Origin of the sequence: Pseudomonas sp. YNh (genome assembly GCF_037993085.1) — a bacterium.
In the GTDB taxonomy this organism is placed as follows: domain Bacteria; phylum Pseudomonadota; class Gammaproteobacteria; order Pseudomonadales; family Pseudomonadaceae; genus Aquipseudomonas; species Aquipseudomonas putida.
Genome location: NZ_JBBMRJ010000014.1, coordinates 57,672 through 157,446, shown reverse-complemented (window position 1 = coordinate 157,446; position 99,775 = coordinate 57,672). Strand labels below are relative to the sequence as shown.

88 protein-coding genes and 2 pseudogenes (1 of these 90 running past the window's edge) are annotated in these 99,775 nt (G+C 61.2%); 44 read left to right on the top strand and 46 right to left on the bottom strand.

Features of this window, described 5'->3' with window-relative positions:
• Positions 1 to 64 precede the first annotated feature (64 nt).
• Positions 65 to 805: pseudogene (locus tag WF331_RS16430) on the top strand (T6SS effector BTH_I2691 family protein); the annotation flags it as partial.
• A 2-nt stretch (positions 806 to 807) separates the two neighbouring features.
• Positions 808 to 1,686 (top strand): DUF6708 domain-containing protein, encoded by an 879-nt coding sequence (locus WF331_RS16425; RefSeq protein ID WP_340623107.1) that lies wholly within the window; start codon positions 808 to 810, stop codon positions 1,684 to 1,686.
• Here WF331_RS16425 and WF331_RS16420 read toward each other — a convergent pair.
• Both WF331_RS16420 and WF331_RS16415 read right to left on the bottom strand, forming a co-directional pair.
• Positions 1,673 to 2,485 carry a class I SAM-dependent methyltransferase gene (locus tag WF331_RS16420; RefSeq protein ID WP_156858978.1) on the bottom strand — a complete coding sequence of 271 codons (813 nt, stop codon included), beginning with the start codon at positions 2,483 to 2,485 and terminating at the stop codon, positions 1,673 to 1,675. The two genes, WF331_RS16425 and WF331_RS16420, sit on opposite strands and share 14 nt — an antisense overlap.
• Before the next feature lie 261 nt (positions 2,486 to 2,746).
• Positions 2,747 to 4,933, bottom strand: coding sequence for an OsmC domain/YcaO domain-containing protein (locus tag WF331_RS16415; RefSeq protein ID WP_016499291.1), 2,187 nt, complete (start codon positions 4,931 to 4,933; stop codon positions 2,747 to 2,749).
• 315 nt (positions 4,934 to 5,248) lie between these two features.
• Here WF331_RS16415 and WF331_RS16410 point away from each other — a divergent pair, with 315 nt between their 5' ends.
• The 4 genes from WF331_RS16410 (at position 5,249) to WF331_RS16395 (ending at position 10,453) form a co-directional block, all read left to right on the top strand.
• The gene (locus WF331_RS16410) at positions 5,249 to 5,704 is read left to right on the top strand and encodes a (2Fe-2S)-binding protein (RefSeq protein WP_016487486.1); all 456 of its coding nucleotides are present in this window, start codon (positions 5,249 to 5,251) and stop codon (positions 5,702 to 5,704) included.
• The gene (locus WF331_RS16405) at positions 5,704 to 7,947 is read left to right on the top strand and encodes a xanthine dehydrogenase family protein molybdopterin-binding subunit (RefSeq protein ID WP_340623106.1); all 2,244 of its coding nucleotides are present in this window, start codon (positions 5,704 to 5,706) and stop codon (positions 7,945 to 7,947) included. Before WF331_RS16410 ends, WF331_RS16405 begins: the two co-directional genes overlap by 1 nt.
• Positions 7,948 to 7,965: 18 nt before the next feature.
• Complete coding sequence (locus tag WF331_RS16400) at positions 7,966 to 9,309, top strand: c-type cytochrome (protein WP_340623105.1); 1,344 nt, start codon at positions 7,966 to 7,968, stop codon at positions 9,307 to 9,309.
• A gap of 136 nt (positions 9,310 to 9,445) precedes the next feature.
• Positions 9,446 to 10,453: an XdhC family protein gene (locus WF331_RS16395; protein ID WP_049278237.1), complete on the top strand. Its 1,008-nt coding sequence runs from the start codon at positions 9,446 to 9,448 to the stop codon at positions 10,451 to 10,453.
• A gap of 17 nt (positions 10,454 to 10,470) precedes the next feature.
• Here the strand turns inward: WF331_RS16395 and WF331_RS16390 are convergent, their stop codons facing one another.
• The 4 genes from WF331_RS16390 to WF331_RS16375 all read right to left on the bottom strand — a co-directional run bounded on the left by WF331_RS16390 (position 10,471) and on the right by WF331_RS16375 (position 12,704).
• On the bottom strand, positions 10,471 to 11,259 hold the full coding sequence (locus tag WF331_RS16390) for a substrate-binding periplasmic protein (RefSeq protein ID WP_340623104.1): 789 nt from the start codon (positions 11,257 to 11,259) through the stop codon (positions 10,471 to 10,473).
• Between the two features lie 226 nt (positions 11,260 to 11,485).
• Entirely contained in the window at positions 11,486 to 12,127 is a 642-nt protein-coding gene (locus tag WF331_RS16385; protein WP_016499286.1) for a LysE family translocator, read from the bottom strand.
• Between the two features lie 50 nt (positions 12,128 to 12,177).
• Positions 12,178 to 12,378 carry a DUF1289 domain-containing protein gene (locus WF331_RS16380; protein ID WP_010954468.1) on the bottom strand — a complete coding sequence of 67 codons (201 nt, stop codon included), beginning with the start codon at positions 12,376 to 12,378 and terminating at the stop codon, positions 12,178 to 12,180.
• A gap of 8 nt (positions 12,379 to 12,386) precedes the next feature.
• Positions 12,387 to 12,704: a hypothetical protein gene (locus tag WF331_RS16375; RefSeq protein ID WP_016499285.1), complete on the bottom strand. Its 318-nt coding sequence runs from the start codon at positions 12,702 to 12,704 to the stop codon at positions 12,387 to 12,389.
• Between the two features lie 311 nt (positions 12,705 to 13,015).
• Here WF331_RS16375 and WF331_RS16370 point away from each other — a divergent pair, with 311 nt between their 5' ends.
• On the top strand, positions 13,016 to 14,764 hold the full coding sequence (locus tag WF331_RS16370) for a BCCT family transporter (protein WP_016499284.1): 1,749 nt from the start codon (positions 13,016 to 13,018) through the stop codon (positions 14,762 to 14,764).
• 145 nt (positions 14,765 to 14,909) lie between these two features.
• Here WF331_RS16370 and WF331_RS16365 read toward each other — a convergent pair whose 3' ends face one another.
• Together WF331_RS16365 and WF331_RS16360 are read right to left on the bottom strand one after the other, a co-directional pair.
• Complete coding sequence (locus tag WF331_RS16365) at positions 14,910 to 15,389, bottom strand: VOC family protein (protein ID WP_016499283.1); 480 nt, start codon at positions 15,387 to 15,389, stop codon at positions 14,910 to 14,912.
• A gap of 128 nt (positions 15,390 to 15,517) precedes the next feature.
• On the bottom strand, positions 15,518 to 16,825 hold the full coding sequence (locus WF331_RS16360; protein WP_420793228.1) for an OprD family porin: 1,308 nt from the start codon (positions 16,823 to 16,825) through the stop codon (positions 15,518 to 15,520).
• A 307-nt stretch (positions 16,826 to 17,132) separates the two neighbouring features.
• Here WF331_RS16360 and WF331_RS16355 point away from each other — a divergent pair, with 307 nt between their 5' ends.
• The gene (locus WF331_RS16355) at positions 17,133 to 17,783 is read left to right on the top strand and encodes a TIGR04211 family SH3 domain-containing protein (protein WP_016499281.1); all 651 of its coding nucleotides are present in this window, start codon (positions 17,133 to 17,135) and stop codon (positions 17,781 to 17,783) included.
• Positions 17,784 to 17,843: 60 nt separating this feature from the next.
• Here WF331_RS16355 and WF331_RS16350 read toward each other — a convergent pair whose 3' ends face one another.
• Both WF331_RS16350 and WF331_RS16345 read right to left on the bottom strand, forming a co-directional pair.
• Positions 17,844 to 18,116 carry a hypothetical protein gene (locus WF331_RS16350; protein ID WP_340623103.1) on the bottom strand — a complete coding sequence of 91 codons (273 nt, stop codon included), beginning with the start codon at positions 18,114 to 18,116 and terminating at the stop codon, positions 17,844 to 17,846.
• Positions 18,117 to 18,292: 176 nt separating this feature from the next.
• Complete coding sequence (locus tag WF331_RS16345) at positions 18,293 to 19,174, bottom strand: LysR family transcriptional regulator (protein ID WP_016499279.1); 882 nt, start codon at positions 19,172 to 19,174, stop codon at positions 18,293 to 18,295.
• A gap of 114 nt (positions 19,175 to 19,288) precedes the next feature.
• On the opposite strand from WF331_RS16345, the gene argC reads away from it, so the two are divergent.
• Positions 19,289 to 20,230, top strand: coding sequence for an N-acetyl-gamma-glutamyl-phosphate reductase (argC, locus tag WF331_RS16340; protein WP_059396138.1), 942 nt, complete (start codon positions 19,289 to 19,291; stop codon positions 20,228 to 20,230).
• Between the two features lie 80 nt (positions 20,231 to 20,310).
• Positions 20,311 to 20,997, top strand: coding sequence for a GNAT family N-acetyltransferase (locus WF331_RS16335; protein ID WP_016499277.1), 687 nt, complete (start codon positions 20,311 to 20,313; stop codon positions 20,995 to 20,997).
• Positions 20,998 to 21,108: 111 nt separating this feature from the next.
• On the opposite strand, the gene WF331_RS16330 is transcribed toward WF331_RS16335, so the two are convergent.
• The 5 genes from WF331_RS16330 to WF331_RS16310 form a co-directional block, all read right to left on the bottom strand.
• Positions 21,109 to 21,864, bottom strand: coding sequence for an ABC transporter permease (locus WF331_RS16330; protein ID WP_138737040.1), 756 nt, complete (start codon positions 21,862 to 21,864; stop codon positions 21,109 to 21,111).
• Positions 21,864 to 23,069, bottom strand: coding sequence for an ABC transporter substrate-binding protein (locus tag WF331_RS16325; protein ID WP_016499275.1), 1,206 nt, complete (start codon positions 23,067 to 23,069; stop codon positions 21,864 to 21,866). Before WF331_RS16325 ends, WF331_RS16330 begins: the two co-directional genes overlap by 1 nt.
• Positions 23,056 to 23,877 carry an ABC transporter ATP-binding protein gene (locus tag WF331_RS16320; protein WP_016499274.1) on the bottom strand — a complete coding sequence of 274 codons (822 nt, stop codon included), beginning with the start codon at positions 23,875 to 23,877 and terminating at the stop codon, positions 23,056 to 23,058. Before WF331_RS16320 ends, WF331_RS16325 begins: the two co-directional genes overlap by 14 nt.
• Entirely contained in the window at positions 23,874 to 24,938 is a 1,065-nt protein-coding gene (locus tag WF331_RS16315; RefSeq protein ID WP_049275837.1) for an acyl-CoA dehydrogenase family protein, read from the bottom strand. The genes WF331_RS16320 and WF331_RS16315 overlap by 4 nt, the downstream gene beginning before the upstream one ends.
• Positions 24,939 to 25,037: 99 nt before the next feature.
• The gene (locus WF331_RS16310) at positions 25,038 to 25,598 is read right to left on the bottom strand and encodes a carboxymuconolactone decarboxylase family protein (RefSeq protein WP_061204072.1); all 561 of its coding nucleotides are present in this window, start codon (positions 25,596 to 25,598) and stop codon (positions 25,038 to 25,040) included.
• Between the two features lie 102 nt (positions 25,599 to 25,700).
• Here WF331_RS16310 and WF331_RS16305 point away from each other — a divergent pair, with 102 nt between their 5' ends.
• Entirely contained in the window at positions 25,701 to 26,612 is a 912-nt protein-coding gene (locus WF331_RS16305; RefSeq protein ID WP_241800712.1) for an AraC family transcriptional regulator, read from the top strand.
• Between the two features lie 128 nt (positions 26,613 to 26,740).
• Here the strand turns inward: WF331_RS16305 and WF331_RS16300 are convergent, their stop codons facing one another.
• Together WF331_RS16300 and WF331_RS16295 are read right to left on the bottom strand one after the other, a co-directional pair.
• On the bottom strand, positions 26,741 to 27,280 hold the full coding sequence (locus WF331_RS16300; protein WP_084967251.1) for an RrF2 family transcriptional regulator: 540 nt from the start codon (positions 27,278 to 27,280) through the stop codon (positions 26,741 to 26,743).
• 106 nt (positions 27,281 to 27,386) lie between these two features.
• On the bottom strand, positions 27,387 to 28,766 hold the full coding sequence (locus tag WF331_RS16295; RefSeq protein WP_284360741.1) for an NAD(P)-binding domain-containing protein: 1,380 nt from the start codon (positions 28,764 to 28,766) through the stop codon (positions 27,387 to 27,389).
• 547 nt (positions 28,767 to 29,313) lie between these two features.
• Between WF331_RS16295 and WF331_RS16290 the strand changes: the two genes are divergently transcribed.
• Together WF331_RS16290 and WF331_RS16285 are read left to right on the top strand one after the other, a co-directional pair.
• Positions 29,314 to 30,513: an NAD(P)/FAD-dependent oxidoreductase gene (locus WF331_RS16290; RefSeq protein WP_340623102.1), complete on the top strand. Its 1,200-nt coding sequence runs from the start codon at positions 29,314 to 29,316 to the stop codon at positions 30,511 to 30,513.
• A 228-nt stretch (positions 30,514 to 30,741) separates the two neighbouring features.
• Positions 30,742 to 32,367, top strand: coding sequence for a methyl-accepting chemotaxis protein (locus WF331_RS16285; RefSeq protein ID WP_340623101.1), 1,626 nt, complete (start codon positions 30,742 to 30,744; stop codon positions 32,365 to 32,367).
• Positions 32,368 to 32,518: 151 nt separating this feature from the next.
• Here WF331_RS16285 and WF331_RS16280 read toward each other — a convergent pair whose 3' ends face one another.
• On the bottom strand, positions 32,519 to 33,925 hold the full coding sequence (locus tag WF331_RS16280) for a purine-cytosine permease family protein (RefSeq protein WP_016499265.1): 1,407 nt from the start codon (positions 33,923 to 33,925) through the stop codon (positions 32,519 to 32,521).
• Positions 33,926 to 34,242: 317 nt separating this feature from the next.
• Here WF331_RS16280 and WF331_RS16275 point away from each other — a divergent pair, with 317 nt between their 5' ends.
• The 10 genes from WF331_RS16275 to WF331_RS16230 all read left to right on the top strand — a co-directional run bounded on the left by WF331_RS16275 (position 34,243) and on the right by WF331_RS16230 (position 43,368).
• Positions 34,243 to 34,728 (top strand): flavin reductase family protein, encoded by a 486-nt coding sequence (locus tag WF331_RS16275; protein WP_016499264.1) that lies wholly within the window; start codon positions 34,243 to 34,245, stop codon positions 34,726 to 34,728.
• A 75-nt stretch (positions 34,729 to 34,803) separates the two neighbouring features.
• Entirely contained in the window at positions 34,804 to 35,844 is a 1,041-nt protein-coding gene (locus WF331_RS16270) for an LLM class flavin-dependent oxidoreductase (RefSeq protein WP_340623100.1), read from the top strand.
• Between the two features lie 264 nt (positions 35,845 to 36,108).
• Positions 36,109 to 36,705, top strand: a complete 597-nt coding sequence (locus tag WF331_RS16265; protein ID WP_003256068.1) for an amino acid synthesis family protein — start codon at positions 36,109 to 36,111, stop codon at positions 36,703 to 36,705.
• Positions 36,706 to 36,773: 68 nt separating this feature from the next.
• Positions 36,774 to 37,607: an alpha/beta fold hydrolase gene (locus WF331_RS16260; protein WP_016499262.1), complete on the top strand. Its 834-nt coding sequence runs from the start codon at positions 36,774 to 36,776 to the stop codon at positions 37,605 to 37,607.
• Entirely contained in the window at positions 37,604 to 39,085 is a 1,482-nt protein-coding gene (locus WF331_RS16255; protein WP_340623099.1) for an aldehyde dehydrogenase, read from the top strand. The genes WF331_RS16260 and WF331_RS16255 overlap by 4 nt, the downstream gene beginning before the upstream one ends.
• Positions 39,086 to 39,097: 12 nt before the next feature.
• Positions 39,098 to 39,583 (top strand): flavin reductase family protein, encoded by a 486-nt coding sequence (locus WF331_RS16250; RefSeq protein ID WP_016487520.1) that lies wholly within the window; start codon positions 39,098 to 39,100, stop codon positions 39,581 to 39,583.
• Between the two features lie 96 nt (positions 39,584 to 39,679).
• Positions 39,680 to 40,069: a carboxymuconolactone decarboxylase family protein gene (locus WF331_RS16245; RefSeq protein ID WP_016499260.1), complete on the top strand. Its 390-nt coding sequence runs from the start codon at positions 39,680 to 39,682 to the stop codon at positions 40,067 to 40,069.
• Between the two features lie 88 nt (positions 40,070 to 40,157).
• A complete protein-coding gene (locus tag WF331_RS16240; RefSeq protein ID WP_016499259.1) occupies positions 40,158 to 40,910 on the top strand; it encodes a GntR family transcriptional regulator in 753 nt (250 codons plus the stop codon).
• Between the two features lie 2 nt (positions 40,911 to 40,912).
• Positions 40,913 to 41,476 carry an NUDIX hydrolase gene (locus WF331_RS16235; RefSeq protein WP_016499258.1) on the top strand — a complete coding sequence of 188 codons (564 nt, stop codon included), beginning with the start codon at positions 40,913 to 40,915 and terminating at the stop codon, positions 41,474 to 41,476.
• Positions 41,477 to 41,556: 80 nt separating this feature from the next.
• Positions 41,557 to 43,368, top strand: a complete 1,812-nt coding sequence (locus WF331_RS16230) for an ATP-binding protein (protein ID WP_016499257.1) — start codon at positions 41,557 to 41,559, stop codon at positions 43,366 to 43,368.
• Positions 43,369 to 43,388: 20 nt separating this feature from the next.
• Here WF331_RS16230 and WF331_RS16225 read toward each other — a convergent pair.
• Positions 43,389 to 43,514 (bottom strand): annotated as a pseudogene (locus WF331_RS16225) (LysE family translocator); the annotation flags it as partial.
• Between the two features lie 66 nt (positions 43,515 to 43,580).
• Positions 43,581 to 44,195, bottom strand: a complete 615-nt coding sequence (locus WF331_RS16220) for a LysE family translocator (protein ID WP_016499255.1) — start codon at positions 44,193 to 44,195, stop codon at positions 43,581 to 43,583.
• Between the two features lie 111 nt (positions 44,196 to 44,306).
• Here WF331_RS16220 and WF331_RS16215 point away from each other — a divergent pair, with 111 nt between their 5' ends.
• Positions 44,307 to 44,759 carry an Lrp/AsnC family transcriptional regulator gene (locus WF331_RS16215; RefSeq protein ID WP_016499254.1) on the top strand — a complete coding sequence of 151 codons (453 nt, stop codon included), beginning with the start codon at positions 44,307 to 44,309 and terminating at the stop codon, positions 44,757 to 44,759.
• A gap of 412 nt (positions 44,760 to 45,171) precedes the next feature.
• Complete coding sequence (locus tag WF331_RS16210; protein WP_016499253.1) at positions 45,172 to 46,584, top strand: purine-cytosine permease family protein; 1,413 nt, start codon at positions 45,172 to 45,174, stop codon at positions 46,582 to 46,584.
• A 124-nt stretch (positions 46,585 to 46,708) separates the two neighbouring features.
• Here the strand turns inward: WF331_RS16210 and WF331_RS16205 are convergent, their stop codons facing one another.
• The 5 genes from WF331_RS16205 to glnT all read right to left on the bottom strand — a co-directional run bounded on the left by WF331_RS16205 (position 46,709) and on the right by glnT (position 52,529).
• Positions 46,709 to 48,013 (bottom strand): ammonium transporter, encoded by a 1,305-nt coding sequence (locus WF331_RS16205; protein WP_016499252.1) that lies wholly within the window; start codon positions 48,011 to 48,013, stop codon positions 46,709 to 46,711.
• Positions 48,014 to 48,179: 166 nt separating this feature from the next.
• Positions 48,180 to 49,505 carry an FMN-binding glutamate synthase family protein gene (locus WF331_RS16200; RefSeq protein WP_284397888.1) on the bottom strand — a complete coding sequence of 442 codons (1,326 nt, stop codon included), beginning with the start codon at positions 49,503 to 49,505 and terminating at the stop codon, positions 48,180 to 48,182.
• Between the two features lie 15 nt (positions 49,506 to 49,520).
• On the bottom strand, positions 49,521 to 50,195 hold the full coding sequence (locus tag WF331_RS16195; RefSeq protein WP_016499250.1) for a GltB/FmdC/FwdC-like GXGXG domain-containing protein: 675 nt from the start codon (positions 50,193 to 50,195) through the stop codon (positions 49,521 to 49,523).
• A 27-nt stretch (positions 50,196 to 50,222) separates the two neighbouring features.
• Positions 50,223 to 51,128, bottom strand: coding sequence for a class II glutamine amidotransferase (locus WF331_RS16190; RefSeq protein ID WP_284360718.1), 906 nt, complete (start codon positions 51,126 to 51,128; stop codon positions 50,223 to 50,225).
• Positions 51,129 to 51,194: 66 nt separating this feature from the next.
• A complete protein-coding gene (gene glnT / locus WF331_RS16185; RefSeq protein ID WP_016499248.1) occupies positions 51,195 to 52,529 on the bottom strand; it encodes a type III glutamate--ammonia ligase in 1,335 nt (444 codons plus the stop codon).
• Between the two features lie 344 nt (positions 52,530 to 52,873).
• On the opposite strand from glnT, the gene WF331_RS16180 reads away from it, so the two are divergent.
• The 5 genes from WF331_RS16180 to WF331_RS16160 all read left to right on the top strand — a co-directional run bounded on the left by WF331_RS16180 (position 52,874) and on the right by WF331_RS16160 (position 57,879).
• Complete coding sequence (locus tag WF331_RS16180; RefSeq protein ID WP_016499247.1) at positions 52,874 to 53,467, top strand: helix-turn-helix domain-containing protein; 594 nt, start codon at positions 52,874 to 52,876, stop codon at positions 53,465 to 53,467.
• Positions 53,468 to 53,763: 296 nt separating this feature from the next.
• Positions 53,764 to 54,693, top strand: coding sequence for a DMT family transporter (locus WF331_RS16175; RefSeq protein WP_041167690.1), 930 nt, complete (start codon positions 53,764 to 53,766; stop codon positions 54,691 to 54,693).
• 113 nt (positions 54,694 to 54,806) lie between these two features.
• Entirely contained in the window at positions 54,807 to 55,628 is an 822-nt protein-coding gene (locus WF331_RS16170; protein WP_016499245.1) for an ABC transporter substrate-binding protein, read from the top strand.
• Positions 55,625 to 56,470, top strand: a complete 846-nt coding sequence (locus tag WF331_RS16165; RefSeq protein ID WP_340623098.1) for an amino acid ABC transporter permease — start codon at positions 55,625 to 55,627, stop codon at positions 56,468 to 56,470. Before WF331_RS16170 ends, WF331_RS16165 begins: the two co-directional genes overlap by 4 nt.
• A gap of 35 nt (positions 56,471 to 56,505) precedes the next feature.
• Positions 56,506 to 57,879 carry an LLM class flavin-dependent oxidoreductase gene (locus WF331_RS16160; protein WP_284397887.1) on the top strand — a complete coding sequence of 458 codons (1,374 nt, stop codon included), beginning with the start codon at positions 56,506 to 56,508 and terminating at the stop codon, positions 57,877 to 57,879.
• Positions 57,880 to 57,939: 60 nt separating this feature from the next.
• On the opposite strand, the gene WF331_RS29330 is transcribed toward WF331_RS16160, so the two are convergent.
• The 3 genes from WF331_RS29330 to WF331_RS16150 all read right to left on the bottom strand — a co-directional run bounded on the left by WF331_RS29330 (position 57,940) and on the right by WF331_RS16150 (position 62,073).
• On the bottom strand, positions 57,940 to 58,266 hold the full coding sequence (locus WF331_RS29330; RefSeq protein WP_431357569.1) for a winged helix-turn-helix domain-containing protein: 327 nt from the start codon (positions 58,264 to 58,266) through the stop codon (positions 57,940 to 57,942).
• 55 nt (positions 58,267 to 58,321) lie between these two features.
• Positions 58,322 to 60,730, bottom strand: coding sequence for a membrane-bound PQQ-dependent dehydrogenase, glucose/quinate/shikimate family (locus tag WF331_RS16155; RefSeq protein WP_284360710.1), 2,409 nt, complete (start codon positions 60,728 to 60,730; stop codon positions 58,322 to 58,324).
• A gap of 338 nt (positions 60,731 to 61,068) precedes the next feature.
• Positions 61,069 to 62,073 carry a LacI family DNA-binding transcriptional regulator gene (locus WF331_RS16150; protein ID WP_041167688.1) on the bottom strand — a complete coding sequence of 335 codons (1,005 nt, stop codon included), beginning with the start codon at positions 62,071 to 62,073 and terminating at the stop codon, positions 61,069 to 61,071.
• Between the two features lie 234 nt (positions 62,074 to 62,307).
• Between WF331_RS16150 and WF331_RS16145 the strand changes: the two genes are divergently transcribed.
• Positions 62,308 to 63,180 carry a sugar phosphate isomerase/epimerase family protein gene (locus WF331_RS16145; RefSeq protein WP_016499240.1) on the top strand — a complete coding sequence of 291 codons (873 nt, stop codon included), beginning with the start codon at positions 62,308 to 62,310 and terminating at the stop codon, positions 63,178 to 63,180.
• 84 nt (positions 63,181 to 63,264) lie between these two features.
• Here the strand turns inward: WF331_RS16145 and mmsB are convergent, their stop codons facing one another.
• The 6 genes from mmsB to WF331_RS16115 all read right to left on the bottom strand — a co-directional run bounded on the left by mmsB (position 63,265) and on the right by WF331_RS16115 (position 70,250).
• Positions 63,265 to 64,455: a multiple monosaccharide ABC transporter permease gene (gene mmsB, locus WF331_RS16140; RefSeq protein ID WP_340623097.1), complete on the bottom strand. Its 1,191-nt coding sequence runs from the start codon at positions 64,453 to 64,455 to the stop codon at positions 63,265 to 63,267.
• A complete protein-coding gene (mmsA, locus tag WF331_RS16135) occupies positions 64,452 to 65,987 on the bottom strand; it encodes a multiple monosaccharide ABC transporter ATP-binding protein (protein WP_284360707.1) in 1,536 nt (511 codons plus the stop codon). The genes mmsB and mmsA overlap by 4 nt, the downstream gene beginning before the upstream one ends.
• Before the next feature lie 59 nt (positions 65,988 to 66,046).
• Positions 66,047 to 67,114, bottom strand: coding sequence for a multiple monosaccharide ABC transporter substrate-binding protein (gene chvE / locus WF331_RS16130; RefSeq protein WP_340623096.1), 1,068 nt, complete (start codon positions 67,112 to 67,114; stop codon positions 66,047 to 66,049).
• A gap of 93 nt (positions 67,115 to 67,207) precedes the next feature.
• Complete coding sequence (locus WF331_RS16125) at positions 67,208 to 68,293, bottom strand: Gfo/Idh/MocA family protein (protein WP_340623095.1); 1,086 nt, start codon at positions 68,291 to 68,293, stop codon at positions 67,208 to 67,210.
• Between the two features lie 51 nt (positions 68,294 to 68,344).
• Entirely contained in the window at positions 68,345 to 69,340 is a 996-nt protein-coding gene (iolG, locus tag WF331_RS16120) for an inositol 2-dehydrogenase (protein ID WP_284361134.1), read from the bottom strand.
• A 43-nt stretch (positions 69,341 to 69,383) separates the two neighbouring features.
• Positions 69,384 to 70,250, bottom strand: coding sequence for a sugar phosphate isomerase/epimerase family protein (locus WF331_RS16115; protein WP_016499234.1), 867 nt, complete (start codon positions 70,248 to 70,250; stop codon positions 69,384 to 69,386).
• Positions 70,251 to 70,568: 318 nt separating this feature from the next.
• Here WF331_RS16115 and WF331_RS16110 point away from each other — a divergent pair, with 318 nt between their 5' ends.
• From WF331_RS16110 to WF331_RS16100, 3 genes are all read left to right on the top strand, one after another.
• The gene (locus tag WF331_RS16110; protein WP_340623094.1) at positions 70,569 to 71,483 is read left to right on the top strand and encodes a LysR family transcriptional regulator; all 915 of its coding nucleotides are present in this window, start codon (positions 70,569 to 70,571) and stop codon (positions 71,481 to 71,483) included.
• Between the two features lie 105 nt (positions 71,484 to 71,588).
• Positions 71,589 to 71,972: a nuclear transport factor 2 family protein gene (locus tag WF331_RS16105; protein WP_016499233.1), complete on the top strand. Its 384-nt coding sequence runs from the start codon at positions 71,589 to 71,591 to the stop codon at positions 71,970 to 71,972.
• A 69-nt stretch (positions 71,973 to 72,041) separates the two neighbouring features.
• Entirely contained in the window at positions 72,042 to 73,112 is a 1,071-nt protein-coding gene (locus WF331_RS16100) for a maleylacetate reductase (protein WP_016499232.1), read from the top strand.
• A gap of 58 nt (positions 73,113 to 73,170) precedes the next feature.
• Here the strand turns inward: WF331_RS16100 and WF331_RS16095 are convergent, their stop codons facing one another.
• Positions 73,171 to 74,085 (bottom strand): LysR family transcriptional regulator, encoded by a 915-nt coding sequence (locus WF331_RS16095; RefSeq protein ID WP_016499231.1) that lies wholly within the window; start codon positions 74,083 to 74,085, stop codon positions 73,171 to 73,173.
• A gap of 157 nt (positions 74,086 to 74,242) precedes the next feature.
• On the opposite strand from WF331_RS16095, the gene WF331_RS16090 reads away from it, so the two are divergent.
• Both WF331_RS16090 and WF331_RS16085 read left to right on the top strand, forming a co-directional pair.
• On the top strand, positions 74,243 to 75,115 hold the full coding sequence (locus WF331_RS16090) for an intradiol ring-cleavage dioxygenase (protein WP_016499230.1): 873 nt from the start codon (positions 74,243 to 74,245) through the stop codon (positions 75,113 to 75,115).
• 61 nt (positions 75,116 to 75,176) lie between these two features.
• Complete coding sequence (locus WF331_RS16085; protein WP_016499229.1) at positions 75,177 to 75,482, top strand: Dabb family protein; 306 nt, start codon at positions 75,177 to 75,179, stop codon at positions 75,480 to 75,482.
• 144 nt (positions 75,483 to 75,626) lie between these two features.
• On the opposite strand, the gene WF331_RS16080 is transcribed toward WF331_RS16085, so the two are convergent.
• The 3 genes from WF331_RS16080 to WF331_RS16070 form a co-directional block, all read right to left on the bottom strand.
• Complete coding sequence (locus WF331_RS16080; RefSeq protein ID WP_340623108.1) at positions 75,627 to 76,910, bottom strand: carbohydrate porin; 1,284 nt, start codon at positions 76,908 to 76,910, stop codon at positions 75,627 to 75,629.
• Positions 76,911 to 77,209: 299 nt separating this feature from the next.
• Positions 77,210 to 78,673 (bottom strand): sugar porter family MFS transporter, encoded by a 1,464-nt coding sequence (locus WF331_RS16075; RefSeq protein ID WP_340623093.1) that lies wholly within the window; start codon positions 78,671 to 78,673, stop codon positions 77,210 to 77,212.
• Between the two features lie 407 nt (positions 78,674 to 79,080).
• A complete protein-coding gene (locus WF331_RS16070; protein WP_340623092.1) occupies positions 79,081 to 80,631 on the bottom strand; it encodes a PAS domain-containing protein in 1,551 nt (516 codons plus the stop codon).
• A 278-nt stretch (positions 80,632 to 80,909) separates the two neighbouring features.
• Here WF331_RS16070 and WF331_RS16065 point away from each other — a divergent pair, with 278 nt between their 5' ends.
• Positions 80,910 to 81,281 (top strand): response regulator, encoded by a 372-nt coding sequence (locus tag WF331_RS16065; protein WP_284360697.1) that lies wholly within the window; start codon positions 80,910 to 80,912, stop codon positions 81,279 to 81,281.
• A 36-nt stretch (positions 81,282 to 81,317) separates the two neighbouring features.
• On the opposite strand, the gene WF331_RS16060 is transcribed toward WF331_RS16065, so the two are convergent.
• Positions 81,318 to 82,022 carry an NUDIX domain-containing protein gene (locus WF331_RS16060; protein ID WP_284360695.1) on the bottom strand — a complete coding sequence of 235 codons (705 nt, stop codon included), beginning with the start codon at positions 82,020 to 82,022 and terminating at the stop codon, positions 81,318 to 81,320.
• A gap of 138 nt (positions 82,023 to 82,160) precedes the next feature.
• Here WF331_RS16060 and WF331_RS16055 point away from each other — a divergent pair, with 138 nt between their 5' ends.
• Both WF331_RS16055 and pncB read left to right on the top strand, forming a co-directional pair.
• Positions 82,161 to 82,811, top strand: coding sequence for an isochorismatase family protein (locus tag WF331_RS16055; RefSeq protein ID WP_063423641.1), 651 nt, complete (start codon positions 82,161 to 82,163; stop codon positions 82,809 to 82,811).
• On the top strand, positions 82,808 to 84,007 hold the full coding sequence (gene pncB / locus WF331_RS16050) for a nicotinate phosphoribosyltransferase (RefSeq protein WP_284360690.1): 1,200 nt from the start codon (positions 82,808 to 82,810) through the stop codon (positions 84,005 to 84,007). Before WF331_RS16055 ends, pncB begins: the two co-directional genes overlap by 4 nt.
• A gap of 42 nt (positions 84,008 to 84,049) precedes the next feature.
• Here the strand turns inward: pncB and WF331_RS16045 are convergent, their stop codons facing one another.
• Entirely contained in the window at positions 84,050 to 84,937 is an 888-nt protein-coding gene (locus WF331_RS16045) for a LysR family transcriptional regulator (protein WP_284360688.1), read from the bottom strand.
• A 111-nt stretch (positions 84,938 to 85,048) separates the two neighbouring features.
• Between WF331_RS16045 and WF331_RS16040 the strand changes: the two genes are divergently transcribed.
• Together WF331_RS16040 and ppnN are read left to right on the top strand one after the other, a co-directional pair.
• On the top strand, positions 85,049 to 86,110 hold the full coding sequence (locus WF331_RS16040; RefSeq protein ID WP_016499220.1) for a YeiH family protein: 1,062 nt from the start codon (positions 85,049 to 85,051) through the stop codon (positions 86,108 to 86,110).
• A 193-nt stretch (positions 86,111 to 86,303) separates the two neighbouring features.
• A complete protein-coding gene (ppnN, locus tag WF331_RS16035; RefSeq protein WP_284360685.1) occupies positions 86,304 to 87,677 on the top strand; it encodes a nucleotide 5'-monophosphate nucleosidase PpnN in 1,374 nt (457 codons plus the stop codon).
• Between the two features lie 58 nt (positions 87,678 to 87,735).
• On the opposite strand, the gene WF331_RS16030 is transcribed toward ppnN, so the two are convergent.
• On the bottom strand, positions 87,736 to 88,881 hold the full coding sequence (locus WF331_RS16030) for a GGDEF domain-containing protein (protein WP_016499218.1): 1,146 nt from the start codon (positions 88,879 to 88,881) through the stop codon (positions 87,736 to 87,738).
• A gap of 165 nt (positions 88,882 to 89,046) precedes the next feature.
• Positions 89,047 to 89,976 carry a LysR substrate-binding domain-containing protein gene (locus WF331_RS16025; protein WP_340623091.1) on the bottom strand — a complete coding sequence of 310 codons (930 nt, stop codon included), beginning with the start codon at positions 89,974 to 89,976 and terminating at the stop codon, positions 89,047 to 89,049.
• Between the two features lie 101 nt (positions 89,977 to 90,077).
• Here WF331_RS16025 and WF331_RS16020 point away from each other — a divergent pair, with 101 nt between their 5' ends.
• Positions 90,078 to 91,040, top strand: coding sequence for a DMT family transporter (locus tag WF331_RS16020; protein WP_340623090.1), 963 nt, complete (start codon positions 90,078 to 90,080; stop codon positions 91,038 to 91,040).
• 48 nt (positions 91,041 to 91,088) lie between these two features.
• Here the strand turns inward: WF331_RS16020 and pssA are convergent, their stop codons facing one another.
• Positions 91,089 to 92,417 (bottom strand): CDP-diacylglycerol--serine O-phosphatidyltransferase, encoded by a 1,329-nt coding sequence (gene pssA, locus WF331_RS16015; protein ID WP_016499215.1) that lies wholly within the window; start codon positions 92,415 to 92,417, stop codon positions 91,089 to 91,091.
• 180 nt (positions 92,418 to 92,597) lie between these two features.
• On the opposite strand from pssA, the gene WF331_RS16010 reads away from it, so the two are divergent.
• On the top strand, positions 92,598 to 93,605 hold the full coding sequence (locus WF331_RS16010) for a GlxA family transcriptional regulator (RefSeq protein ID WP_016499214.1): 1,008 nt from the start codon (positions 92,598 to 92,600) through the stop codon (positions 93,603 to 93,605).
• Between the two features lie 128 nt (positions 93,606 to 93,733).
• Here the strand turns inward: WF331_RS16010 and WF331_RS16005 are convergent, their stop codons facing one another.
• The 3 genes from WF331_RS16005 to katG form a co-directional block, all read right to left on the bottom strand.
• Complete coding sequence (locus tag WF331_RS16005) at positions 93,734 to 95,068, bottom strand: MFS transporter (protein WP_340623089.1); 1,335 nt, start codon at positions 95,066 to 95,068, stop codon at positions 93,734 to 93,736.
• Positions 95,069 to 95,250: 182 nt separating this feature from the next.
• Positions 95,251 to 96,462, bottom strand: coding sequence for a M24 family metallopeptidase (locus WF331_RS16000; protein WP_284360679.1), 1,212 nt, complete (start codon positions 96,460 to 96,462; stop codon positions 95,251 to 95,253).
• 255 nt (positions 96,463 to 96,717) lie between these two features.
• A complete protein-coding gene (gene katG, locus WF331_RS15995; RefSeq protein WP_340623088.1) occupies positions 96,718 to 98,973 on the bottom strand; it encodes a catalase/peroxidase HPI in 2,256 nt (751 codons plus the stop codon).
• 305 nt (positions 98,974 to 99,278) lie between these two features.
• Between katG and WF331_RS15990 the strand changes: the two genes are divergently transcribed.
• A protein-coding gene (locus tag WF331_RS15990; RefSeq protein ID WP_028613150.1) for a LysR family transcriptional regulator crosses the window boundary here: on the top strand, positions 99,279 to 99,775 show its 5' portion. Its footprint extends 406 nt past the window's final position; only the first 497 of its 903 coding nucleotides appear in the window; its start codon is at positions 99,279 to 99,281; its stop codon lies beyond the right edge, outside the window.

The following is a 99,775-nucleotide window of genomic DNA, read 5'->3' as shown; positions in this document are numbered from 1 at the left end:
CGGACAATATCGATAGAACTGACCACCACTGCGCGAGTGAAGCCCAACTTTCTCGGGTTGCTCCACCTTGGCCGGAGGGGTAACTATGGCCATCGGCTCTGCTGTCGCCCTTGAAGCAGGTCTTGCCGTTGCGGGCGCTACAACGTTAGTACCCTTTGCCGGATGGGCCGCAGCCGCCCTTGTCCTCGTAGGCGTAGCCATCATTGCAGGGGGCCTCTATCTACACGCAAAGGCACACGAGCACCTTCATAGCCCAATTGAGCTGTGGGCAGCACGCAGCGTCTTCGGTAATCGAATCAATGATGGAGAGGTGCACCCTGACATCACCTTGAACTATGAGCAGAAACTTCCTGCTTTCGCGTCGCTACAAGCTGAAATCAAAGCTTGGCACAACGAGCATTACGGACCAAAACTACTATCGGCCGAACAGGCCCTGTCACTCGGCCTACCTAAAGTTGACACTAAATGGCATCGGAATGATCACTGGTCTCTGCCCAACTGGACTGCTATTACACATAACGAAGCCGCCACACCTCAACCAACTGTTGAGTTCACAGTGCTACTGCCTGGCTTCAGGCTAGGCGTGAGTGAATGGTCAGGGAGCTTGAGCGCACTCCGTGACGACCAAGGGATGGACGTTTTCCCAATCGTCTCAACCGGTCACATCGTAGGCGCTGGCTTGGTTCTGCATTTCGAGAACACGCTAGCCAACCAAAATCATGTCTCACTGCATCTCGCTTACAGCGCCAATCAAGGGTTGGACGAAGACAATGAGAGCCTCGCAACTTTTCGTCTGGAACGCTGACCATGGCAACCATCTGGATGTTCAATTCAAAGACAGGTTCAGGACACAAGCCCGCTATCACCGGGCAGCTATTGAGCTTATCCGACAATTTTTTATGTTTGAGAAACCCATGGGTAACAGACTCGGTATTCATGGGGAAACTGTACTGCGCAATAATAACTATCTCAATGATCGGCTTCTACCCTTATCTATTTGACGGGGAGTTCATGAAGTACTTTGAATCCAACCCACTTTTAATGACCAGCTTCGCACTCACGCCCTTCACATTCCTCCCATTCCTAATTTACCGAATATACTTCATAAAGCGCTTATCGGGCATATGTTTCAACCGATCAACTCAGAAGATTTACTATCAACGCTTGAGCAAGATATTCGTCTTTGAGTGGAGTAACACTGGCGGAGGCGTTTTCAAACGCACCGAGTTTGGCGGCTCATCCTTCAGCACCAGCTACGCCCTCGCCTTCGCCCCTCGCCGAGCGGATGGCAGCCTCCACCAAGAAGACTGCCTCTGGGTCGACAGCAACGAACCCACCGAGCCCGGGGTCAGACACGTCGCCGAAGTGTGGGAGTACCTTCGCCATTTCATGAACCACGGTCCAGACAAGCTTCCGCCCCCCGGCGAGCCCAATTGGTGGCACAAGCCGCTGCACGCCATCTGCCTGACCCCGGCTGAAGCCTGGCGCCACTATGCCCCCTGGCGTACCGGCGAGCCCGGTGAAATGCAGGGCAAGAAAAACTGGCAACTGCCGTTCTGGGCCGTGTTGTTCCCCTACAACCTAACGGTCGCGATCGCTTGGTACTTCGTCTGCAAGCTTTTCAATGTCCGTGCAGCCCCCCCACCCGCGGAGGCATTGGAAGAAGCGCCTGCTAGCCCCGAATGACCACCACCTCAATGTATTCACTCGGCACCACCAACGATGAAGGCCCCGCGACGTTGTTCTCCTCCAGCAATTGGGTCAGATCCCGCTCCAGCGCACTGGCCGCCTCTGGCCCCAATGAAGCAAACGCCTTGTGTACCGGCCCATACCAGGTGCGGAACACCTCGATGAAATGCGCCGCCGAGCGATAGCGGAAGTTGAACTGCTGACGACTGACTTTCAGTTCGCCAAGCGCCCCTTCGAACATTACCCGCAACTGCTCCTCATCGCCCCAGCGCGAAGGCGGCAAGGCACCGGGGGGTGGAGGCACATGCCGGCCTAGAATTTTGAACATCTGCCCGACAAAGCCTTGCGGGGTCCAGTTGGCCAGGCCGATGCGACCACCGGGCCGGCACACCCGGGCCAGCTCGCGTGCGGCCTGCGCCTGATCAGGGGCGAACATCACGCCGAAGGTGGAAAGCACGGCATCGAAGGTTCCGTCGGCAAACGGCAACGCTTCGGCATCGGCCGCCTGGAACAACACATTCAAGTGCTCGGCCCGCGCGCGCTCTTCGCCGCGCTTGAGCAATTCGGGCACATAGTCGGTGGAGGTGACGCGACAGCCGCGCCGGGCAGCGGCCAAGGTGGCGTTGCCGTTGCCGGCAGCAACGTCCAGCACCTGCTCGTCCCAGCGCAAGTCGCAGGCCTCGGCCAGGCGTTCGCCAACCAGTTGCAGGGTGGTGCCGATTACCGCGTAGTCACCGCTGGCCCACGCGGCCTGCTGGCGGGCTTTAAGGGCACTGGTGTCCAAAGGGGTGCTCATCGTCTGCGCCTTCTTGTCGTGCGCGGCCGAGGTCCTTCTGGCGGTTAACGCGCCATATATTGGGGGGGATTAATTTACTCGCCTGTCAGGCGAAGCGGAAAGACGCTTTGGGGATAGCGCCAGGATCAAAGTGCTATATGAGCGCTGCTGGCCCAATCGCCGGCAAGCCAGCTCCCACAAGGGTGCAGTACCTGTGGGAGCTGGCTTGCCGGCGATGAGGGCGGTACAGCCAGCAGAAAGTAACGAGTGGGACAGCAGCTATCAGGCGAATTTGGCCCGGGCTGCGTGCAGCTTCTTGTAGCTCTCGATCAGGCGCAGATGGCGATCAAGGCCTTCGAGCTTCATGCTGGTCGGGGTCAGGCCATGGAAACGCACGCTGCCGTCCAGCGAACCCAATACTGCGTCCATGCGCGCATTGCCGAACATGCGGCGGAAGTTGGCTTCGTAATCATCCATCTCCAGCTCGTCATCCAGCTGAACTTCCAGCACCACGTTCAGCGCCTGGTAGAACAGGCCACGCTCGACGGTGTTGTCGTTGAACTGCAGGAATGCCTCGACCAGCTCCTTGGCCTCCTCAAAACGCTGCACCGCCAGGCAAATCAGCAGTTTCAGCTCGAGAATGGTCAGCTGGCCCCACACGGTGTTCTCGTCGAACTCCACACCAATCAGCGTGGTGATGGTGGTGTAGTCATCCACATCGCAGTTGTCCAGGCGCTTGAGCAGCAACTTGAGGGGGCGGCTTTCGAGGCTGTGCAGGTTGAGGATGTCGGCGCGGAACGACAGGGCGCGGTTGGTGTTGTCCCAGATCAGGTCCTCGACCGGGTAGATTTCCGAGTAGCCCGGCACCAGGATGCGGCAGGCAGTGGCGCCAAGGTTGTCGTACACCGCCATGTACACTTCCTTGCCCAGGTCTTCGAGAATGCCGAACAGGGTTGCGGCCTCCTGAACATTGGAGTCCTCGCCATGGCCGGAGAAGTCCCACTCGACGAACTCGAAGTCGGCCTTGGCGCCGAAGAAGCGCCACGACACCACGCCGCTGGAGTCGATGAAGTGCTCGACGAAGTTGTTCGGCTCGGTCAGCGCATGGCTCTCGAAGGTCGGCTGCGGCAGATCGTTCAGGCCTTCGAAGCTGCGGCCCTGCAGCAACTCGGTGAGGCTGCGCTCCAGCGCCACTTCAAGGCTCGGGTGGGCACCGAACGAGGCGAAGACGCCACCGGTGCGCGGGTTCATCAAAGTCACGCACATGACCGGGAACTCGCCACCCAGCGAGGCATCCTTGACCAGCACCGGGAAGCCCTGCTCTTCCAGGCCCTGAATACCGGCGACAATGGCCGGGTACTTGGCCAACACTTCCTGCGGCACGTCCGGCAGGCACAGCTCGCCTTCGAGGATTTCGCGCTTCACGGCGCGCTCGAAGATTTCCGACAGGCATTGGACCTGCGCCTCGGCCAGGGTATTGCCGGCGCTCATGCCGTTGCTCAGGAACAGGTTTTCGATCAGGTTGGACGGGAAGTACACCACCTGCTGGTCGGACTGGCGGACGAACGGCAGCGAGCAGATGCCGCGCGCAGTATTGCCCGAGTTGGTGTCGTACAGGTGCGAACCGCGCAGCTCACCGTCCGGGTTGTAGATTTCCAGGCAATGCTCGTCGAGGATCTCGGCCGGCAGCGCGTCGCGCGGGCCAGGCTTGAACCACTGCTCGTTCGGGTAGTGCACGAACGGCGCGTTGGCCAGCTCCTCGCCCCAGAACTGGTCGTTGTAGAAGAAGTTGCAGTTCAGGCGCTCGATGAATTCGCCCAGCGCCGAGGCCAGCGCCGCTTCCTTGGTCGCGCCCTTGCCGTTGGTGAAGCACATTGGCGACTGCGCGTCGCGCACGTGCAGCGACCACACATTGGGCACGATATTGCGCCACGAAGCGATCTCGATCTTCATCCCCAGCCCGGCGAGGATGCCCGACATGTTGGCGATGGTCTGCTCCAGCGGCAGGTCTTTGCCTGGGATGTAGGTGCTGCTGTCCGCCACCGGCATCAACAGGCCCTGGGCGTCGGCATCGAGGTTTTCGACCACTTCGATCACGAATTCAGGGCCGGTCTGCACAACCTTCTTGACCGTGCAGCGGTCGATTGAGCGCAGGATGCCCTGGCGGTCCTTGTCTGAAATGTCCTCGGGCAGCTCGACCTGGATCTTGAAGATCTGGTTGTAGCGGTTTTCCGGGTCGACAATGTTGTTCTGCGACAGGCGGATGTTCTCGGTGGGGATGTCGCGGGCCTGGCAGTACAGCTTGACGAAGTAAGCCGCGCACAAGGCCGAAGACGCCAGGAAATAGTCGAACGGGCCTGGGGCCGAACCATCGCCTTTGTAGCGGATCGGTTGGTCGGCGATCACCGTGAAGTCGTCGAACTTGGCTTCGAGACGGAGATTGTCGAGAAAATTGACCTTGATTTCCATGCGGGGTTACCGTGATTTAAGCGTGCAAAACGAAATTGGCCGGCATTATCCGGGTTTTTACGCCAGAAGTCCTGTTTGCCTGCCTGGCCCCATCGCCGGCAAGCCAGCTCCCACAGGGACTTGGTAGCTGGCTTGCCGGCGATGGGGCCAGTACAGACTTGCGCATTCCACCGGATTGCTTGCCTGATCCTCTGAACCTGCCCTCGCCTCCAGACCAGCGGTCATCCCCCTGTGCTAGCGTTTCTCCTCTGGGGAACAACGTATTCCCACACAGAAAAAACACAGCGACAGCAACCGATGACTGGCAGGTGAACCATGGAACTACGCATTAACCAGCAGACCTACCAGGTCGAGGCGGACGCCGACACGCCCTTGCTGTGGGTGATCCGCGATGACCTGGGGCTGACCGGCACCAAGTACGGCTGCGGCCTGGCCCAGTGCGGCGCCTGTTCGGTGCTGGTGGACGGCAACGTGGTCCGCGCTTGCGTCACCCCGGTGGCCGGTGTGGTGGGGCGCGAGGTCACCACCATCGAGGCAATCGAAGCCGATGCCGTTGGCAAACGGGTGGTTGCGGCCTGGGTCGAGCATCAGGTGGCCCAGTGCGGCTACTGCCAGTCTGGCCAGGTCATGGCCGCCACGGCGTTGCTCAAGCACACCCCCAAGCCCAGTGATGCGCAGATCGACGCGGCCATGGTCAACCTGTGCCGTTGCGGCACCTACAACGCCATCCATGCTGCCGTGCATGACCTGGCCCAAGGGGAGCAGGCCTGATGAACACGCCAGTCGATAGCCCCGCAGAGCTGCTCAAGTTGCAACTGGGCGAAACCGTCAACCTGTCGCGGCGGCGCTTTCTTGCCGGCACCGCAGTCGGCGCCCTGGTGCTGGGTTTCGGCCTGCCCATGGGCTCGGCCCGCGTGCAGGCCGCGGCAACCGCAGAGCGCGGCACCCAGGTGCCGGCGTTTCTGGAGATTCGCCCAGACGGCACGGTACGCCTGCTGAGCCCCTTCATGGAAGGCGGGCAAGGCCCCTTCACCGCCATGGCACAGATTGTGGGTGAAGAGCTGGATGTCGACCCCGTCAACTTCGTGGTCGATAGCGCGCCACCGGGCGAAGCTTATGTAGTGATGGAAAACGGCATGCGCATCACCGGTGGCAGCATGTCGGTGCGCATGAGCTACCCGACCATGCGCCGCCTGGGCGCCCTTGCACGGGCCATGCTGCTGCAGGCGGGCGCCGAACAACTGGGCGTGCCGGTCGACGAACTCTCGACCACACCAGGAAACGTAGTACATACCACGAGCGGGCGTTCGATACCCTACGGCGACCTCGCCGGGCGCGCCATGGACCTGCCGGTACCCGACCCGGCCAGTGTCAAGCTGCGGGATCCCAGCCAGTTTCGCTGGATTGGCAAACCCGTTCGCCGCCTGGATGCCTACGACAAGTCCACCGGCAAGGCCCAGTACTGCATCGACATAAAGGTCGACGGCATGCTCCACGCCGCCGTGCAGCACGCGCCACGTTTGGGCATGACCGTGGGCAGCCTGCGCAACGAAGAGCAGGTCAAGGCCATGAAAGGTGTGCATTCGGTGCATCAGCTGCCGGGCGCCGTGGCGGTGGTGGCCGAGCGCTGGTGGCACGCAAAGCGTGCGGTGGAGGCGGTTCAGGTTGACTGGCAAGAGCCGACCGCCGACAGCAAGGTGCGGCCGATGCCGGCCGATTTCTCCAGCGACGCCTGGCGCGAGCACTTGGCAACGGTCGAGGGCCCGGCCCGTGATGAAGAGAACGAAGGCGATATCGCCGGCGCCTTGAGCAATGCCAAGACCAAGGTCGAAGCCAGCTACCACAACCAGTACCTGAACCATGCCCAGCTCGAGCCACCGTCCGCCCTCGCCCGCTTCAACCCGGATGGCACCCTGGACGTCTGGCTGCCCAACCAGGCCCCGGACATGTTCCGTGACGACATTGCCAAGCGTACCGGCCTGGAGCCTGCGCACATCAACCTGCACTCGCCACTGCTGGGCGGCTTCTTTGGCCGCCACTTCCTGTACGACTCGGCCAACCCCTATCCGCAAGCCATTGCCTTGGCCAAAGCGGTTGGCCGGCCGGTAAAACTCATCTGGAGCCGCGAAGAAGAATTCCTGCGTGATGTGCTGCGCCCGGTCGCAGTGGTGAAATTCCGCGCCGGGCTGGATGCCGATGGCATGCCAGTGGCCCTCGAAGCGGTCAGCGCCACCGAAGGCCCAACCGAGGCTCTTGCTGGCAAACAAGGGGAAAAGATCGACCCGACCGCGCTTGAGGGGCTATCAGGCAAGGCGTACGCCATCGCCAACAAGCGCATTGCCCAGATCTACGTCAAAGGCCCGGCCATGCTTGGCTACTGGCGTTCGGTGGGTAACTCGCTGAACGACTTCTTCTATGAATCATTCCTGGATGAACTGGCCGACAAAGGCGGCAAGGACCCGTTCGAGCTACGCCTGCACCTGCTGCGCGACAACCCGCGCCTGACCAACCTGCTGAACGCGGTCGCCGACTTGTCCGGTGGCTGGAAACGCGGGCCGTTCACCGCCGAGGATGGCAGTAAACGGGCACGCGGCGTGGCCATGGCCTCACCATTCGGCTCGGAGGCGGCAGTCATCGCCGAGGTATCGATCGAGAACGGCCAGGTCAAGGTGCACGACATCTGGGAGGCCATCGACCCGGGCAGCATCGTCAACCCGGCGATCATCGAACACCAGGTTAACGGCGCGGTTGCCCTTGGCCTGTCGCAGACGCTGGTGGAGGAAGCGGTATACGTGGATGGCAAGCCACGCGCACGCAACTACGACCTGTACCCGATCCTGCCGCCCTCGCGCATGGCCCGGGTGCATGTGCGCATAGTCGAAAGCGGCGCGAAGATGGGCGGTATCGGCGAGCCACCGCTACCCGCCGTCGCCCCGGCAGTGGCCAACGCAGTCGCGCAGCTTACCGGGCAGCGCGTACGCAGCCTGCCACTGAGCCGCCATACCTTCAGCTGATCGCACAAGGGACGCCCCATGACCCATCGTTTCGCAAGAACCGCTGGCTGGCTGGCGCTGCCGTGCCTGGTCGCGGCAGGCCTGCTGGCCTGGTATGTCACCCGCGAGCCGGCCACGCCGTTTGCCGACGTACAGGCCACCGCCGCTGACCCGGCATTGGTCAGCCGTGGCGAGTACGTGGCCCGCCTCAGTGACTGCGTTGCCTGCCACAGCCTGCCGGATGGCAAGCCTTTCGCTGGCGGGCTGGAAATGGCCACCCCGCTGGGTGCCATCCACGCCACCAATATCACCCCCGATCGCGACAGCGGTATCGGCAGTTACAGCCTGGCCGATTTCGACCATGCCGTGCGCCAGGGTGTCGCGCCCGGTGGCCGCCGGCTGTATCCGGCCATGCCCTACCCGTCCTACGCCAAGCTCAGCGATGACGATGTAAAGGCGCTATACGCGTTTTTCATGCATGGTGTGCAACCGGTGCAACAGGCCAACCTGGCCAGCGACATCCCTTGGCCATTGAACCTGCGCTGGCCAATCGCCTTGTGGAATGGCCTGTTCGCGGCCACCACGCCTTACACCGCCAAGGCAGGGCAGGATGCGCAGTGGAACCGGGGTGCCTACCTCGTCCAGGGCCCCGGCCACTGTGGCAGTTGCCACACCCCGCGCGGCCTGGCCTTCAACGAAAAGGCCCTGGATGAAGGCGGCAAGCCGTTCCTGGCCGGTGCCCTGCTCGACGGCTGGTACGCACCGAGCCTGCGCGCCGACCACAACACCGGGCTGGGGCGCTGGAGCGAGGCAGAAATCGCGCAGTTCCTGAAAACCGGGCGCAACCGGCATGCCGTGGTGTTCGGCTCAATGACCGAGGCGTTCAACAATTCCACGCAGTTCATGCATCATGATGACCTGGCCGCCATTGCCCACTACCTGAAATCACTGCCCGGCGATCCCCAGCGTGACGGCGCGCCATGGCAATACCAGGCCGAATCGGCAGCTTCACGGCTCGATAGCCCGGGGGCGCACACCTATGTGACCCACTGCGCGTCTTGCCACGGTCTGGACGGCAAAGGCCAGGCCGAATGGATGCCGCCGTTGGCAGGCGCCACCTCGGCACTGTCCAAGGAGAACGCCTCGGCGATCAATATCACCCTCAATGGTTCGCAGCGGGTGGTGGCTGCCGGGGTGCCGGATGCCTATCGCATGCCGGCTTTCCGCGCGCAGTTGCGTGACCAGGACATTGCTGAGGTGCTGAGCTTCGTGCGTACGGCCTGGGGCAACCAGGGGGGTGCGGTGGATGCGCAGGCGGTAGGCAAGCTGCGTGGTCATACCGACCCGGCCAGCAGCAGCCCGATCATCTTGCATATGCGCTGATTTGCCGTGGTTCATGCACCTGCCTTTTCGCGGGCATGCCCGCTCCCACAGGAAACACGCCGCCCTGTAAATGGGTGTAATACCCGCGAAGAGGCCAGCACAGCCACCCTTGAACATCTGGTTTAATGGACCCCCAATGGAAAGCATTGATCTGTTGGTTTTGCGCACCACCCGAGACTGGCTCGCCACCGGTCACCGCGTCCTGCTCGCCACGGTCGCCCGTACCTGGGGCTCCTCCCCCCGACCGGTCGGCTCGATGATGGCCTTGCGCAGCGACGGCCGCGTGGCCGGCAGTGTCTCCGGCGGCTGCATCGAAGACGACCTCATCCACCGCTACACCACCGCATACGGCGGCCCCGGCATGCCCGATGGCCAGCCTCAGGTGGTACGTTACGGCGTCAGCGCCGACGAGGCCCACCGCTTTGGCCTGCCCTGTGGCGGCACCCTTGAACTGGTGCTGGAGTTCGCCCCGGCACTGGCGCACCTGGACCAACTGCTGGCCTGCCTCGGCCGCGGAAGCCTGGTGCGCCGTGACCTGAACCTGCGCAGCGGCGAAGCCAGCCTCTGTGCCACCGGCACACCCGAACTGTTCAGCTTCGACGGCCAGCGCATGCTCAGCACCCTCGGCCCCGGCTACCGCCTGCTACTGATAGGGGGCGGCGCACTGGCCGAGTACCTCGCCACCATGGCCCTGTTCAACGGCTTCAATGTTTCGCTGTGCGACCCGCGCCCGGAGTACACGGCAGGCTGGGCAATCGCCGGGGTCAACGTGCTGCCCGGCATGCCGGACGACGTGGTCCGCGCCTTCGCCGCAGACATTCGCAGCGCCATCGTCGCGGTCAGTCACGATCCCAAACTGGACGACCTGGCCCTGCTCGAAGCCTTGCACAGCCCTGCGTTCTACATTGGCGCCATCGGCTCGCGGCGTAACAGCCAGCTGCGCCGCGAGCGCCTCATCGAACACTTCGGCGAAAGCGAGACCTCGCTGCAGCGCCTGCATGGCCCGATTGGCATCTACATTGGCAGCAAGACGCCGGCCGAGATCGCTGTCAGTGTAATGGCCGAGATTCTCGCGGCAAAAAACGACGTCACCCTGCCAGGTGCGGTCAACGTGAGCCAGGCCAAGGAAGCGGGGTCCCTGTAGGAGCGCGTACGGGGCTGTTACTGCCACCGCTCCAGGTTCTGCTTCAGCATCTGCTCGGGCAACGCCCCGCCAACGATCTTCGCCATCTCCCGCGCCAGCGCTTCACGCAGCTGCGGCTTGTTGCAGGGCGATTCATGCGACATCGCCAGGTACAACCCTTCGCTGGACACCGGGGGCTGCAACACCTGCACAGTGGCTGCAATGCCCAGGGTGCGCGCCAACGCCATGCCGGGGTACTGCTCGTACACCACGTAATCACTGCGCTTGTGCATCAACTTCTCGAACGCCTGCCGTGCGCCAGGCACCGCTTCGAGGATGAGGTTGGCCTGGGCGTATTCATCGAACTGCTGGCCATGGCTGTTGTTGACCAGGGTCCCGCCTTTGCGGCCCTTGAGGTCTGCCCACTGGTGGTAGGCAAAGGCATTGTCCTGGCGTACCCAGACCACGCTGGGAGTACTCAGGAATGGTGGGGCGATGAAGTCCATCTGTTGCTTCCGGGCCTGGGTGATGAAATACCCGGCCAGCAGGTCGATCCGGCCGGTGCGCACTTCTTCCTGCGCCCGCGACCAGGGGCCGCCGTACACCACCTCGATTTCCAGCCCCAACTGCTTGCCCAGGTACTTGAGGAGGTCGGCGTTGGCACCGATCAGTTGCTGAGGGTTCTGCGGGTCGCGCCACAGGTAAGGGGGGTATTCCGGGTTGCCGGTCGCGGTCAGCCGTCGGCATGGCTCGTCCGCTGCGCCCGCCAGAGGCAGCAACAGGCAAGGCAACAGCAGCAAGGCTTGGCTCAAGCGACGCTGGATCATCTACAACCCTCGGCACATGTAACATCCGGCGACCCGGCGTGGTGGCCAAAGGCTGCCACATCCTGTGCTCGACCGCAGCATTCATCTGCGCGTGCTGTAGACAGTCTGGACTAAGAGTTGTTAGTGGGGCGGCCTTTCATCGGCCAGCCAAGAAACAGGCCAACCCAATACCTTGGCCGGCCACGACGCCAGTTATCAACCGGCGCCCCGTTCGAGGTGTCGCGCCTCAGGCCCCTTGCCGACGCATCGCCAGAATCGCCGCGCCAAAGCCGATAAAGGTGGCGCCCACCACGCGGCTCACCCAGCGTGACATCGACGGCCGGGTCAACACACCCTTGGCCCGCGCCGCCAGTGCGGCATACAAGCTCAGCGAAGCAAGCGACAAGCCCACGAAAATCCCCGTGAGGGTCAGGAACTGCGGCAACAGTGCCGCCCCTTGGTCGATGAACTGCGGGAACAGCGCAGTGAAGAACATGGTTGCCTTGGGGTTGGTCACCGCTGTGAGGAAAGCCGACTTGTACAACTTCAGCGGTGTGGGCCGTACCTTGGCAGCGCCCTCAGCAGCGCCCTGCTCCAGCATCGGGCTCTTTTTCAGCAATTGCCGCGCACCGAGGTAGAACAGATAGCCTGCCCCCAGGATCTTCACGGCGTTGAACAGTACTTCGGAACTGGCCAGCAACGCACCCAGCCCGAGCATGGCCGCAGCCGACAGGCAGAACAGGCCCGAGCCATTGCCCAGCGACGACCAGACCGCGCTCCGTTGGCCGTGGGCCAGGCTGTTGTTGATGGCCATCAGGGTGGCGGGGCCAGGGCTGGCGATCGCGATGGCAGCGACCAGGGTAAACGCAAGCAGCGAGTGAGAATCCATTTCAGGCTCGTCAGGCAAATCAGGCTAGGCCGCGTGCAGGGCACGCAGGATCAGCCAGCATTCTGCCGCTTGGCTGCCTTCTTGGCGATAGCTTTCATGCGCGTTGCCGCGCGCTGCACGGTGGCCATCTTTTCCGGGCGTTTCATGCCCCGCCATTTGCGAATTTCGTCACGGGTACGGCCACAGCTCACGCACAGCTCGCTGTTGAGCTGGCATAACGAGACGCAGGGGTTGTCGATATCTTTGGCCATGCCACCACTCAGCCGGGCATTTCTGCCCGTGCACGTTCGGCAGCGCTCTGGAACACCTGGCGTACTTCTTCGGACTTGGCTTTGCTGACCGACCTGGCAGCCAGCAATTCATCGACCACACGAATGCACTGGCCCAGGGCGGTGTCCAGTTGCTCAGCGTCAGAGGCGTCAGCGATATCACCCAGATAAGGAGCGATGAGGTACACGTAACGGTCCTGCAGCTTGAGCGCTGCCAGCGCATCGAGGGCTTTCTGGAACCGATCGGCGGCGGCAGGGCTCATGCTCAATTTATCGAAATGAATCAGGCTCACACGGTCAGTGGCCATTGACGAATCTCCGTTTCCTGGTGCGGCCTGGCCCACAAGCAGCAACGCTTCTACGGTGCCCGGATGTGCAGGCCAGGGTAATGCCCACAGGGTACCAGAACGCGAGGCAGAAAGGGCCACCGCCCCCAGAACTAAAAGTATTTGGCAGGTCGCGCAATGGACGCCCCAAGACGTTTACGGGACAGGTACAGCCGTTTCGAGCACAGGATAATCGGCCGGCAATCTCCACGCCGAGGCCGTCATCGAACTCGGTCGCCCATACAACAAGAAGCCTGCGCGTGCAGGTAAACCACAAAGGGGCCTCATCATTCATGGCAAAGGAACACATCACCGAAACACTCGACCTTGGCGTGACAGACCCCTCGAAAACCGCAGAAGCCCGCCAGGACCGGCATTTCGAGGGCAAACTCGACTGGATTGTCTTTGGTTTCACCAGCCTTCTGGCCATCGCGTTCGTCCTCTGGGGCTTCCTCAACCAGGCCAGCCTCGCCAGCAGCGCCTCCAGCGCGCAATCCTGGGTCATCCTCAACTTTGGCTGGTTCTTCGTGCTCACCTCGACGCTTTTCGTGGTGTTCGTGCTGTGGCTGGCCGCCAGCCGTTATGGCCGGGTGCCACTGGGCCGTGATGGCGAACAGCCAGAATTCCGCACGGTGTCCTGGGTGGCAATGATGTTCAGCGCCGGCATGGGCATCGGCCTGATGTTCTTCGGCGTTGCCGAGCCGCTGTCGCACTATGTGACGCCGCCACCCGGCTCGGCCACCGCGCAAACGAGCGAAGCGATGCAGGTGGCAATGGCTACCACCCTGTTCCACTGGACCCTGCACCCTTGGGCGATGTACGCCATCGTCGGCCTGGTGATTGCCTACGGCACCTACCGCCGTGGCCGCTCGCAGCTGATATCCGCCGCATTCCGGCCGTTGATCGGCAAGCACGCCAACGGCCCGCTCGGCCGCCTGATCGACATGATGGCAATCTTTGCCACGCTGTTCGGCTCGGCGGCCTCGCTGGGCCTGGGTGCGCTGCAGATTGCCGGCGGGCTGGAATACAACGGCTGGGTCGAAAGCCCCGGCAAGTTGTTCTACATCGCCATCATCACCCTGCTGACCATTGCCTTCGTCACCTCGGCGGTGTCAGGCATCGGCAAGGGCATCCAGTGGCTGTCCAACACCAACATGGTGCTGGCACTGGTGCTGGCGGCGTTCGTGTTCATGGTCGGCCCTACCCTGCTCATGCTCAACCTGCTGCCGACCTCGATCGGTATCTACATCAAGATGCTGCCGGAAATGATGGCCCGCACCAACGCCAGCGGCGGCGATCAGATGAACAGCTGGCTGGCCGGCTGGACCGTGTTCTACTGGGCCTGGTGGATTTCCTGGACACCGTTCGTGGGCATGTTCATCGCCCGCATCAGCCGCGGCCGCACCATTCGCCAGTTTGTCACCGGGGTGCTGCTGGTGCCGAGCCTGGTCAGCCTGGTGTGGTTCACCATTTTCGGCGGTGCATCCATCGACGCCTTGCGCGAAGGCGCCTTCCAGCTGGCCAACGGTGCGGTCAACAGCAACCACGCGCTGTACCAGCTTCTGGACAGCTACCCGCTGGCGTCGGTTTCCTCTGTGCTGGTGATGATCCTGGTGGGCATCTTCTTCGTCTCCGGTGCCGATGCGGCGTCACTGGTGATGGGCACGCTGTCGGAACACGGCACCACCGCGCCATCGCGGCGCACGGTGATTTTCTGGGGCGCGCTGACCGGGACGGTGGCGGCGATCATGCTGGCGATCGGCGACCCGCGGGACCCGGGCGAGGCGCTGACCGGGCTGCAGAACCTGACCATCGTCGTGGCCCTGCCCTTTGTGGTGGTGATGGTGCTGCTGTGCCTGGCGCTGTACCGCGACCTGCGTAAGGACCCGATGATGCTGCGTCACCTGCGCGGCAACGAGCTGATCGAGAAGGCCGTGTTGTATGGGGCGGTGAAGCATGGTGAGGAGTTCTACATCGTGGTGCAGGAGAAGAAGGCTGCGGTGAAGCAGGCGGCAGCAGCGAGCGAAGTGTCCGAAACCTGACACGCCAGCCCCGCCCGGTCCCTTGCAGGAGCGGGCGGGTACAGCGTCTGGTTCAGGGGCGCCACTTGAGGTATGGAACTGTGCCCCCTCGATAAGCGATTTTCCAGGGCAAATCGATAACCACAGCCCATGAAACGCCTGCGGTTCACCCCTTCAATGCCGCCGCTATCCTGGCCACATCGATCTTGCCCATCTGCATCATGGCCTCAAACGCCCGCTTGGCCGCCGCGCGGTCGGTGTGGCCAATCGCCTCGATCAGGATACGGGGGGTGATCTGCCAGGAGATCCCCCACTTGTCCTTGCACCAGCCACACACGCTGGCCTCGCCGCCATTCGCGATGATCGCATCCCACAAGCGGTCGGTTTCGGCCTGGTCTTCGGTACTGACCTGGAACGAAAACGCCTCACAGTGCTTGAACGTCGAGCCGCCATTGAGCCCCACACAGGGTATGCCCATGACAGTGAACTCGACAGTGATGACATCGCCCTCCTTGCCCGAAGGGTAGTCAGCTGGCGCCTTGTGCAGCGCAATCACCTTGCTGTCCGGGAAGATGCTGGCGTAGAAGTTGGCGGCCTCCTCGGCATCGTTGTCGTACCAGAGGCAGATGGTGTTCTTGGCAGTCATGGCCGTGCTCCATGAAGGGTGTGGACCCTTGAGTCTAGCCCGCACCCTTGAACATAAAAAAAGCGCCCCATACGGAGCGCCAAAACATCCACCCAAACCAAAGGAGCTGCAGCGCTACCCAGGTGAATTCACAGGATCGACAATGGGTACTCCACGATCAGCCGCACTTCGTCCAGGTCCGACTCGAACGCCGTGGCCCGGGTGGTGGCCTGGCGCACGCGCAGCGACAAGTCCTTGGCCGCGCCGGTCTGCACCACGTACTTGACCTCGATGTCACGCTCCCAGCGCTTCTGGTCGGTCAGCGGGTTGCCGTCGGCATCGCGACGCATGTACACCGCGTTGGCGTTGGAATAGTCGGCATCGGTGCCTTTGCCGTAGCGCGTCATGAACGACAGCCCGGGAATACCGTAGGCGGCCATGTTCAGGTCATAACGCAGCATCCACGAACGCTCTTTGGGCGAGTTGAAATCGCTGTACTGGATGGAGTTGTCGAGGAAGATCGAGTCGGACTGGCGCAGGTAGTCGAAGTCATCGTCGCCCTTGTTGCGCTGGTGAGTCAGCGCCAGGGTGTGGGCGCCGAAGCTCACACCCAGCCTGGCGCTCCAGATGTCGTTGTCGAAGGCGCCCAGCCGCTGCTGCCCTTCATCCACGGCTTTGTAATAGTTGAAGCCGCCGATCAAGGCCAGCTCATCGCTCAGTGGCCAACTGAGGCTGGTGCCGGCGTAGTACTGGTTCCACACATCCTTGAGCCGGCTGCTGAACAGGCTGACGCTGACATGTTCGTCGAGCGTGTAGTCACCGCCGCCATAGGCGATCCACGGCGAATCGACCGGGCCGCCATAGAAGGTCACGAAGTTCTCCCGCAGATCACTGGACACCGGCTGGCTCATGGCATGCAGGCGCCCGGCTTGCAAGGTGAGGTCCTTGATACTGGTGTTTTCCAGGGTCACGCCACGGAAGCTTTCCGGCAGCAGCCGTGAGTCGCCAGCGGCCACCACCGGGTTGGCCGGGAACACATCGCCTACCTTCAGTACCGTGTCGTACAGGCGCACCTTGGCCGCGCCACCCACCTTGGTGTACGCGTCTCGGGCCTGGCCGTCATGGTCTACCGGCAACACATCGAACGAACTGCGCCCGCCATTGCGGCCGCCGCCGGTGTCCAGTTTGAGGCCGAGCATGGCGAACGCATCCAGGCCAACACCCACGGTGCCCTGGGTAAAACCCGACTCGAACCGGGCAATGACGGCGTGGGCCCAGGCTTCGGAATAACCGTTATCGGGTTGCTTGCCGGGGTTGTGCGTGGGAGCTGCGGAATCGCGGTTGTCGCGGTTGAAGTAGAAGTTGCGGTTGAGCACGCTGAGCGTGCTGCCCTCGATAAAGCCTTGCGCGGCCTCGTCCGCCGCCATCGCCAGGTTGCCGACGCCGGAGAGCGCCATGCACGCAGCCAGTTTCAGGGGTGATCTGCAGGTCATCCGATGCTCCTTGTACGTCATCTTTATAGTTGTGTCGGCTGGCCGAGATTGACGGCCGGCAGATAACGCCAAGGTGATCCGTGCATTACAATTGCGTCATCGCAGGCGAAGCGCTCTGGGGCGAGTTTCCGCAACATCCTGCAGACATTTCCGATATCAGGTAGTGAACCTGCCTACAAAAAAAGGGTCTTTGGCTGACGGTCAACTCAGCGACCGGTTCATCGGCCCAGTCATCGGGCCTACTTTTGTCCTGTTTCAGCGAAGACCCAACATGCCCGAATCCCGCCCAACCGCTTCCGTCCTCCCTGCCCTGCGCGGCGGCCTGATTGCCGCCTTGGTGGCCCTTGCTGCGCCGGTGCACGCCGAAGAGCCCGCCAGCGACGCACGCTGGGTCAGCGACAGCCTGAGTACCTATGTGCGCAGCGGCCCCACCGACGGCCACCGCATCGTCGGTACCCTGAAGTCGGGGCAACAGTTGACCCTGCTCGGCACCCAGGGCAATTACAGCCAGGTGCGTGGGCAGAATGGCGATGTGGTATGGATACTCAGCAACGACTTGCAAGCGGTGCCGGGCCAGAACGAGCGCCTGCCGCAACTCGACGCCCAGGTCGTGGAGCTGACCGGGCAGTTGAAGACCATCGACGACAGCTGGAAGAGCCGGGTACAGGGCATGCAGGAAACCCTCGACTCACGGAAAAAACTCATCGACGAACTGGAAGCGCGCAACAAGGCGCTGAATGAACAGTTCGACCAGAGCCAGTCGGAGCTGCGCGATACCCAGGCGCGCCTGGGTGACGAGAACAAGCAGGTGATGATGCGCTACATGGTGTATGGCGGCAGCATTGCCGGTGCGGGCTTGCTGGCCGGGCTGATCTTGCCGGCGTTGACCCGTGGGCGGAAGAAGAACGATCGCTGGTTCTGACAGCGGGCCATCCTGCACCGGCCCCTTCGCGGGTAACGCCGCGAAGGGGCCGACCGAGGCTTACTTGCTACGCGCCTTGTTATAGATGGTCTTGGCTTGGTCCGCCGAGGACTGGCACTGGGTAAAATCACCCTTGCTCTGAGCATCCTTGGCATTTTGCAGGTGGACTTTGAAGTCATGGGCCATGCCGCCATGCATCGCCTGGCCGCTGGCCTTGTGGAAATCTTCAAGTTCCTTGATCTTGGCCTCACAGTTGCTCGCAGGGCTTGCGTGTACGGCAAAGCTGAGGACGGACGCAATCACCAACAAGGGTATGCATTTCGTGGATTTCATGGAGCGTTCTCCTGGAAAACCATAGGGTTCGTCGAGGTGTATCTTGCTCGACGCAGCAAACAGCATAGTTGGCCGAAAGTTGAATCGCAGGGCTTCAGCCCAGCGGTAAACCGGTCTTGGCGAACAGGAAATCGATGAAAACCCGCACTCGCAGCGGCATGTACGACGCCTGTGCCCTACTGTCGCAAGCGCTCCAACGCCTGCAACACATACCCCGTGGCCCGTTCCACCTGGCCCTCCCGGCAGGCGATACCCAACTGCCGCCACAACCCTGGGCGCAGCGGCCGGCGCGCAATGCGCCGGTCCAGTTCGGCGGCCTCGCCTTCCTGTGGCAGCAACGTCGCGCCGTACCCGGCCCCGACCAGGCTTTTGATCGCATCGTTGTAGTTCAACTCGATCCGCGGCTCGGGGTACAACCCCGCTGCCGCGAACCATTCCCCGGTAACCCGTGACAGCTGGGTACTGCTGTCGTTGAGGATCAACGCCCGCTGCGCCAGCCAGGCCGGTGTGACCTTCGTCGGCGGCTGCCAGTCGGCCGGTACGTAGGCCAGGATCGGGTCGCGCCGCCAGGGAGTAACTGTCAGCCCTTTGCCGGCGACCTGCGGCAGGGCCACCAGGCCGATGTCCAGCGTCCCTTCACGCAATCGCCCCAGCGATGCCTGGGAGGTCAGCACCTGCACCTGCACGTCGATCCCCGGATGGTCCGCACGCAGGTGCTCCAGTGCCTGCGGTAGCAAGTGGGCGATAGCACCGGTAGACGCGCCAAGGCGTACCCGGCCGGTCAGCCCCTCGACTTGTCGGCGTACTTCGTCCAGCGCCAGGTCGGCGTCGGCCAGCAGGCGCCGGGCACGGGCCAGCAGCGTTTCGCCAATGGCCGTGGGGCGCACTTGGCCGCGGGTGCGGCTGAGCAACGGGGCGCCGATACGTGCCTCCAGTTCGGCCACATGCAGGCTGATGGTGGGCGGTGCCAGGTTGAGCTGGCGGGCGGCCTCGGCAAAAGAGCCCAGGTCGGCTATGACCACCAGGGTGCGGAGGCGGTCAAGGCTGATTTCGCGCATGGTCTTTATTGGCCTACATTCAGAATAAATGAACATCAGCATCATGATATTCAAATTTCCTTTAGTCCAGCCACAGGCGAGCATGGGCCATCCCAACCCGACCGGACCCTGACCATGCATACCCCTGTTGTCTTCATCGACGGTGACCAAGGCACTACCGGCCTGCAGATCCACGCCCGCCTGCAAGGCCGCAGCGACCTGCGCCTGCTTACCCTGCCCGAGGCCGAGCGCAAAGACCCGCAGCGCCGCCGCGAGGCCATCAACAGCGCCGACATCGCCCTGCTGTGCCTGCCCGACGACGCCGCTCGTGAGGCCGTGGCAGCGATCCACAACCCGCAGGTGCGGGTGATCGACGCCAGTTCGGCGCACCGTACCACCCCGGGCTGGGTCTATGGCCTGCCAGAACTGGACGACCAGCAGGCCGAACGCATTGCCCAAAGCAAGCGCGTCAGCAACCCGGGCTGCTACCCCACTGGCGCCATCGCCCTGCTACGCCCGCTGGTCAAGGCCGGGCTACTGCCAGCCGACTACCCGCTGGGCATCCATGCCATTTCCGGCTACTCCGGCGGTGGCCGCGCGGCGGTCGAGCGCCACGAACAACCCGGTGCCGGTAATGCACCGGTCTTGCAACTTTATGGGCTGGAGCTGGCGCACAAGCACGTACCCGAAATCCAGCAACATGCCGGGCTGTTGGCACGGCCGGTGTTCATGCCAGGCTACGGTGCTTACCGCCAGGGCATCGTGCTGAGTATCCCACTGCAATTGCGACTCTTACCGGGCCAGGTCAGCGCCGAACAGCTACAGGCCTGCCTGGAGCGGCATTACCAGGGCGCACGCCATGTGCAGGTGATGCCGCTGCATCAGCAAGGCGCAGCTGCAAACCTTGACCCCGAGGCATTGAACGACAGCAACGACCTGCGCCTGGCGCTGTATGCCAACCCCGAGCATGGCCAGGTCTTGCTGACCGCAGTGTTCGATAATCTGGGTAAAGGTGCCTCCGGCGCGGCGGTGCAAAACCTCGACCTGATGCTTGGTGCACTACAGCAACAAGGCTGATACGGCAAAACCGGTTAAACTGTACAGCCCGCGCCAACCTGGCCCGGGCTGTATTCCCACCCGCCGGAGCCCGCCCCCCGATGTTCATCCTGAGCCGCCTCGACAGCGTGCCGCCCGAATCTTTCCAGAACCAGATCCGCGAGCTGGTGATCCACCATGTCGGCGAACTGAGCAGTGTCGCCATTACCGCCGAAAACCCGCTGTACCCGCTGTACCAGTACGGCGTCGGCATGGAGGTGCACCAGTACCTGCAAGCACTGGATGGCACCCGCGGCCTTGCCGTGGCGCTGACCCTTGCACTGGATGCAGAGGCGCCGGACCAGTTGCTGGGCTTTGCCCTGTCGCTGCCGGCCGACGACGATGAGCAGGCGTGTTCACTGGCATTTCTTGCCGTGCGCGCCAGCCATCGCCGCCAGGGCATCGCCCGCGCCTTGCTGGGCGACCTGCAGGCTCGGCATGCCTGCGTGGAGCTGAACGCCTTTGCCAGCCAGGTGCCGTGGTTCGAGGCGATGGGCATGCAGGTGGTGGCCGCCAATGGGCCGCAGGTGCTGATGAGCAGTACCGGCCATGCCAGTGGTGCGTTGATCGGGCGCCTGGACATTGCGCCGATTTATCAAACCGCTGAAGTGATGCAGATTCACACCTACCTGCTTAACCAGCAGGGTGAGGATGCGATGATCGAAGCAGAGCAGATGCGCGATGAACGGCTGGATGAGCTGGCCGCCCAAGCGCTGGAGTGTGTACGGCAGCGCAAGACCGTGCATTGATCCGATGGCCTGTTCGCGGGCTTGCCCGCTCCCACAGGACTACCGTCAGGCCCAAGGCCGGTGATGTACCTGGGGGAGCGGGCGAGCCCGCGAAGCAGCCGCATTGGCCTTTCAGCCATGCACCCATCGCCGATGCAGCGCACGCGCCAGGGCATCGAGCACGAACCCCAGCACGCCAATCAGCAGCACCATCGCCATCAGTTCGGAATACGCCAGCCGGTCGCGGGTATCGAGGATGAAATACCCCAACCCCGCACTCACCCCGAGCATTTCGCACGGCACCAGCACGATCCACAAAATGCCGATGGCCAGGCGCACGCCGGTCAACACATGACCGATCACGCCCGGCACGATCACCTTGCACAAGGTTTCCCAGCGCGTGGCGCTCAAGCTGCGGCTCAGTTGCAGCCAGCGTGGGTCCAGCTGCCTGACGCCCGCCGCGGTGTTCAGCAAGATCGGCCATAACGCGGCAAACGCCAGCAGGAAGTAGATCGGCTGGTCACCCACGCCCATCAACATCACCACCACCGGCATCCACGACAAGGGCGAGATCATGCGCAGAAACTGGAACGCCGGGGTGGTTGCCGCCTCCAGGTGCCGGTAGCTGCCCACCAGCAAGCCCAGCGGCACGCCGATCAGCAGCGCCAGCAGCAATCCGACCAGGATGCGCTTGAGGCTGACCCAGATGTGCCCGTAAACCTCGCCCTGCCCCAACAGCTCGACCAGGCTGGCCAAGGTTGCCGCCGGTGAAAAGCGCGCCGACAGGCCGTCGGCCTGGCCGAACACGGCAACGCCAGCCCACCACAACAGCAACAAACCCAACAACCCGGCCAGCCCAAGGCCGGCATGTACGACATGCGTGCGCATCAGACCGCGAACTCCTCGCTACGCTCGAAGTTGTCAGCGATGCCAAACACCGACGGCCCCCCGACCGCCGCGATGGCATTGCGCACGAAGCGATCGTCGACCAGGTCGCGGGCGGTCTGCGCCGGATCAAGCCCGGCAAGGAACGCGTTATCACCTTCGATCAGGGTGGTTTTCAGGCGTTTGACCAGCTCTTCGGTGTAACTGGGGAACGGGTATGGCTGGAAGTCGATGCGCTTTTCGTCCCACTGCTGATGGCGAATGGCGCCACTGGCAATGTAGCCGGCACGGTCCTCGGCGGCCGGGGCCAGTACCTTGGCCAGCACCGCGGGCTCGTGCGGGGTGTACTTGTTGGGGCCGGCCTTGGACAGCAACGCGGCTGCTTCGGCGCGGTGGTCGCGGGTCCAGTGCTGGGCCTTGACGATGGCGTTGACCACCTTCTGCGACCATTCGGGGCGATTGTTCAAGTCATGCTCATGCATGAACACCACGCAGCACGCGTGGTTGCGCCACACATCGCCGGTAAACCGCTGCACGCGGCCAACCTTGAGGTTCTCGGCCAGGGCGTTGAACGGCTCGGCGACGATGTAGCCGGCAATGCGCTTGCTGGCCAAGGCTGGCGGCATGTCGGATGGTGGCAGCACCAGCAGGTTGACTTCGTTGGCGGCCAACTGCGCATTGGCAGGCTTCGACACAGGCGTCAGGCCATTGTCGTTGAGCATCTGCTGCAATACCACGTTATGGATCGAATACCAGAACGGGATGGCCACGGTTTTGCCCCCGAGCTGTTTCATGTCGCTTATATCGGGCGCCACGGTCAGGCCCGAGCCGCCCACATGGTTCCAGGCCACCACCTTGGCCGGCACTTTGCTGCCATAACGCGCCCACACGGTCATCGGCGACAGCAGGTGGATCACGTTGACCTGCCCGGAGATGAACGCCTCGATCACCTGCGCCCAGCTGCGCAGCAACACCGGGCGCTCGGCCTTGATGCCTTCGGCCTCGAACAGACCGTTGTTATGCGCCACCAGCAATGGCGTGGCGTCTGTGATTGGCAGGTAGCCGATACGCACTGGCGCGTCCGGCTCGGAAGCGGCACGAGCTTGCAGGCTCGAGAGCAATGGCAGCGCGCCAGCGGCCGTGAGCATGGCACCGAGCTTGAGAAAATCACGACGCGATGAAGAGGAACAGCAGTCATCCATGCACATGGACAGCCTCCGAGGGCAACGGGGTTGAGATAGGTTCGACTGTGCGGCTTGCCCGCCGAAGGGTTTTGAGGATTTCGATGCGCAGGGCGCCCAGTTCTTCGACCCGTTGTGTGCGCGGTTGCGGCAGGTCGATGTGCCACTGGCCGAGGATGTGCGCTGGGTGGTTGCCCAGTAGCAGGACCCGGTCGGACAGCAGCAGGGCTTCGTCAATATCGTGGGTGATCAGTACCGCCGCCGTGTTGTGGGTGGCGATCAGTTGCAGCAGCAGTTGCTGCATGTCGGCGCGGGTCACTTCATCCAGCGCGCCGAACGGCTCGTCCAGCAGCAGCACCTCGGGCTGGCGGGCCAGGCAGCGGGCCAGTGCGGTGCGCTGAGCCATGCCACCGGACAACTGCGCCGGGTACTGGCCACGGGCGTGGGCCAGGCCCACGGCGGCAATCGCATGGTCGATGCGGGCGCGCCGCTCGTCAGCGGCCAGCTTGGGCTGGCGGGCAAAGTCGAGGCCGAAGGCGACGTTCTTTTCCAGGTTCAGCCAAGGCAGCAGGCTCGGGTCCTGGAAAGCCACCGCCAGACGGGGGTGCGGGCCCTGGAGCGCCTGGCCGTGCAAGGCGACACTGCCGCCGCGAGGCTGTTGCAGGCCGGCCAGCACCCGCAGCAGGCTGGACTTGCCGACGCCACTGGGGCCAAGAATGCTCACCACTTCGCCTGGCGCCAACTGCAGGTCGAATTGCGCCAGCACCTGCTGCCAGCCACCCTCGCGCGGGTAGCCCAAGCTGATGTCGCGAGCTTCGAGCAACACTTCACTCATGCCGCGCCCGCCTGGCGTTGCAGTTCGGCACGCAGTTGCACCAGGCTCGGCGTCACGATCGGCACGAACGCCGACTCGCGCCAGCGGCGGGCGAAGCCTTCGCCATATTCGCTGAGGTAGGCCTTGCCACCACTGGCCTGCAGCTCCAGCTGCACCGCGTCGGCGGCACTTTCTGCCAGGATGATGCGCAGCTTGAACAGGGCGGCCGGCTGTTGCTGGAAGCGGCCATCGAGCAGCCCCTGCTTCAGCTCGCTCACGGTGTTTTCCAGCCGCTCGCTGAGCACCTGTCGGGCTTCGTCGAGGAAAGAGGTGCGGCCGTGCAGGTGCGCCTGAACCTCGTCCAGCGCTCGTCGCGCCAGGCCGATGGCCATGCCGCATTGCAGCGCCAGGAATGCCGGGCGTACCCGTGGCAGGAATTCGCGGGCATTTTCGTGCAGCAGCCAGTCACGCGCCAGCGGCACCTGGTGAAAGGCCAGCGCCGCCGTATTGCTCGACTGCAGGCCCATCAGTTGCAGGTCGTCGGAGCGCTCCAGGCCGTGGGCCTCGGAAGGAATGGCCAGTACAAACGGCGTACCACCGGCTTCGTCTTCAATGGCCGCCGCCACTACAAAACCGCTCTTGCGCAGGTTGGTCACCCAGTGCAGGCGCCCTTCCAGGTGCCAGCCATCGCCTGCAGGGCGACCGCGCACCTGCAACGCTTCGATACCGGACAAAAACTTCATGGCGTTGGACAGCCCGGTGGCGCCGGCAAGTTCGCCGGTCAGCAGGCGCGGCAGCAGGCGCTCGCGCAGGGGCTGGTTGGGGCTGTGCAACAAATATTCGATAAAGGCACGCTGGCCCCAGCAGACGAAGGCTGCGGCCAACGAGCGACTAGCGATGGCGGCAATCGCCTCGACCGCATCGGTCACCTGCCCGCCCGTGCCGCCCAGGGCCGGGGCGACACCAATGCGCAACAGCTGTGATTCGGCGATCTGCGCCAGCACCTGCTGCGGTTCGCACAGGCCCCGGTCGATGGCCTCGGCATTGGCATCCAGCCAGTGTCGAAATGCACAATCTTGCATGGTCTTGCTCCTTTTGGAACGCCGGGGCCGCTTTGCGGCCCATTCGCGGCACAAGGCCGCCCCTACAACGACCGCGTCAGGGCCGCTCTCACACGTGGGCTATGCAGAAGGCTGCCAGCGGTACTTGCCAAGCTCTTCGTTGAGCGGCGTCTGGGCGAAAACATTAGCAAAGTTGCAGAGGGTTGCGAGACTTACCCCGAGAATCACTTCCAGCGCGTTGCCTTCGCTGAAGCCAGCTTCACGGAACGCCAGGTAGGTGGCTTCGCTGACGTTACCGCGAGTGTCGATCACTTCACGGGCGAAGGCGGCCAGGGTTTCGTAACGGGCATCGGGGAGTTCGCCGCGAGCACGCAGGGCATCGACTACTTCCTGCGGCAGCTTGGCCTTGTTCAGCGCCACGGCGGTGTGGCCGGCCACACAGAAGTCGCAGCCGTGTCGGGTGGCGGCAATCAGCTGTACCACTTCACGCTCGGCCAGGCTCAGCTCGGACTTGCCATTGAGTGCCGAAACGGTCACGTAGGTTTCCAGCGCCGCCGGGGCGTTGGCCAGCACGCCCAGCAGGTTGGGGATGAAGCCGGAATTCTTCTGGGCATTCTCCAGAAACGGCCGGGCCGCTTCCGGAGCACTCTGCAGCGTGTGTAAAGTAATGCGCGAGGACATGGAGTGGTCTCCTTTGATGGGTGTCACTACAGTCTGTTGGTTATAAGAATTACCCTCCATATTCATCAGTCGCCTTTCCTTGTTCCTGAGTCTTTGTATTAGATGATTTCGTCGAGCCACCTTGTCGATTGGTTATTAGAGGGCCTGGAGCTTGATGCCAGCCTGTTTCATGTCGGCCGCTACTGCGGTGGCTGGCACGCCAGCACCCAGGGCATGGGCCGCGCCAGTTTCCACCTGGTGGTGCAGGGCCATTGCTGGCTGCACATCGACGGCCAGCGGCAAGCGGTGCGCCTGGAAAAGGGAGATGCCGTGTTCCTGTTGCGCGACCTTGCCTACCGATTGTCCAGCGATCAGGACCCGGTCGACGCCTGTGCCCAACCGCGCCAGGCCATGCAGACACTGGACAGCGAGGCCAGCGATGGCGTCGGGCTGGTGTGCGGCTTCTTCCATTTCCAGTCCGGCCTGTCCTCGCTGATTGTCGAGGGCTTGGCTGACTGGATCCTGCTGCGCGCCGAAGACCCCACGGGCAGTGCGGCGCGGGCGCTGTTCGAGCTGATTCTGGAAGAATGCCGGCGTGCCGCTGGGCCGTCACAGACGTTGCTGGAGCGGCTGACGCACCTGTTGTTCCTGTACGTGTTGCGCCAGCAGGTCAATGCCGGGCAGTCACTGGGCGGGCTGATCGCCCTCGCCCGCCAGCCGGCATTTGCCGGGTTGCTGGAACAGTTGATCGAGCAACCAGGGCAAGCCTGGACACTGGAAAGCATGGCCGCCTGCACCGGCTTGTCGCGGTCGGCGTTTTTCAAGCGTTTCAATGAACTGGCCGGGCAATCGCCGGGGCAAGTGCTGCTGGCGCTGCGCATGCGCCATGCCAGCCAGTTGCTGCGGGCGGGGAATACCGTGGAGCAGGTGGGTGCGCAGGTGGGGTATCAGTCGGTGGCAGCGTTTACCCGGGCATTTGCCAAGGCGGTGGGGGTGCAGCCGGGGGCGTATCGGCGCCAGCATGAAGGGCGCTGAAAGCGTTGCTCCTGTACCGGCCTCTTCGCGGGTAAACCCGCTCCCACAGGGTCACCACAGCTTTGATGACCTGTGAAGTACCTGTGGGAGCGGGTTCACCCGCGAAAAGGCCGGTGCAGGTAACACATTCAGACCTGGCTGACCGGTATATCCCCGCCACCTTTACCCTCGCGCCGCTCCCCCATCCAGCTGTTCACCTGTTGACCGAACTCAGCCGGGGCCTTGCGCCCGAAACGCCGCGCCAGATCGAGGATGGTCTGCTGCGCCAACGCCTCCTCCATGCGCTTCTGCGCCCCCAGCATCACGGCATGAATCGCACAGGTGCCCTCCGTCGCCCAAGCGGGCGGCGAGCCCTCGAACAGCGTGCAGCGTTCGCGAATCTCGCGGCAATCGAAAATCTTCTTCGGCCCGTCGATGGCGTTGACGATATCCAGCACGTTGATTTCAGCCGCCGGTCGCGCCAGGCGAAAACCACCGCGCACGCCTTCGGTGGCGGCCACCAACCCGGCACGTGCCAGCTTGGTGAAAACCTTGGCCAGGTATTCCTGCGGCACGCCCTGCAACTCGGCCAGGTCGCGCACGCTGGAATCACGGCTCTCACCGCCCTCGCCTACCAGAAACAGCAGGCAATGGATGCCGTATTCGACGCCAGCACTGTAAAGCGACATATCAATCTCCGACCAACCCTGTCGCAAATGATACGCGGGGAGCGTCGGTACGGCAAAACACTTCCCCCGCTTGCACGCATCCTGATCGTGCTGGCTGGTCCGGCAGCTACCCGCGCAGCACCTTCACCTCGCCTTGCTTGCCATCCGTTTCGCGCAGGTACTCCTGCAGCGAGTCGTCCATCGCCTGCATCCAGCGGGTATGGTGTGGTACCGCTTGGGTGCCGGTGATCACCGAGCGGTAGGATTTGTCACGGTAGCCCATGATGTCGTGCTTCTTGTCGGTCTTCCATTGCAGGAAGATGCGGTTCACCGCATCGATGTCGAAGCGCGGGTAATCCGTCTGATCGATCAGGTGCTTGATGTACCGGCCTTGGAATTCATACATCGAAGCAGTGGTTGCCAGTTGCTCCTCATCCTCGCGCCAGCGCGCGCTGTCGGCCTGCATGCCAGCCTTGGCCGGCAGCTTGATGCGCCCCAGCATGTAGTCGCGAGCAAACCAGGCCTGTGCATCAAACAGGTTGAAGCTGTACCAGAGGTCCTGCATGCCCAGGTAGAGCAACTGCGGGTTCTGCTCCCACACCACGCCTTGGTACAGGCCGGCAGGCCATAGGCGGTTGTTGGTCTTGAGGGTGAGTTCATCGGGCAGGAACGGGAAGTGATGCTGGTAGCCCGTGCACAGGATGATCGCATCCACGCGCTTGTTCGAGCCATCGGCGAAAAACGCCAGGTCGTTTTCGACGCGCACCAGTTGCGGGCGCTCTTCCCAGCCCTTGGGCCATTTGTAGCCCATCGGTTGGGTACGGTAAGCCGTGGTGATCGAGCGCGCGCCGTACTTGTAGCACTGCGAGCCAATGTCTTCGGCCGAGTAGCTGCTGCCAACGATAAGCAGGTCCTGGCCGTTGAATTCCATCGCTTCGCGGAAGTCGTGGGCATGCAGGATACGGCCGGTGAAACGCTCGAACCCTTCAAACTCCGGCACGTGCGGGGTAGAGAAGTGCCCACTGGCCACTACCACGTAATCGAACACCTGCTCGATGCCAAGCCCCGCGCTGTAGTCGTGGGCACTGACGGTGAACTCGCGGGTGTTTTCATCAAAGGAGACGTTCTTGACCGCAGTATTGAAGCGAATGTAGTCGCGCACCCCGGCCTTCTTCACGCGGCCCTGGATGTAGTCCCACAGCACCTCGCGCGGCGGGTACGAGGAAATCGGCCGGCCAAAGTGCTCATCGAAGCTGTAGTCGGCGAACTCCAGGCATTCCTTGGGGCCGTTGGACCACAGGTAGCGGTACATGCTGCCGTGCACCGGCTCGCCATGCTGGTCGAGGCCGGTGCGCCAGGTGTAGTTCCACATACCGCCCCAGTCGGCCTGCTTTTCGAAGCATACGATTTCGGGCATGGGTGCGCCCTGGGCATGGGCGGATTGGAAGGCACGCAGTTGCGCAAGGCCGGACGGGCCGGCACCGATGATAGCGACACGAAGAGTCATAGTGATTCCTGAACAGTTGAACGCTGAAAAAATGCAAAGGCTCCCCAACCCCGAACGGCAAAAGACCGGGGGTGATAGAGAATTCAGGCGCTACGGTGCAGGTGGAGGGACGGGGCGTTTGCGCATCTGGGTCAGCAGGAGCTTGACCGGTGGGATCGACAACACGTGGTACAGGCTCGAAAGCGGAGAGAGGGTCATGGGGGCGGGCCCGTATCCATCTGCGCAGGGCGCAAAATGGGGGCCTGAGGGGCGGAAGATACGTGTGATCTCGTGCATGGGGGGCTGAAATGGCCTCTTTTCTTTATGGTTTCTTTTTTATCTATAACGGATGGGGGTGGGGATAGCAAGGTTTGCGGCCCTGGCCGCGGCAGTCACGGCAGCACGAAATACGGCCTTTGCGTACGCTCGTCCTGGGCCTCGCCTCATCGCAATGATGAAAAAAAACTTGCAGAGACAAACTGCGACCAATAGAGTCGTAGTTATTCGAGCAGCACCTATCGTGTGATCGAAGCCACCTTTTCATCCCCGACCTCTGCGGAGCACCTGCATGAAATCCAACATCCTGATCATCGGTGCCGGCTTTGCCGGTGTGTGGAGCGCGCTGAGCGCCGCCCGGCTACTCGACCAGGCCCAGCGCGACGACCTGAGCATCAGCGTGCTCGCGCCGCAAGCGGAACTGCACATTCGCCCGCGCTTCTACGAGGCCAACGCACACACGTTGAAGGCCCCCGTAGGTGAGCTGTTCAATGCAGTGGGCGTGCACTTCATCACCGGTAACGCCGAAGCCATCGACGCCGATGCGCGCACCGTGAGCTACATCGACAGCCAAGGCCAGCGCCAGCAGATCAGCTACGACCGCCTCATCCTTGCCGCTGGCAGTCAGGTAGCGCGCCCGGCAGTCCCGGGCCTGGCCGAGCACACCTTCGACGTCGACAAGATGGAGTCGGCCGTACGCCTCGAGCAGCATCTGACGGGCCTGGCCGCCCTGCCCGCTTCACCTGCCCGTAATATCGTGGTGGTCTGCGGCGGTGGTTTCACCGGCATCGAAACGGCCACCGAAATGCCCGCCCGGCTGCGCGCCATCCTCGCAGACGCCGATGTGCGGGTGCTGCTGGTAGACCGTGGCGCCAGCATCGGCGCGGCATTGGGTGCAGGCATCAAGCCGTCGATTGTTGCCGCCTCGCAGGTTGCTGGCGTGCAGTGGTTGACTGGCACCTCGGTGGTGGCTGTCGACGCCGGTGGCGTAAACCTGGACAACGGCGAATACATCGCCAGCAATACCGTGATCTGGACCGTCGGCGTCAAGGCCAGCCCGCTGACCGCGCAGGTTGCCGGCGAGCGTGACAACTTCGGCCGGCTCAAGGTCGACGGGCACCTCAAGGTAATTGGCCAGGACCACATCTATGCGACCGGCGATACCGCCTGGGCTGCTGTCGACGACGTTGGCAACCACGCCCTGATGACCTGCCAGCACGCCATCCCGATGGGTCGCCACAGTGGCAACAACGCCATGGCCGACCTGCTTGGAGTGGCACCTGTGGTGTACCGCCAGCCCAAGTACGTCACCTGCCTCGACCTGGGTGAGTGGGGCGCGGCGTACAGCGAAGGTTGGGAGCGAGAATTGAAACTGCAGGGCCAGGAAGGCAAGGAACTGAAGCGTCAGATCAACTCGGTGTGGATCTACCCGCCGGCAGCCGACCGGAGCTTGGCGCTGGCTGCTGCCGACCCGATGATTCCGATCGCTTGATGTTAAAAACCTGACAAAACCGTCAAAAATGGCGGTTTTGTCAATTATTTCGTTACATTGGATGACTGTTCAATAATGATGGCCATATGGCATCATTCAAAGAAAAACCATGCAAGAGGGTGAGAAAAATCTACTAACCCGCAGTGCATCAAGAGCCTGGCGCCACCTCGGTGTCCTGGCTTTGCAGCCAGCTCCTGACGCCTGCACGCCACCGTCAAGGAGCATTCCATGCAGTTAAGGAATTTGAAGATCGGCATTCGTGCTGCCGGCGTATTCGCCCTGTTGGGCACCCTGGTCCTGGTCATGGGCCTTACCGCACTTTACGAAACCCGCCAGATGGACAAGGCCACCGACGAAATCCGAGTCACCTGGATGCCCGCCGTGGTAGCGCTGGGTGAGATCAGCAGCAACCTCGGGCGCGCCCGCGCCGTCACCCTGCGCGCCGCACTGGACGACAACCCCGCCGAACGTTCCCGCAACCTGCAGATGCTCGATGGCATCAATGCCGAGCTCAAGGACGGGTTGAAAGACTACGCCGACACCATCATCGCCGCCGACGACCGCGCCCTGTTCAATACCTTCGATGAGGCGCACCAACAGTACCTTGACCTGCAGGTGAGCGTGCTGCAGGACATTGCCGTAGGCCGCATGGACGAGGCCAAGCAGCAGATAAGCGGCCCGCTCACGCAGCGCGCCGACACCATGATGAAGGCCCTGACCGCGCTGATTGCCTATAACAGCAAAGGTGCCGAAGAGGCCTCGCAGCGCAGCAGCGATGTGGCCGACGAAGCGTTCACTGCCATCATCGTCTCACTACTGGTGATCATGGTTGCCTTGGCCGCCATTGCCACCGTGCTCACCCGCAGCATCGTGGTGCCGCTGGCCGATGCCGTGGCTGTCGCCGAACGCGTAGCCACCGGCGACCTCACACGCGAAATCAGCGTTACCGGCCGCGACGAGCCCGCCATGCTGTTGCGCGCCCTGGGCCGCATGCAGGAAAGCCTGCGTGACACCTTGCGCAAGATCGCTGCGTCGTCCGACCAGCTGGCTTCGGCCTCGGAAGAACTGCACACGGTCACCGAAGACACCAGCCGCGGGCTGCACCAGCAGAGTGCCGAAATCGACCAGGCCGCAACGGCCGTCAACCAGATGACCGCCGCGGTCGAGGAAGTGGCCAACAATGCGGTCAGCACCGCCGATGCCTCGAAAGGCGCCGACCAGACCACCCGCGATGGCCGTGACCGGGTCAACCAGGCACTGGCCTCCATCCAGCACCTGGTGGCCGACGTGACAGGTACCTCGGCCGAAATCGAACAGCTGGCCAGCAATGCCAATGAAATCAGCCGCGTGCTGGATGTGATCGGCGCAATTGCCGGGCAGACCAACCTGCTGGCACTGAACGCCGCCATCGAGGCCGCGCGCGCCGGCGAAGCGGGCCGTGGCTTTGCCGTGGTCGCCGACGAAGTCCGCGCCCTCGCCCACCGCACCCAGCAGTCGACCGCCGAGATCGAGCAGATGATCGCCGGTATCCAGAACGGTACCGAGCGGGCCGTGACCGCGATGCACAGCAGCCAGGGACGTGCGACGGGCACGCTGGAAGTGGCACAGGGCGCCGGTCAGGCATTGGAAGTAATTGCCGAGGCGATTGCCTCGATCAACCAGCGCAACCTGGTGATTGCCAGTGCTTCGGAGGAACAGGCGCAGGTGGCGCGCGAGGTGGACCGCAATTTGGTCAACATTCGCGACTTGGCGATGCAGACGTCGGCCGGGGCCAACCAGACCAGTGCGGCGGCGCAGGACCTGTCGCGGTTGGCAGTGGACCTGAATGGCATGGTGGCACAGTTCAAGGTTTGATCGGATACAGCCGGGGCCGCCCTGCGGCCCATCGCCGGCAAGCCAGCTCCCACAGGTTCTACGTTGCCCTTGAAGGGTACGCCATCACTGTGGGAGCTGGCTTGCCGGCGATGGGCTGCAGCGCAGCCCCTGTTACAGCACCGTCAATCTGTCAGTCGTTGACACTCACAACCCGCCCCGCCTGCTCGGCAGCCTTGCCGCGGGTCGCCAGGCAGTAATACAAGGGCACCGTCACCAGCAGCCCGAACAGCCAGGACAAGTCCGCCCCTTCGACAATGTTCGAATACGGCCCCACATACAGCGCCGTATTGGCAAACGGCAGCTGCACCACGATGCCGCAAGCATAAGCAATGATCGCGTGGTGGTTGAAGCGGCCATAGATGCCGCCGTCAGCACTGAAGATCGAAGCGATGTCGTACTGGCCTTTCTTGATCAGGTAGAAGTCGATCAGGTTGATCGAAGCCCACGGCACCAGTACCAGCAGCAGCGCCAGGATCAGGCCGATGAAGTGGCCGATGAAGTCCGCCGAGGCGTTCAGTGCAACCATCCCGCAGCCCACCAGAATCACCGTGGCCAGCATCACCCGCACCTTGATGCTCGGCGTCCATTCGGCGATGAAGGTCTGGATCGCGGTGACGATCGACAGCACCGCGCCATACAGGTTGAGGGCGTTGTGGCTGATGATGTTGAGCAGGAACAGCACCATCAGGATCGGGCCCAGCCAGCCGGTGGCCTGCTTGACCGCGTCCATGGCGTCGGTACCTTCCGGCACGCACAGCACCGCCACGGCACCAAAGCTGAAGCACAGGATGGTGCCCAGGGTCGCGCCGAAGTACGTGGCCCAGAACGGCCTGGCAATGCCCACTTCACGCGGCAGGTAACGCGAATAGTCGGACGTGTACGGCGAGAAGCTGATCTGCCAGATGGTGCCCAGCGACACGGTGGCGATAAAGCCCGACAGATTGAATGCACCACGGCTGAAGAAGTCTGCCGGCAGCTCCTGGGCGAACATCATGATGAACCCCGCCAGCAGCGCAGAGCCCATCACCCAGGTACCGATGCGGTTCAGGACATGGATGAAGCGGTAGCCGATCACGCCAATGGCCGTGGCGCTCAGGGCACCGATCACGATCGCGCCCGGCATTGGCATGCTCGGGGCAATGCCGTGAATGGTCTTGCCCGCCAGGACGATGTTGGAAATAAAGAAGCCGACATAGATCAGTGCGGTGAAGAACACGATCAGCAAGGCGCCGTAGCGGCCGAACTGGCCACGGCTTTGCACCATCTGTGGAATGCCCAGCTGCGGTCCCTGCGCAGAGGCCAGGGCGATGACCACACCCCCGACCAGATGGCCCAGCACAATGGCGATCAGCCCCCACAACAGGTTCAGGTGGAACACCTGGACCACCATGGCGCCGGTAACGATAGGCAATGGCGCAATGTTGGTACTGAACCAGAGGGTGAACAGGTCGCGCGCCTTCCCGTGGCGCTCGGCAGGCGGAACGTAATCGACCGTGTGATTCTCGACAAACTGGTGTTGCGATGACGGTTGGGACATAGGATTCAGCTCGAAAGGTCGTTTTTATCTTTGTAAGGAAACCGCGTCTAGGCGGCCTCTCAGCTGCGGACCATATTATGGTATTCCAAACTTTTGACAACACTGATCCGCACGAAAAAGCGTCCACTGATCTGCTTTGGAAACCCCTTCTACAAACCGCCTCACCGCGCTAAGCCACGGCCTACGTGGCTTAGCGCCGTTCATCGCGCAATACCCATGCTTGAAAATTCCGCTTGCAAAATAGGTATTACGGTATACCATCAGACACATCAACGATAAAAACCGCGGACCACCGCAGCCTTTTAGAGGTACTCCCGATGATCGACGCAACCGTCTACAAGAACGTCCTGGGCTCCTTCCCGTCCGGCGTTACCGTCATCACAACCCTGGACGACGACGGCTCGGTTGTCGGCCTGACCGCCAGCGCCTTCTCCTCCCTGTCGATGGACCCGCCGCTGGTGCTGTTCTGCCCCAACTACACCTCCGACTCCTACCCGGTGCTCATCAAGCAGAAGCGCTTCGCCATTCACCTGCTGTCCGGTGAACAGCAAGCCGAAGCCTATGCGTTTGCCAAGAAGGGCAAGGACAAGGCCAGCGGTATCGAGTGGTCCATGAGCCAACTGGGCAACCCGATCCTGGCCGGTGCCACCGCTGTCATCGAATGCGAACTGTGGCGTGAATATGAAGGTGGCGACCACGCCATCATGGTCGGCAAGGTGCATAACCTGATCGTGCCCGAAGAAGCGCCACGGCCGATGGTGTACTGCCGCGGCAAGATGGCCAGCCTGCCCGCCTTTGCCTGAAGCCTATTCTGAATCGTGACCACTGGCGCCCACCCTGCCAGGCGCCAGCCCCTTTCAAGCGTTGAGGAAAGCCCCATGAAATTTTCGTTGTTCGTACACATGGAACGTTGGGATGAACAGGTCAGCCACCGCCAGTTGTTCGAAGACCTGACCGAACTGACCCTGATGGCCGAAGACGGCGGTTTCAGCACCGTGTGGATTGGCGAACACCACGCCATGGAGTACACCATTTCGCCAAGCCCGATGCCGCTGCTGGCCTACCTGGCCGCGCGCACGGAAAAAATTCGCTTGGGTGCCGGCACTATCATTGCGCCGTTCTGGAACCCGATCCGCGTCGCCGGCGAATGCGCCCTGCTCGACGTGATCAGCAACGGCCGCATGGAAGTGGGCCTGGCCCGTGGCGCCTACCAGTTCGAGTTCGACCGCATGGCCAACGGCATGCCAGCCACCGACGGCGGCAAGGCGCTGCGCGAGATGGTGCCTGTGGTACGCAAACTGTGGGAAGGCGACTACGCCCATGAGGGCGAAGTCTACAAGTTCCCCACCTCCACCAGCGTGCCGAAACCGTTCAACGCAACGCCGCCGATGTGGATCGCTGCCCGCGACCCGGACTCGCACAACTTCGCCGTGGCCAACGGCTGCAATGTCATGGTCACCCCGCTGATGAAGGGTGATGAAGAAGTGCTCGACCTGAAGAACAAGTTCCAGGCCGCCGTGGACAACAACCCGGACGTGCCGCGCCCCCAACTGATGGTGCTGCGCCATACCCACGTGCACAGCCCGGCGGAACCTGAAGGCTGGAAAATCGGCGCCCAGGCCATTTCGCGCTTCTACCGGACGTTCGATGCCTGGTTCGGCAACAAGACGGTACCGGTCAACGGCTTCCTGGAGCCGAGCCCGGAATCGAAGTTTGCCGAAGTGCCGGCATTCCAGCTGGAGAACATCCGCAAGAACACCATGATCGGCACCCCGGAAGAAATTATCGCGCGCATCAAGTACTACCAGGAGCTCGGCGTCGACGAGTTCAGCTTCTGGTGCGACAACAGCCTGCCCCACGCCGAAAAGAAGAAGTCGCTGGAGCTGTTCATCAAGGAAGTGGTGCCGGCGTTCGCCTGAATTCCCATTGCCTGAATCATTGCGGGACGCGCCCGCTCCCGTGGGCCCCTTCGGCCTGCGTGAGCGGGCTTTTTTTTGAAACCTGTGCAGTCCCTGCGGGAGCGGGCAAGCCCGCGAAGCGGCCAGTACAGACAACAGAGAAATCAAGGCATCAGGCCACCTTTCGTCCCCCGGCAAGAGAAATTTCGTGACACCTCTTGCACAACAAATATTATGGTATACCATCAGACAACAAGAGCTGATAACCCTCACCAGGAGCCACCCATGAGTTTCGAAATCCGCAAGATCGTCACCTACTCCGAAGAGACCCGCATCGAAGGCGGCAAGGCCACCGACAAACCGGTGACCATGGTCGGCCTGGCCGTCGTGATAAAGAACCCATGGGCCGGTCGCGGTTTTGTTGAAGATCTGAAGCCGGAAATCCGCGCCAACTGCTCGGAGCTGGGTGCCCTGATGGTCGAGCGCCTGACCGCCGCTATCGGTGGTGCCGACAAGATCGAAGCCTACGGCAAAGCTGCTGTGGTCGGCGCCGACGGCGAGATCGAGCATGCGTCGGCGGTGATCCACACCCTGCGCTTCGGCAACCACTACCGCGAAGCGGTCCAGGCCAAGAGCTACCTGAGCTTCACCAACAAGCGCGGCGGCCCTGGTACCTCGATCCAGATCCCGATGATGCAGAAGGACGACGAAGGCCTGCGTTCGCACTACATCACCCTGGAAATGCAGATCGAAGACGCCCCGCGCGCCGATGAAATCGTCGTGGTGCTGGGCGCCGCCGACGGTGGCCGCCTGCACCCGCGCATCGGCAACCGCTACATCGACCTGGAAGAACTGGCTGCCGAAAAAGCCAACGCTCAATAACAACAACCAAGACGGGCCGGGGCGTGGCGTGCTTTCCCGCCGTGCCCGACCTTCAAGGAGCGCCCTCCATGATTCAGCCTGTCGCTGAACGTACACCTGCCGGCACCAGCTACCTGTCCGTAGGCCAGGGCCAACCCGTGGTACTGATCCACGGCGTGGGCCTGAACAAGGAAATGTGGGGCGGTCAGATCGTTGGCCTGGCCAACGACTACCGCGTCATCGCCTACGACATGCTCGGCCATGGTCAAAGCCGCGTGCCGGCTGCCGACACGCCGCTGGAAGGCTACGCCGACCAGCTCGCCGAACTGCTCGAGCACCTGCAAATTCAACAAGCGACCGTGATCGGCTTCTCCATGGGCGGGCTGGTTGCTCGTGCCTTTGCCCTTAACTACCCGCAGCGCCTGGCTGCACTGGTCGTGCTCAACAGCGTGTTCAACCGCACCCCCGAGCAGAGTGCCGGCGTGATCGCCCGCGCTGCCCAGGCGGCAGAGCTGGGCCCCGACGCCAACGTCGATGCTGCCCTCGACCGCTGGTTCAGCCGTGAGTACAAGGCTGCCAACCCGGCGCAGGTCGCCGCCATTCGCCAGGTGCTGGCGAGCAACGACCCGCAGGGCTACCACACCACGTATTCGCTGTTTGCCACCCAGGACATGTACCGCGCCGGCGACCTGGGCAGCATCCAGGTGCCGACGCTGATCGCCACGGGCGAACTCGACTCGGGCTCCACCCCGGCCATGACCCGCCAGCTCGCCGCCAGCATCCCGGGTGCGCACAGTGTGGTCCTCGCCGAGCAACGGCATATGATGCCGGTAGAAGCACCCCGTGAAGTCAACAAGATGCTGCTGGACTTCCTCGCGCAAGCCCGCACCCTCACCGAATCCGCCAAGGGGATTGTTGCATGACCCTCGTTCGTTTCCAGATGTGCATCGACGGCCAATGGCGCGATGCCCAGAGCGGCAAGACCTTCGACAGCCTAAACCCGGCCACCGCCCAGGCCTGGGCACAGCTTCCCGACGCTGACGAAACCGACGTCGAGCTGGCCGTGCAGGCCGCCCAGCGTGCCTTCGAAAGCAAGGAATGGCGCAGCATCACCGCCACCGCGCGTGGCAAGCTGCTGCGTCGCCTGGGTGACCTGATTACCGAGAACAAGGAACACCTGGCCCAGCTGGAAAGCCGTGACAACGGCAAGCTGATCCGCGAAACCCGCGGCCAGGTCGGCTATCTGCCAGAGTTCTTCCACTACACCGCAGGCCTGGCCGACAAGCTTGAAGGCGGCACCCTGCCCCTGGACAAGCCCGACCTGTTCGCCTACACCGTGCACGAGCCCATCGGCGTGGTGGCCGGGATCATCCCGTGGAACAGCCCGCTGTACCTCACCGCGATCAAGCTGGCCCCGGCCCTGGCTGCCGGCAATACCATCGTGCTCAAACCTTCAGAGCACGCCTCGGCGACCATCCTCGTGCTGGCCCGGCTGGCCCTCGAAGCTGGCTTCCCGGCTGGCGTGGTCAACGTGGTCACCGGCTACGGCCCAACCACCGGCGCAGCACTCACCCGTCACCCGCTGGTGCGCAAGATCGCCTTCACCGGCGGCGCCGCCACAGCCCGCCACGTGGTACGCAGCAGTGCCGAGAACTTCGCCAAGCTGTCGCTGGAGCTGGGCGGCAAGTCGCCGAACATCATCTTCGCCGACGCCGACCTGGACAGCGCCATCAACGGTGCCGTGGCTGGCATTTATGCCGCCTCCGGGCAAAGCTGCGTGGCCGGTTCGCGCCTGCTGGTGCAGGACGAGATCTTCGACGAATTCGTAGAGCGCCTGGTTACCCGCGCCAAGCGCATCCGCATCGGCAACCCGCAAGACGACGCCAGCGAAATGGGCCCCATGGCCACCGCACAGCAGCTGGCCGTGGTCGAAGGCCTGGTGGCTGCGGCCAAGGCTGAAGGCGCCAAATTGCACATGGGCGGCAAGCGTGCCGAGGTCGAGGGTGACGGCTGGTTCTACGAGCCGACCCTGTTCGAGTGCGACAGCAACTCGATGACCATCATGCAGGAAGAAGTGTTCGGCCCGGTCGCTGCGGTCATCCGCTTCAAGACCGAAGAGGAAGCCCTGGCCATCGCCAACGACTCGCAGTTCGGCCTGGCAGCCGGCATCTGGACCCGCGACCTGGGCCGTGCCCATCGCCTGGCCCGCGACGTGCGCTCGGGGATCATCTGGGTCAACACCTACCGCGCCGTGTCGGCCATGGCGCCAATTGGTGGTTTCAAGAACAGCGGCTACGGCCGTGAGAGCGGCATCGATTCGGTGCTGGCCTATACCGAGCTGAAGACCGTGTGGATCAACCTGTCCACCGCGCCGATGCCCGACCCGTTCGTGATGCGCTAGGAGGAACACGAGATGATCGAACCCGGCATCTACAAAGACGTGATGGGCTCTTTCCCGTCCGGCGTCACGGTAGTCACCACCCTGGACGCCGACGGCGCCATTGTCGGCATCACCGCCAGCGCCTTCAGCGCGCTGTCGATCGACCCGGCGCTGGTTCTGTTCTGCCCCAACTACGCCTCCGACACCTATCCGATCCTGCGTGACAGCAAGCAGTTCGCCATTCACCTGCTGTCCGCCGAACAGACTGCCGAGGCCTATGCCTTCGCCGGCAAGGGCAAGGACAAGGCCAAGGGCGTCGAGTGGCACTTGAGCGAGCTGGGCAACCCGCTGCTGGCCAAGGCGACGGCGATCATCGAGTGCGAACTGTGGCGCGAGTATGACGGCGGCGACCACGCGATCATCGTCGGCGCAGTGAAGAACCTGGTGCTGCCGGCCGAGCCGGTGACGCCGATGGTCTACCACAAAGGCAAGCTGGGCGCCCTGCCGCCCCTCGGCTGATATAGCTTGAAGCCAACACGATGACCCTGTTTTCAGGGGTCGCGCTAATCGTCTCACCCTCGGTTGCGGCCCCTGTTTTATTCCGGAGTACTGCGCATGAGCAATGAAAAGTACGAGAAAGGCCTGCAGATCCGTACCCAGGTGCTGGGCGAGGACTACGTCAACCGCTCGATCCAGAACGCCGACGAGTTCACCAAGCCGTTGCAGGAGCTGGTCACCGAATACTGCTGGGGCCACGTCTGGGGCCGCGAAGGCTTGTCGCTCAAAGAGCGCAGCATGATAAACTTGGCCATGATTTCCGCGCTCAACAGGCCCCACGAGCTCAAGCTGCACATTCGCGGCGCATTGCGCAATGGCCTGAGCCGTGAACAGATTCGCGAAATTCTGCTCCAGGTCGGTATTTATTGCGGCGTACCCGCGGCGGTGGACAGTTTCCGCCTGGCCCGTGAAGCGTTTGCCGAAGCCGATGCGGAGTCAACCCGATAACAACGGGCTGTTCGAACCACTGCATGGAAAGCCTCGGTTCGGGGCGTTCCGCGATGTTGGCGCAACAGCCTCTTAAAGAGCGCACCTGATGAAACGCCAGCCACTCGACGACAGCTTCAAGGTCAACCGCAACCCCGTTACCCTGCGCGAAATCGTGCTAGACAAGCTGCGCGCGGCGATCATGAACTTCCACCTGCTCCCGGGCGACCGCCTGGTCGAGCGCGACCTCTGTGACCGCCTTGGCGTCAGCCGCACCTCGGTACGCGAAGCCCTGCGTCATCTGGAGTCTGAAGGCCTGGTGGAGTTTGCCGACGCCAAGGGCCCGCGCGTGGCCATCATCACCCTGGAAGACGCCCGCGACATCTATGAGCTGCGTTGCGTGCTCGAGGGCCTGATCGTGCAGCTGTTCACTCTCAACGCCAAGGCCAAGGACATTCGTGCCCTGGAGCGTGCGCTGGAGGTGAACCGCGAAGCGCTGGAAGAAGGCGAGCTGCAACAGGTGCTGGATTCGGTACAAGGTTTCTACGATGTGCTGCTGGAAGGCTCCGGCAACCAGGTGGCGGCCCAGCAGCTGCGCCAGTTGCAGGCACGCATCAGCTACCTGCGCGCCACCTCGGTCTCGCAGGAAAACCGCCGTGGCGCCAGCAACCGCGAAATGGAAAAGATCGTCGAAGCCATCAAGGGCGGCGACCCGCTGGTGGCCCACCAGGCTTCGGTCGACCACGTCCGCGCTGCCGCCAAGGTGGCGCTGGACTACCTGCGCCAGAAGCAGGATGACAACCCCAAGGTGCGCGACATCGTCGAGCCCCTGGCCCTCAAGGAACCCCGCATAGGTCGCTGATCATGCCTACCGCCCCGCGCTATTGCCCGCACTGCACCACGGAACTGGCCCGGGGCGTTCCCACAGGCGACACCCACGAACGCCTGCACTGCACCGGCTGCGGCTACATCCACTACATCAACCCGAAGATCATCGCCGGCTGCATCATCGAGCGCGATGGCAAATACCTGTTGTGCCAGCGCGCCATCCCGCCACGCCCCGGCACCTGGACCTTGCCGGCCGGGTTCATGGAGGCTGGCGAAACCACCGAGCAGGCGGCACTGCGCGAAGTCTGGGAAGAAAGCGGCGTGCGTGCCGACATCGTCTCGCCCTACTCCATCTTCAGCGTGCCGAAAATCAGCGAGGTGTACATCATCTTCCGCGCCAGCGTCACCGAAGAAACCGGGCAGTACGGGCCGGAGACCCTGGCGTACAAGTTCTTCGAACCCGACGAGATTCCGTGGGAAGAGATCTACTACCCGGCAATCCGGCAGATTCTCGAGCGCTACATCCTTGAGCGGCAGGCTGGGGTGTATGGCATTTACATGGGCAATGATGACACCGGCAAGGTGCACTTCATTCGCTAGCATAGACCACCACAAAATACTCGCCAACCGTCTATTCTCGGTGCACCCTAAAGACCTTGAAACAAGGACCGACAGAGCACATGGCGAAATGGCTAGACGGCGGCGGGCTGATGGCCGAACGCATCCGCAACCACGACTGGGCCAACACCCCCCTGGGCCCACTCGAACATTGGCCCGATGCGCTGAAGACCACAATGGCCCTGTGCCTGGCCTCGCGCTTCCCGCAGGCCGTACTCTGGGGCCCGGACCTGCTCACCCTGCACAACGATGCCTTCACCCAGATTCTCGGGCGCAAGCCCCTGGCCCTTGGCATCCCCTTCCGCGACGTGTGGCAGGAAGCCTGGGCCGACATTGGCAGCATGGCTGACCGTGCCCTGGCTGGCGAAGCGGTGTACATCGAAGACTTTCCGCTGATCATCGACCGCAACGGCGGCCCGGAGCGGGCCTATTTCACCTTCTGCTACAGCCCGATTCGCGGCCTCGATGGCGAGGTGCTGGGCATGCTCGACACGGTCACCGAAACCACCACCAGCGTGCTCGCCAACAGGCACCTGAACTTTCTCGACGCACTCGGCCGTGCCATAGCCGACGCCACCGCCGCGGACCAGATCCTGGACACCACCACGCGCATGATGGTCGAGCACCTGGGCCTTTCCAGTTGCGCGTATGCGGTGATGGACGCTGACGAGGACGGTTTTACCATCTGTGGCGACGCGGTGGCCCCCGGCTCGCCGAGGCTGGTGGGCCAGTACCAACTGCACGACTTCGGCCGTCTGGCACTCAGCCGCCTGCGCAGCGGCCTGCCGCTGGTGATCAACGACAACCTCAGTGAACTGGCCGCCGACGAAGCCGCCACCTTCCAGGCCATCGGCATTACCGCCACCATCTGCATGCCGCTGATCAAAGGCGGCCGCCTCATCGCTCTGATGGCGATCCATGACAACGCCCCGCGCACATGGACACACTACGAACAGGCGCTGATCAGCGAAGTGACCGAGCGTTGCTGGGCGCATATCCAGCGGGTTCAGGCCCATGCCGAAGTGCGTGAGGCCATGGCTGCACTGGAGGCGCTGAATGCCACCCTCGAACACCGCGTCGACGAGCGCACCACCCAGCTGGTGCACACCGAGGCAGTGTTGCGCCAGGCCCAGAAGCTGGAAGCCATCGGCCAGCTGACCGGTGGCGTGGCGCACGACTTCAACAACCTGCTGACGATCATTCGCTCGTCGTTGCACTTTCTGCAGCGCCCCAACCTTGATGAAAAACGCCGCGAGCGCTACATCAAGACCATATCTGACACAGTCCACCGTGGTGCCAAACTGACCGGGCAGCTACTGGCCTTCGCCCGCCGCCAGGCCCTCAGCCCCGAAGTGTTCGAGGCCGGGCCACGGCTGGAGGCCATGGCCGACATGCTCGACACCGCCACCGGGGCGCGCATTCAGGTCGAGCTGCAACTACCGCAGGCGCCGTGCCACATCCGCGCCGATCTCAGCCAGCTGGAAACCGCTGTGATCAACCTGATGCTCAACGGCCGCGACGCCATGGCCGGCGAAGGCACCTTGCAGCTGCGCCTGCAGGCTGACCAGCGCCTGCCTGCCCTGCGCGGCCAGCCTTCGCCGCCAGCCCGGTTCGCGGCGATTTCGGTGAGCGACAGCGGTGTGGGTATTGCCGCCGAGCTGCTGGAGCGCATCTTCGACCCGTTTTTCACCACAAAAGCCCCGGGTGAGGGTACCGGGCTCGGGTTGTCGCAGGTGTTCGGTTTTGCCAAGCAGTCCGGGGGCGATGTACAGGTGGCAAGCATCCCCGGCCAAGGCACCACTTTCACCCTTTACCTGCCACAGGAGGATCCGCCTGCGGCCTCGGCCGAAGACGCCTCGGCCAGCAGCCACTGATACCTTGCAGCGCAATGGACGATCAACGGCGCCCTTCTGCCAGCATGCATCGAACGGGAGATCAGGTAGATCATGTTCGGCCCCGGGGTCAGCACCATGCCGAGGCAGATCAGGGCGAAGGTGAGCAGTTGGGTGGTTTCAGGCATGGGGCACATCCTGGTTGTGCAAGGGTTTGCGGCGAGTGTATCTGAAGCCATTTGTCACGGGTGAAATCAGTTGATCTGCCCGGCTATCAAACCCAGGGCCACGGTAATCATCGCCACCCCCGATACCCGCCCGACCAGCTTCGCCGCCCCCGGCCGGGTGCTCAGCACGGCTTTGGCGCCATAGCCGACCAGTGAGTAGATCACCAGCGAGCTGCACAGGTGCACCAGGCCCAGCAGCAAGATCTGCAAAGGCACCGGCCAGCTCGACTGCGGGTCGGTGAACTGCGGCAGCAAGGCCAGGAACAGCAGGAACACTTTAGGGTTCAAGCCGCTGACGCAAAACCCTTTCAACGCCCAACGCGAACCCGACTCCCCCTCACCACCCTGCCCGGCCTCGGGCAATGCCGGGCTCAGCAACAGGTTGCCGCCCAGCCACAGCAGGTAGCTGCACCCTGCCAAGGTCAGCAGGGTCAGCGCCAGCGGGTGGCCTGCCAACAGGCTGCCTACACCCGCAGCCACCACCAGTGTCGCCAGGAAATGCCCCGACAACATCCCCGCCACTGCGGGCATCACCCAGCGCCCGCGCATGCCTGCCGAAATGGCGTAAGCCCAGTCTGCACCCGGGGTAATCACAAACAGCATCGACACGGCCCAAAATGCCGTCAGCACACTGATAGCCACTTGAATCTTCCTTATCTACTGCCTTGGGATGTCGAAAGATTACGGATTCCGCTCGGGGATTTTCTTTCGTATATTCCCTGCAATCGTTCAATTCCCGGAAGATTCTTCTCAATGGACAGAACTGACAGAAAAATACTTGCCGAGCTGCAAAAAGACGGTCGGCTGTCGGTAACCGAGCTGGCCGAGCGTGTGGGGCTCAGCCTGTCGCCGTGCCATCGGCGCTTGAAGGCACTGGAGGAGTCCGGGGCGATACTCGGCTATCACGCCCGCCTGGCCCCGAGCGCCCTGGGGCTGAACTTTGCTGCGCTGGTGTTCGTGACCCTGCGCGAGGTCACCCGCCAGCCAGTGGCGGATTTTGAAGCGGCACTTTCGGAGATCCCGCAGATCGTCGAAGCGCAGCGGTTGTTTGGCGATCCGGATTACCTGCTGCATGTGGTGGCCAAGGACCTGCCGGCGTTTCAGAAGCTGTACGACGAGAAACTGACCAGCATTCCCAACGTGAAGCGCCTGAGCTCGACCCTGGTAATGAAAGAAGTGATTCAGGACCGGTTGCTGCCGATGTAGCTCCATCGCCTGTACTGGCCCTTTCGCGGGCTCGCCCGCTGCCACAGGTTCACCACAGGTACTAAACGCTGCGCCATACCTGTGGCACCGGGCAAGCTCGCGATAGGGCCTATACAGGCAACGATTCAGCTGCCCTGAAAACGCGCATCACGCACCATCAAAGCCCACCGTTTTCTACCGACACAGGGCTCACCCCCTCTATCCCAAGCCCTGCCGCCAACTGGCACCGTCCTTGCTAGCGTCACCCGCTTAAGCTTTTGTCAGCCTTAGGTTTTTTAAGGTTTATGGGTACATATTTACTAATTTCTCGTTATCCCCGCGCCCCGCATCATCCCTCCAACAAGAACGCGTCGCCCATCGCCGGCACGCCCCCGGGCAGCTCCCGATGCCCTACCTTGCCTTGGAGTCAGTCATGACCAGTGCAGCCAATTCGGCACCCCTGATAGAAAAACACACAATCGGCTACGTGCCCCCGCAAGACCGCCATGGAAAGGTAAGGGATCTGTTCACACTGTGGTTCGGCGGCAATATCGCGCCGCTGCCCATCGTCACCGGCGCGCTGGGCGTGCAGCTGTTTCACCTGAACCTGATATGGGGCATCGTCGCCATCCTGGTCGGCCACCTGGTCGGCGGGGTACTGATGGCTCTGCACTCGGCCCAGGGCCCGCAAATGGGCATCCCGCAGATGATCCAGAGCCGCGCGCAGTTCGGCACCCTCGGTGCGCTGCTGGTGGTGGTGATCGCCGGTGTCATGTACATCGGCTTCTTCGCTTCCAACATCGTGCTCGCCGGCAAGTCGCTGCATGGCGTGGTAGACACCGTGCCGGTACCGGTGGGCATCGTCATCGGTGCGCTGGGGTCGGGCATCATCGGTATCATCGGCTACCGCTTCATCCACGTGCTCAACCGTATCGGCACCTGGGTGCTGGGCATCGGCATCGTGGTCGGCTTCGGCTACATCTTCACCCACGTGCAAAGCGACGACTTCCTGACCCGTGGCAGCTTCAACCTGGCCGGCTGGCTGGCCACCGTATCGCTGGCGGCGCTGTGGCAGATCGCCTTTGCGCCCTACGTGTCGGACTACTCGCGCTACCTGCCGGCGGATGTGAAAGTCAGCTCGACGTTCTGGACCACCTACCTGGGCTCTGCCCTGGGCTCGAGCCTGTCGTTCATCTTCGGCGCCGTGGCGGTACTGGCGATCCCGGCAGGCATGGACACCATGGATGCGGTCAAGCTGGCCACCGGCACCCTGGGCCCGATCATGCTGGTGCTGTTCCTGCTCAGCGTCATCAGCCACAACGCCCTCAACCTGTATGGCGCGGTGCTGTCGATCATCACCCTGGTGCAAACCTTCGCTTATCGCTGGATTCCTACTGCCAAGAGCCGTGCGGTGCTGTCGCTGATCGTGCTGTCGGCCTGCTGCGTGGTGGCGGTGTTCGCCTCGGCAGACTTCATCGGCCACTTCGTCGACATGGTGCTGGTGCTGCTGGTGGTGCTGGTGCCGTGGACAGCGATCAACCTGATCGACTTTTATGTCATCCACAAAGGTGACTACGACATCCAGTCGATCTTCCAGGTCGATGGCGGTATCTACGGGCGTTACAACCCACAGGCGTTGATTGCCTATGCGGTAGGTATCGTGGTGCAGATCCCGTTCATGAACACGCCGCTGTATGTCGGGCCGATTTCCGAGCACATCAACGGGGCTGACCTGTCGTGGCTGGTAGGGCTGGCAATTACCTCGCCGCTGTACTGGTGGCTGGCCAGCCGTGACAGTGCCTACCGTCGTCGGCAGACGAGTGCCAAGTTGGCCATGGGGCACTGATTCAACCTGTAATGGCCCTATCGCCGGCAAGCCAGCTCCCACATGAGCACCCCAGGCCTGGGCCTAGTGGGTACCTGTGGGAGCTGGCTTGCCGGCGATAGGGCCGGTGCTGGCAACACATCAATCAGAGGTTGTAAGCCCGCTCATTGTGCTCCGCCAGGTCCAGCCCCTGCTCTTCTTCCTCCCGGCTGGCCCGCAGCCCGACAGTCAGCTTGATCGCCCCGAGAATCGCCCAGCTCACCACGAAGCAGTACACGAAGGTGAACACCACCCCCTTGAGCTGCACCAGTGCCTGCCCGATGGGCGATACGCCCTCCACATAGCCCCCCAGCGATGGCGCTGCGAACACCCCGGTCAGCACCGCCCCGACCATCCCGCCAACGCCATGCAGCCCGAACACATCGAGGCTGTCGTCATACCCCAGCGCCTGCTTGAGCCGGGTCACGGCAAAGAAGCAGATGGCCCCCGTCAGCACACCGATCACCAGCGCACCGAGGGGCCCGACGAACGCGCAAGCCGGTGTGATGCCCACCAACCCGGCCAATGCCCCCGACGCTGCACCCAAGGCAGTCGGCCGGCCATGCATCACCTTCTCGGTCAGCAACCAACCGACAATCCCCGCACAAGCCGCCACCATGGTCGCCAGCATCACCACCCCGGCCCCCTCGTTGGCCGCCAGCCCCGAACCCACGTTGAAGCCGAACCAGCCCACCCACAACAACCCCGCACCCACCAGGGTAAAGCCGAGGTTGTGCGGCGGCATGGCCACCTGAGGGTAGCCCTTGCGTTTGCCCAGCATCAACGCTGCAGCCAAGGCAGCCACGCCAGAGTTGATATGCACCGCAGTACCACCGGCGAAATCGAGCACGCCCCAGTTGACCATCAACGCCCCCGGCCCGCCCCACACCATATGGGCGATGGGTGCGTACACCAGCACGAACCACGCCGCCATGAACAGCAACGAAGCGCTGAACTTCATGCGCTCGGCAAAGCCGCCGGCAATCAGCGCCGGGGTGATGATGGCGAACGTCAGCTGGAACACCGCAAACACGCCTTCGGGGATGGTGCCGACCAGGCTGTCATGGCCGATATCCAGCATCAGTGCCTTGTCCAGCCCGCCGATAAAACTGTTCAAGGTGATCTGGCCCTCGACCATGCCGGTGGTATCGACCACCAGGCTGTAACCGAACAATACCCAGAGGATGCCGATAACCCCAGCCACGGCGAACAGCTGGGTGAACACGGAGAGGAAGTTCTTGGCACGCACCATGCCGCCATAGAACAGCGCCAGGCCAGGGATGCACATCATCAACACAAACATCGCGGCGCAGATCATCCAGGCGGTGTTGCCGGTGTCCAGGGTGGTTTCGGCGGCAGTGGCCTGGGTGGCCAGGGCTAACAACATTACAGCGAGGCTGAGGTGCTTCATCGAGTCACTCCTGTGGAAATGGTGGGGGCCCTTGGGGCTGCTTTGCAGCCCTTTCGCGACACAAGGTCGCTCCTACAGGGGAGCGCGCAAGCTCAGGCACGGCAATCCCCTGTAGGAGCGGCCTTGTGCCGCGAAAGGGCCGCAAAGCGGCCCCAAAAACGGTGGATCAGTACTGCGCCTGCCCCGGCACCCAGGCCGTCCCCGCCAACGGCACCCGCGCCATCGCCGCCGCTTCCACGGTCAATGCCACCAGGTCCTCCGGGTCAAGGTTGTGCAGGTGCGACTTGCCGCACGCCCGCGCCATGGTCTGGGCCTCCAGCACCAGCACCCGCAGGTAATTCGCCAGACGTCGCCCTGCCTCCTCCGGGTTCAGGCGCTTGGCCAACTCCGGGTCCTGGGTGGTGATGCCGGCCGGGTCGCGGCCGTTTTGCCAGTCGTCATAGAAGCCGGCGGCCGAGCCAATCTTCCTCAGCTCGCTGTCCAGGCGGGGGTGGTTGTCACCCAGGGCGATCAGCGCCGCCGTACCAATGGCCACCGCGTCAGCCCCCAGGGCCATGGCCTTGGCCACGTCGGCACCGTTGCGGATACCGCCAGAGACAATCAGCTGCACCTTGCGGTGCATGCCCATTTCCTGAAGCGCCTGCACCGCCTGCGGGATGGCCGGCAGAATCGGGATGCCGACGTGCTCGATGAACACTTCCTGAGTCGCTGCGGTACCGCCCTGCATGCCATCGAGCACGATCACGTCGGCACCGGCCTTCACCGCCAGCTTGACGTCGTAGTACGGGCGGCTGGCGCCGATCTTCACGTAGATGGGTTTTTCCCAGTCGGTGATCTCGCGGATCTCGGCAATCTTGATCGCCAGGTCGTCCGGGCCGGTCCAGTCCGGGTGGCGGCAGGCGCTGCGCTGATCGACGCCGATCGGCAAGGTGCGCATGCCGGCCACCCGCTCGGTCACTTTCATGCCAAGCAGCATGCCGCCACCGCCCGGCTTGGCGCCCTGGCCGAGGACGATCTCGATGGCGTCGGCCTTGCGCAGGTCATCGGGATTCATACCGTAGCGCGATGGCAGGTATTGATACACCAGATGCTGCGACTGGCCGCGCTCTTCCGGGGTCATGCCGCCGTCGCCGGTGGTGGTACTGGTGCCCGCGATGGTCGCACCACGGCCCAGCGCTTCCTTGGCATTGGCCGACAGCGCACCGAAGCTCATGCCGGCGATGGTCACCGGGATTTTCAGGTGAATCGGCTTTTTCGCAAAGCGGCTGCCCAGCACCACGTCCGTGCCGCACTTCTCGCGGTAGCCCTCCAGGGGGTAACGCGACACGCTGGCGCCCAGCAGCAGCAGGTCGTCGAAGTGCGGCACACGGCGCTTGGTGCCACCACCGCGAATGTCGTAGATGCCGGTTTCGGCGGCACGCTGGATTTCCTGGATGGTCAGGCGATCGAAGGTGGCCGACTCACGCAGTACCGGGGGGAATTGCTCGCTCATGGGAATGCTCCTGGATCAGTACGCGCTGGCGTTGTCGACTTTGAAGTTGTATAGCTGGCGGGCCGAGCCGTAACGTTTGAAATCGGCGGCCTTGTGGTCCAGGCCAGCCTTGTTCAGCAGCTCCTGCAGCTCTTGCAGGTGTTCGGCGCGCATTTCCTTTTCGATGCAGTCCGAGCCCAGTGACTGCACCGAGCCCTTGACGTAGATGCGCACCTCGTACAGCGAGTCGCCCAGCGCATCGCCGGCATCGCCACACACCACCAGGCGCCCGGCCTGGCCCATGAAGCAGCTCATGTGGCCGATGTTGCCGCCTACCACGATGTCCACGCCTTTCATGGAAATACCGCAACGGGCACCGGCGTCACCCTCGATCACCAGCAGCCCGCCATGGGCAGTGGCACCAGCGGCCTGGGAGGCACTGCCCTTGACCCGCACCGAACCGGACATCATGTTCTCGGCCACACCCACACCGACGTTGCCGTGCACGGTGACACTGGCCTGCTGGTTCATGCCGGCGCAGTAGTAGCCGGCATGGCCTTCGATATCCACCGCCACGGCAGCGTTGATGCCGACAGCCAGGTTGTGCTTGCCGCCAGGGTGGGTCACTTGCCATTCCAGGTCCTGCACCTCGCCGTGCAAGGACTGGTTGAGCACACGCACCGAAGTGCTGGACAGGTCGATCGTCTTCATATGGTTCTCCAGGGGTTCGGTGGCAGGTCAGGCGCTTTCGCGTTCCCAGACGTACAGCGTGGCCGGGGCCGGTTCCCAGACCTTGGCGTGCTCGATGCCTGGCAGGCCGGCCAGTGCCTGGTATTCCGAGGCCATGGCCACGTAGTCTTCGGTCTCGGCCAGCACCGCCGGCTTGCAGGCAATCGGGTCGCGGATCACGGCAAAGCCGTTGCGGGTGCCGATGGCAAAGGTGAAGAAGCCGTCCAGGTCTTCCAGTGCGCCATCCAGGGCCTGGGCCAGGCTGTCACCCTGCTGCAGGCGCCAGGTCAGGTAACCGGCGGCCACTTCAGTGTCGTTGTCGGTTTCGAAACTGATGCCTTCGCGCTTGAGCTCCTGGCGCAGGCGAAAGTGGTTGGACAGCGAGCCGTTGTGCACCAGGCACAGGTCGGCGCCGGTGGAAAACGGGTGGCTGCCTTCCATGGTCACGGCGCTTTCGGTGGCCATGCGGGTGTGGCCGATAATGTGGCTGCCCTTCATGCCGGCCAGGCCGTAGCGACTGGAAATTTCCGCCGGCAAGCCCATGCCCTTGAGGATTTCGATGCTCTGCCCGGCGCTCATGATGCGCACGTCCGGCGCGAGCGCAGCCAGCGCGGCGCGGGCCGCAGCTTCATCGGTATGCACCTTGAGCACTGCGGCGCTGGCGTTCTGGAACCAGTCCAGCGAGCAGCCCAGGTGCCCTTCCAGCTGGCCCATCAGGGTGGTCCACGGGTAATTTATATCGGCCGCTTGCAGGGTCAGCTTGACCCAGCCATCGGCCACTTCGTCGCCGTAGATGGCAAAGCCGGCGCTGTCCGGGCCACGGTCGGTCATGGCTTCGAGCATGGGTTCGAAGAGCTTGCCAAGCTGGGCTTCCAGCTCGGGCTTTTTCAGGTACAGGCCTACAATTCCACACATGGTGATGCTCCTTACTAGGCAGTGGGCGACCGCTCTCGTATTGGCCGCCCAGGGGATTGGGGGCGGTCAGAAGAACTCGGTGTAACGCTGGATTTCCCAGTCGGAGACGTGGCGGCAGTACTCCACCCACTCCATGCGCTTGAGCTTGATGAACTCGTCGACGATCTCGGCGCCCAGCACCTCGCGGAACAACGGGTCGGCTTCGAGCGCGTCGGCGGCCTCCTTCAGCGATTGCGGCAGGGTCTTGATGCCGCGTGCGGCAATTTCTTCAAGGCTGAGGGTGTACAGGTTTTCATTGCACATCTCGCCCGGGTCCAGCTGGCGGTCAATGCCATCCAGGCCGGCAGCAATGATCGCGGCGGTGACCAGGTACGGGTTGCAGCCGGCGTCCGGCAGGCGAAACTCCAGGCGACCATAAGGAATGCGTACCATCGCCGAACGGTTGTTGGCCCCCCAGGCAACGAAGGCCGGGGCCCAGGTGGAGCCCGACAACGACCGGCCCACCACCAGACGCTTGTAGGAATTGACCGTCGGCGCCGCAAAGGCACACAGCGCCGGGCCGTGTGCCATCAGCCCTGCGGCAAAGTGGTAGGCCAGCTTCGACAGGCCCATGCCGCTGCTGTCGGACGGGTCGTGGAACAGGTTCTTGTGGGTGCTGCTGGCCAGCGACAGGTGAAAGTGCATGCCGTTGCCGGCGCGCTTGGGGTCGGGCTTGGGCATGAACGAGCAGATCATGCCCAGGTCGTTGGCGATCTCACCGGCGGCCATGCGGAAAAAGGTGAAACGGTCGGCCGACTCCATGGCATCGCTGTAGGTGTAGTTGATCTCGAACTGGCCGTTGGCGTCTTCGTGGTCGATCTGGTAGATGTCGAAGCCCACCGGCTGCAGCGCCTCGGTCAGGCGCTCGAGGAACAGCCGCGAGCGCGACAGGCCCTTGTAGTCGTAGCAGGGTTTGTCGAGGTTGTCGGAGGCGTCCACCAGTTGCAGCTTGCCGCCTTCGTCGCGGCGGAAAAGGCTGAACTCAGGCTCAAGGCCGGTATTCAGGGTCCAGCCCTTGTCGGCCAGGCGCTGCACCTGCTGCTGCAACACGTAGCGGGTGTCGTAGGGCCAAGGCTTGCCGTTGACATGGCCCACGCACACCACCCGGCCATAGCCCGGCTGCCAAGGCACCGGAACCAGCGTGGACAGGTCGCCGCGGGCCATGAAGTCCGGGCCGTGCGGCTCCATGCCCATGCCGCAGATGGCGAACCCGGCAAAGCCGGCGCCCTCCTCGGCTACCATCTTCAGGCCCGATACCGGCACCGATTTGGTCTTCGCCGAACCATGGATGTCGACGAACTGCGCCAGCACGTACTTGATGCCGTGTTGGTCGAGGGTGCGCTGGGTTTCTGCTGGCAACATGGGTTGAACACTCCTGGGCAAGGGGCAATGATTCCGCAAGGGAAACTTACTTTCCTCTCAGGAATGCAATGCGCTTGCCAAGTTTGTTCAAGGTGCGCCTTGGGTGCCTGTTGGGGCCTCTGCGCGGGCAAGCCCGCTCCCTCAGGATTCGCCGCAAAGCCCTGTGGGAGCGGACTTGCCCGCGCAGAAGCCGGCACCGGCAAGACAAAACCCAGGCAGGTTTTTCTGTTCTATTTATGGGAAACTTGTTTTCACCTGAGGAAAGAAGCGGCCAGCGCAGCTGCATTTCGCACTTTCCCAGTGCGAAAACTTTATTCTTGAACTGAAACTGTGCAGGACATTCGATGTCGACTGAAACCGAACCGCGCCTTCGCCTGGAGCAGTACCTTGGCCTGCAGATCAAGCGCCAGCGCCAGGCCCAGTCCCTCAAGCTCGCCGATGTGGCACGGATCGCCGGCATCAGCCAGGGCATGCTGAGCAAGATCGAGAACGCCCAGGTGTCCACCAGCCTCGACACCCTCAGCCGCCTGTGTGACGTGCTGGGCATGCCGATGGCCAAGCTGTTCAGCCAATATGACCAGCCCGATGGCAATGCCCTGCTGGTGAAGGCCGGCGAAGGGCTGGAAGTGGTACGCCGCGGCACCGAGAAGGGCCACACCTACCACTTGCTCAATCACGCCAGGGGGCCGAAGAAGAACTTCGAGGCCTATATGGTGAGCATGGACGACGCTAGCGAAGAGTTCCCCACCTTCGCCCACCCCGGCACCGAGTTCCTCCACTTGCTGGAGGGCGAACTGGTGTATCGCCATGGCAACCGGCTCTACCACATGCACGCCGGCGACAGCCTGACCTTCGACGGCGAAACCCCACATGGCCCTGAGCAACTGGTGCAGGTGCCCATACGCCTGCTGTCGATCATGAACTACGGCGACGAATGACGCGGCGCTGCAAGGCAACCGCCGATGTCGCGATCAGACAAGCACACGTCGCCCGCAATCGGCTGCAAAACCCTGTATACAAAAATAATACACACATCGACCAGCCCCGCGCCGTGGGCTGGCCGACGTGGTAGCCGCGAGTAAAACAGCCTCGCTTCACAATTCCAACGCTGTGGCGCCTTTTTGCACCGGGCAATTCGCTTGGGCTCATAACGATAAAAACTCCCAGTATCAGAGGCCTGCGCAGCGCCAGCAGGGAGTGTTTGCGCGCGCCACATTGTGAAGACTTGACTGCCATGATCGCGACTTCAATCCCCGTAGCCGGTGCTGCCACCGGCCACCGTAACGCCCTGTGCGTTGCCCATATTGCCGCTGTGCTGTTCGGCCTGACCGGCATCCTTGGTCACTTGATCGACGCCGACGCCAGCATCATCACCTTCGGCCGCGCCACCTTCGCCTTCATTGCCCTGGGCTTCGTCGCCGGGCTCAAGGGCACCCGCCTGCTCGATGCGCTCACTCTGCGCAATTTGCCGGTGCTGGGCCTGACCGGCGCCCTGCTGGCAGCCCACTGGGTGACCTTCTTCATTGCCGTCAAAGTCGGCGGCGTGGCGATGGCCACTCTGGGCTTCGCCAGCTTCCCGGCGTTCATTGCCATGATCGAGCGCGGTGTATTTGGCCAACGTATCGGGGCCGTGCAAGGTTTGCTGCTGCTGATGGTTACCGCCGGCCTGGTGTTGGTGGTGCCGACTTTCGACCTGCTGGACAACGGCACCATCGGCCTGCTGTGGGGACTGGGTTCGGGCCTGGCATTCGCCCTGCTGACCGTGGCCAACCGCCGCAATGCATCAAGCATGAACGCCATGCAGGTGGCCTTCTGGCAGAACGTGGTGGTGGCCGCGCTGGTGGCACCGTTTGCCTTCACCCACCTGGGCAGCACCAGCCTGGCGGGCAGCGACTGGGTCAACCTGGCGCTGCTGGGCGTGTTCTGCACCGGGCTGTCGCAGTTTTTGTTCGTCAAGAGCCTGGAAGGCCTGGAAGCGCGGACGGCCGGCATGATCATCGCGCTGGAACCGGTGTACGCGATCATCGGCGCCTGGTGGCTGTTTGGTGATCAGCCGAGCCTGCGCATGGCCGTTGGTGCAGCGCTAATCGTGCTGGCGACCCTGCTGGCGGCGGCGCGCAAGGCACCGGCGGAGCAAGGGGATACCAGCCGCTGCGCGCATTGATCAAAGCACTGTAGATATAGCGCCCGGAACCAAGCATATTCCATAATGTTTGTATCAACTGATTTTATATTGCGTTTTAATATTAAAAATCAAAACCTATGGAGTGTCAGTCGTTGAAAGCCTTCCCACTTTTACCTTTGGGCCTTGCCTTACTGGTGGCTTCCTCAACGGCCTTTGCGGGCGCAACGCTTGATCGTGTCCAGGGCAAGGGTGAGCTTACCGGCGTGCTGATGGAGAACTACCCGCCATTCTCATTCTTGAATGAGCAAAACCAGCTGGATGGCTTTGACGTGGATGTCGCCAAGGCCGTAGCCGAGCGTCTTGGGGTGAGGCTCAAGCTCGAAACGCCCTCTTGGGATGTCATCGCCGCAGGCCGCTGGAGTGGCCGTTACGATATCTGTGTCTGCTCAATGACGCCGAGCAAGGCGCGTGCTGAGGTGTTCGACTTCCCGGTCGAGTATTACCAGTCGCCAGCGGTGATTGTGGTCAACGCCAAGGACACCGCCATCACCTCGGGAAAAGATTTGTCAGGCAAGAAAGTTGGCGTCATTAGCGCCTCGACCTACGAGGCTTACCTGAACAAAGATCTCACCATCGAAGGGGCAGAAGACAAACCTCTCATCTACCCGTTTGATAACGCCCAGGCTGCGCCGTATGACAACGAAACTGTCGCCTTCCAGGATCTGGCACTGGGCACCGGCGTGCGCCTGGACGCAATGGTCACCAATCTGATCACTGCCAAGGAGCGTATTGCCCAGGATCCACGCTTCAAAATCACAGGCGAGACTTTGTACGCCGAACCCAACGTAATCGCTATTGAGAAAGGCGATCCGCAGTGGAATGAAAAGGTCACTGAGGTCATCACAGCACTCAAGGCCGATGGAACACTGGCCAAGATTTCCCAGAAGTGGATCGGCGCCGATATCAGTAAATGACAGTCCTCAACCCACATCCCGCAAAGTCCGTTCTCGCACCCAACGTGAAATCGAGCCTGCTTGGTCGGACCTTTGGGTTCAAGACCCGCCTGTATCTGACCTGGGGGGCATTGCTTGGCTTTTGCATCTTCTTCTTCCTGAGCTTTGACCTGAAGTTCTCGATCATCCTGGATAAATGGCCCAACCTTGTAGGCCTGCGGCTGGGACCAAACGGCTTCCTTCAGGGTGCAGCACTGACGCTGTTCCTCTGTATTTGCTCGATAGGGTTTTCGTTGCTGCTGGGCTTTGTTACGGCGCTGGCGCGGTTATCACGCAGCGCTGTGGCGTTCGGCGTGGCGAGCTTCTATGCATCGTTTTTTCGCGGTACGCCGCTGTTGATCCAGATCCTGCTCATTTACCTCGGCTTACCGCAACTGGGTGTGGTGCCGGGAGCGATTAGCGCAGGGATCATTGCACTGTCGCTCAACTACGGCGCCTACCTCAGCGAAATTTTTCGTGCCGGCATCATGGCTGTCCCACCCGGGCAGCGAGAAGCGGCTGCTGCGCTTGGCTTGAGGCCGACCTCGGCGTTCCTCCATGTTGTGCTCCCGCAGGCGATGAGGACGATCATCCCCCCGACCACCAGCCAGTTCATCTCGATGCTGAAGGACTCGTCGCTCATTTCGGTAATGGGGGTGTGGGAAGTGATGTTCCTGGCGCAGTCCTACGGACGCTCCTCATACCGTTATATCGAAATGCTCGCCACTGCCGCGCTCATCTACTGGCTGCTGTCCATTGGGCTGGAGCTCATTCAGCACCGTCTTGAACGCCACTTCGGCAAAGGGTTCCAGAATCAGCGGTGAGCTGCCAGCTGATATCAATGAAGACAGGAAAAATGATGTCCGACCCCAAACCCCTATTGTTTGCGCTATACGAACAAGCGAGCGTTGGCTGCGGTGGAGCACCCAGCCTATGGACTCATCCAGCTGATGAGCGCCTGGCCGCCAACACGTTTGATTTCTGGTCGAACCAAGCCCGTATCGCCGACCAGGCTAACCTCGACATGCTCTTCTTCGCAGATGTCCTGGGCTTCTACGACGTCTTCGGCGGGAGCGCTGAAGCAGCAGTGAAGTGGGCGGTAGAAGCGCCTGCGAACGACCCGTTGATGATCATTCCGGGGCTAGCTGCGATCACCAGGAATCTGGCATTCGGCGCTACCGTTACCACCACCTACGAGCATCCCTTCACACATGCCCGACGCTTCAGCACGCTCGATCACATGACCGGTGGCCGGATCGCCTGGAACATCGTGACGTCCTACCTTTCCAGTGCTGCTCGCAACTTCGGCCTGGAAGAGATGCTCAAGCATGCCGACCGCTACGAACGCGCGGAGGAATTCATGGATGTGGCCTACAAGCTCTGGGAGGGCAGCTGGGCGGACGACGCAGTGGTGCAGGACAAAGCGGGTCAGCGCTACGCCCGTGGCGAGCGGGTGAGACCGATCAATCATTGCGGGGAGCGCTACCGCGTGGCAGGCCCTCACCTGACAGCGCCTTCCCCGCAGCGAACCCCGCTGCTTATCCAGGCCGGTTGGTCAGGCCGGGGCCGAGAGTTCGCAGCCAAACATGCAGAGCTGATTTTCATCGCCAAATCCAACCCACATGAAATCCGCCAGGGGCTGGAAGAAATCTGGACGATGGCACAGGCTCGTGGACGTGCTCGGGATGACGTGAAATCGCTTACGGTGCTGCGGATCGTCACGGCGAAAACAGAGATTGAAGCCCAGAGAAAGTATGACGCGCTCCAGAGCAACTATCACCTGGAAGCACAATTGGTCAGCTATGCCGGCGATACAGGCATCGACCTTAGCCGCTATGCGGACGGCGATGCGCTCTCGACCCATACCGAAGGTTTGACCTCCTACATGATGCGACCAGACGGCAGCGGCAAGCCGTTGACGGCAGGTGACGTCAGGAAGCGTTTTGCCAACGTCACACGCGGTACAGATTTGATTCTGGTAGGAACGCCTGAGCAAGTAGCCGACTGCATCGAGGAGCACGCCCGCATTTCGGGAACAAGTGGTTACATGCTGAACCCGCTCACCAGTCCTGGCACCTTGGAGGATTTCGTCGAGCTGATTGTGCCTGAACTCCAAAAACGCGGGCTTTATCGCACGCAAGCGCAAAGCGGAACCTTCCGGTCTCGCCTCAGAGATGACCGCTCGAGCCGACTGCCATCATCTGCTTATGGAGCGTCTTTCCGGCAGCAGTGACTCAGGGCTACTTTTCCCTGATCCCCCGGCCTTCACGCGCTGAATTTAGTTGAAGGCGGGTTACCGCTGTCCATGCAGGCTGAGACCGATACCTCGATGCGTATGAATGCGTACGCTACAGCCCAGGGCGACGAGTACCTTGCGTAGATAGCTTAGCTGCACTTCCAGCACCTTTGTCCCAGGGTCGAAATGGAAACCCCAGACCGCCTCGAACAGGGCGGATCTCGACACGATTTGCTCAGGATTAACTATGAGAGCTTCCAATAGCCTGCATGACGTCGCTTTGAGGACGATGCGCCTACCATCGCAGCTAACCTCGCGACAAGCAGGATCCAGATGCAGGTCTGAAAAGGCTAAGTGACCTGCACCAGCAGCAATTCTGTTCAAGATTCGCAATGTCTCGGAGGGTTGCAGGTCATTGACCTGCAACCAGGGAGGGATATTACTTGCCAGCGCTCGGCAAAGCGTAAGCGATCACATAGTCGCCACGGTTTTCGTTGGAACCTGTACGGGTTGCCCCGCCCACGGTAACAACGATGTACTGCTTGCCGTCACGACCAACGTAGGACATTGGAGCGCCCTGACCACCAACCGGCAGACGACCGCGCCACAGCTCTTCACCCGTGTCGTTATCCAAGGCTCGGATGTAGTAATCCAGAGTGCCGTGGAAGAAGGTCAAACCGCCTTTAGTAACCAGCGGCCCGCCCATGGTGGGCATGCCAAGCGGCATGTAGACGCCAGGGACGATGCCGTGCACGGGTGCATCCTGAATACTGCCCATCGGCACCTGCCATTTGGTCTCACCCGAGGTGAGGTCGATGGCAGTCATGGTGCCGAATGGGGGCTTGAAGCATGGCACGCCCAGCGGCGACACAAACATCGAACGTTCTACACCCCACGGCGTGCCCAGCTGCTCGGAATATTCGCCTTCGGTAGTCGGTACCAGGCCAATGCGCTTGGCCTCATCCTGTTTGATAAAACGACCCCATTGAGCCATACGGATATCGTTGACGATCAGGGTACCAGTGGATGCATCAATTGCACCGCCGCCCCAGTTGAAGCCCCCATAGTAACCCGGGTAGATCAGTGTGGCCTGGCCTTCAACCAGCGGCGTAAACTCCCCTTCCCAACGCATGCCTTTGAAATCGATTCGGCACATCAGTTGATCAAAGACAGTACCGCCCCACATATCCGACTCTTTGAGACGATCCGCTCCAACGGACAGCTGTGAGTAAGGCTGGGTCGGCGAAATCCGCATACCTGGGACGCCATCGGTTGCAACCTTGCGCTGCTCCACCGGGAACACAGGGGTGCCATCGCGTCGATCGAGAACAAAGATCTGGCCACGTTTGGTCATCGCGATCACAACCGGAGTCGTGTCACCCTTTTTGTTCGGGAGGTCGTACAGAATCGGTTGGGCGGACACGTCGTAGTCGAACATGTCGTTGTTGGCAGTGCGGAAGTGCCATTTATCGACACCGGTCCTCACGTCGATAGCAACGATCGAATCGTTGTACTCATCCGAGCCAGGCTTGCGATCACCGTTCCAGAAGTCCGGTGTCTGATTGCCTGTAGGAATGTAGGCCAACCCCAGCTTTGCATCATACGAAGCGGTACCCCAGAAGTTGGGCGACTCTGCAGGATAGTTTTCACCCGCAGGTAATGGCACGCCCCGCTTCGGGTTCAACGCCTCCCAAGCCCAGAGCAATTCGCCGGTTCGAACATCAAAACCGCGCGTCACACCTGACGGTTCGCCGGTCTTGAGGTTGTCGTTGATCTTGCCACCGACAATGATCACGTCCCCGGCCACAAGCGGAGCCGAAGTCAGATAGTAAGAGCCGTCGGTGTTCGGGCCAATGCCTTTGAGCAAATCAACGGTACCGTGATTACCAAAGCTACCGCATGTCTTACCAGTATCCGCATCGAGCTCAATCAGGCGAGCATCCACTGTCGTCATGACGATACGGCGACGACATTCAGCAGGCTGAGCAGCTACCGATGGGTCGACTACCGTATCCCCGTTTGCTACGGCAGCTTGAGCCTTGTCTACATCGTAGTAGCCAAGTCCACGGCACCGCTTCCACGTACGGTTGGACGGGGTTTCCTGAATCACCGGGTCGTACTTCCACTTTTCGGCACCCGTCACCGGATCAAGTGCAAATACTTTGTTAAGTGGTGTGCAGAGGTAAACCGTGTCATCAACCTTGAGCGGTGTGCCCTGGTACTCGGCGCCATTGATCGCCATATCGCCAGTACGGAACGTCCAGGCAACTTGCAGATCCTTGACGTTGGCCTTGTTGATCTGGTCGAACTGAGCGAAACGCTCACCATGGGTATTGCGGCCATACGCTGTCCAATCATTACCGTCTGATTGACCTGCATCCGGCACGACCACTGAGGAGGTGCTGCCCTTCTTCGCCACTACGGTTGCATGTGGCTGGAACATACCGTAGCCAAAGCAAACCAGGCTGATGATGAGGAGCGAGCTGATAGCGGCGCGTGCCGGATTGCCCATCAGTCGACGATTACCCTCAAGCAGCGGCACGATCAGCACCAGTACCAATGCAATCACGATGAAGGTGATCAAGCGCGGAACAAGCTGCCAGAAATCAAAGCCAACTTCCCAGAATGCCCAGCACGCGGTAGCCACCAGCAACGCCAAGGAAATCCAGGTCGCAACGATCTTCTTTTTGACCAGGGTGAGACCAGTAGCCGCCATGGCTAGGCCAGCCAAAAGGTAGTACCAGCTGCCGCCCAGCGATATCAGTTTGGCTCCACCAAAGGCGAGCCCTGCGCCAAGCAACGTCAACACGACACCGATGGCTATCGGTAAGACGCTCTTAAATCTCATGCGTTTTCCTAGATTCACGCGAGGGGTCAGGCCCCTCAATCAAAAACCGTCCAAAGCGCTGCGCCAGACCCTCTCCCGAGGCTCCATCCACGCGTCCCTAAACCAGACTTTCGAACATCCATGTTCTATGAGAGCGCTCTCATTTGCACGCCTGAACGGCCTGCAGACTAGAGCACGTCACCGCCAATGAGAGCGCTCTCATTTGACGATCAAAAAACGGCGCTCTCCGAGCGCCGCCTACGAAACGGGCGCATGGTATGTCCTGTAACAAAGTGAGTCAATGTGACGCATATCAAAAGATGGGAGCTATTTGCATCTCGGACAGTGACGGGGCTCGCTTAGCCTGAGTTTGACCCAGTTGACTTTCGAGTTATGAGAGTGACCGGCATGTCCACACGGCGGGGGTGGGCAGCATTGCCTGCCAACATCGCCTGCAAAGCCACAACAGCTGCCTGGGCCTGGGCATCCGTATCCTGCTTTAAAGTCGTCAGCGAGAAGAGGCTGTTTTCGGCATCAGGAATGTCATCAAAACCGACAACCGATACGTCAGATGGGACGCTTAACCCCATGCCCTTCAACCTGTCCAGAACACCCAAAGCGATGAAGTCGTTCGAGGCGAAGATGGCGCTTGGACGCTCATCCCGGGCAAACAGCGCATCCACTCCTCGCCTACCGAACGCGGCATTGTGCTCGCCTCTGATCAGGATCGGATTCAAACCAGCAGCCTTCATGATTTCACAGTAGAACCTTGCCCGGTCTTTGGAGGAAGGCTCGCGTCCCCCTGCCAGGTGAGCAATTCTTCGGTGCCCCAATGCGAACAGATGATCCATCGCAAGACGCACTCCTGTCTGGTCATCGACCGCGATTGAGATGACTTTTTTGTGAGCGACCCGTTTGCTTCCGATAAAAACGCAAGGGAGCTTATCGGCGATCTCGCCAATGACCTTGGGATGATGCGGAGTACCCAGGAGGATCACCCCAGCTGCTCGAAGCGTAAGCAACCTTTCTATCTCGAAAGCTGCTGAATTACCTTCAACTGGCCGTAGGGAAGTGACAGGCTCGAAGCCCGCAGCAAGCAGTCTCTTGTCGACCGACTGAGCCAACTGGATATGGAAAGCATTGTTGGGGTCTCCGATCACCAACCCAACGATGGATGATCGGGCGGAGACTAAACTCCGAGCAGCCAGGTTCGGACGATACTCGAGCTCAGAAGCAATCTGATCGATCCGCTCACGCGTTTCAGGCCGAACACCAGGATCCCCTCGAAGCGCCCTCGACACCTGAGCACGTGACATCCCAGCAGCTTTAGCTACGTCATCCAGGGTAGTGAAAGGCTTTGCCATGATCTACAGAAAGCTCCGAGCATGATGCCCGCAGGCTTCGTCGGTAGACGGGCAAGCCAAGAACTAGGCATAACAGTGTTCGGGTCGAGGATAACACACGCCCTGAGCAAGGACTTAGCTGCGCATAGCTAGGCGGGCTTTACCATGCTGCTTGTGGAAAATAGTTTTCCTAATCCGGGCCTTACATCCCCTCAACCGCGCGAATACATTGGGGTTTTATGTTGAGACGCACGGATGACGCACAGAGTAGAAGACCTGACGCCCAGCCTGACATACACCATGCCGTTTTCTAATGTCCTCCACCTGCCCTTCCCGGACAAGGTAAGAGCTACTCGGTTGGCAGGTTTCCATGAACTTGCTATTCAACCACAGGAGGTAGCCAGGATCGCGGCATCCGGTCTTTCCATTCAGAACATGCGACTGATCGCTGAGGATAACGGGATCAAGATCAGCCGCCTGGATCCTCTCTGCACATGGAATCCTGATTGGCACCCCAATAACATGGATGACAGCTTCATCGCGGATCACTCGACAACCGCCCTGGAATTTTTCGAGATCGCGAGTGAGCTTGGCTGCACCCACATGAGCTTGAACGCTACATTCACAGCCAATGCCTATGCACTGGATGAACTGGTCTCGCACTACGCCGAGATCTGCCGTCTGGCCCACGAGGAAGGCATGGTTTGCGACCTTGAACCTATCCCTATGTGGGGAGTGACGTCTCTTGAACAGGGCTGGGAGATCGTCGAGCGTGCCGGTGCCCCTAACGGCGGCCTTGTGCTCGATACGCTCCATTTCGTTCGCAGTGAATCCAAGCTCGAGACTCTGGCAACGATTCCAGGCAGCTCGATTCACTGCGTGCAGATCTGCGATGGCATCCATCCGTTGAAATCCGGCGTGACCCTGGAGGCCGATTGCTTTGAACGCATGTGGCCTGGCACCGGTAACTTCCCACTGGCAGACATTGTCTCCGGTCTGCACAAGATCGGTGGCCTGAATGGTGTCGGGCCAGAGGTTTTCTCTGTGCTGAACCAAAATATGGCGACAGAGGACGTTGCCAGACTCTGCAAGCAGTCGCTTTTGGCGTATGCGGAGCTCAGGGTCTAACCACGGCTACTAGCTTTTGCGCCACTACACAGCAGAAAAAAATCCCGGCTCAGTAGCCGGGATTTTTCCATCAGATTTGAGCCTCTACGCCCTGTTCTTCTGGTACACGTCTACGAACACGGCGGCCAGCAATACTGCCCCCTTAATCATTTGCTGGTAGTCAACGCCGATGCCCATGATCGACATGCCGTTGTTCAGCACCCCCATGATGAAGGCACCGATCACCACGCCCATCACCTTCCCTACCCCACCGGATGCCGAGGCTCCCCCGATGAATACGGCGGCGATGACGTCCAGTTCGAAACCGCTGCCCGCACGGGGCGTTGCGCTGTTCAGGCGTGCCGCGAAGATCAGGCCCGCCACAGCAGCCAGTACGCCCATGTTCACAAAAGTAAAGAAGGTCACTCGGACGGTGTTGATACCGGAAAGCTTCGCGGCCTTCAGGTTACCGCCCACTGCGTAGATCCAACGCCCGATCACCGTCCGATTCATGATGAACGTGTAGAGGCCGATGAGTGCACACATGATGACCAGTACCGTAGGAAGCCCTCGGTAAGTCGCCAACATGAAGCAGAAGGCGATGATGGCGCCACCCAGGATGCCATGCTTGAGCGCAAACAAAGGCAGGGGCATGACCTCCCCACCAGCTTTGCTGACCCTCCTACGAGCACGCCATTCAATCCAAAGGAAGCACGCAACTACCAATACACCAAGCACCAGGGAGGTGACTTTGAGACCTTGGCCTTGGAAGGGGTCAGGCAGGAAGCCCGCACTCAGGGCGACGAACTCTGCCGGGAATGGCCCAATCGACTGCCTTTCACCAATGGCGATGGTCGCCCCACGGAAGATCAGCATGCCGCCCAGTGTCACGATGAATGAGGGCATTCCCCAGAACGCCACCCAGTAACCTTGGGCAGCACCTATGAGGCCGCCGATGAACAAGCAAAGCAGCGATACCGTGATGAAGTCGAACTGGTACTGCACCATCAACACAGCTGCTATCGAACCGATTACCCCAACGATGGAACCAACCGACAAGTCGATGTGACCGCAGACGATGACCATGAGCATGCCCAAGGCCATAACCACGATGTAGCTGTTCTGCAGGATCAGGTTCGTCAGGTTGAGAGGCTGGAGCAATGCGCCGCCCGTGGCGATTTGGAAGAACACGATGATGACGAGCAAAGAGCTCAACAACCCGTACTCGCGGGCACCTCGTTTGATAGCAGGAAGCAAGCTCGGTTTTACCGCCACAGGGGCGATGACATCAGTCATTGGATGACCTCATTTTTCATGATGGCGTGCATGATTCGCTCTTGAGACGCCTCTTGGATTGGGAACTCCCCGACGAACCTTCCCTCGTTCATCACATAGATCCGATCACAAGTGCCCAGCAGTTCGGGCATCTCCGAAGAGATCATGATCACAGTCTTGCCCTTGGCCACCACTTGATTGACCACCCCGTAGATCTCGTACTTGGCACCGACATCGATGCCCCTGGTAGGCTCATCCAGAATCAGTACCTCGGGGTTGGAGAACAGCCATTTCGCGAGCACGACTTTCTGCTGGTTACCGCCAGAGAGACGCTCCACTGGCTGACGAAGATCAGGGCTGCGAATGCGCAGGGTTTTCTTGTAGCCTTCACCGACACCAAGCTCCTCGGTTTCGTTGATGACCCACCGGCGTGCCAGCGATTTCAGGCTGGCGAGACTTACGTTTCGCCCGATGCCATCCCCCAACAAAAGCCCAGCGCCCTTACGGTCTTCAGTTGCGTAGGCGATACCGTTATCAATGGCTTCCCGAACGTTTCGCACGCGTAATTCCTGGCCATTGAGGCGAACAGTGCCTCGAATATTCTTCCCAAAAGAACCGCCAAAGATGCTCATGGCAAGTTCGGTTCGGCCAGCCCCCATAAGCCCGGCAATCCCAACCACCTCACCTTTGCGAGCAAAAAAACTAACGTCACGGATGAAGTCCTCGCCTGGGCGTTCTGGATGCTCTACCGACCAGTGCTCCACCTCGAATTGCTTATCGCCAAGGTTGGGCTCTCTGCCGGGATACCGGTCGGCCAGCTCGCGGCCAACCATCGCCTGAACAACTCGGCTCTCGTTCAACGGCGACTCTCGGCAATCAATGACATCGACTGTTGTTCCATCCCGAATAACCGTGACCCCATCTGCTACGCGGGAAATTTCATTGAGTTTGTGGGAGATGATGATCGAGGTTATGTCCTTGGCTTTCAGCTCGAGCATGAGCTCCAGAAGCCGCTCGCTATCCTTTTCGTTGAGGCTGGCGGTAGGCTCATCGAGGATTAAAAGGCGAACGTCCTTGCCGAGTGCTTTTGCAATCTCGACGAGTTGCTGCTGACCGATACCCAGTTGGTTTACACGGGTCTGGGGCAAAACGTGCAGACCTACCTTTTCCAGCAGAACCTTGGCTCTGCGATGAGCAAGCGACCAATCAATAACCCCCCTTGTGGCGATCTCATGCCCAAGGAAAAGGTTTTCTGTGATCGAGAGCATCGGCACAAGCGCAAGCTCTTGGTGGATGATGCAAATTCCCAGGGCCTCGCTGTCACGCAGGTCGCTGAACTGGCGAACCTCACCGTCGAAACTGATCGAGCCTGCATAACTTCCGGTTGGGTAAACGCCACTCAGGATTTTCATGAGGGTAGATTTGCCGGCACCGTTCTCACCGCAGATCGCGTGTATTTCTCCCCTGCCCACCTGAAGGTTCACGCTGGTCAGGGCTTTTACCGGGCCAAAGCTTTTTTGAATGCCGCGCATGTCAAGAAGATGAGGTGACATGACTATCCTCCTATCGCAAAAAAACGACCCGAAGGCACCGGGCCGCTGGCATTGGGTAGTTATTGCAGGCGGTCTTTGCTGTAGTACCCGGAGTCGACCAACACTTTTTGCACGTCTTTGGCTTCTACGGAGACAGGAGAAAGAAGTTGGGTAGGCACGACCATGGAGCCGTTGTCATAGGAGGTGGTGTCGTTGACCTGAACATCCTTGCCTTGCAGGGCGCTATCGATCATTACGGCTGCAGCTTCAGCCAACGCTCGGGTGTCCTTGAATACGGTCGAATGCTGATCACCGCGCATGATCGCTTTGACACTCGGGATTTCGGCATCCTGGCCTGTCACGATGGGCATCGGAGTGCCGCCGCTACCGTACCCGACACCGCGCAACGAAGAGACCACGCCAACGGCTAACTGATCGTTCATCGCGAGCACCGCCTCGAGATGGGCTTTGCCGTAGAAGGCGCTGAGGATGTTGTCCATTCGGGACTGGGCAAGCGCCCCATCCCAGTTCAACGTTGCCACCTGTTCAAGCTTGACCTGTCCGCTACGGATCACGAGCTTTCCGCTGTCGATGTAAGGCTGCAGAACGGACATGACGCCGGCGTAGACGACGTGAGCGTTGTTGTCGTCGGTTGAGCCTGCGAATATCTCGAAATTGAAGGGCCCGGTGCCTTCGTTCAATTTCAGGGCACTGACAATCGACTCCCCCTGAAGCACACCCGTCTTATAGTTGTCGAACGTGGCGTAGTAGTCGAAATCTTTTGAGTTTCGGATCAGGCGATCATACGAGATGACCGTGATGCCCTTCTCTTTTGCCTGCCGCAGCAAGTCGGTCATGGTGGTGCCATCGATAGGAGCAATGATCAGCCCTTTCACGCCTTTGACCAAGAGGTTCTCGAGCTGCGACAACTGGGTCGAAACCTCATACTGGGCGTATTGGATATCAGTTTTGTACCCAAGTTTGTTGAGCGCATTCACCATGCTCTGGCCATCTGAAGTCCACCGCGCCTCGGCCTTGGAGGGCATCGAAATACCAATAAGACCTTTGGTATTTTCTTCTTTCTTCGAGCAGCCGATAACCGCAACCGCCACGCACAGAGACGCAGCAAGTTTCATAAACTTGTTCATGACGTTCACCCAGTACTGTAGGAATTATTTTTCTTTTTACTCAGAACCGCCCCCATTGCGGGGGCGGTACAGCAAGGTGGAGCGAGTGACTACTTAGCCGAGCTTAACTTCCTGACCTGCTTTATCGGAGGACTCAAAAATTGCTTCCAGCAGGATGTTGATGTTGTGAGCCTGGCTAGCTGGCACTTGCGACGGAGTACCCTTCTGCAAGGCCTGGACGAACGCCGCAGCTTCACGGTCGAAGTACACCGGATTACCGATTTCAGCGATCTCGGGGGAGGACACGGTTTTGCGTACCGCCCAGATTTCGGGGAAGCTGGTTTCATTCCAGTGAGTCCAACCTTGCGGATGGCCATTTTTGCCGTCGTGGTACAGCTTGTAGGACGCCGGCATTGGAGTGGAATGCATCACACCATGGGTACCGTAGGCAGTGATGTCCCAGGTTTCAGTCCACGGCATCGGATCCCACGACATGAAGTCGATGGTGACCATCTTGTCGTCGTAGTTTAGAACAGCGGCAGCCGCATCTTCACGAGCAGAATCGCTCATCTGGCCAGCGAACTTGCTAATGCGGGCGTTAACGGAGCGCGGCATGCCGAAGTGCAGGAGGATCCGGTCGATGGTGTGGCAACCAATCACATAGAACGCACCGCCACGGTCACCTGGCTGCTTCATGTGGTTGGTGTCAGCTTCATCATGGGAGCAGCCGGCGTGGGCACGTACTTGAAGTACCTTCCCGATCTCTCCGCTCTCGAGAACCTGCTGCATTTTTTCCACCGAAGGAGCAAACCTCCAGCAGTAGCCGACCTGGAACAGACCACCGGTACGCTCAACGGCCTCGACGATGCGCTGGGTGTCCTGCGGCCCACGACCGGCTGGTTTCTCACACAGCACAGCCTTACCTGCTTCCAGGGCTTCAATTGCCCAATCGGCCATCAGGTAGCTCTTCGGGTGAACCAGCACTACGTGAACATCAGGGTCGGCCAGGATTTCGTCCTTGGTGCGAGCCTCGAGCTCAAGCGCATCAACGAACGGCTGCAGCAGCGGGCTGTCGTCATAGGCGCCGAGGAAGCGAACGCCTGGGATCCGCTTGAAGGCTTTGACGCGTCCCGAAGTATGCGGGTGGGTGATACCCAGGCAAGCGACGCCCAGTAGTTTGCCATTCAGATTCAGCGACATCGTTGTTCTCCTATCTCACGAAATCGGGCGCCCGAAGGCGCCCGTCGTCAATCAAAGCTTTACAGCGCGACCAGTGCTTACGGACTCGACACAGGCATCAGCCAGGCGCAGGGCCTGGAGGCCGTCAAAAGGAGTAACCGGCAGCGGCTTCTCTTGCACCAGAGCTGCAACAAAGGCGTCCAGTTCGGACTTGTAGGCCTGCTGGTAGCGCTCCAGGAAGAAGTTCAGCAGCGGCTCACGGGCGTCAGTTGCTTCCTGAGTCCAGCGGCGCATGGTAGTTGGGCGCAGGTTGTCTTGGAGCAGCATGCCTTTGGAGCCGAAGACTTCGATACGCTGGTCGTAACCGTAGACGGCCTGACGGCAGTTGTTGATGTGGCACTGCTTACCGCTGGCGGTCTTCATGTGCACCATCGCGGTGTCGTAGTCGTCGTACTTTTCCATCAGGGGGGAGTCGACCAAACGGCTACCCATGGCGGTGATTTCCACCGGCTCTTCACCCAGCAGCCAGCGACCGATATCCAGGTCATGGATGGTCATGTCGCGGAAGATACCGCCGCTGTGTTGAATGTAGTCTTCTGGAGCGAGGCCAGGGTCGCGGCTGGAGATGATGACCTGGCGCACTTCACCGATTTCACCGGCGATGATCGCTTCACGCATCGCTGCGAAGGTGTTTTCGAAACGGCGGTTGAAGGCCAGCATGACGCGACCGTTCAGGCCTTCGATTTCTTCGACGGCTGCTTGGCTTTTCAGCAGATCCAGATCAATCGGCTTTTCGCACAGAACAGCTTTACCCTGGCGAACCGCACGCATCATCAGCTGGATGTGGGTATTGGTAGGGGTACCGATTACGATGGCGTCAACGTCATTGCGGTCGATTGCGGCTTCGCAATCGGTCATCGCGTCAGCACCCAGCGCGCCGGCCAGGGACTGAGCTGCGGAAGCATAGGGATCGGCCACAGCGATCAGACGAGCATTTGGGTTTGCGGCAACGTTGGCTGCGTGAATTTTACCGATACGGCCTGCGCCCAGAACTGCAATTCCAACCATGATGCATTCCTCGTTGTTCTTAAAGTGATGGTTAAACGCGGGCTCAGAAGCGCGCGTGTACGAATTGGGCCATCGTCGAGTCGAAGGCACGCTTGGCCACAACTTCCAGGGGAAGCTTGCGCAGCTCAGCCGAGATGAGCTCCACACCCCATGGGCCCCGATAGCCGGTGTCGAGAATTGCCTGAACGAAATGTGGAAGATCCAGCTGCCCCTCACCACAGCATTTGCGGTGGTGGGTGGAGTCGTTGAACACGTCGCCGACCAGGGCCAAGTCAGCGTCATCGATCTCGACGCCCTTGATCAGCTCTAGAGGAATTTTGCTGATCTCATCGAAGCCCATGCCACCACGAGCGATGTGCCAGCTATCGACCATGAGGCCACCGTTAGGGCGAACGCCTTCGGATACAGCCAGCGCCTTATCGATGGTGTTAACGCTAGAGAACGGCAGGAACTCGATGGCTACGTTGACCTTGTATTCCGCAGCTTTGTCACAGAGGATCGCGAACGATTCACGCATCAGCGGGACGTTAACGTCGCCTTCTTCAAACAGGCCTGCAGCACATTTCAGGCGAGTGGCGCCGACAGCTGCAGCGATGTCGAGCAGCTCTTTGCACATACGATCCGACACCGAACGACGCTCGCAAGCCAGGTGCCAGTCGATCAGGAACTCGACCTCCAGGTGCTTCATGCCGTTGTCCTGGAAAATCTGGCGAACGGTTGGCAGCCCAAGTTTTTCGATGGAGTGAACAATGTCGGAGTACACCAACCCCATGCCTCGCCATCCGGCTTTGGAAGCTGCTTCGGCGCGCTCCTGCAAGGTGTAAGGACTGATTTCGCTCTGCGCACCTGGATAGGTGTCACCTGCGATAGTCCAGTAGGAGGCGATCAGATCAACTTGATTACTAGGCATGTCGAATCACTCAAATTACGAGGGAAAAGCGAACGGTGTTCGCGAAGCACGAAGCGCCATCCACATGAATACCATCCATGGGAAGCTGGGTAAGGCGTTCAGGAAGATGAGAGTTGTTGAGGTCGAGCAACAAGAAGGACGAGCGGAAGCCTCGGAATGGCTGACCGCGAAAATATGAAGTGCACGAAGCTTGGGCTTGGCGTCTCATGGTTTGTACCAATTCTTGTTTTTGTGACGTTGAGGTGAGTCTAATTTCTCCCATGGAAGGAAAAAACCCGTAAGATCGGGATACAGCTTCCCACTTAGCGGGAGAATCGCGTGGATCCGTTCAAAGAAGTCGAGTTTTTTATCCAAGTGGCCGAGGCAGGCAGCATCAGCAAGGCAGCCGAGCGACTTGGATTGTCTGTCTCTGCGGCAAGCCGTTACCTAATCGCTTTGGAAACGAGGTTGGGTGTTCGCCTTGTGCAGCGCACAACAAGGCAACTGTCACTCACCGAGGTGGGAGAGGAGTTCTACAGGCGCACCAGGTCTGTGATGGCAGACCTGAAAGAAGCCGAGAGCGTGGCCAGGGACGCGGTAGTGCAGCCACGTGGTGTGCTCCGGGTTACTGCCTCCCTTTCATTCTGCCTGCTCCACATCGAACCGCTGCTTCCTGAGTTCACTCGGCGCTACCCCGAGATCAGTGTCGACGTGATCGCTGCCAACCGATACCTGGACGTGATGGAAAACAACGTAGACGTCGCCATCCGCACCAGGCAGTTCGAAGCAGATAACAACCTCACGATCAGGCGCCTGGCAGAAACCCGTAGGATCCTCGCCGCCTCCCCCGCTTACCTCGAGAAGAACGGCATCCCCAAGCATCCGATGGATCTTATCCGCCACAAGATGCTGGTCTACGACTATGCGATCAACCCGACCGAGCTGCCATTCAAGCGGCGTGATGAAACCGCGACAGTGAATGTGAGATCTTTCATTTCTGCCAATGACGGCCAGTTTGTATTGAAGGCAGCACTCGATGATCTCGGGATTTTGATCCAGCCGAAATACATCGTGCAGGATCACCTGGAGCGTGGAGAACTCGTCTCGGTGTTGGACGACTGGGATCTTCCACGCCTCACCATGAACATCGCCTTTCAGACACGCCGGCACATGCCTGCAAAAGTGCGGCTGTTCATTGAAGCCTTGGCGGAACGGTTCCGGAAAAACGACTACGAGCGCCTTTGGACTAAGTAAGCAGTTTTTCACAGGTGAAATAAAGATTTCCCGAAAATCGGTTTTTAACCGATAAAGGTAAATATACGCTGACCCGATCAAGTACAAGGTTCAGGTCAGTCCAGCATGATCCACATCACCGAAGAGATCAGATCTCACATTCATGATCTGGAAGGTCGTCGATATCGCGCCATGCTTGAGGGCGATATCGACACCTTTATCGCCCTCTCCCACCCGGACCTCGCCTATACCCACTCCACAGGTGTCATCGACTCGCTATCGAGTTATGTGGCCAAGTGCAGGGACGGCTACTACCAGTACCTCAACCTCGACGTCCCCATCGACAACATTCAGGTCCTCGGCAACGTTGCGATTGTGCACGGTCGAATGGCCGGTGAGATCGTAGCCGGCGGCACTCACAAAACGCTGAATAACCGCACCCTTTCCATATGGTCGTCATTGGGTGGCGAGTGGAAGTTTCTGGCCTACCAGCCGACCCCCATCAAATAGCGCACCGTAATTCATCTGCAGCGCTCCGCCTGCTGCCATTTGCAGTCAACAACAATAGGACTAGAACCCGTGGCTATCGCGAATTTCACCTACACCGGTCTTCCTTCCCGCGTCATCTTCGGAAAAGGCTCTCTTCAGCAACTCGAAGCTGAAATTGATCACCTGGGATCGCGCCGTGCGTTGGTACTCTCGACTCCAGAACAGCGCAGCCAGGCAGAACGCATCGCTGACATGTTGGGCTCTCGCGCTGCCGGCATCTTCGACAAAGCCGTCATGCACGTCCCAATCGAAACGGCGCGTGAGGCTCGTGAGGTTGCTCAAGCGCTGGGGGCTGACTGCGCTGTGGCCATCGGCGGCGGCTCGACCACCGGCCTGGGTAAAGCGATTGCCCTGGAATCCGGCCTGCCAATTCTTGCAATCCCGACCACCTACGCCGGCTCCGAAATGACCTCGGTGTATGGCCTGACTGAAAACGGCATCAAACGGACGGGCAAAGACGTGCGCGTTCTGCCGAAGACCGTCATCTATGACCCTGAGCTGTCGGCGACCCTTCCGGTCGAATTGTCTGTAACCAGCGGCATGAACGCCATCGCACATGCCGCGGAAGGGCTGTACGCCCAAGACGGTAACCCCGTGATGTCGCTGATCGCAGAAGAAGGCATCCGAGCAATGGCTGAAGGCCTCAAGCTGATCATCGAGAACCCGGAAGATCTGGATGCCCGCTCTGACTGCCTGTACGGTGCCTGGCTGTGCAGCACCGTCTTGGGCAACGTCGGTATGGCGCTTCACCACAAGCTCTGCCACACCCTGGGCGGCAGCTTCAACCTGCCTCACGCTCCAACGCACACCATCGTGCTGCCGCACGCTATTTCATACAACTCAGAAGCAGCACCTGAAGCGGCTGCCCGCATCGTTCGAGCCCTGGGCGGTAAATCTGCCTCGGCTGGACAGGCTCTGTACGACCTGTCCAAATCCTTGGGTGCGCCACTGGCGCTCAAGTCTCTGGGTGTTAGCGAAGCTGATATGGATCGCGCCACAGAAATTGCGTTAGCCAACCCATATTGGAACCCTCGCCCAATCGAGCGGGATGCGATTCGCGAGCTGCTTCAGAATGCTTATGAAGGTAACCGCCCGATTTAAGTTGCGGACTTTCCTTAACCCACTCAATCCTCGTGCGGGGGGCTGAGTGGGTCTTTTTTTAGCGAGTCCAATAGCGCTCGTAGCCTTCCTTCTTGAAATGCTCCAGCAAGAAGTCGATGAACAACCGGGTTTTGGCAGGCATGTATCGACGATCTTGGAAAGCAAGGTTGATCGTCAGTCGCGGCAGGTCCCAATCATCGAGAACAGGTAGCAACCTGCCAGCAACCAAATCGTCGTAGATAATGTATTTGGGCTGCACCAAAATTCCCGCACCAGCTAGCGCAGCCGCCCTGACTATCTGACCGTCATTCGATTCCATCGAAGGCTGAATCTTGACCGAAGCTCTCTCTTCTCCCCTGGTGAACTCCATCGAGTTGGGATGGTTGGCGTGGCTATAAATAAGCAGGTCGTGATGCTCGAGGTCGGCCACTGTTTGTGGAGAGCCACGCTGGGCCAGGTAGGACGGTGATGCTGCAAGTACTCTTCGCGTCTGCGCCAAGCGCCGAATCGTGATGTTGGAGTCCGCTTCAAACTCCCTGGTACGGATCGCGAGATCAATCTCGGTATCCATGATGTCGTAGTAACGGTTGGCACCGATGATCTTCACCTTGATACCCGGGTACAGACGCTTGAATGCCGGCACCAGAGGCGCCAGGTGCAGCATGGAGAAGGAAATCGTCGCAGTGATGGTGAGGGTACCGGTGGGCTCAACCAACGCCGCATTCACCGACGCTTCAGCCTCCGCCCATTCGGCGAGCAGCGCCTTACACCGCCCGTAAAAATCATGACCCGCGTTGGTCAACGCCAAGCGCCGGGTATTCCGGTCGACGAGACGGACACGAAGCCGACTCTCGAGCGCAGCCAGGTGACGGCTCGCTGCAGCATTGGAAATGTCCAACTTCTCAGCAGCCTTACTCAGCGTTCCCAGCTCCGCTGTCTGGACGAAGAGCTCAATCTCGGTGTAGCGATCCACGGGCTGCCTCTCAGTTTTTCACGGGTGAAACAAAGAATTTCATTGTCAGTATTTTATTCCACTGGGAAGCACTTTAGCGTAGTTACACCAATTCGAAAATGCTGGGGGAGCACCCCGACATCGCCGATTACAAGAAAGAAGGAACCAGGGGCAACCAATGAGAAATCTGGACGAACACACGATTACCCAAGCTGTTTTGACACGAAACGCCAACGCTGATGACGCGCGTCTGCGCGAGATCATGACCAGCCTGGTTCAGCACCTTCACGCTTTCGCTCGTGAGACCAAACTCACCGAGCCAGAGTGGGAGAAAGGCATCGAATTCCTGACTGCAGTGGGCCAGATCTGTTCTCCGACACGCCAGGAATTCATCCTTCTCTCGGATACGCTGGGCCTGTCCACCCTCGTGACGGCACAGAACCACAAGAAGCCAGACGGCTGCACTGAAGCCACCGTGTTCGGCCCATTCCACGTGCAGAATGCCCCGCAGTACGACCTCGGCGCCGACATCAGCGATGGTTTGCCGGGCGTGCCGTGGTATGTACGCGGCTCTATTAAAGACATTGATGGCAACCCAGTGCCTCACGCTGTCATCGAGGTATGGCAGGCTGACGACGCCGGCTTCTACGACGTCCAGAAACCCGAACTCGGCCAAGAGACTTATCAGGGCCGCGCGGTGCTGCAGGCAGACAGCGAAGGCCTCTACCACTTCAAGACCATCGTCCCTGAGTGCTATCCGATTCCCCACGATGGCCCGGTAGGCAAAATGCTGCAGGCGCTAGACCGCCACCCGTGGAGACCTGCGCACCTGCACTTCATGATCATCTCGCCGAACCATGAGCGCCTGGTAACCCACGTCTTCCGTGAGCATGGTGAGTACCTGGATTCCGACGCCGTATTCGGTGTCCGCTCCTCGCTCATCGCCGACTGGGTAGAGCATCAGCCAGGGGTTGATCCATACGGTGAGAAAGTCGACACCCCGTACTTCACGCTCGACTTTGACTTTGTTCTGAATCCTGTCACCCGATAACAAAATTCCACTACAGCCCGAGCAAAATTGCTTGGGCTTTGCCCTTCCCTGGAGCACCAACATGCAACCTGTCAAACACATTGTCATGTGGAATTTACGCGGTGACAGCGAACAAGAACGCACCGAAAACATTCATAAAGTGAAGCAAGAGTTTGAAGCAATCCGGCACGAGATTCCTGGCCTCAAGCTTCTCGAAATCGGTGTCGACTTCAGCAAGATCGACTACGCATGCCATGTCGTCCTGTACTCAGAATTTGTGTCGGCTCAGGCGCTCCAGGACTACGCGACCCACCCCGCGCACATTCGCGTGAAAGAAGCACTGGGGAACCTGCGTACACATCGCTACCAGGTTGATTACGTAGGCTAAACCCACGACAAAGGAGCCCGTTCACTGAACGGGCTTTTTATCGCCTGTTGATTCTCTGCATGCAGCGTCATGAGACACTCCCCACGATTGGCGCCCAACAAAAAAGCCCGACATAAATGTCGGGCTTGTTGCTCTAGGATCGGCTTAGAACTTAACAGCCATCTTCAGGCCGGCAACCACCGCACTGTCGACCTCATCCACGCCACCCGGGTGACGAATGTACTGAAGGTTCGGCCTCAGGGTGAGCCAGGGCGTTATTGCAAACCCGTAGTAGATCTCCGCATCGTATTCGGTATCACGGATAGGCATGAACGCCGGGTTGTCGTAGTCACTGATGTCAGCGAGCTGGTTGGTGAGGCTCGCCTGCTTGGCGACTGCTGGATTGACGTGGATGCGTGCGACCCCAAAGCCGAAGTCATCCTTCGGTCGTGAGTCGAACGGGCCTTTATACGACACACCTGCCTGAACGAAATTGTCGACCAGGTTGGTTTCCTTATCGTGCATCGTGGCATTGAAGAAGACAGACAGACCTCGATCAGTGGAACCACCGCGAGACGTCAGCTGTTGCTGGATGACTATCCAAGCCCCGTGCTTGCTGCCGTGACTCTGGAATGCGCCACCTGAGACCGGCTGTGGCTGGCCGTCGGCGCCGTCGAAGACATCGTCAGCCTTCGCATTGCTGTAGTAATACCCAGCTCGATATTCGCCTGGCAAGCCATTTACCTTCGGTGTCCAGACCAGCTCTACAGGGAACAAGGCCCCCTCAGCACCACTGCCGCTGAGCTTGAAGCCATTGCCGGTCTCAAGGTAAGAGGAGTTGACCTCAAAGGCCCCCACCTGCGCATATACCTCTGGTGTGATCTTGTACTTCACCCGCGCTGCCCATTGGCTTACAGGCCAGTTGTACCAAACGGAGCCCGCCCAGTTCGCCACCTGGGCACCGCAGAAGGCGTTGTTCTGGAAATCGCAGGGGAAGGCGTTGAAGTCCTCACCTTCACCGAAGCGCCCGAATTTCACATCCAGATCACCCTCCAGAAACTCCTGGCTCAGCCACATCTGGGTCAGGCGCCAGGTCTGTCCACGGCCATACACCTCCTGAGTCGAGCTGAGCATGCCTGCGCGTGGATCACCAATCCGGTCCCCCGCCAGGTTGCGACCGCTGCGCTCGGTAACCATCAGCTGGAACTTCGCTCCGTGCCATCCGGCAAGCTTGTTCATGTCAAGGGTCGTCCCCAGGGCGAGCTGGTCGGTATAGCGCGCAGTCTTGTCCTTGTTGTACCCACCGTGCAAATTTGCAGCGGCCTCCCCCACATACTCGACTGTGATATCAGCACCCTTGTCGTGCAGCTCAGACCTCAAACCGCCCCAGTCACCAGACAAGTAGTTTGAGGCATCAAATTTTTCATCAGCCCTTACATGATCCGACATTAAACCAATTAACCCCAATACAGTAACACCCAGCAGAAGACGCGGATTAACGGGACGAAGATAAACGACTGGCATATACTCTCCTACGGTACTTTTATTATTGTTACTTAAGGCGGGCTTATCGGCAGCAAGCCCCAATGCCTGAACGACACGCAAACGAGCTCGCCCCCACGCGCCAAGCAGTGAAAGCAAGCAATGAACGAGAGGGATTAAGCGGACGAATTTAACGGGGATGGCATTAATACCCAGTGGCACTACGCTTCGGTAGCGCCACTGCGATTTCAACTACTTACACAGTTTCACCAGGAAATACTCGCATTAGGTTTAACGCCCGCCTCTTGAAGAGCATCGCCCTTGCCACCAAAGCGACGCTCCATGAGCCGCTCGATCTCTTCTAGCGAAAGCCCCTTGGTTTCAGGGATGCAGCGCAGGCAGAAGATGATGGAAAAGACATTCACCACTGCGAACAGGAAGAAGGTCATTCCGCCGAAATAGCTGAGAGCAATCGGGAAAGCAAAGGCCACGATAGCGTTGAAGATCCAGAACAAGCCAACCGCGATCCCGTTCATGACGCCACGGGCGTGGGTGGGGAAGATTTCCGACATCAGCACCCAGTAAACGGGGCCGATGCACATCTGCATGAAGAAGAGGAACACCAGAATGCCGGACAGGGCCAGATAGCTCTGCGTGAGCGAGCTCGGCATGAAATTGATGACGATACCAAGGAAGATTTGGGTCAGGACTACAACTGCAAGACCCAAGAGCAGCATCGGACGCCGACCCATACGGCTAATAGCCCACATCCCAATCATGCAGGCTATTACCGAAATGACCCCATTGCCAATCGTAGCGACCAGCGCCGCACTGGTACCCATACCAGTGGATTTTAGAATGCTCGGTGTGTAGTACATGAAGGCGTTGACGCCAGTAGCCTGGATAACGAAGCCAAGACCGATACCCACCAACAGCAGCTTCATCAGCCAGGGCTCACTGAGCTTGCTGACAAGGCTGGTATGAGTCCGCTCGAAACTGCACTGCTCGACGATTTCCCGCACCTCTTCATCGGTTTCTTTTTCCGTATCCCGAAGACCGAGCAACACCGTGCGAGCCTCGTCAACGCGGCCTTTGGCAACCAACCAGCGTGGCGAGGTCGGAACGAAATTTGTACCCATGTACAGCAATGCTGCGGGAATCAAGGCAATGGCCAGCATGTATCGCCAGATGGCAGGGTTCTCAAACAGGTGGGCCAGTAGTGCGCTGGACACGTATGCCAAACACTGCCCAGAGACGATCATCAACTCGCTCTGGCAGACCAGTCTCCCCCGATGCTTAGGGCCGGCGAGCTCGGCGATGAACACAGGAACGATGGAGGAAGCCCCGCCGACAGCAATGCCCAAGGCGAAGCGAATCATGATCATGGCCCAGATACTCGGGGCCAGCGCGCTACCGATAGCGCCGAAGGCAAAGAGGAGGGCCAGGAACTTTAGAACAAGAAGGCGCCCGTAGCGGTCCGCCAGTTGACCGGCCGCAAACGCCCCAATCGCGCCACCAAAGATCAGAGAGGATGCAACCGCACCCTCAGTCACAGGGGTCAAACCGAGCCCCCCCTGACCAGGGTCGAGTGTCATGAATGGAAGAGCGCCAGAGATCACGCCGGTGTCGTAACCGAAGGCAAGAGAACCCATGGTTGCGATGGCCGCTACGCGCCAGAGGATCTTGGATTTTTGGCTAGGCAAGGCATGGTCGCCAGGATGCATGATCATCTACCTTTCTTAGAGTTATTAATGTATTTGGTAGTGGGAGGCTATCCCCCCTATAGCCAAAAAAAAACTGACTCAGGGGGAAATGTGTTTTTCAGTAGTGAAATTCTGTTCAGCTAAAGCGCCTGCATTGTTTCATTGACAACGCAGACGCAATGAGGAGCTGCCTTCGAAGCGGTAGCAGGCGTCGCAAACATGGCTAGTCACCGCCAAGTCCAGGTGCTCGTACCTTTGACCGTTAGTGCCGATACGGCACGCGGCCCGGGCCTGGTTTCAGATCAGGCTGATAACGAAGGCATACTTGACGACGAACGCTGACCTGTCAGCAAACCAGGGCCCTGCTGGCTCTGGTTTGCCCCTGCATGGCCAACCTGGAGCGCGGTGCGGGCCAAGGCGGATTCAACTGCCCCCTACAGCTTGAACTTCACACAAATCGTACTGTTCTCGGCTAGCCGGTCCAGCGTAATTGCATTGGCCCCATACCCTGAATAGCTTTTCACCAGCCGCATGCCCAGGCCTGTTCCGCTTGGTTCGGGATAAGACTCCGGAAAGCCCTCCCCCTCGTCCCTTACCGTAATGACAGCATGGTCGCCTGCATCCTGGACGCTCACGCCTATGGTGCCCTTGCCGTACTTGAGGGCATTGGTAATCAGCTCGGAAATGACCAGGCCCAACGGCGCCATCCGCTGTGGAGGAAGAATGAAAGCGTCGGCATCGAGAACGATCTTTCGCTCAGCCAGCGCCGCCCCCAGGTCACTCAACAAGGCGCCAAGATACTCTGATGCCAGAACACCCTGGGTTTCTGCGGTCTGATAGAGGCGTTCATGCACACTGGCTATCGTCAGCACACGGCTCGCCGCCGTCTGCAGCTGGATCTTGACCGCCTCATCCGCCGACAGGTTGGCCTGAAGCTGCAGCAGGGTGTTCACCAGGTGCAGGCTGTTCTTCACCCGATGGTGAATCTCTTCGAGATAGAGATCGCTGTCGCTCAGCTTGGTATTCTGCACGGCAATCAGCGACAGCAACTGAGCCTCATGCTGATGCCGCTCGGTAATGTCCCGCGACACTGCGATCAGCCTGTCCACCTTGCCCTCGGTGCTGAGAATGGGCGCAATGGTGACGTCCCACCATCTCGGCTCATCGGTGGCCGTAGGGCAGTAGGCCTCAAACCTTGCCGACTCGCCGGCCACGGAACGCGCCATGGCATCACGCACCACCGCCCTGGAGTCATCAGGCCACAGCTGGGCCCAAGGTTTGCCCCGCACCTCTGCCAGCTCGCCGATGTGCATGAGGCACATGCCGGCCTCATTCATGAATTCGATGTCGCCGTGCGTGGTGAGGATCTTTACACAGTCCGGACTGGCATTGAGCATGCTCTCGGAATAGCGATCCGGTAACTGATCATCCGCCGCATTTGCCAGGCGCTCCACGGCCATGGAGATGACGTTGGAGATACCCTCGAGGAAGACCAGGTCGCTTTCGATGAAGTCGTCACCGTCGGTGCTGTCCGCCTCCAGCACACCAAAGGGCCTGAGCGCACCCCGGATGGGCACGTTGATGGCGCGTTCGATACCGTATTTTTTCAACAGGTCCGGCGTGCGGAAGCGTTGCTCCTGGCCCAGATGGTTGGAAAGCACCGGCCGGTAGGTGGAAATGGCATAACCCGCCGGACTGGCCACATCCCCACCGACCTTGGCGTGGCCGATATCCGAGGGATCCCAACCGACGCCGTGGGTCAGCAAAAAGTCGTCACTCCCAGGCAAGGGCATCAACACCTTGGCAAAACGCGTGTTCATGCCGTTGGCCACCACGCTACAAGCCTGCGTGAGCAAAGTATCGAGGTTCGTCGACCTGAGCGACGACACGCCATACTCCACCACCAACTGATGCTGCTTGTGTAAACGGGCCTGTGAATTCTGTAGTGCAAGCCTGATCATTTCATCGGGAGGCAGTTGATGCATGGGTTCATCCACAGCTGGCCAATATGGAAGATTATTTTCGAGCGTGCCTTTCGACACCGTAGACCCTGCGCACGTGCCGGACCGGGATCGAAAAAGTTTCGTGGCTTCATTTACCAACGATCCTGGATCGATGGCAATGACGAAAACCGTCTAAGCGCGACGGTAATGGGCAAGTATAGATCGCTGGGCTTGCCAACAACCCAAGCACCACCCGTCAGCCGCACGAAACCACTGGTCATGGCCGCTGGCCGTATGGCTACATGATCGGGGTTTTTATTATGGCTCGCAGTGTATTGGTGGTAGAGGATGACGAGTTGATCCGAACGCTCGCCTGCGAGGCGCTGGAATCGCTCGACCTCGACGTGCACAGCTGTAGTTGTGTCGATGAGGCGATAACGGTGCTGGAAACAATGGCCCACCTGGACCTCGTATTGACCGATATCCAGATGCCTGGCCAACTCAATGGAGTGGATCTTGCCCACCTGATCATTGATCGTTGGCCTGCTACCGCCGTGATCGTGATGTCGGCCGGCCAACTTGATCCCGGCGTTCGCCTGCCTGAGTGTTCAACGTTCCTGTCCAAACCCTGGACGCTTGACCAGTTACTGAATGCCGTCAAGCGACAGCTATCTCCTAAGGCAAGTGTTTAGACATCGGCATTTCTGCCAGGTCAGCTTGCTCCTCATTTATCCGCTTTCAGGTAACAAACTGCGGTCAAACATGAATGGCTTCCCCGCCTGCGGCGTGTACTGATACACCTGCTGCGGCCTGCCCAGCCTAGGCTGGTGCTTCTCCCCCGTATCCCTCACCCACCCCAGCTCGCGTAAACGCTCCAGGCGTTTGCGCACAGAGGTACCGTTCACCGCCTGGCCCAGGCAAGCCTGCACCGCCCCAAGCGCATCCTGCACTGTAAACTTCTGCGCCAACAGGTAAAGCGGCAGGCTGCTGTACACCGTCTTTGCCGCCAGCCGTTCGCGGGCCCGCTCCACCAGCAAGTTGTGGTCAAAGGGCAACAGCACCTTGCGCCCCAGCACACTGTCCAGATCGAAAAACGCCAGTTGCTCGCCTTCGACGGCCTGCGCGGGGTCGAGCAACGCCAGGTAATAGGTGCTCAACGACCACCCTCGTGGATCGCGAAATGCATTGCCCTCGGTACCCACCTGCTCCATGTAGCACGGTTGCACCCGGGCCTTCTCGTGCAGGGCCCGGCTGGCGGCATCCTCCAGACTGGTGTCGGGGGTACGCCCATTTACGATGACCCCGGGCAAGGCCCATTGCCCGGCATGCGGCTCGCGCTCACGACGGTGCAACAACACTTGCAGATGCTGGGCATCAGGGGCCAGGCGCAGGGCGACAATGTCGACACTGGCCAGGACTTCGACTGTACTCACCGTGCAGCTCCTTGTTCAGTAGCACAATAATCCACCAGAGCATCTAAATAAGGCAACCACCAACCCCATATAGCTTGCCACTTGACATACTTAATACACCAGGTGAATTATATAGCCATTCCAGCAAGGAGAACCGCCATGAAGATCGCCAGTTTCGATGTCGACGCGCAAAACGGCTTCACTGCCAACGCCCCGCTGGAGCTGCCCGTGCCCGAAGGCGACGAAATTGCGGCTGACCTGAACGCCATGGCCTTGCGCGCCGACCTGCGCCTGGGCAGCAAGGACGCGCACCCGGCCAACGCCGCCTGGGTGGTCGCCGACCCTGCGCACATGCTGCAACCCCTGCAACTGGCCAACGCCGACCTGACCTGGGTCAGCCACTGCGTCCCCGGCACACCGGGCTTTGCGCTGCTGCCCGGCCTGCCCGCCCCCATCGACTATGACTACTTCGTGTGGAAAGGCGTCGAACCTGACCTGCACCCCTACGGCGCCTGCTACCACGACCTGGCCGAGCGCCGCTCCACCGGGGTGATCGAATACCTCAAGGTACAGCAGGTGGGCGCGGTGATCGTCGGCGGCCTGGCCCTGGACTACTGCGTCAAGACCACCGCCCGCCAGTTGCGCCAGGCCGGCTTCCAGGTGCTGCTCTACCTGCCGGCCTGCCGCGCGCTTACCCAGGCCGGGGCCATCGAGGCGTGTGGTGCGTTGGCCGCCGAGGGCGTGATCCTATGCGGCGACGAGGACGCGCTTGACCACCAGCTTGCCCTGATCAAGGAAGACCGCCCATGAGCGACAGTGTTTTTGGCCCACGCATCATCCAGAACCTGCTGGACACCGACTTCTACAAGATCACCATGATGCAGGCGGTGCTGCACAACTACCCCAACGCCGAGGTGGAATGGGAGTTCCGCTGCCGCAATGGCGAAGACCTTTCCCCCTACCTGGCCGAGATCCGCTATCAGGTGGAGCAACTGGCCGAGGTTACCGTCACCCACGACCAACTGGCCTATCTGGAAAAAATCCCCTTCCTCAAGCCGGACTTCATTCGCTTCCTCAGCCTGTTTCGCTTCAACCTGCGCTATGTCCAGGTGGGCCTGGATGGCGCCGGGCAACTGGCAATCCGCGTGCGTGGGCCGTGGTTGCACGTGATCCTCTATGAAATCCCGCTGCTGGCGATCATCAGCGAAGTACGCAACCGCTACCGCTATCGCGAAGTGGTGATCGAGCAAGTTGGCGAACGCCTGTACCAGAAGCTGGACTGGCTCAAAGCCGAGGCCAGCGCCGATGAGCTGCCCGGCTTCCAGCTGGCGGACTTCGGAACCCGACGGCGCTTCTCCTACCGCGTGCAGGAAGAGGTGGTGCACATCCTCAAGCACGATTTCCCCGGGCGCTTCGTCGGCACCAGCAATGTGCACCTGGCCCGCGAGTTCGAGCTCAAGCCACTCGGCACCATGGCCCACGAATGGTTCATGGCCCACCAGCAGCTCGGCCCACGCCTGGTCGACAGCCAGGCCGCTGCGCTGGAGTGCTGGGTACGGGAGTACCGCGGGCTGTTAGGTATTGCGTTAACCGACTGCATCACCATGGATGCCTTCATAGGCGATTTCGATCTGTACTTCGCCAAACTGTTCGATGGCTTGCGGCACGACTCGGGCGATCCACTGGCATGGGCGGAAAAAGCCATTGCCCACTATGAGCGGCTGGGGATCGACCCGAGGAGCAAGACCCTGGTCTTTTCCGACGGGCTGGATTTTGCCAAGGCGCTGGGGCTGTACCGGGCGTTGCATGAACGGATCAATGTGAGCTTTGGCATTGGCACCAAGCTCACGTGTGATATCCCAGGGGTTGAGCCGATGAACATGGTGATCAAGATGACCGGCTGCAATGGGGCGCCAGTGGCGAAGATTTCCGACAGCCCGGGCAAGACGCAATGCCGGGACGAGAATTTTGTAGCTTATCTGAAGCATGTCTTTCATCTGAATTGAGGGTGCCTGCACCGGCCTCTTCGCGGCACAAGGCCGGCACAGTCAACCGACCTGTTGCATACCCACACACAACTCAAGAAACCGCGCCGCCGCCCGCGATGGCGTCGCGGCATGCGGCATCAGAATGGAAAACCGCCTGACCAAAGGCTGCGGCGCAACCTGCAACCTGTGCAGTGCCCCATCCTCATGGCGGATGGACATCGCCGACACAAAGCCAACCCCCATCCCCGCACGCACCGCCTCCTTCACCCCTTCCACCCCGGCAATTTCCAGCGCTACGCGCATCGCCACACCATCACGGGCAAACGCCCGCTCGACAATCTGCCGCACTCCCGAGCCGCTCTCGCGCAGCACCAGCGGGTAAGCACCCAGCGACGCCAAGGCCTGCTGGTCACTGCCTGCCAGCGGATGACCACTGGGCACGATGGCAACGATCTCGTCCTCGCGCCAGGCCGTCACTTGCGTGCCCAAGGGCAACTCCTGCCCAGGCGGCCCTTCGATCAGGGCGATGTCGACACTGTCCAGCGCAGCGACGATCTCTGCCGTGTTGCCGTGCGATGTAGTCACCAGCACGTCCGGGTGGCGGGCATGGAAGTCGGCGATCAGGTAAGGCAGCAGGTAGCTGGCAGGTGTGGTACTGGCACCGATACGCAAGGTACCGCGCTCCAGGCCACGCATGGCCTCACGCAGTGCCTTGGCCTGGCGGAAGGTTTCGCGCAGGCGCTCGGCATGGGCCAGCAACTGCTCGCCGGCTGCCGTCAACCGCACACCACGGCCGGCACGCTGATACAGCGGCTCGCCAAAAGCCTCCTGCAGCAGCTTGAGCTGGCCGGACACCGCCGGCTGCGACAGGTGCAGCGCCTGGGCCGCATGGCTGATGTTGCCGTGCTCGGCGACAGTGGCAAATGTTATCAGTTGTTCTGGGGTCATAATTCAAAAATATCAGCTAAACGGATATTTGCCATTCCAAATTACGATTTTTTATAAGCTTATAACCAGATTAACGTAGGCCGTGTCGAAATACCTTTCCGGAGGACTCACATGGCCACGGTTCCGTCCCACCCCGCTTATTCGCCTACCCTCTCTACCCGAGGGCGGCTCAACGGCATCCTGTTCGTCGCGCTTTTTGCGCTTGCAGTCACTCAGCTGGCGGCCTTGCCTGCCATCGCCAACCTGGGCATCAGCCCGTTGATTGTCGGCATCGTCGCCGGCGCGCTGTACGGCAATGCCTTGCGCGATGGTGTACCGGCCAGCTGGGCTGCCGGCATAAACTTTTCGGCCCGGGGCCTGCTGCGCATTGCCGTGGCCTTCTTTGGCCTGCGGGTCAGCCTGCAGGAAATCGCCGAAGTCGGCTGGTCGGGGCTGCTCGTGTCGTTGCTGGTGGTGTCCAGCACCCTGCTGATCGGCCTGTGGTGTGGCATGAAGCTGTTCAAGCTGGACCGCGATACCGCTCTGCTGACCGCCGCTGGCAGCGCCATCTGTGGCGCCGCCGCCGTGCTGGCCTTCGAATCGGCACTGCGCAGTGCCCCGCACAAGAGCGCCATGGCCGTCGGCAGCGTGGTGTTGTTCGGCACCTTGTCGATGTTCCTCTACCCGCTGGCCATCAACGCCGGCTGGCTGCACCTGGACACCCTGGGCGCCGGGCTTTTCCTGGGCGGCACTATCCACGAAGTCGCTCAAGTAGTGGGCGCAGCCAGTAACGTCAGCCCTGAAGCCACCCACATCGCCACCATCGTCAAGATGACCCGGGTGATGCTGCTGGTGCCGGTACTGCTGGTGGTAGGCCTGTGGATCAGCCGCTCGCGCAAGGCCGGCCAGGCGCAGGGCAATGGGCGCATTGCGATGCCCTGGTTCGCCTTCGGCTTCCTTGCCCTGGTGCTGGTGAATTCGCTGCAGGTACTGCCGGGTAGCGTGACCCAGGCGGTGAACAGCCTCGACACTTTTGCCCTGACCATGGCCATGACTGCACTGGGTATGGAAACCCGCTTCAGCCAGATTCGCCAAGCCGGGCCAAAGGCGCTGGCTACCGGGGCGATTCTGAACCTGTGGCTGGTAGGCGGTGGCTTGGCAATTACCCTCGGCGTGCAGAAGCTGTTGGGATAAATCGGGACCGGGTTGGCTTCTTCGCGGGCTCGCCCGCTTCCACAGGGATCCGCACTGTACCTGTGAGGGCGGGCAAGCTCGCGAAGAAGCCAAACCGGTCTCAAGGTTTTTCACCAGCCCCCTCGTTGCCGTCCACATTTCTCGGTATGGTGTTGTCAAAGAAGGATGTTTTACCCGCACAGGAAAGACTTAGATGCCTCAACGCAATGTCATCAATGCATCCGTCAGCCCCAAAGGCAGCCTGGAAACGCTGTCACAACGTGAAGTGCAGCAACTGAGTGAAGTCGGTACCGGTAGCCTTTACACCCTGTTCCGCCAGTGCGCCCTGGCCATCCTCAACACCGGCGCCCATGTCGACAATGCCAAGACTATCCTCGAGGCCTACAAGGACTTCGAGGTTAAAATCCACCAACAGGACCGCGGCGTGCGTCTGGAGCTGCTGAATGCCCCGGCCGACGCCTTCGTCGATGGCGAAATGATCGCCAGCACCCGTGAAATGCTGTTCAGCGCCCTGCGCGACATCGTCTACACCGAGAGCGAGCTGGCCAGCCAGCGCATCGACCTGGAAAGCTCCCAGGGCATCACCGATTACGTGTTCCACCTGCTGCGCAACGCGCGCACCCTGCGCCCGGGTGTGGAGCCGAAGATGGTGGTGTGCTGGGGCGGCCACTCGATCAGCACCGAGGAATACCAGTACACCAAGAAGGTCGGCCACGAACTGGGCCTGCGCAAGCTGGACGTGTGCACCGGCTGCGGCCCTGGCGTGATGAAGGGGCCGATGAAAGGCGCCACCATCGCCCACGCCAAGCAGCGCATGCATGGCAGCCGCTACCTGGGCCTGACCGAGCCGGGCATCATCGCCGCCGAGGCGCCCAACCCGATCGTCAACGAGCTGGTGATCCTGCCGGACATCGAGAAACGCCTGGAAGCCTTCGTGCGTGTCGGTCACGGCATCATTATCTTCCCGGGCGGTGCCGGCACGGCCGAGGAGTTCCTCTACCTGCTGGGCATCCTCATGCACCCGGACAACCACGACGTGCCGTTCCCGGTGGTGCTCACCGGCCCGCGCAGCGCCGAGCCTTACCTGCAACAATTGCATGCCTTCGTCGGCGCCACCCTGGGCGAGGCGGCGCACTGCTTGTACAAAATCATCATTGATGACCCGGCCGAAGTTGCCCGGCACATGGTCGAAGGGCTCAAGGAGGTCAAGCAGTTCCGCCGTGAGCGCAACGACGCCTTCCACTTCAACTGGCTGCTGAAGATCGAAGAGAGCTTCCAGCGCCCGTTCGACCCGACCCACCAGGCCATGGCCGAGCTGGACCTGCGCCGCGAGCTGCCACCCCATGAACTGGCTGCCAACCTGCGCCGGGCTTTTTCGGGCATCGTTGCCGGGAACGTCAAGGACAAAGGCATCCGCCTGATCGAGGAACACGGCCCGTATCAGATCCACGGCGACAGCGCTGTACTGGACCCCCTGGGCCGGCTGCTACAGGCCTTCGTCGACCAGCACCGCATGAAACTGCCCGGCGGCGCAGCGTATGTGCCGTGCTACCAGGTAGTAACCTGACACCCGCTGCCTGAACAGTCATCCCAGGCTAATGGGGCTGCTGCGCAGCCCCATTAGTCTATTGGTTGAGGTCAGCCATCGGCCGCTCAACAAACCGAATGCTATCGCGCCCACTGCGTTTGGACTGGTACAAGGCCACATCCCCCTGCTCGATCAACGCCGCCAGGCTCGCCGGCGGCTGGTCGAACAGGTTCACGCCGATGCTCAAGGTAACCGCGTGCGGCGTAGGCACGGTCTTGCTGGCATACTGCTGAAATTGCTCACGCAAAAACCCACCCAGCTCCATGACCCGCTCGCTACTCGCCCCGCTCAACAAGATGACGAACTCATCGCCGCCCAACCGCGCGGCCAGCGCGCGCTCGGGTAGCACCGTACGAATCATCTCGCTCAGGGCAATCAGCAACCGGTCCCCGGCGATATGCCCGTGCAGGTCGTTGACCAGCTTGAAGTTGTCGATGTCGATCAGCAGCAACGCCCCGGGCTGCGCCGGGCTGACGTCCTTGAAGAAATGCCCTGCCCGTACCTCCAGCGCTCGCCGGTTGTACAGCGCGGTCAACGGGTCGCGGGCTGCCAGCCGGGCAATCCGCTCCTCGCGCCGATAGCGCACTGTGCCGGTCATCGACAAGGCAATCAGCATGATCGCCATCGCCCCCTCGACCAGGGAAATCTGAATGATCATCCCGCCAAAGGTGGCCAGGTCAATCAACGTTCCCGGCGTGATCGCAATGACCGCCTTGGCCACATAGAACAGCCCGTGAACCAGCAGTACATAACGCAGCTGCACGGCCCCGACACTCAGCGACTTGCCGTGGGGCCGCAACAGGAAGCTGGCCTTCAGCGTCAATGCCGCCACCAGCAACGAGTTGACCATCAGCATCACCTTCGACCACTGCGGCCCTACGGGCAACAACAGCAAGGCGAACCAGACCACCACAATCATCAGCCAGGCCCGCGACAAGCGGTCCTGGGTAAAGCGCAGTACGCCCATCAGGAAAAAACAGTGTGCCACCACCAGCAAACCGTTGGCGAACCAGATGCCGATGAACAACAACCCGACCCCGCGCAACAAGGCCAGGATACAACCGACAGTAATAGTGGCAAAACCGGCACTCCAGAACAGCAGTGAGGTTTCGCGGACACTGCGCCACTCAATCGCCAGGTACAGGGCAGCCGCCGCTGCCAGGGCGACCGAAATGGTCAGCATCGTGGGTGGATCTAGCGCCATATACGCATTGGCCTATCTGGTTAACGAGGAAAAGGCCCGATTGTATGCGCTCGTGATGACTTTTCAGAGGGGCCTTGCACGGTTGACTGCAAATGATAGCCCAGCCCCTGTAGAGGGAGGCATGCCGGCAATATCATTTTGACATCAAGGCACCGTGTTCACTACAGAAATCGCAGTGGTCTCGCCCCCCTCAAGCCCGGAGAGAAAACTCACCAGTTGCCGCCCATGCGAGCTCAATTGCTCCCAGTCACGGAAGCACAGGCGAAGCTCCAGGGTGGCCCAGCTTTCGGCCAGGGCCACCCTGCGCACCGGCAGCTCCTGTTCGGCGCGAAGGGCCGCTGTTTCAGGCAGCATTGCCACCCCTGCACGCTGTGCCACCAACTGAGCGATCGCCTCGAAACTCGGTGCACGCACCCGGACCTTCAGGGGCATGGCCAGCTTCATCGCCATTTCCTCGACAAAACGCTGCATCGGCCGCTCACCCGGGAGGCAGATGAACGCAAAGCCCAAGGCGTCGACCAGGCGTAGCTGCTCGCGCCCGGCCAGTGGATGACCGGCAGGCACCAGCATCACCAGGCGCTCGGTGCGAAACGGCAGCGATACCACGCCCTCACTGTTCAGGATGCCGTCATACACACCGATCTCGCATTCGTTGGCCACCACTACCCGCAGCACATCCACGCTCTTGTGCTCGACCAGCTGCAGGTCGACTTCCGGGTAGTCCGCCAGGAACGGCCCCAACACGGCGGGCAGCAATGTGCTGTTGGTCACGGTGGAAGCCGCCAGGCGCAAGGTAATGCGATGCTCACCAGACAGCTCTTTCAAGGTGCCCTGCAGTTTTTGCGCCTCAGCGAGGACGGTTCGCGCGCCCTCGAGCACCAGTCGCCCGGATGGCGTTAGCTGCATGCCAGCGGCATTAGGGATGAACAGCGCCAGCCCGCAGCGCTCTTCCAGCAGGCGCAGGCGATTACTGGCGGCCGATACGGCCACCGGAAAGGTGGCAGCCGCCTTGCTCAGGCTGCCTGTGGCAGCGATGGCCAGCAGCAGGCGCAGGTCAGTCAGGTCGAATGGCATGGCTTCTCCAAAAGCGAACACCCTGTTCGATTAAAAGCGATTCTAGCTTAGCCGCCTTCTGTTCAGAATAAGCCCTGTCATTCTTCTGCTTCGGGTACTCCATGAACGCATTACGCAGCCTGATCCAACGCCAGATGCAGAGCGGCGCCTTGTACGCCGTGCTGGCCGCCCTGGGCTTCAGCTTCAAGGCGATTTTCGTCAAGCTCGCGTACGCTGCCGGGCCGGTGGACGCCATCAGCCTGCTGGCGATGCGCATGGGGCTGGCGCTACCGTTGTTCGCCTGGCTCGTATGGGCCAGTAGCCAAGGCAGCGCCCCGCTCAAACTGGGCGACGGTTTGCGTGTGTGCTTGCTTGGGCTGCTGGGTTATTACCTGGCCAGCCTTTTCGACTTTTATGGTTTGCAGTACATCAGCGCCGGGCTCGAGCGGCTGATCCTGTTCACCTACCCGACGCTGGTGCTGGTGTTCCAGGCCATCGCCCTGCGTGAGCGGCCAAGCCTGCGCACCTTGTCGGCCATGGGCCTGTGCTACCTGGGGCTGGGCATCGCCTTCGTCCACGACGTCAGTGTCGCCGGGGTTGGCCAACAGGTGGTGCTGGGCTCGCTGTGGGTGTTCGCCAGTGCGGTGACCTACGCGCTGTATTATTCCGGCACCGGGATGATGCTCAAGCGGATGGGCTCGATGCGCCTGGCCGGGCTGTGCGGCACCGCGTCGTCGCTGATGGTGCTGGCGCATTACCTGCTGGTGGCACCGGTCGGGCAGCTGTGGCAGTTGCCGGGCGCGGTGTGGGCCAACGCCGGGTTGATGGCGGTGTTTTCCACGGTATTGCCGATCTACTGGGTGGCGCTGGCAATCCAGCGGCTCGGGCCGACTCACACTGCGGCAGTGGGCAACCTGGGGCCGGTGCTGACGGTGTTGGCGTCATGGGCACTCTTGAGTGAAGAGATTTCGCTGTACCAGGTCATCGGGCTGGCAGTGGTGCTGTTTGCCGTGTCGCGGCTCAAGCCGCAAAGCAAGAAGAAAGCCGAGATAGCCACAGCGACCGAACCGGCACGGTCTCTGTAGGAGCGGCCTTGCCGGGACGCTCCTGCGAAGAGCGCACCCGACAAATCATCAGAGCACCCGCTTGATCAACGGCTCCAACCGGCTAAAACGCAACCGCCGCAGAAGCTTGCGTACTTCCTTGGGGTGTTCGGCCTTCACCCCCAAGGCCTCTGCCGAGGCAATCTTCGGCGCATGCCGGCGTAGCTCGGTCAGCTCCGCTTCCCGTGGCGCCAGCCATTGCCCTTGCGGGTCATCGATCAGCAGGCCGTTTTCCAGGTCCAGGTTGAACCCGCGCGGGTTCAGGTTGTTCCCGGTCAGCAGCGAATAGCGCTGGTCGGCCCACACGCCCTTGGCATGGAAGGTATGCCCGGGATCGTTCCAGATCCGCACTTGTAGCTGGCCGCTGGCAATCGCCGCATGGCGGCGTCGGGCGAAGGCACGCAGGTTGTCTTCGTACAGATAAGGCAAGGCGCCACTGGCACTGAACGGCTCACCCGGGGCGATATAGAAGTCGTTGGCCGTGCGGTCACCGACGATCAGCTCGACGTGCACCCCCCGCTCCAGCGCATGGTCAAGCTCGCGCATGACCACACGCGGCGGGTTGAAATACGGCGTACTGATGATGAGTTGCGTGCGCGCCGCCGCCAACAGGGCGCACATTGCCCGGTTCAACGGGTTGCCACGGCCCACGCCCAGCAGCGGAATCACCCGCAACCCCTGCCCTGCCACGCTGGCTGGTGCCTCGTAGGCCATGCGCCGCAACCGCGCTCGCAAGCGCCGGATATCGCCGCGCAGGCTTCGGGTGGCAGGTTGTGCAGGCAAGTCGAGGCGTGGTGTGGCGGTGTGGTGCAACAGGCGCTGTACCAGGTCGACCATGGCGTCGGCAAGCCCCGGCGACTGGAACAGGTGGTAGCGGTCCAGGCGATAGCGGTCGAAGCGGTGCAGGTAGACGTTGTTCAGGCTGGCGCCGGTGTAGATCACGCAATCGTCGATGATGCTGCCCTTCAAGTGCAGCACGCCGAACAGCTCGCGGGTCTGCACCGGTACCCCGTGAATGACGATATCCAGCCCGCGCAACTGGCGCTGGGCCTGATACCAGGCAGCGTTACCCGGCTGACGCCCGCCCCCCAGCAGACCACGGCGGGCACGGAACCAGTCGACCACGATGGTGATTTCCAGGCCTGGCCGCTCGGCCTTGGCCTGGTACAAGGCATCCAGCACTTCCTGGCCGGCCTCGTCTTCCTGCAGGTACAGTGCGACGATGACGATGCGCCGGGTCGCGGTGCGGATGCGCTCGAGCAGGCAGGCGCGGTATGCCTTGGCATCGGGCAGCACCTGGATCGACTCGGGCGATATGGCGTAGCCTGGCAATGCCGCCAGCATGGATTCGGGGTTCACGAACGATCACCTTCTCTGTGCAATCACTGTCGGCCCTGCCAGCCGGCGGGGCCATTCCTGGCCGCTGCGCCCGGGGTGTAAGATCAACCCGGCAACGACCTATAACAACAAGAACCACGCGAGGCTGTATTTCTTTCTGCCCCTGACGAACTCTGCCTCAGCTTGCACAGGAACAGCGCAATGGTCCACCCCGCTTCTACAAACCTGTCGCCGTCTATTGTAAAGAGTTGTTCCGTAAAGACCTTCGGCTTTCTGATTTTGCCCAATTTCACCACCATCGGCCTGGCGTCGGCGGTGGAAACCCTGCGCATGGCCAACCTGGCCGCGCGCAAGCCTCTGTTTCGCAGCGTGCTGATTGCCGCGGACGAGGCACCCGTGGTCGCCAGCAACGGCATGCGGGTACTGCCCGACTACAGCATCGCCAACGCTCCGGAGCTGGACACGTTGCTGGTGGTCGGCGCCAACCCGATCGACCGTGGCCGTAGCAGCCGCCCGCTGATCGACTGGTTGCGCAAGCTGGCCCGCCAGCACCTGCCATTGGGCGGTATCTGCACCGGTAGCTACTTGCTGGCCAAGGCCGAACTGCTCAAAGGCTACCGCTGCACCATCCACTGGGAAGACCTGCCGACATTGCAGGCGCACTTCCCCGGCATTGTCATTTCCAGCCAGCTGTTCGAACTGGACCGCGACCGTTATACCTGCTCGGGCGGTGTGGCAGCCATGGACATGATGCTGCAACTGGTGGCCCGCGAACCCGGGGGCCAGGACATTGCGGCCAAGGCGGCAGAGCTGTTGCTGTGCGACCGGGTGCGGGGCGAGCGCGATCGCCAGCGGGTACCGCTGCGCACCCTGCTTGGCAGCGCCCAACCCAAGCTGAGCCAGGTGGTGGCGATCATGGAGGCCAACCTGGAGGAACCACTGGGGCTCGAGGAGCTTGCCAGCCTCAACGAGGTGACCGTGCGCCAGCTGGAGCGGCTGTTCCACAAGTACCTGCAGCGCACGCCCAGCCAGTATTACCTGGAGCTGCGGCTGTCGCGGGCGCGGGAGTTGCTGCTGCGCAGCGATGTCCAGGTGCGCGAGGTGGCGCTGGCCTGCGGGTTCAGCTCGCCGGCGCATTTTTCCAAGAGTTACAGCCGGTTCTTTGGCTTGTCACCGCTGGGGGAGCGACGGCAGGCTTCGCTGCATTAATTCAAGTTTTTACTGGTTTTACCGGCCTCTTCGCGGGCATGCCCGCTCCCACAGGGACACCACAGTGCTCGAATGTGTGGGGTTCCTGTGGGAGCGGGCATGCCCGCGAAAAGGCCGGTACAGGTTAGTTAATCCTCCAGGGCGGAATGTGCGGTCTCCCGACACATCAGCATGGCTACCAGTGCCACCAGTGCTGCTGCCAGCAAATACCCCGCCGGCGCCAGCTTGCTGCCAGTCACCTGAATCAGCCAGGTAGCAATGAACGGTGCAGTCCCGCCAAACAGCGCGTTGGCCACATTGAAGCTGAGGGCAAACCCACTGAAGCGCACCCGGGTCGGGAAGATCTCGGCCAGCAGGCACGGCAAGGTTCCGTCGTTCATTGCCAGTATCGCCCCGAAGCAAATCTGGATCGCCAGGATGACCAGCAGCGGTTGCCCGTCAAGCAGGCGGAACAACGGCACGGTCAGCCCCAGGAACAACAGCGAAGCCACCACCAGCATGGTCTTGCGGCCAAACCGGTCGGACAGCCGCCCCATCAGGAAGATCAAGCCAATATAAGTGGCGAGCGATACTGTCGAAGCAATGAATGAATCCCGCTCGCTCATGCCCATTTCACTGGACAGGTAGGTCGGCATGTAGCTGAGCAGCAGGTAGAACGCCACCGCGTTCAGGCAAGTAACGCCAATGCCGATGGCCAGGCTGCGGCGGTGCTGGCCCAGCAGCTCGCGCAGCGGCGTCGGGCCCATGCCGGCCTTGTGTTCCAGGCGCTGCTCCATCTCCAGGAACTTGGGCGTGTCCTGCAGGCTCATGCGGATATAGCGCCCCACCAGGCCGAACGGCGCCGCCAGCAGGAACGGCAGGCGCCAGCCCCATTCATGCAGGGCTTCGCTGCTGAGCAGTTCGTGCAGTACCGCCACGAACGCCGCACCAAACAGCAACCCCGCTGCCGTGCTGGCCGGCACGATACTGGTGTACAGGCCACGCCGGCCGGGCGGCGCGTATTCGGCCAGGAACGCCGCAGCACCGGCGTACTCGCCCGACGCAGAAAAACCCTGCACCAGGCGGATCAGCAACAGCAGCGCCGGCGCCCACAAACCGATTTGCGCATAACCAGGCAGCAGGCCGATGCAGAAGGTCGATACCGACATGATCAGGATCGACCACGACAGTGCGTTGCGCCGACCATGGCGGTCGCCAAAGTGCCCCCAGACGATACCGCCTAGCGGGCGGACCAGGAACGACAGGGCAAACACGGCGAAGGTTGCCAGCAGGCCGGTGCTCTTGTCGGTCTGCGGGAAGAAGGTGGCGGCGATGATGGTGGCCAGGTAGCCGTAAGCGGCGTAGTCGAACCACTCGACGAAGTTGCCCATGAAACTGGCCCGGGCGGCCTTGCGCAGGGCCTGGCGTTCGGCGTTGTGTGCGGGACCGGCGACGGCGGATGGGTCAAGTGTGGTGCTGGACATGACGGGTACCCTCTGGTTCTTTTAATTGGAGGCAGGGTCTGGTGGTCATACAGTGATATTTTTGTTGTCCGGGTTGGCCTCATCGCCGGCAAGCCAGCCCCCACACGGGACTCCACAGGCATTGCATGCTGTGCAGTATCTGCAAGGCGCTGGCTTGCCGGCGATGAGGCCAGCTGCGGTCTTTATTTGCGAATGATGTTGTGCTCCGGCCCATACGGGAACCTGGTGATGTTCTCGGCGCCGTTGTCATTGACGATCAGGATGTCATGCTCGCGGTACCCGCCCGCCCCCGGTCGCCCCTCGGGCAGCATGATCATCGGTTCGATCGACACCACCATGCCAGGCTCCAGCACCGTGTCGATGTCTTCGCGCAGCTCCAGCCCCGCTTCGCGGCCGTAGTAGTGGCTCAAGGTGCCGAACGAGTGGCCATAGCCAAAGGTGCGGTACTGCAGCAGGTCGTGGCGCAGGAAGATTTCGTTCAGTTCACGGGCGATGTCGCTGCAGCGCATGCCTGGACGTACCAGTTTCAACCCAGCCTCGTGCACCTCCACGTTGGCCTGCCAAAGGCGCAGGTATTGATCCGGGCAATGGTCGAGGAACAGTGTGCGCTCCAGCGCGGTGTAGTAGCCAGCGATCATCGGGAAACAGTTGAGGCTAAGGATTTCACCCTTGCCGACGCGACGGCTGGTCACCGGGTTGTGCGCGCCATCGGTGTTGAGCCCTGACTGGAACCAGGTCCAGGTGTCCATCAGCTCCGCATCGGGGAAGCGCCTGGCAATTTCACGGACCATCGCCTGGGTGGCATGCAGCGCTACTTCATACTCCGGCACCTGCTCGCGCAGCGCCTCGACCACCGCCGCACCGCCAATGTCGGCCACCTGCGCACCGTGGCGGATCAGCGCCTGCTCCTCAGCCGACTTGATCATGCGCATGCGCATGCACGGCGCGCCAATGTCCAACAACTCGGCTTTGGGGTAGCAGGCGGCCAGCTTGGCGTGGTTCTGCAGGTTGAGGTGGTCGTGTTCGACGCCGATGCGCGAGGCCAGCGGCAGCGCCTGCTGGATGGCAACGAAGTAGTTGTCGCGTTGCCAGTCGGTGTAGACGATGTTGTCAGTGCCGACCGTGCGCCGCCAGGGCTGCCCGCCATCGATATTGGCGCTGATCGAGACGACTTTGTCCTGGGTGATCACCAGCGCATACGGGCGGCCGAACGAGCAGTAGAGGAAGTCGCTGTAGTAGTTGACGTTGTGATACGACGTGAAGATCGCCGCTTCAATGTCCTGCTCGGCCATGTAGGCCCGCAGCCGGGCGTGGCGGGCTGCATATTCCTGCGCCGAAAAGGTCGGCTGCACCTTGTCGCCATTGCGGATTTTCAGGGTCTTGGGCATTTGCATGGTCGGGGTTCCTTGTCGTTGTGAGCACGCTGTTCAGGCCGGCCGCCTGAGAAGCATTGCAACAGAACCGACGAGGACGCTTTTGTATCTATCCGACCTGGAATTGGCGGGATCACCAGGGCCAAGGGGCTGCTCTGCAGTCCATTCGCGGGCTTGCCCGCTCCCACAGGATTTTCACCGCCTTGAGAGGCTGCGCTGTACCTGTGGGAGCGGGCAAGCCCGCGAATGGGGCGCAACGCGCCCCCCGCAACACCGTTACTTCAGGTCAAAACGATCCAGTTCCATGACCTTCTGCCAGGCGGCCACAAAGTCCCGCACGAACTTGTCACCCCCATCACTGCTGCCATACACCTCGCTCAACGCCCGCAGCTGGGCATGCGAACCAAACACCAGGTCAACCCGGCTACCACTCCACTTCACCTGCCCGGTCTTGCGGTCGCGGCCTTCGAAGGCCTCGTTGTCCGCCGAGGTCGGCTTCCATTCCACGCCCATGTCCAGCAGGTTGCGGAAGAAGTCGTTGCTCAGGGTGCCGGGCTTGTCGGTGAACACGCCCTGCTTGCTGCCGCCATGGTTGGCGCCCAGCACGCGCAGGCCGCCAATCAGCACGGTCAGCTCCGGCGCCGTCAGCGTCAGCAACTGGGCCTTGTCCAGCAGCAGCTTCTCAGCCTTGACGCTATAGCGGGCCTTGGTGAAGTTGCGGAAGCCATCGGCCAACGGCTCCAGCACGGCAAACGACTCGACATCGGTCTGCGCCTGAGACGCATCGACGCGGCCCGGGCGGAACCCTACGCTGCCCGTGTAACCGGCGTCCCTGGCGGTTTTTTCAACGGCTGCAGTACCGGCCAGCACGATCAGGTCGGCCAGAGAAACCTTCTTGCCGCCGTTGTTGAACTCGCCCTGGATCTTTTCCAGCGCCGCCAGCACCTTATCTACACCCTGGTTTGCAGCCCAGTCCTTCTGCGGTGCCAGGCGCAGGCGGGCGCCATTGGCCCCACCGCGCTTGTCGGAGCCACGGAAAGTCGACGCGGATGCCCACGCGGTGGAGACCAGTTCGCCCACGCTCAAGCCCGAAGCCAGGATCTTGGTCTTGAGATCTGCGATGTCTTGCTCGCTGATCGTGGCTGGGTCTGCCTTGGGCAACGGGTCTTGCCACAGCAACTCTTCGTTGGGCATTTCCGGGCCCAGGTAACGGGCCAGCGGGCCCATGTCGCGGTGGATCAGCTTGTACCAGGCACGGGCGAAGGCATCCGCCAGCTGGTCCGGGTTGTCCTTGAAGCGACGGGCGATCGGCTCGTAGAGCGGGTCGAAACGCAGCGCCAGGTCGGAAGTAAGCATCGACGGTGCGTGTTTCTTGCCCGGATCGTGGGCATCCGGCACGGTGCCTGCGCCTTTGCCCTCTTTCGGCCGCCACTGGTGCGCACCGGCCGGGCTCTTGGTCAATTCCCACTCAAAGTTGAACAGGTTGTTGAGGTACTCGTTGCTCCACTTGGTCGGGGTAGAAGTCCAGGTCACTTCCAAGCCGCTGGTGATGGTATCCCCGCCTTTGCCGGTACCAAACTTGTTGGGCCAACCCAGGCCCTGCAGCTCAAGGCCCGCAGCTTCCGGCTCGGGGCCGACGTTGTCCGCAGGGCCGGCACCGTGGGTCTTGCCAAAGGCGTGGCCGCCGGCGATCAGCGCCACGGTTTCTTCATCGTTCATGGCCATGCGGCCAAAGGTTTCACGGATGTCCTTGCCCGAGGCCACGGGGTCGGGGTTACCTTCCGGGCCTTCCGGGTTCACGTAGATCAGGCCCATCTGCACGGCGGCCAGCGGGTTTTCCAGGTTCCGCTCGGCCGACAGGTCACGATTCTGTTCTTCGCCGTGCTTGGCCGGCTCGGCCACCAGGTCACCCTGGCCTGGCGGCTGGGCCTTGACCTGTTCCTTGCCGTAGCGGGTATCGCCGCCCAGCCAGACCTTTTCCGAGCCCCAATACACATCTTCGTCCGGCTCCCACACATCGGCGCGCCCGCCAGAGAAACCGAAGGTCTTGAAGCCCATGGATTCGAGGGCAACGTTACCCGTGAGCACGATCAGGTCGGCCCAGGAAATCTTGTTGCCGTATTTCTGCTTGATCGGCCACAGCAGGCGCCGGGCCTTGTCGAGGCTGACGTTGTCCGGCCAGCTGTTCAAAGGGGCGAAACGTTGCTGGCCAGAACCCGCGCCACCCCGGCCATCGCCGATGCGGTAGGTGCCCGCGCTATGCCAGGCCATGCGGATGAACAACGGACCGTAGTGGCCGAAGTCGGCGGGCCACCAGTCCTGCGAGTCGGTCATCAAGGCGGTCAGGTCTTGCTTCAGGGCCTGGAAGTCGAGGCTCTTGAACGCCTTGGCATAATCGAAGTCCGGATCGGGGCTGGATTTCGACGAATGCTGGTGAAGAATGCGAAGGTTGAGCTGGTCAGGCCACCAGTCACGGTTGGTGGTGCCGCCACCTGCGGTTTGATGGAACGGGCATTTCGATTCGTTCGACATCTGCGGGTACCTTTGGGTCGGTTATCCAGATTTCCGGTCTATGCCAGGTGTTCTTTCAGCCGAGCGTGTGGGCTCGTGCTACCCCTCATCAGGTCTACACGGGGCCACGGGAAAGACTAGACGAGCTTGGGCAGAGTTCTAATAGAGTGGCTGTTAGGGGTTGATAGGCTGGCTCTGTCAGGTTTGCTTGTGCTGGCCTCTTCGCGGGTGAACCGCTAAGAGGCCGGCACATTCATACAAGGCAAGCAAGCCAGCGGCGTGCTTCAATACACCGCCAAGCCCTCTATATCCGGAACCTGAGCCCAATGAACCGCAACGACCTGCGCCGCGTCGACATGAACCTGCTGGTGCTGTTCGAAGCCCTGATGATCGAACGCAACCTGACCCGTGTCGGTGAAAAGCTGTTCATCACTCAGTCCACCGTCAGCGCCGCCCTCGCCCGCCTGCGCGAGCTGTTCGACGACCCGTTGCTGATCCGCAGTGGCCGGGCCATGGAACCCACGCCAAGGGCCCTGCAGATCTTTGCCGAACTGGCGCCAGCGATGGACGTGATTTCCGCCGCCATCAGCCGCGCCCGCGAATTCGACCCGGCCAGCAGCTGCAATGTGTTCCGCCTGGGCCTGTCGGACGATGCCGAGTTCGGCCTGTTCCCGGCCTTGCTGCAGGCCCTGCGCGAAGAAGCCCCGGATATCAGTGTGGTGGTGCGCCGGGCCAACTTCCTGTTGATGCCAGGCCTGCTGGCCAGCGGCGAAATCTCGGTAGGTGTGAGCTACACCACCGACCTGCCAGCCACGGCCAAACG

Bases quoted from the DNA above. Each gene is read 5' to 3' on its own strand.
- WF331_RS16155 (WP_284360710.1), bottom strand. From the start codon at position 60,730: ATGAGATTTAAGAGCGTCTTACCGATAGCCATCGGTGTCGTGTTGACG.
- chvE (WP_340623096.1), bottom strand. From the start codon at position 67,114: ATGAACAAGTTTATGAAACTTGCTGCGTCTCTGTGCGTGGCGGTTGCG.
- WF331_RS16330 (WP_138737040.1), bottom strand. From the start codon at position 21,864: ATGCGCACGCATGTCGTACATGCCGGCCTTGGGCTGGCCGGGTTGTTG.
- WF331_RS16025 (WP_340623091.1), bottom strand. From the start codon at position 89,976: ATGCCATTCGACCTGACTGACCTGCGCCTGCTGCTGGCCATCGCTGCC.
- WF331_RS16275 (WP_016499264.1), top strand. From the start codon at position 34,243: ATGATCGACGCAACCGTCTACAAGAACGTCCTGGGCTCCTTCCCGTCC.
- WF331_RS16005 (WP_340623089.1), bottom strand. From the start codon at position 95,068: ATGTCCAGCACCACACTTGACCCATCCGCCGTCGCCGGTCCCGCACAC.
- WF331_RS16245 (WP_016499260.1), top strand. From the start codon at position 39,680: ATGAGCAATGAAAAGTACGAGAAAGGCCTGCAGATCCGTACCCAGGTG.
- WF331_RS16125 (WP_340623095.1), bottom strand. From the start codon at position 68,293: ATGTCGCTGAATCTGAATGGCAAACTACTGGGCGTCGCTTGCCTGGGT.
- WF331_RS16310 (WP_061204072.1), bottom strand. From the start codon at position 25,598: ATGTCCTCGCGCATTACTTTACACACGCTGCAGAGTGCTCCGGAAGCG.
- WF331_RS16085 (WP_016499229.1), top strand. From the start codon at position 75,177: ATGCAACCTGTCAAACACATTGTCATGTGGAATTTACGCGGTGACAGC.
- WF331_RS16410 (WP_016487486.1), top strand. From the start codon at position 5,249: ATGGAACTACGCATTAACCAGCAGACCTACCAGGTCGAGGCGGACGCC.
- WF331_RS16390 (WP_340623104.1), bottom strand. From the start codon at position 11,259: ATGATCCAGCGTCGCTTGAGCCAAGCCTTGCTGCTGTTGCCTTGCCTG.
- WF331_RS16335 (WP_016499277.1), top strand. From the start codon at position 20,311: ATGTTCATCCTGAGCCGCCTCGACAGCGTGCCGCCCGAATCTTTCCAG.
- WF331_RS16080 (WP_340623108.1), bottom strand. From the start codon at position 76,910: ATGTCGGATCATGTAAGGGCTGATGAAAAATTTGATGCCTCAAACTAC.
- WF331_RS16115 (WP_016499234.1), bottom strand. From the start codon at position 70,250: ATGCCTAGTAATCAAGTTGATCTGATCGCCTCCTACTGGACTATCGCA.
- WF331_RS16360 (WP_420793228.1), bottom strand. From the start codon at position 16,825: ATGGCGCTCTCCGGCGTCGGCAACCTGGCGATGGCGGCGGACGAGGCC.
- WF331_RS16355 (WP_016499281.1), top strand. From the start codon at position 17,133: ATGCCCGAATCCCGCCCAACCGCTTCCGTCCTCCCTGCCCTGCGCGGC.
- WF331_RS16425 (WP_340623107.1), top strand. From the start codon at position 808: ATGGCAACCATCTGGATGTTCAATTCAAAGACAGGTTCAGGACACAAG.
- WF331_RS16255 (WP_340623099.1), top strand. From the start codon at position 37,604: ATGACCCTCGTTCGTTTCCAGATGTGCATCGACGGCCAATGGCGCGAT.
- WF331_RS16070 (WP_340623092.1), bottom strand. From the start codon at position 80,631: ATGCATCAACTGCCTCCCGATGAAATGATCAGGCTTGCACTACAGAAT.
- mmsB (WP_340623097.1), bottom strand. From the start codon at position 64,455: ATGACTGATGTCATCGCCCCTGTGGCGGTAAAACCGAGCTTGCTTCCT.
- WF331_RS16215 (WP_016499254.1), top strand. From the start codon at position 44,307: ATGGACAGAACTGACAGAAAAATACTTGCCGAGCTGCAAAAAGACGGT.
- WF331_RS16415 (WP_016499291.1), bottom strand. From the start codon at position 4,933: ATGGAAATCAAGGTCAATTTTCTCGACAATCTCCGTCTCGAAGCCAAG.
- iolG (WP_284361134.1), bottom strand. From the start codon at position 69,340: ATGGTTGGAATTGCAGTTCTGGGCGCAGGCCGTATCGGTAAAATTCAC.
- WF331_RS16205 (WP_016499252.1), bottom strand. From the start codon at position 48,013: ATGAAGCACCTCAGCCTCGCTGTAATGTTGTTAGCCCTGGCCACCCAG.
- WF331_RS16190 (WP_284360718.1), bottom strand. From the start codon at position 51,128: ATGTGTGGAATTGTAGGCCTGTACCTGAAAAAGCCCGAGCTGGAAGCC.
- WF331_RS16160 (WP_284397887.1), top strand. From the start codon at position 56,506: ATGTCCGACCCCAAACCCCTATTGTTTGCGCTATACGAACAAGCGAGC.
- mmsA (WP_284360707.1), bottom strand. From the start codon at position 65,987: ATGTCACCTCATCTTCTTGACATGCGCGGCATTCAAAAAAGCTTTGGC.
- WF331_RS16345 (WP_016499279.1), bottom strand. From the start codon at position 19,174: ATGCGCGAAATCAGCCTTGACCGCCTCCGCACCCTGGTGGTCATAGCC.
- WF331_RS16075 (WP_340623093.1), bottom strand. From the start codon at position 78,673: ATGATCATGCATCCTGGCGACCATGCCTTGCCTAGCCAAAAATCCAAG.
- WF331_RS16395 (WP_049278237.1), top strand. From the start codon at position 9,446: ATGGAAAGCATTGATCTGTTGGTTTTGCGCACCACCCGAGACTGGCTC.
- WF331_RS16150 (WP_041167688.1), bottom strand. From the start codon at position 62,073: ATGGCAAAGCCTTTCACTACCCTGGATGACGTAGCTAAAGCTGCTGGG.
- WF331_RS16270 (WP_340623100.1), top strand. From the start codon at position 34,804: ATGAAATTTTCGTTGTTCGTACACATGGAACGTTGGGATGAACAGGTC.
- WF331_RS16145 (WP_016499240.1), top strand. From the start codon at position 62,308: ATGACGCACAGAGTAGAAGACCTGACGCCCAGCCTGACATACACCATG.
- WF331_RS16105 (WP_016499233.1), top strand. From the start codon at position 71,589: ATGATCCACATCACCGAAGAGATCAGATCTCACATTCATGATCTGGAA.
- ppnN (WP_284360685.1), top strand. From the start codon at position 86,304: ATGCCTCAACGCAATGTCATCAATGCATCCGTCAGCCCCAAAGGCAGC.
- WF331_RS16240 (WP_016499259.1), top strand. From the start codon at position 40,158: ATGAAACGCCAGCCACTCGACGACAGCTTCAAGGTCAACCGCAACCCC.
- glnT (WP_016499248.1), bottom strand. From the start codon at position 52,529: ATGTTGCCAGCAGAAACCCAGCGCACCCTCGACCAACACGGCATCAAG.
- WF331_RS16180 (WP_016499247.1), top strand. From the start codon at position 52,874: ATGTCGACTGAAACCGAACCGCGCCTTCGCCTGGAGCAGTACCTTGGC.
- WF331_RS16420 (WP_156858978.1), bottom strand. From the start codon at position 2,485: ATGAGCACCCCTTTGGACACCAGTGCCCTTAAAGCCCGCCAGCAGGCC.
- WF331_RS16370 (WP_016499284.1), top strand. From the start codon at position 13,016: ATGGCAAAGGAACACATCACCGAAACACTCGACCTTGGCGTGACAGAC.
- WF331_RS16200 (WP_284397888.1), bottom strand. From the start codon at position 49,505: ATGAGCGAGCAATTCCCCCCGGTACTGCGTGAGTCGGCCACCTTCGAT.
- WF331_RS16300 (WP_084967251.1), bottom strand. From the start codon at position 27,280: ATGTCGCTTTACAGTGCTGGCGTCGAATACGGCATCCATTGCCTGCTG.
- WF331_RS16045 (WP_284360688.1), bottom strand. From the start codon at position 84,937: ATGACCCCAGAACAACTGATAACATTTGCCACTGTCGCCGAGCACGGC.
- WF331_RS16380 (WP_010954468.1), bottom strand. From the start codon at position 12,378: ATGGCCAAAGATATCGACAACCCCTGCGTCTCGTTATGCCAGCTCAAC.
- WF331_RS16385 (WP_016499286.1), bottom strand. From the start codon at position 12,127: ATGGATTCTCACTCGCTGCTTGCGTTTACCCTGGTCGCTGCCATCGCG.
- argC (WP_059396138.1), top strand. From the start codon at position 19,289: ATGCATACCCCTGTTGTCTTCATCGACGGTGACCAAGGCACTACCGGC.
- WF331_RS16195 (WP_016499250.1), bottom strand. From the start codon at position 50,195: ATGAAGACGATCGACCTGTCCAGCACTTCGGTGCGTGTGCTCAACCAG.
- WF331_RS16265 (WP_003256068.1), top strand. From the start codon at position 36,109: ATGAGTTTCGAAATCCGCAAGATCGTCACCTACTCCGAAGAGACCCGC.
- WF331_RS16350 (WP_340623103.1), bottom strand. From the start codon at position 18,116: ATGAAATCCACGAAATGCATACCCTTGTTGGTGATTGCGTCCGTCCTC.
- WF331_RS16365 (WP_016499283.1), bottom strand. From the start codon at position 15,389: ATGACTGCCAAGAACACCATCTGCCTCTGGTACGACAACGATGCCGAG.
- WF331_RS16175 (WP_041167690.1), top strand. From the start codon at position 53,764: ATGATCGCGACTTCAATCCCCGTAGCCGGTGCTGCCACCGGCCACCGT.
- WF331_RS16290 (WP_340623102.1), top strand. From the start codon at position 29,314: ATGAAATCCAACATCCTGATCATCGGTGCCGGCTTTGCCGGTGTGTGG.
- pncB (WP_284360690.1), top strand. From the start codon at position 82,808: ATGAGCGACAGTGTTTTTGGCCCACGCATCATCCAGAACCTGCTGGAC.
- WF331_RS16295 (WP_284360741.1), bottom strand. From the start codon at position 28,766: ATGACTCTTCGTGTCGCTATCATCGGTGCCGGCCCGTCCGGCCTTGCG.
- WF331_RS16305 (WP_241800712.1), top strand. From the start codon at position 25,701: ATGATTTCGTCGAGCCACCTTGTCGATTGGTTATTAGAGGGCCTGGAG.
- WF331_RS16055 (WP_063423641.1), top strand. From the start codon at position 82,161: ATGAAGATCGCCAGTTTCGATGTCGACGCGCAAAACGGCTTCACTGCC.
- WF331_RS16040 (WP_016499220.1), top strand. From the start codon at position 85,049: ATGGCCACGGTTCCGTCCCACCCCGCTTATTCGCCTACCCTCTCTACC.
- WF331_RS16375 (WP_016499285.1), bottom strand. From the start codon at position 12,704: ATGGCCACTGACCGTGTGAGCCTGATTCATTTCGATAAATTGAGCATG.
- WF331_RS16405 (WP_340623106.1), top strand. From the start codon at position 5,704: ATGAACACGCCAGTCGATAGCCCCGCAGAGCTGCTCAAGTTGCAACTG.
- WF331_RS16315 (WP_049275837.1), bottom strand. From the start codon at position 24,938: ATGCAAGATTGTGCATTTCGACACTGGCTGGATGCCAATGCCGAGGCC.
- katG (WP_340623088.1), bottom strand. From the start codon at position 98,973: ATGTCGAACGAATCGAAATGCCCGTTCCATCAAACCGCAGGTGGCGGC.
- WF331_RS16260 (WP_016499262.1), top strand. From the start codon at position 36,774: ATGATTCAGCCTGTCGCTGAACGTACACCTGCCGGCACCAGCTACCTG.
- WF331_RS16030 (WP_016499218.1), bottom strand. From the start codon at position 88,881: ATGCTGACCATTTCGGTCGCCCTGGCAGCGGCGGCTGCCCTGTACCTG.
- WF331_RS16320 (WP_016499274.1), bottom strand. From the start codon at position 23,877: ATGAGTGAAGTGTTGCTCGAAGCTCGCGACATCAGCTTGGGCTACCCG.
- WF331_RS16065 (WP_284360697.1), top strand. From the start codon at position 80,910: ATGGCTCGCAGTGTATTGGTGGTAGAGGATGACGAGTTGATCCGAACG.
- WF331_RS16235 (WP_016499258.1), top strand. From the start codon at position 40,913: ATGCCTACCGCCCCGCGCTATTGCCCGCACTGCACCACGGAACTGGCC.
- WF331_RS16165 (WP_340623098.1), top strand. From the start codon at position 55,625: ATGACAGTCCTCAACCCACATCCCGCAAAGTCCGTTCTCGCACCCAAC.
- WF331_RS16400 (WP_340623105.1), top strand. From the start codon at position 7,966: ATGACCCATCGTTTCGCAAGAACCGCTGGCTGGCTGGCGCTGCCGTGC.
- WF331_RS16210 (WP_016499253.1), top strand. From the start codon at position 45,172: ATGACCAGTGCAGCCAATTCGGCACCCCTGATAGAAAAACACACAATC.
- WF331_RS16250 (WP_016487520.1), top strand. From the start codon at position 39,098: ATGATCGAACCCGGCATCTACAAAGACGTGATGGGCTCTTTCCCGTCC.
- WF331_RS16020 (WP_340623090.1), top strand. From the start codon at position 90,078: ATGAACGCATTACGCAGCCTGATCCAACGCCAGATGCAGAGCGGCGCC.
- WF331_RS16090 (WP_016499230.1), top strand. From the start codon at position 74,243: ATGAGAAATCTGGACGAACACACGATTACCCAAGCTGTTTTGACACGA.
- WF331_RS16325 (WP_016499275.1), bottom strand. From the start codon at position 23,069: ATGTGCATGGATGACTGCTGTTCCTCTTCATCGCGTCGTGATTTTCTC.
- WF331_RS16000 (WP_284360679.1), bottom strand. From the start codon at position 96,462: ATGCAAATGCCCAAGACCCTGAAAATCCGCAATGGCGACAAGGTGCAG.
- WF331_RS16010 (WP_016499214.1), top strand. From the start codon at position 92,598: ATGGTCCACCCCGCTTCTACAAACCTGTCGCCGTCTATTGTAAAGAGT.
- WF331_RS16280 (WP_016499265.1), bottom strand. From the start codon at position 33,925: ATGTCCCAACCGTCATCGCAACACCAGTTTGTCGAGAATCACACGGTC.
- WF331_RS16230 (WP_016499257.1), top strand. From the start codon at position 41,557: ATGGCGAAATGGCTAGACGGCGGCGGGCTGATGGCCGAACGCATCCGC.
- WF331_RS16285 (WP_340623101.1), top strand. From the start codon at position 30,742: ATGCAGTTAAGGAATTTGAAGATCGGCATTCGTGCTGCCGGCGTATTC.